Origin of the sequence: Niabella hirudinis (assembly GCF_051201075.1) — a bacterium.
Lineage (GTDB): Bacteria > Bacteroidota > Bacteroidia > Chitinophagales > Chitinophagaceae > Niabella > Niabella hirudinis.
Genome location: NZ_JBPEHJ010000010.1, coordinates 10,413 through 125,755, shown reverse-complemented (window position 1 = coordinate 125,755; position 115,343 = coordinate 10,413). Strand labels below are relative to the sequence as shown.

Here is a 115,343-nt window from a genome sequence, read left to right as displayed (position 1 = left end):
ATATCCGCCAGTTGGAGATTGAGCGCGAGGCCATCAAGCGGGAAAATGATGAAGATAAATTAAAGCAGCTGAATACCGATATCGCCAACTTATCGGTAGAGCGTGATACCCTCAAAGCCAAATGGCAGGAGGAAAAAGAACTGGTAGAGAAGATCCAGGCAGGCAAGGCAAAAATCGAAGATTATAAAGTAGAAGCCGAAAAGGCAGAGCGGAACGGCGACTATGGAAAAGTAGCAGAGATCCGGTATGGTAAGATCAAAGAAGAAGAGGAAAATATTGTCCGGCTCACCACCGAGCTCAATAGTACAGCCGAAAACCGCTTACTGAAAGAAGAGGTGGATGCAGAAGATATTGCGGAAAGCGTGGCAAAGGCCACCGGCATCCCCGTAACAAAGATGCTGCAAAGCGACAAGGAGCGCCTGCTTCAGCTGGAAGCTCATTTGCACCAGCGGGTAGTAGGCCAGGATGAAGCCATTACGGCAGTAGCAGATGCTGTGCGCAGGAGCCGGGCCGGATTGCAGGACCCGCGCAAACCGATCGGTTCCTTTATATTTCTGGGTACCACCGGTGTGGGTAAAACAGAATTGGCAAAAGCGCTGGCAGAATTTCTCTTTGATGATGAAGGAATGATGACCCGCATTGATATGAGCGAGTATCAGGAAAAACATACGGTCAGTCGTTTGGTAGGCGCCCCTCCGGGATATGTAGGGTATGAGGAAGGAGGACAGCTGACGGAAGCTGTACGCCGGAAACCTTACAGCGTGGTATTGCTGGATGAGATTGAGAAAGCGCATCCGGATGTATGGAACGTATTGCTGCAGGTGCTGGATGATGGCCGGTTGACGGATAACAAAGGCCGGGTGGTTAATTTTAAGAACACCATTATTATAATGACCAGCAATATCGGAAGCCATCTTATCCAAAATGCCTTTGAGGATGTGAACGAGAAAAATGTGGACGAGGCTTCGGATAAAGCAAGGGTTGAAGTGATGAGCTTATTGCGGGAGACCATCCGCCCCGAGTTTCTGAACCGGGTAGATGAAATTATCATGTTTCATCCGTTGCTCAAAAGAGATATCGTGGATATTGTGAAAATACAGCTGGAAGCGTTGAAGAAGCTGGTAGCCCAGAATGGTATCCAGCTCGAATTCAGCAACTATGCGCTTGAGTTTCTTGCCGAGCAGGGTTATGATCCTCAGTTTGGTGCGCGGCCGCTGAAAAGGCTGATCCAGAAGGAGATTGTGAACCAGTTAAGCAAGCGCATCCTGCAGGGGGATCTTGACCGCTCGGGGCCGGTACTGGTGGATGTTTTTGATAACACGGTCGTTTTCAGGAACGATAATAAAAACAGTTAAATACAAAGAAAATGATCCCCGCATTTAGCGGGGATTTTTTTGGGAAATGAGCGCCCCGGGAGATTTGTTTTTTGCTTGATATTCAATGATTTATGTATGTGCTTTTTTTGGCGAAAAGAAAAAATTTGTAAGATGAAAAAAAAAATTATCTTCAATCGCTTTTTTGAGATATTTGTTGTATTTATGTGTTGATTTTTAAAAGTTTAAAAATCAAACCACCTACCTAAACCAGATAAATTTTTTAATTGTATGAGTCTGAAGAAAGAAGCTGAGGAAATAATTGAGCCTAAGGACATCTTTGTAGGGAAAAAGGATGCCCCTGTAATTTTGATGGAATTTGGGGAGTATGAGAGCGAGGAATGTGCAAAGGCTAATGAAGTGGTAAAACAGATTCTTGAAAATTATGATGGTCAGGTAAAACTTAATTTTCGCCATTTTCCACAAACAAGAATTCATCAGCGGAGTTTGAAAGCTGCCGAATCTGCCATTGCGGCGGCACAGGAAGGTAGGTTTTGGGAGATGCATAATGTATTATTTCAAAACAGGAGAAACCTGGGTACTACCAGCTTAAAACTACATTCAAAAGAAGCAGGGGTTAATAATAAGAACTTCCTGGAAGAACTGGTAAATGGCACCTATGGATGGCAGGTACAGGATGACCTTAAATATGGGTTAGACCTGGGCGTAAGGGAGGTTCCTACTTTTTTTGTAAACGGCAATGTGATAAAAGGAAAAACGACCTATGCCCTATTAAGCCAGGCTATTGAGGAAGCCCTGAAAGGCGTGAAGAAAAAGCCGGTGGAAAAGGCAAAAGCCAAACCCCGGGAAGCCCCCAAAGCACCGGTAAAAACAAAAACAAAAACGAAATAGTTTTTATATATCCATCCGCTGTCCGGAAATCTTTTGTCCCGCTTTGCATTGCGGAGACTTATTCGGAAAGGAAACTGTAAAAAAGAACATCAAAAGGCCGAAATCCTTTACAGTAAAGGGTTTCGGCCTTTTTGCCGCGATTTTGTCCGCTTAACCGTTAAGCAACATACCTGAAATTGGTGAGGGTTGCATACATCTGTGCATTTATGAATTTCGTAGTTTGATTGAAAAAAATTCAAGAAACAATCATAAAAAATCAATTTTGTGTCATACATAAAAAAAAGAGAAGATTAAATTTTTTTTATGTTGAATAAATGTGGATATTCGCTGTCCCGCGAAACTTTTTTTATCGTTATGAGAAGATCGTTTCTTGCTGGACTTTTAGGAGAAACATTATCGTAAATGCATCAATAAACTTGGTAACTTCTGATGGAGAAAAATGTCGAAAAAATCTGGTCTAATTGTTTAAAGATTATAAAAGACATTGTGGAGTGGCAGCACTATAAAACCTGGTTTGAACCTATAAAGGCAATCTCATTAAAAAATAACGTGTTGGTGATCCAGGTCCCCAGCCAATTCTTTTTTGAGTATCTTGAGGAACATTACGTAAATTTATTGGCAAAGACATTGAAGCGTGAGTTGGGGAAGGAGGCCCGTCTTGAATATCGCATTATGGTAGACAGCGGCAACAGTAAGAACAAACCGCTTACTATGGATGTGACGGGGACGGGATATAAGACCTATTCTAATAACGAAATGGATTTTCCGCTTGTGATCAACAATCCTGTAAAGAATCCTTTTGTCATCCCGGGCATCAAAAAGATGCAGATCGATCCGCAATTAAACATCAATTATACATTTGATGCCTATATTGAGGGCGATTGTAACCGGGTGGCCCGGCGTGCCGGGAAAACGGTGGCGGAAAAGCCGGGCGCCAATTCATTTAACCCCCTGGTGGTTTATGGCGGTGTAGGCCTGGGAAAAACACACCTGGTGCAGGCCATTGGTAATGAAGTAAAAAAAACGCATCCTCACAAAATAGTCCTTTACGTGAGTTCCGAAAAGTTCATCAACCAGTTTATGGACCATAGCCGGAACAACGCCATCAACGATTTTATTCATTTTTACCAGTTGATTGATGTGCTCATCGTAGATGATGTACAGTTCTTTAACAAGGCCGAAAAATCGCAGGATGCCTTTTTTGCTATCTTCAACCATCTCCACCAATCAGGGAAACAGCTGATCCTTACCTCTGATAAGTCGCCCAAAGACCTGGAAGGGGTGCAGGAACGCCTGCTGAGCCGCTTTCGCTGGGGCCTGAGTGCTGATCTGCAGATTCCCGACTACGAAACCCGGATTGAGATCCTGGAACGGAAAATGAAAACGGATGGACTGGAAATGCCCAAGGAAGTGGTAAAATACATCGCCTACAATATTAACAGCAATGTACGCGAACTAGAGGGCGCATTGATCTCCTTATTGGCGCAATCATCGCTTAACAGGAGGGAAATTGACCTGGACCTGGCCAAAAAAGTGCTCCGCAACTTTATTAAATCTTCCAGTAAAGAAATTACCATCGACACTATTCAGAAGATGGTTTGCGATTATTTTAATGTGTCCTACGATAAACTGCTGCAAAAAACCCGGAAACGGGAAATCGTTCAGGCGCGGCAAATTACCATGTACCTGGCCAAGTCCTTTACCAAAAACAGTCTTAAAACGATCGGGGAGCATTTTGGAGGCAGGGATCATACTACGGTAATTCATTCCTGCCAGACGGTTAAGGACCTGATGGATACTGATGCTCTTTTTCGCGAAAACGTGCTGGAGCTGCATCAGAAGGTACAGCTGGCAGCCATGTAATATGCCGGATAATTTTTTACTGAAATTGCACACAATTTTTAGTTTATGTTGTTGGGTTTCTCTATTTTTGCAGCCCCTAAGTTCTTAAATAATAACGGTGAGGTGGATGAGTGGCTGAAATCAGTAGTTTGCTAAACTGCCGTACGGGTTAAACTGTACCAAGGGTTCGAATCCCTTCCTCACCGCATAATTAACTTACAAGTCTTCACAAAACGCCCGGGAATGCACTATTTTCGGGCGTTTTGCTTTTCCAGCCCTATCAAATTTGCATAAAAATTCTCCAATTTAATAAGCGTAAATCGTTGAGTATTTCAAAACTCAAAAATGTACTAAACGGTTTCAGCGCAAACCCGCTTCCAGTAAGGGGTTCAGCGGATGAACATTTTGTCTTGAAAGGAGCTTATTTGGAAATTTGTAACCCCAAAAATGAGCCATTATGCTGGAAAAAAGTATCGGGTTGCTTTTCTTCTTAAAAAGCCTGAAAGTTACAAAAAAGGAAATCCGAAGGACGGGTACCTAAAAGTTACAGCAGATGGCATTCCCCGGGAACTCAACTAATCCGGGCGGTTCTTACGGACTGCCCTCTTTTTAGCAATTTTTGTTATACTTTAGTTGGACAATAGTGACAATAAATATGGAATTGCTGCACAATAAAATCTTCTTTATGAAAAACTGGGCCTGTTCTCTCTTTTTGTATCTGTTGATACCATTTATTGCAAAAGCACAAAAAGACACCTTATATGTTTATGGGCCTGGCGGCCCGTTAAGCCCGTTTAAGGAATGTGCAGAAAAGTTTGGACGGCAAAAAAAAGTAGTTGTGAAAGTAACCGGAGGGCCGGAAAGTAACTGGATTGATGAAGCAAAGCGCAACGCAGATGTCGTGTTTGGCGGCGCAGAATATATGCTAACGTCCTTTATCAGTGCACACCCCGAAATGATAGCCGTATCAACACGCACTTCTCTTTACCAGAGAGGTGCCGCCATACTGGTGAGGCCCGGGAACCCCAAACATATTCAAAGTATGCGGGATCTCGGTAAAAAGGGAATCCGCATTTTGGATATAAATGGTGCCGGACAGTTGGGATACTGGGAAGACATAGTGAGCCGGCAAAATCTTATTGCCGCTGTTGGGAAGAATATCAGGAAATCTTTTGCCAACACAGCACTGGGCATAGCTGAGTGGAAGAAAGATCGGGATTATGATGCCTGGATAACCTATATATCCTGGCACAAAAACCTCAAAGACATCACTGAAATGATCGTCATACCAGACGAACTACAAGTGTATCGGGGTACGCCCATTGCCCTGACACAAAAAGGAAAGAATAATACCATTGCAACAGATTTTGTAAGCTATTTGAAAACCGGACAGGCACACAGGATATTTCAGAAATGGGGCTGGCGTTAAGGATTTACACAACAGTCCTAATAATTTTAGTAGGATAATATTATCTCCGTCTCTTCTCAAATCTACCATTTGTTTTCGTGTATGCCCATTGTTTGAAATGAACATACAAAAGACCTTTGAAAGAAGTATCAGGTGCATCTTTTAGTCATGAATTATTGCAGTTCATGCTGATATTGCTCTTTTTAAAGAAAGCGTAAATCGCAGCGGCGCATGGTGTTTTCAAAAAAGTACGCTATATTTTACCCATTATCATTTTGAAGTAATACCGGTATTTTTATACAGGGAAGGATTGTGATGTAATATCAGCGGGTTGCCGCAATGTTCAGCAAATTTTTTCGGTATTCCGAAGGCGCAATGTCATGGATTGTTTTAAATGTTTTATTGAAGTAGGAAAGATTATTGTACCCGCAGGCATAACAGACGTCCGTGATTGAATTGTTCTCGTTTTGTAATAGTTTAGCGGCATGTCCAACACGCAGTTCATTTAAAAAGCGTGTAAAAGATTTTCGGGTGCGGCTTTTGAAATAACGGCAGAATGCATTGGGGGTCATATTGCAGAGGGCAGAAACTTCGTTCAGCGAGACATCGCGGTGAAAATTTTGAATCAGGAACTGGTACACTTTATTGATACGCCCTGTGTCTTTTTCATCGTAGCGGCTTTTATAAGATACACTGGCGAGGTATTCGTATTCCTGCGAGGACGAAAGGATATGTATCAGCTCCAGGAAGAAGATGATCTTTTTAATGCTTTTTTCTTTTGAAATAAGGTGCAGCATTTCAACCACCTGCTGTTTTGTTTTTCCAACGAACAGGATACCACGCTGGGAGCGTTGTATGAGTTCTGTAATGGGCCGGATCATATTTTGTTCATCGGTCAGGTTCAACAGGAAATCAGGGGGAAAATAAATCACGGTAGATTTTACCCCGTTATCTTCCTCTTCTGCAAATGCCCGGTCGTTCTGCCAGATATGCGGAAGGTTGGGCCCCATCAGTACCAGGTCGCCTTCTTCAAAGTTGCCGACATTGTCACCGACAACACGTTTGCCATAACTTTTTTCAATCCATACCAGCTCGCACAACTGGTGGAAATGAAACGGAGCGTCAAGATAATATTGATCGATCTGTTTTATTTGTATGGTTTTAGTACCGGCAAGCGCTACCTCAATAAATTGCGGCTTCATATATGGTTGAAAATGTTTTGACCATAAATGTATGAAACTCCCGCAAAAAGGACAGAAAAGTTCAAACTTATAGTATACATGGAGTAAGGCAGCCCTGTTTGAAGTTTTATATTCGCCCTTGATTTTCTGCCTCTCAACGCTTATTTCGGGCGCTCCACCCCCAGGTCTCCCGATTCCGGCATGTTAAAATAATTCTAAAACCCGCATATACAGCAGTTGCCAACCCGCCCGGCCCGATGCTATTTTTACAGCAACAGAATATGATATGAGAAAATTTTTATTGCTTGCACTAATGGTGGCGAATACGATGCTGTTTGCCCAAAACAAGAAGATGATAACGGGTATTATTAAAGATACCAGCCAGTTACCATTATTGGGCGTAACGGTACAGCTAAAAAACAGCCCAATTGTTACGGTTTCGGATTCTTTCGGGCATTTTGCCATTGAAACCCTTCATCCGGAGAAGGATGTTTTGCAGTTCAGTTTCGTGGGTTACCAGCCGTTAGAGCAAAAAGTGATCATGGGAAAAATGATGGAGGTCTTTATGACGCGGGAGACCCGTACGGGGGATGAGGTTGTTGTTGTGGCTTTTGGTAAGCAAAAGAAAACCACCATGGTAGGGTCGGTTACCAGCATTAGCCCTAAGGAGCTCAAGGGACCTTCGAGTAATCTTACCACCATGCTTGCGGGCCGCCTCGCGGGAATCATTGCTTTTCAGCGCAGTGGGGAACCGGGCCAGGATAATGCAAACTTTTTTATTCGTGGCCTGGGGAATTTTGGTGCGGGCAAGCAGGATCCTTTAATTTATATCGATGGTATCGAAAGCTCAACTGAGGATATGGCCCGGCTGCAGTCGGACAATATCGATAATTTTTCGCTGCTTAAAGATGCCACTGCCACTGCTATGTATGGCGCCCGCGGGGCCAACGGTGTTGTATTGATTACCACAAAACAAGGCATTTCTGGTCAAACAAAATTTAACCTGCGCGTTGAAAGCAGGTTGTCGGGTAATACAAAATTGTATAAGCTGGCCGATAATATTACTTATATGCGGCTGGCCAATGAAGCGGCAACTACCCGCGATCCGCTGGGGGTAGCGCCTTATGACCCATCTAAAATCGATAACACCGCTGCGGGGAAAAATCCCATTTTATACCCCAGCAACGACTGGATGAAGTTGCTGATAAAAAACTATACCAATAATGTAGCCGCCAATTTTGATTTGAGTGGCGGCAGCGAAAAAGCCCGCTATTTTGTAAGCATGACCTATGATGAAAACAACGGACTGATGCGCGAGCAAACATTAAATAATTTTAAAAGTAATATTAAGCTCCGTTCTTATTCCGTATTATCGAACATTAACCTGAAACTTACGAACACAACGGATGCGCTTATCAGTATTAAGGCCCGGTTTGATGATTATAACGGTCCTATTGGCGGCGGCGGCGCCATATTTACTACGGCTTCTACCAGCAACCCGGTGGCGTACCCTGCAATCTATCCCCAAAGTTATCTGCCGTACGCAAAGCACCCGCTTTTTGGAAATGCTTTTGTACCGGGAACCAATAATATTGCGTTGTATATCAACCCTTATGCCCGGGCGGTTTCGGGCTACCAGGAAACCAATAAATCACAGCTTACGCCCCAAATTACGGTTAACCAAAATATGAAGGGTATAACGAAGGGGCTTACCGCCAGTTTAATGGCCTATACCACCCGCGAATCTTTTTTTGCAGTGAGCCGGCAATATAACCCCTTTTACTATAGTGCTTTTACCGTTAATGACAGCACCTATCTGAGTTTGCTAAACGGCGTGCGCAACAATGTTCAAATAGGCAGCGCCCCAACGGAGTATTTGAATTTTGCCCCTGGCGAAAAAACCGTCAGTACTGTTTTGTGGGGACAGCTTGCATTAAACTATGCACGGCTGTTTGCTGAAAAGCACAACGTGGGAGCCAGCCTCATCGGGTTTAGCCGTTCTGCCTTATCCGGCAATGCCTCATCACTTCAGCTTTCTTTGCCGGCGCGCAACCTGAGCTTTTCCGGGCGGGCCACTTATGGCTATGATGAGCGCTACCTCATGGAATTTGCGTTTGGGTACAATGCTTCCGAGCGTTTCGCAAAAAAGAACCGCTGGGGCTTTTTCCCTTCTATTGGGTTAGGTTGGGTGGTATCCAATGAAAAATTCTTCGAGCCTTTGCAAAATACCATTTCCAATTTTAAGCTCCGCGCTACTTATGGCACTTCGGGCAACGATGCCGTGGGTCAGTCCGGTGACCGGTTTTTCTACCTTTCGGAGGTTGATTTTAACGGGGGAGGGTATGCCTTTGGAGAACGGTTTAATTATTTTAGAAGCGGCGTAAATACCCTTCGTTACGCCAATGAAAACATTACATGGCAAACCTCCACGCAGGCTAACCTGGGTATGGACATTACCCTGTTTAAAGACCTGACTATTGTGGCGGATGTATACAAGCGCCGGGTAGAGGGGATTTTATTAAACCGCTCGGCAACGGTTCCTACTACATTGGGCCTGCAGGCTGGGGTAGTAGCCAGTACCGGGATAACGGATATTAAAGGACTTGAACTGGCTTTTACCTATAATAAAGAATTAAGCCCGAACCTGAGCCTTATCTCCAGAGCCAACTTTACCTACAGCACCAATAGAATCGTTTATACAGAAGAGCCCTCTTATCCCGATGGCCTGCAATACCTTAGCAAGGTGGGCCGGTCTGGTAACCAGATATACGGCCTCATAGCAGAGCGCTTGTTTACAGATGAACGGGAAGTGGCCAACTCTCCCCAGCAAAGTTTTGGCGGCCTCGTAATGGGCGGCGACATCAAGTACAGGGATATCAACGGCGATGGAAAGATAACCGGGCTGGACCTGGTTCCGATCGGATGGCCCACAACGCCTGAAATTACATACGGTTTTGGAGGCACGCTTGCTTATAAAAGCCTTGTGGATGTGAGTTTTTTCTTCCAGGGTTCTGCCCGTTCCTCTTTTCTCATCAATCCCGGATCAAGTCTTGCGTCAGACGGAACCGTGGAAGGGATTTCTCCATTTGTGGTAAATCCGCGTACGTTTAGTGGCAATAATATTGTTGTAGCGCAATCCGGTCTTTTGGATGTTATTGCAAAAGATCATTGGTCTGAGGATAACCGCAATCCCTATGCTTTTTGGCCCAGGCTGAGCGACAAAGTCGTTGCAAATAATGCGCAATCATCTACCTGGTGGCTGCAAAATGGAAATTTTTTAAGGCTGAAGCAGGTAGATATCGGCTACAACCCCGATAGTAAATTAATTAAGAAGTACGGCCTTACGCTTGCCCGTATTTATGCAAGCGCCCAGAATCTTTTCACCTGGAGCAACTTTAAACTTTGGGATGTGGAAATGGCTGGCAACGGCCTGGGCTATCCCCTGCAGCGTGTGTATAGCCTGGGTATACGACTTGGTTTTTAAAATCTTTCGACATTAAATTAAAAACAATGAATTTCTATATAAAATCAATGACAAGACTTTGTTTCGTTGTTATGGGGGTAACGGCGATTGCTTCCTGTAAAAAGTTTTTAGATATTGTGCCGGACAACCTGGCCAAGATCGATAATGCGTTTACGTTAAGGCAGGAGGCGGAAAAATATTTATTTACCTGTTATTCCTATTTGCCGAATGATGCTTCCACAGTCTCCAACCCCGGGTTTTTAGGTGGGGATGAAATGACGGCACCTTTAAGCAGCAGGTATAATGATTATGCTGTTAACCTGCCGCGCGGTAATCAAAACGTGGTAAATCCCTATTTTAATTACTGGGACGGAAGCGGAATGTCTTCGATGTTCCGGGGCATACGGGATTGCAATGTTTTTATCGAAAATATGCGGGACCTCAGCAAAGCGCCGGATATGGGATTGGATGAGCGCAGCCGCTGGATTGGGGAAGCGATGTTTTTGAAAGCGTATTATCATTTTTTATTGCTGCGGGCTTATGGCCCCATACCCATAACCGACATCAATATCCCGGTGGATGCGCCGGCTGAAGCGTTTAGAATTAAAAGGAATCCGGTAGATGAAGTGGTGAACTATATTGCAGATCAATATGATTCTGCCGCTGCCAGGTTGCCCAATGTGATTCAAAACAGGGTAGATGAGCTGGGGCGTGCTACCCGGTTAGCAGCCTTGAGTCTGAAGGCTAAATTGCTGGTATTAGCGGCCAGTCCGTTGTTTAACGGAAATAGTGATTATGTCAATTTTAAGAATAAAGACAATCAGCTGCTGGTAAGCACGGTGTATGATGCCGGAAAATGGAAACGCGCAGCCACAGCCTGTAAGGAAGCCATTGATGCCTGTGAGCAAAACGGTGTATCGCTTTATATTTTTCCGGGCGCCAGCTTTCCGTTATCGGATACAACAAAAACACAGCTTAGTATACGGATGGCCGTTACCGATGAGAACTGGAACAATGAACTGATCTGGGGCGCATCTGTTAATGGAACTGCCACATTGCAGCGCATCACCGCAGGTCATTTTAATCTGAACTATGGAGGTACCACCAGCGCTATCGCCGACCAGGGAGCTACTTACAAGATGACGCAGCTCTTTTATACAGCCAACGGCGTGCCCGTTAATGAAGATAAGACCCTGGATTTCAGTAATCCCACGATGTTGCGGGTAGGCACTGCCGCGGAAAAGTATAATGTTACGCAAAACTATACTACTGCCCGTATTAATTTCGACCGGGAAAACAGGTATTATGCTTCTTTGGGGTTTGATGGAGGTCTTTGGTATCAGCTGGATATGCTGGGCGATCAAACAACGCTGCGTCTTGAAACACGGGCGGGAGGGAGAAGCACCGGTACGCCCTTACCCGTTACCGGGCTGTTTGCCAAAAAACTAACCAACCTCAAGTTTGTGTGGTCGGCCGGCAATGGTACTACCGTACAACAGTATCCATGGCCGGTAATACGGCTTGCCGACTTGTATTTGCTATATGCCGAGGCGCTCAATGAAGCGGATGGACCGGTAGAAGACGTGCATACTTACCTCAACCGCATTCGTAGCAGAGCCGGGCTCAAAGCCGTTCGGGAAAGCTGGGATGCGTATTCGAATAATCCATCCAAGTACACCACAAAAGAAGGAATGCGCAATATCATCCGGCAGGAGCGCTCCATCGAACTCTGCTTTGAGGGGAGCCGTTTTTGGGATCTGCGGCGTTGGAAAACGGCAGCGGTAGAACTGAACGGCAATGTACAGGGGTGGGATGGGAACCAAAGCGATCCGGCGTTGTACTACAGGCTCAATACCTATTGGTCGCAACGCTTTGTTTCGCCAAGAGATTACCTGTGGCCTATAAGGGAGACGAATTTGCTGGTTAACGAAAACCTGGTACAAAACCCCGGTTGGTAATGTTGTGTATATCAGCAACGTCTTTTATTTTAAATAATCTTATATAATATATCGCGATATGCAGTTGAAATATAAAATAATAATAATAGCCCTGTTGGTTTTTACCGGAGGCCTGTCCTGTAAAAAGCAAACAATAAATACGCCTGTTGAAAAGAGTAATGCGAAGCCCGGTGAGGTGTCCAACGTTGCTGTAAAAAATGCCAATGGTGAATCCACGCTTACCTACACCTTGCCACCAGCGGAAGACCTGCTGTATGTAAAAGCCGTTTATGAAATAAGACCGGGAGTAAAGCGGGAAGTAGTATCTTCCTACTACAATAACTCGATGGTGGTAGATGGTTTTGGAAAGGCCGGGAATTATGAGGTAAAACTATTTGCAGTAACAAAAAGCCAGGTGGAGTCTGACCCCATAAGCGTTAGCGTAGCGCCCCTGGAATCACCGGTAAACCTGGCATTTCAGAGCCTGGTGGTGGTGGCAGGTTTTGGCGGTCCAAATATTAAAGCTGAAAATACAGCGCGCCAGCCAATTGTGATTGTGCCCATGATCGACACGCTGGGGAATGGAAATTATAGCAGCCTGGACAAGATTTATACCGAAACCGACAAGGTCAATCAAACGATACGGGGGTTGCAGGATAAGCCCACAAAATTTGCTTTTTGTGTTACCGATCGCTTTGGTAACAAAAGCGACACACTGTTTAAAGAGCTGACGCCAATGAGTGAGATAAGAATCGATAAATCTAAATTTTCGGAGTTTCCCTTGCCCGGAGATGCCGCCATGGCTTATCCTGCCGAAGGCGTGCGGGTAAGACTTATGTGGGATAATAACTACAATTTAAATGCGGTGTGGCCACGGTTATATACCAACCCCAGTGATATAACCCCGCAAACGATTACCTGGAATATGGGACAGCAAAAAGTGCTGAGCCGTGTAGTGTTTTTTCCCAGATCCGAGAATAACAACCGGTATTATGAACAGGGGAACCTGCGTGATTTTGAAATATGGGGATCCGCCAGCCCTAACTTAGATGGCAGCTATGACGCTTCATGGGTTAAGCTCGCCGCCAAATCCATTATTCGCCCATCTGGACTTGCTTATGGTCAGCCATCCTCGCCGGAGGATCTTGCTTATGCCCTTGGGGGGTGGGAGGTAGAGTTTGAACCCGGTATGCAGCCCATCCAATACCTTCGCATCCGCAGTGTCCGAAACTGGCAGGGTCTTACCAATATGTGGATTTCTCAGATAGATGTGTACGGGAGTAAATAATCATTGCAATAATCAGCATTTAAAAATTACACATGAAAAAAATGAAACTGATCATATACCTGACCGTTTTTCTTGCACTGGTGATCTCCTGTGAAAAAATGGATGCCTACAAAGATGTATTTCAAAAAGGAAAGGAGATATCGTACCCCGGCATCCTCGATTCAGCAAAAGTACTACCCGGTAATGGCAGGGTAATGATTACGGGGCTCTTTACGTCTGATCCTAAAATTGTTAAATATCGTATTTATTGGAACGGAGGGCTCGATTCCCTGGAAAAAGGGATCATACGTTCTGCCGGGGTAGATACGGTGCGCCAGATCATCGGCAATTTGCCTGAAGGGAATACCAGCTTTGGCATCAGGACTTTTGATGTAAAGGGAAATCCTTCCGTATTAGTCAGTGTCAGCGGTAATATTTATGGTAATAACTATCAAACAGGCATTATCAACCGGGGCATAAAATCAGCGGAATTTAACACCGCGGCAGGGCTGGTTATAGACTGGATAGAAGCGAACCCGACTTTGGTTGCAACATCGGTGGCGTACACAGCCATTAACGGATCGCAGAAGATATTTTGGACAGTGGACAATAAAGCCCACAAGGATACGATCCCGGATTTTAAACCGGGAGCCAGTATCGGTGTGCGTTCCAGGTATCTTCCTGAACCCGCTTCAATAGATACCTTTACCGTTTTAAAAGCAGATACCCTTAAAATTCTGGCTCCTTTTGACCGAACTAACTGGATTGTTACCGGGTTTTCCGATCAGGAAGCTACCGGGGAAGGTGTCAATAATGGCCGCGCTGTATTTGCATTTGATGGTGATCCGGCTACATTCTGGCATTCGCAATGGGATGCTGCACAACCGGTTTACCCGCATTGGGTGTCTGTTGATATGGGAACGTCAAACGTGATCAGCGGCCTGCTGATTTTTCCCAGGCAGGGAGGCGGAGGCGCCGGTACCCCCAAAGACGGAAAAATAGAAGTGAGCACAGATGGTACAACCTGGGCGGCTGCGGGAACCTTTGTTGTAGGTAATAGCAATACCGCTTATCAGAAAATAGTGTTGAAACAACCCACGGCTGCTGTTCGTTATGTTAAGGTTACATTTTTGACCAATTATAGCGGCCAGCCATGGCTGGGTATTGCAGAATTGAATATGTTTTAATGAGAATACACGAGAATACACACCCGGGCAGATCCAATGGACTGCACATCAGGCTGAAAAATTGGTTAGTTGTTTTAAACCTGCTCCTGGCGGCTGCCACGGCGGCCCAATCATACATGGCCGATGGGCGACTGCACTTGTTTCCCCGGCCCGCGGCTGTTGTGGGCGCGCCCGATCCGGTGCGCTCGTTAGACGGAAACTGGGAAATCAATCTCAATCCTTCTTCCCGTTTTTTTAACGACAGAGCTGCATCTGCAGACTGGAAAATTATAAAAGTGCCTGGTGAAGCGATGATGCAGGGGTTTAAAATAGTGCACGATACGGCTTTTGTATATCGTAAAAGGGTTGCCGTTCCAAAAGGTACAAAAGGCCGGCGTCATCTTATTCGTTTTAACGGTGTTTATAATCATGCCAACGTGTTTTTCAACGGACACTTTGTGCGCCGGCATTTTGGCGGCTTCACTGCCTGGGATGCCGATGTTACGGCGTTTGTTAAACCAGGACAGGACAACTGGCTGCATATTAGTATTACCGACAGGGCCGATGATATTTCCTACGCTTCGGGCTATGCGGGTCATCCTGTTGGCGGTATTACACGTAAGGTGCAATATTTGATCCTCCCGGATAACCCCGTACAATATTTATATGTAAATGCCGGGCTTGCCAATAATTATACAGCGGGTACGTTAAACATTGAGGCCCGGTTGCTTAAGCCGGGAAATGCAAAGCTGGAATATGAGCTGGCCGATGCTTCCGGTAAAACGATCCGGGGAACAATGCGGGTATTAACGCCATCGGGTAATTGCTGGACCGATAGTACCGGTTTCCCCGGAGTCAGAACATGGACGGCTGAAACGCCCTATAGGTATACACTGACATTGCGCGTTATCCAGGACGGTGTAGTGCAGCAAACCATCTTGCAGAAAATTGGTTTTCGTAACATCGAAATCAATACGGACCATGAGCTGCTGATCAACGGTAAAACGGTGAAACTCCGGGGCGCCTGCCGGCATGATATGCATCCGTTGCTGGGACGTAGCACCAACAGGGAGCAGGATAGCATTGATGTATTGCTCGCAAAAGAGGCCAATATGAATTTTATCCGCACATCGCATTATCCGCCTTCGGAGGATTTCCTGGAGTTTTGTGACCGGTATGGGCTCTATGTACAGGAGGAAACCGCCGTATGTTTTGCCCTGGGATGGAGAACGGAGCGGTATCTGAAATATCAGACCGAGAATAATCCGGAATATACCGGCCGCTACCTGGGTCAGCTAAGCGAGATGATCGACCGGGATCGGAATCATGCTGCGGTAATCATGTGGTCTATCGGGAATGAGAGCAACTACGGATCCAATTTTCAGAAAGAATATGAATTCGTAAAAATGGTGGATCCCGGCCGGCCGGTATCATGGTCGTTCCCCACAAATGCATTAAATCAAAATAAACGTTGTTTTGATATCCTGGTATCGCATTATCCCCGGTGGAACGGGGCGGGGAGTGATCTGGGCAAATATGAAAAAAATATGCAGGCTGAATACCCCATTATCGGCGATGAATGGGCACACGTGTCCTGCTACAATACCAGCCTTACAACCTATGATCCCAACGCGAAAGATGCCTGGGGAAAAAGCCTGGATTCTATGTGGATGTATCGTTTTGATGTAAAAGGCTACCTGGGCGGGGCGATATGGGGCATGATTGATGAAACATTTATGATGAAGGATACAATGGTAGGCTATGGTCCCTGGGGTATCGTAGATGTATGGCGCAGAAAAAAAGCGGAGTTCTGGAATGCCAAAAAAGCCTATTCACCCGTTCGGCTTGACGTGGGAAACTATACGATCAATGGCAATAAGCTTTCTATACCTGTGCACAACCGTTTCGATCATACTTCCTTAAAAGCGGTTGCGGCAACGGTTACCCGGGGAAGCAGGACAGTTCCTCTGATTTTACCCGATGTGCCGCCCCATCAGAAAGCCACGGTTACGGTACCTGTCAGCCCAGCTGATGCATTTGTTCTGATCCGGTTCAAAGGGAAAGATGGCGGGCTGATTGATGAAGAACGGATCGTTTTGAAAGTCCGCCCCGCGGAAGATTTTAAAAAGCATACGGCTGTATGGGAGGTAGAAAAAGGACCCGGCAGGATCCTTTTAAAGAGCGGCAATGCCCGGGTGATGATCAATAGTAAAACGGGAGAAATTGAAGAGGCCGGAACGGGCGCCGGTATGCTGATTACAGGGAACCCTGGTCCGGTGATCAACCGCCCCAAAGACGCCGGGGTTTTAAAAAATACAGAGGCTGTTTTCTCGGGGCAGTATAAGATCAGCACCTTCAGTTTTGACCAGAAAGCGCCGGATCAATTTGTTCTTCATAGCCAGGGGATGGTGGATAGTTTCCCGGCAGAGATGACCACTGTCCTGTACGCAGATGGACGGATGGAGCTGAGCTATATCATCGAAGGTGTTCCGCCTTATACCTGGGATGTGGGTATAGGACTTCCGGTGTCTTCATCGCTGGATAAGATCAGCTGGCGCCGTAAAGGGTACTGGACCACTTATCCGAAGGAACATCTGTCCGCCATTGAAGGCAGTGCTTCAAAAACAGGAGATGGCATCGAACAATATGGCGTTAAGCCGCAATTTGCCACCACCCGGGCTATGCAGGCTTTTGTACTGACGCGGGGAACGGATGCGTTACACCTGGTGCCCATGCCGGCCACGGAAATATACCGGGCAAAGAAAGAAAATTTTTACCATTATGCTGTATCCGGCAAAGCCGGTACGATCCAGGTACGGAGCGATGGCACCCAGGCCGCTAAAATGACTGTTCAAACAGATGGCAGCCAGCAATTGCTGATCAGCGATAAATGGGATTACTGGACCCTGAGTTGGGGCAACTACCAGGGGATCCGGAATAAGGGGGAAAAAATAGCAGGAAACACTTTTTTGCAATTAAAATAGCGTATAGTAAATAAAAGGCTGATAAAAACTTTAAATCTTGAGCATGCAAACAACAAATATTCTTTGGCAAACGGAAGAAGAACTTTTTCATATAGTTAAAAAGGAATTGTATACGGCTGTGGTGGGCGATATTATGGATAAGCTGGGATATCTTCACCAGTTCCTGCCGCCGCAGATAAAACCCCTCCGGCAGGATATGTTTGTGGTTGGCCGTGCAATGACGGTGTTGGAAGCGGATGTATTTGGCGAGGAAGGAAACCGTAACCCGGTACTAAAAAAACCATTCGGCCTGATGCTGGAAGCGCTGGATGATCTTAGGCCCAATGAGGTCTATGTTTGCTCAGGCTCATCGCCCTCCTATGCGTTATGGGGTGAGCTGATGAGTACCCGTGCGATGAAGCTCGGTGCAGTGGGGGCTGTGGTGGATGGCTATTCAAGAGATACCAATGGCATATTGGAGTTGGACTTTCCAACCTTCTCTTATGGCCGTTATGCACAGGATCAGGCACCCCGGGGTAAGGTGATTGATTTTCGCGTGCCGCTGGAGATAAAAGGAGTAAAGGTGAACCCGGGTGACATTATAATTGGCGACAGTGACGGAGTTTGTGTGGTGCCGGCAGAAATTGAAGAAGAGGTATTTACCGGGGCTATAGAGAAAGCTCGTGGTGAGAAAATAGTTCAAAAGAAAATACAGGATGGCATGAGCGCCAAAGAGGCCTTTGAAACGTATGGAATTATGTAGCAGGATCAATTGAAAAGCGAACAGGCGGTACTCCGGATTAACAAGGTTATAAAAGCATAGCTGCTGATTTAAATAATGAAAAAAAATATCTTTTTGTCTTTACAGCCACTTTCCCGGTGGATGTACATTCCGGTTTTTGGGGTTTTATTGTTGGCAACGGGTGTTGCCATGGCGCAGCGGGCGGTTACTGCCAAACCCTTCCTGGTGGAGGGTGTTGCACAACCGGTGATGCTTTTGAACGGTGCTTGGGATTTTAGTGTGGAGGGCCGGCCCGGGAAGGCCGCGATCAATGTGCCCGGTGAATGGGGAATGCAGGGATTTACTGTTAACGAAGGGGAAACAGCGTTGTATACCCGGCCCCTCAATATTCCGGAAGATTGGAGAGGAAAACGGATCATGCTGCGGTTTGAAGGAGTTAGTTCCCATGCCGCGGTGCTCGTGAACGGAAAAAAGCTGGCAGAGCACGAAGGCAGCTTTGTGCCCTTTGAGACAGATATTACAGAGGCGCTGCAGCAAACGGGCAATATATTACAGGTAGCTGTACAGGCGCTTACCATCAGCGACAGGCTGGCCTGTACCTCACAGTATGCAGTACATACGGTAGGCGGCATTCTTCGCAATGTAGTGCTTATGGCGGTGCCAGAAGTACATATCCGGGACCTGATTGTGACTACCAGCTTCGATAAAAAGTATAAAAATTGCGTGCTTTCGGTGAATGCGGGCTTGTCCGCTGCCGTTCCGGTATCGGTTCTTTATACACTTCGTAATAAGGAAGGGCAGTCTGTAGAAAAGAAATTATCAAATGCTGAATCTCAAATCTCAAAACAGGAACTCCGTATTCGTGGTCCGCATCAATGGAACCCCGAGTCGCCTTACCTGTACGAGCTTACGGCAGAATTGCAGCAAAACGGCAGAACCATTGAGGTTGTTAAACAAAAAGTCGGTTTCCGGCAGGTTGAAATAAAGGAAGCGCGTGTATATGTAAACGGGCAGCCCATCAAACTGCATGGTGTTAACCGGCATTCAGTGTACCCCCTCACGGGGCGGAGTATTGATGCGGAGCTGGATGTAAAGGATGCGGTATTGTTTCGCAATGCCAATTGCAATTTCATCCGCACTTCGCACTATCCGCCTACTGAGGCGTTTCTGAATGCCTGTGATTCACTTGGGCTTTTTGTGGAAGATGAGTCTTCGCTTTGCTGGATACAACACGGCGCTTCACCTATCTGGAAAAAATGGGATTACCAGGATGAACGGTTTCTGCCATATATGCTGCAGGCCAATGTCGAAAAAGTGGTGGCGCACCGCAATCATCCTTCCGTGATTTTATGGTCATTGGGTAATGAAAGTGCCTGGAGCCCGTTATGGGAAAAAGTAAATGCAGCTGTAAAGCAGCTGGATCCTACGCGTCCCACGTTGTTGCATGATCAATGCTGGGGAGGGTTCAATAATTATGGCAGTAAGGCGGATATTGCCAATTATCATTATCCAGGCCTCAATGGCGGAGCCGCTACAGATACCATGAGCCGTCCGGTGTTATTTGGAGAGTATGCGCACCTGGCTACCTACAACCGGCGGGAACTGCTGACTGATCCGGGGCAACGCGGTTTTTACGGGGCGCCGCTTGCCCGGATGTATGACTCCATGTATTATCATGATAAATGCCTGGGCGGCGCTATCTGGAGCGGAATCGATGATGTATTTCATTTGCCCGATGGCCGGATCGTGGGTTATGGCCCCTGGGGGCCGCTGGACGCATGGCGCCGGCAGAAACCGGAATATTTTGGAATGAAGAAGGCGTATACACCCGTAAAAGTAACCGGAATAGACATGGACAATAAAACCGGGAGATTCATAACGCTCCATATAGAAAACCGGTATGACTTTACTTCTTTAAAGGGTATAAAAATAACCGCTTTGTTTGATGATGATGCGGCGCAGCCATTGGCATCGATGATACCCGCAAGGGGAAACGGTACCCTGAAAATTCCGGTTAAAAAGGGAGCACAGCAACTACGGGTACAGTTTGCTGATCCACGGGGTTTCCTGGCAAATGAAGAGTTGTATGATTTACGGGAAGACAAACGGTCCACACACCCGCCATTGGCTGCGTATAAATTTGAGGTAGCTGAAAATGAATCGTCCATTGCCATCACGCGCGATAGCCTTCAATTTCTGATCAGTAAAAGCACGGGTATTATTACGAGCATAAGAAACGGCGGCCGCACGCTGGTATCCCGGGGGCCGGTATTTGCAGTGATTCCCCGCAACAGTGAGGATGGAGGTAAGCCAAATGTAGCAGGGGAAACTTATCAAAACGATATTTACCCGTTAAAAGGGTATTCGCTGTATACTACTTTTACAAATAATCTTGTTGTGCAAAAAATGGCAGACAGTGTACGGGTGAAGATGAACAGTAATTTTTCTGACGGCAGCCATGCTGGGATTACGTATACTTTTTTAGCGAACCGGCTGAAGGTGGAATACGAAATGGTGTACAAAGGCGGTGTGGAACAGCCTTACCAATATGGAATGTTGCTGCAATTGCCCAAAGATATGGACCAGTTAAGCTGGCAGCGCAAGGGCGAATTTACCGCGTATCCCGAAAATGATATTGCTCGTTTAAAGGGAACCGCCCGGCTCAACGCGAAATCTACGACAGGCGTGGAGGAGTGGGGCATAGTGCCGGCAAACGAATGGAAGGATGATGCCACTGAAATGGGCAGCAATGACTTTAGATCTTCCAAAAGGAATATCTACACGGTCGTGTTGAGAAACGAGGCGGGCCGCAGCATAAAAGCCTGGGGCAAGGGAAGACAAACCTCCCGCAGCTGGTTACAGGACGGTGCCATACAATGGCTGATAGCTGATTATTGTAACAACGGTTCTGAACCCTTTTATGGCAGTCCTTTTACGGAAGGCCGGATAAATATAAAAGGCCAAACGCTGAAAGGCGGGGTGGAACTGGAGTTTTAACAAAAAAGAGCAGCCACAATTTTACAGAATTTATAAGAGGCTGTATAAAAGAAAAGAAATGAAAAAGTCCTGGTGCATAATACTACTTTTTACCGCTGCAAAACTTTTTGCGGCCGACACCGCTTTTACCATAAATCGCTGGAGTATGATGCCGGTGCAGGTGAAAGGTCTGGAGCGTTTTGTGCTCAATCTTAATGGAACCTGGACGTTTAACCCTGCTCCGGCTGCAGGCTTTGAGAAAGAAGGCGATGCCGGTAAGGGATGGAAGTCTATTGAGGTGCCGGGTGAATGGGTAATGCAGGGATTTAAGGTTGATAAAAATAAACCTGCAGGATATATACGAAAATTTACCATACCTGAAGGCTGGAAAGGGAAGCGCTTTAAACTAAGGTGTGATGCGGTATACAGCGAATGCGAAATCTTTATCAATGGGCAAAAGGCCGGTTATCATTTGGGGGGCTTTACACCCTTTGAGCTGGATATAACAAACTATATACGCCCTGGCAAGCCCGCTGTTATCGCAATGAAAGTGAAAAACGAGAGCCCTGCAGATGCTGCAGCAAGCGCTACGGCCTACGCAGTACATCCTTTGGGGGGCATCACCAGGAAGATCCGTATAATAGCCATCCCGGAAATCAATGTTTCACTATTCCATGCCGCTACTATGTTTGATAAGGCATATGAAAATGCCACGCTGCACACAGAAATTGAGCTTACGAACGAAGCAGCTTTCATAGCAAAAGAAGCGGCACTTTATTTTGAACTGATAAATCCCGAAAGGAAGGTGGTACTTTCTAAAAAGATAATGATCCGGGAACACATTGCCCCGGGGGCATCCTTAAAAAAGCAATTTGATGTGGTCGTAGTAAAGCCCTTGAAATGGGATCCGGAACACCCGCATTTGTACACCTGGCGCATGAGGCTTGATGCCGGAAAACAAAGTGAAACGGTACAGCGCCGTATTGGGTTTCGACAGGTAGAAATAAGGGGCAACCAGGTATTTGTAAATAATGCCCCCATCAAGCTTAGGGGGGTATGCTGGCACCAGATCATGCCATTGCGCGGACGGTCGCTTTCGCCCGGGCAGGCGATGCAAGATGTAAAAATTTTCAGAGACGGGAACGTGAATTATATCCGTACCTCGCATTATCCACCTCCCGAGGAGTTTGTGGCAGCCTGCGATAGCCTGGGTATGTTTGTAGAAGCAGAGGCGCCGTTTTGCTGGGCGCACAGGGATTACAAACCAACGGAGGCTGATTCTGTGGCAGTGCTGCAATCGCAAACACTGGATATGATCAATCAGTTCCGCTCCCAGCCATCGGTTATCATCTGGTCAATTGGTAATGAAAGTCTGAAATATAAAGAATATTTCAGCCATACGGCGGCACTGGTAAAAAGGATGGATCCTACGCGGCCGCGCAATTTCAGTCAATGGAACCCCGATGCCGATGGCGGAGAACTGGAAATTGGCAATTATCACTATCCGGGTCCTGCGGGGCCGGATAAATATGCAAATGCCCCTCGCCCCATCGTGTTTGATGAATATGTGCATATTAATGCTTATAACCGTTTTGAGCTGGCGGCAGACCCGGGTGTGCGTGATGACTGGGGAATCGGCTTTGCCGCGATGTGGGAGCGGATGTACCAGGCAAAAGGTGTGCTGGGCGGGGCTATCTGGGGCGGGATCGATGATACCTTTGTACTGGGCGATACTACAGCCGTGGGCTATGGCACCTGGGGCGTCATTGATGGCTGGCGCAGGCAGAAACCGGAGTTCTGGCATATGAAAAAAGCGTATTCCCCGGTTCGGATCCTGCGGACAGCCAACTGGAAAGATGGGGTGATTCCATTGCAGATCGAAAACCGGCATTTCTTCACCAACCTCGACGAATGCAAAATACAATGGCAGGTAGGAAAGCAGTCGGGCCTTGTGCAGGCTCATATCAAACCCGGTCAGAGCGGAGCTGTGGCTATCCGCTGTCAGCAACCCGATGCGGGAGCCGTGCTCAGCATAAAGGTAACCGATGCCCGGGGCGTCCTGGCAGATGAATACCGGTTCGGCAATGTCGCTTCTGCAGCCGTATTGCCACCGGCACGCCGGGCCACGGATCAGCGTTGGCAATATGCAAAGAACAGCAATGGCATTACCGCACGCACGAAGGATTTTGAAGTGCGGTTAGACCGGGTGCATAACAGCCTGCAGGTATATCGCCAGGGACAAATGGTCCTCAATGGCCTGGCAGCCCTGATGCTGCTTCCCGTAAATGAGGACGGTGATGGAGTGCAAATGCTGGGCGGGCGCTATTATTTTCCCGCTTTTACGCCCGTGTGTACCAACAGGGTTATTCAGCAATATGATTTTAAAGAGAGTGAGGCGTCCTTTTCTATAACGGTTAAAGAAGGCTACCAGGAAGCGGGCGGCTATTGTATCTATACATTTAAAGCTGATGGTAACCTGCAAATACAGTATCAGTACGAGCTGAAAAGCCCCCTGAATCCGCGCCAGTGGGGAATAGTTTTTGATTTGTCTTCCGGGTTTACTACTTTGTCTTGGAAACGGAACGGGCTTTGGAATGCCTACCCGGAGAATCATATCGGCAGGTTGAGTGGAACTGCGGAAGCAACGAATGCCAACAAAATAAGCGGTGTCGCCGGTCCGCTGTCCCGGCCGGACAAGGATTGGATGTATGACCGTAATGCATGGGGGAGCAACGATTTTCGCTCCACCAAGATGAACATCCTGTACGCAGCACTTACCGATAAAAAAAATACCCTGGAGGTTATTGCCAATGGCCGGCAGCATGTCCGCAGCTGGATCGATGGCAACAGGGTTCGGTTGCTGGTGGCCGATTACTGTGGCCTGGGTTCCGAAGGCTTTTTTAAGGCGCACCGGGTTTTGTTTGAGAGGCCATTAAAAAAGGGGGATATTGTAAAAGGGCAGGTGGATCTGAAACTTAAATAGTAAACAAAGGCGCGGGGCGCCTGGTTGTTATTGATTTTAAAATTAGCGGGTATAATGAAAATAACAGATGTAAAAGTATGGCTGGTGGAAGGGGTGAAGTACAATTGGACTTTATTAAAAATCTACACGGATACCGGGCATACAGGCGTAGGTGAGGCCACCAACTGGCCGGGCAGCCCGATTGTTTATGAGGCAGCTAAACATGTTGGACGGCGGATTATTGGCCTGGACCCCATGAAAACGGATTTTATCTGGACCAAACTGTACCGGGATCTCAACTGGGTGGGTCCATACGGCGCCAGCATGTGCGCAATAAGCGGCATTGATATGGCATTGCTCGATCTGAAGGGCAAGGTATTCGGCGTTCCTTGTTATGAGCTGCTGGGTGGCGCTTTCAGAAAGGAGATATTGCTTTACGCAAACTATTGGTTTACGGGTGGTGGTCATAACGCTGCCGACTATGCTGCCCAGGCAAAAGCCGTAAAGGATGCCGGTTTTACCGGTTTAAAGTTTGATCCGTTTGCGCATACCAATTATTTGTATGGGGAAGACCTGGCGTCCAACCTCACACTTACTGCCGAGCAACAGGACCTTGCTTTTGAAGTCAGCAGGGCTGTACGGGACGCTGTGGGACCCGGGTTTGATATTATGATTGAGACCCATGCAATGCTGAACTACCGGGTTGCCGTAAAAATGGCGCAACGCCTTTCAACGCTGGATATTACATGGTATGAAGAGCCCGCCGGCCCGGAAAGCGCCGATACGCTGCGCGCCATGCGGGAGCGCATACCTTCCAATGTGTCAATCTGTGTTGGAGAACGGCACTACACAAGACATGGCATCCGGCCGGTACTGGAAAAAAATGTATGCGATATTATGATGCCGGACATCACCCGCTGCGGAGGACCAAGCGAAATGAAACGGATGGCAACGATGATGGAGGCCTACAACGTGTTGCTGGCCCCGCACAACCCGAACGGTCCGCTATCAACGCTGGCTTCGGCACATGTATGCGCATCTGTACCAAATTTTTTCAGGCAGGAATTTATGTTCAATGATGTGCCCTGGCGCGATACAGTGATCGATCATCCCATAAAGGATATGGTAAGCAATGGCATGCTGCAGCTAAGCGAACGCCCCGGGCTGGGGGCAGACCTGATGGAGGAAGAAATGGAAAAATACCCCGGCATTACCGAGCCGCGCGAAGGGTTTTATATATAACATTAAGGAAAGAAACCGAATAGTATGTTTCAGATCGATTTAAGCGGGAAAACCGTTCTTGTTAGTGGAGCCACAAGCGGGATCGGGCGTGGTATTGCCTGCCAGATGGCGCACGCGGGCGCACGTGTAAGCTGCTGTGCAACTACAGCGGAGGATCTTGGGCTGGTTGCAGAATTAGAATCGCTGGGCGCTGAAGCCATCTATATACCTTGTGATGTAACAAAGGAAGAAGACCTGGAGCAGCTTGTGAAAAAGACGGTAGGCGCTTTTGGGGGTATCGACATCCTGGTGTCTAACGCCGGCCAAAATGTATTTACCGGTGCGGAAAAAACAACATCAGAAGATTGGCAGTTTAACCTGGATCTGAACCTGACCGCACATTGGCGCCTTGCAAAACTATGCAAACCATACCTGGAGCAAAAAAGCGGTGTTATCATTATTATGTCTTCCAATCATGCGTTCGGCTCTATATCCGGATGTTTTCCATACAACCTTGCAAAAACGGCCCTCACCGGCCTGGTGCGCAGCCTGGCAACAGAATGGGCGCCGGCGATACGTACCGTGGGTATTGCACCGGGGTTTATTGATACGCCTGGCAACCAGGAGTGGTTTAACGCTTTTGCGGATGCTGCGGCTGAACGGGAACGTACGGTTGCCCTGCACCCGGTGAAAAGACTGGGTGCTACTGATGAGATCGGTGGCTGGTGCGTATTCCTTGCCAGTGATTACGCCGCTTTTGCCTCGGGCACTACCTACCTGGTTGATGGGGGCAGAAGCGCGTTGCTACAGGACGATTGAAACAACCCCGTGCCCCGAAGAACGGAGCATTTGGCGGGCGGGGCATGCAACAGCTTTTTATTACCACCGCACAAAGCGGTCTTGACGCTGCGGACCTGTGCCGGTACCGGTAAAGCGGAAGTTTGTTTATTACAGATACGGGGATACAGGGGCTGCCGGCGCATACTTTTAAATGCGATACAGAAAGGGGCTGGCGTATGCTGTAAGAAGCCGTACAACAAGCAATCCAAAACCAGATTTATTGGCTAAAATAAAGACACATGAAGCTTGAACTCATAGATTACCTGATCATTGCGATCTATTTTTTATTGGTCATCGGGATTGGGTTCCTGTTAAAAAGAAAAATAAAAACGGGTAACGATTTTCTGATGAGCAATCGCAGTATACCACTTTGGATTACCAGCCTGGCGTTCATTTCTGCTAATCTGAGCAAGAATTGAAAGGGTTGGTATACAGCTTAACGCCGCGGGAGCGTGATAGCGCCAAAGTCTGATATAAGAATCCGCCTTGGCTTGGTTTGGCGGTATTGATTGCCACGCTGTTTTTGAATATTGTTTTTTTCTAAAGAAAATAACTATGAACCGGATTTTTGATTTGCAATTTGCGATCGGATTATTTTTTCTCATTGTCGGTCTGTTATTGTTACTCTATTATATTCTTGGCGAGGCGGCTTCCGGAGCGAAGGTGAATCTTTACTGTGGTGTGCTGTTTGTGGTTTTTGGGGGATGTTTTTTGTTTTCGGTGATCGTGAAAAGAATAATAAGGTGTAAAATGGAGTTCTTTTTCCGGAAGTAAATGGTGGTTGCCGGTTGCCTGGTACTGTCGCTGCAAATTTTAAATTACAGATCTCATGAAACTTTTAAGAGCAACGATCATTACAACGATGAATCAACCATTATAACCAACCTGATAAAGATGCGGGCCAGGGGAGGTAACTACCTGGCCAACATGGCCCCTGGTGGAGAAGGCGCTGTTCCGGTTGTACACGGTTGCCGGATGCTGTTAAAATAATCTTCTAAATCAACATTGGTTGATCTCCAGGTGAGTAGCGTTTTTATAAAGGATGAGCCTTGGGATCTATCGGTAGATCCGCAAAAAACAGGAAAAAAAGAATTTGAGCTAAATAACCCTCCATGGCCTCTACAGAAAAGAGCTGGGTACGAATTGCTATTAATTGTAAAAAAAGCGGTACGGTTCAATGGCGTATAAAATTCAGGAAAAAATACTTCATAATGAAACGCTATTTACACCATTTGGTGGGGTAGAAATTTTTTATAACAGGCTTTCCAGCTGTAAAAAAACAGGAACCAGGGATCTTCCTTTTTCGGTCAAATGGTATTCGATGTGTAATGGTTTTTGCTTTATGATTATTTTGTTCAACAAGCCTGTTTCTTCCAGCTCTCTTAATGCAAGCGATAATGTTTGCCTGTTGGAACCCTGTATTTGACGCAATAAACCGCTAAATCGCAAAGGCGCTTTTGCGGCCAGGCGAAAAATCTCGGGCTTCCATTTGCCCGACAGCAGCTTTAGAAGCCCTTGTACAGGGCAGGTTTCCGCTTCCTGTGTCAAATTCCTGTTAGTCATAAATTTCTGACCTATTGCAAAACAGCGCAATAGGATACACCTTTGCACAAAGATAAAAAGAAACTCAATGATGCAACAGCAAAATAACCCGCTCTTATGTAATCCCGTTACCGGCGTTTGTGAAATGCCCGCCGGGGTGGCAGCAAAGGATGTACCTGTTATGATATCAGAAAAACCGGTTAAGGTGATTTATTTCACTGATCCCATCTGCTCTTCCTGCTGGGGTATTGAACCACAGCTCCGAAAACTGAAACTGGAATATGGCAGCAATCTGGAATTTGAATACCGCATGGGGGGGCTGTTGCCCGATTGGAGCTACAACAGCGGAGGCATTAGCAAACCATCGGATGTTGCCCACCATTGGGATGAGGTAAGTGTTTATTATGATATGCCCATTGACGGGGATATTTGGCTGGAAGATCCGCTGCACTCATCTTATCCGCCGTCTATCGCGTTTAAAGCGGCACAAATGCAAAACACTGAAAAAGCGGTGTTGTTTTTGAGAATCATCCGGGAAATGGTTTTTTTACAAAAAAAGAACATTATCCGGTGGGAGCATCTGGCAGAGGCTGCAACACAGGCCGGGCTGGATGCCGGGTTGCTGAAGGTTGATTTTGACGGCAACGCAAAATCGCTTTTTGAAGAAGACCTGAACCTGGCGCGCGCATGGGGGGTAAGAGGATTTCCTACCATGTTCTTTACAGACCCGGCAGGCAACAAAGAAATGGTTTATGGTACAAAACCGTATGCGGCCTATGAAGCAGCATTGCTGAAGCTGTATCCTGCTGCCATCAAAAGTAACTACAGCAGGGATGAGGGATCACTCTTTTCAAAATACCGGTCGCTGACGGCAAAAGAGTTTGCCGAACTTTCGGGTACGCCGCGGGCGGAGAGTGAGGCCTTGTTAAATGAACTGGTTACCAAAGGATCTGTAGAAAAACAAACAACCAAAAACGGCGCTATCTGGATGAATATACTTTAACTGCAAGGCCGCAAAGGTTCGCTAAGGTTTTGAGCTCCCTGCAGCTTCCTGCAACCTTTGCGGTTGATCTTTAAACACATTTTGTGGTTAAGCCTTCCTGGCCCTTCCCCCAAATTGCTTCGGAAAATAAGATAAGCTCAGCTGAAAATACCGCTGCAATCCCTGTGATACCATTGTGGTGGTGGTATTTCCGTTGGAATAGTTATTCACCGTTTGATTTTGACCCAGGATGTTGAATACGGATACCCGGGTCTCGAACATTTTTTTCTTTTTTGGGAAGATATACCCGGCAAAAGCATCCCAATTGATATTTTGAATGGGTTGACGGCTTACAGAAATGTTTTTATTATACCGGAAGTTGTTGCCCAACGTGAAATTTTTTGGCACTTTAAGGGTGACGCCTGCTGTGGTGGTATAAGACTGCGTTTTTGTGGGTGTATACGACTTGCGGTCACCCGATTGCTCTCCATTGATTCCCGAAATGGATTGCTGTACCGAAGCCTCTACAATACCGGGTGCGTTAAAAGACAGGCTGATGGACTGATTCTGATTTTTGTTTTTGTAACTAAGCAGGTCTCCGTCAATATATTGAGGTCCGCGGGCCGTTCCCCGGCTTCCACTATAGCTAAACTGGTAAGTATTCTTCCCGATGGGCATGGATACGTTTAAACGCAGGTTGCTATTAATAGTATTGTTGATGCCATAACCTGCGGCAAAATAGATGTTGCCCCGGCTGTAGTTGCTGTTCAGGTTAAATTCGATGGTTGTTTTTTTCAGCAGCGCCGATAAGCCGGCATTGAATCCCGTATTGAATATTTTGGATCCGGGTGTATTAATGTAATAGGAAGTGCTTCCGCCATTGCCATCATAAATAGTACTGTCTGATATGCCGTTGCGCTCATTATTATACCCGAAGTTGAGGTTGGTATGGTAGAAGTATTTTCTCTGAAAGCCACTGTTTCTGCTATAGGAAAGGCTGAGATTATAGTTGTTGGTGAACCGCGATTTCAGGTTGGGGTTGCCCACGGTCATATGATACCGGTTGACCGCGCTGTCCTGTATGGGGTATAACTGGTCGATGGTGGGTGCCGTAGCAGCACTGCGATGCGATAAATTCATGCCCATATTGGGCCCCTCGGTTTTGGAATAATTATACGAAATGGTGGAAGCCGGCGTAAAAAAATTATACATAAATGTACGGTTGCGATAGCTGAGGGTGGAAATGTTTTTTTGATAAAGCAGCTGGTTTTGCAGGTTCGTGCTGATTTGCAGGCTGCGCCGGAAACGATCGGTAACGTATTTTAAAAATGTTTTTTGCAGCTGCAAACCGGTGCTGTTGCTGATATTGGTGCTGCTGCTGAGGTTGGTGAGATTATTGTTTGGGTTGTATATATTGGTACTGGTATCGCGGTCGCTTACCTGGGCATTAATTTCGGAACGGGCGTAATGGGTGTTATTGATGAGTCCCATATTGATATTCCAGAAATTATGATCGTTGAACAGCAGCTGCCGCAGGCCTCCGTAATTTAATCCCAGGCTGCCGTTCAGGTTGGCGTTTTTGTTTACGTATTTCCGGTCGTACAAGTTGGTGTAAATACTATCTGTAAGTGCGTCAAAACGGCTATAGGTATTGTTGTTGCGGGTAGTATTGCCATAGCTGAGGGTATAGTTGGCCGAAAAATTGTTGGGGCCGGGGTCTTCATTTACGGAGTTGTTGCTGTAGTTGCCCCTGAGATTAAAATCATAGGCCCTGCTTTCTGAACGCGATTTGTTGGCCGACCGGCTGGCCTGGATGGAGTCATTCCGGTAGGACAGCATATTTCCTTCCGATGCTCCATCGGAGTTGGTATGGCGGTAAGACAGGCTGTTTGAAAAGGAGCGTTCCTTATTGCGGGAGGTATATTCGCCGCTGACTAACTGTGATAAAGAACGCGAGAGATTATAGCCACTGCTCACATCGGTAAATCTGGTGTCGCCCAGGGTTCGTACCGTAGTGCGGTTGTTGACGGCACTGTTCCTGTCGCCATTGATATTGTACCGTCCGGTTAAGGATTTTTCGTTAAAAAAATTGGCCACTTCGCTAAAGTTTTTCCGGTATGAGATGCCCGAGGCCCAATTATTCTGAAGGTTGAGGTCCTTGTTTTGCAATACGGGTTCAATATTTCCCAGGGCGTTTTTTGTGGTGCTGACCGCTGCGGTTAGCCCAAGATTTGTTTTTTTGTTATATACCTGCATCGATGTGTTGCCGCCGTAACTTTTATTGGTTCCGGCATTGGCGGTAAGGTTTCCAAAATGGCCTTTGCGTTTGTTAGCCTTTAGCTTGATGTTCATTACAACAGTGGTGTCTTTCTGGATATCTTCGATCTTTTGTTTATAAGGATCCACTTCCTGGTATACCTGTATTTTATCGATGGCGTGTTTGGGCAGGTTTTTGAGGGCCGTATTGGAACTGCCGTCAAAAAAAGGCCGGCCATCTACGTATACTTTTTTTACTTTTTTCCCATTTACGGTAATGCTGCTGTCCTGCCACTGCACCACCCCGGGCGTTCGCAGGAGGATTTCTTCGGCCACTTCTGTGGAGTCCAGCCGGATGCCCGCGGGGTTAATTTCGAGCGTATCGCCGTTCATGGTTACCGGAGCTACCGTTTTTACGATCACCTCCTGCAGTAGCTGTCCGGTATCTTTTACCAATAGTACATTGTTGAAATCCATAAGGCGGGTAGCAGTGTCCAGGTAAATATTTTTTACATGGGATACAAAGCCGGTATGACTGATGGATATATACAAGGGCGTTTTTAACGGGAGTTCTTTTATTTCAAAACTGCCTTGCTCCCCGGTTATCTCGTAATGAATGGCCGAAGAATCGGATTGTTTAAAAACGGTAACGGTGGCGGAGGGGAGGGCGCTGCTGTCGATGGAGCTGTGCACCCGGCCTTTAACAATACCTTTATTTTGTGCAGAGGACGCCATCCCAAAAAAGAGCAACAGGATAACCAGCAGCTGTTTCATGAATCTGTTTTTGGTTTTAAACGAAGGATAACGGGGTTATTGCCGGGTTTGCCCGTGGTATAAAACCGGTTGAGACTTTGATGGTACCTCAGATTTAATTTTTCGGCGCCTTTTTTCAGGCCGAAAAGTCTTCTTGCAGAAAGGCTTTGATAAATGTTTTTTTCATCAAAAGCGAGTACGGGCCCTTGCAGGGCAAACTGGTAGCTGCTGCTGTCGGCCTTTAGCTTACTACGGTCATAAAGCTGTTTTTCTTTTTTATCAAAAATATAATAGTTGTAGTTGAATCCCCGCTGTATGTTTAAAAAAAGAAAACGCTGCCCGTCAACGAAGTTGGTCACCATATTGCTGTTGCCCGAAAAAGGCTGGCTGCCCCGGGCGCCTGCTCTTGCCGTGGTAACAGTGATGCCCTCTATAGACATCTGGCCAAAGGAAACCGTGGAAAAACCGCCGCCCGGTAATGGAGCGCGGGTCGTTTTAGGAACGGCTATCTCATAGGCTTCGGTAAGTGTATCCGGCGTAAGCCTGTAAATAAAAGGCTGGAAGGGGCGCGATAAAAAAAGTACGGAACCGGTTGCCGCGGGAAAAAAACTGCATTGAAAGGCCGTGCGGCCGGAAAATACCGTGTCGCTGCGGGTATTGTACGGGAAATATTTTTGAATAAGCCGATCTTCCTGCATAATCTTTAATGCATAATCCTCTGTGCCGGAGTTATCGGCATCGGACCAGGCAAAGCTAAGGGCCAGTTTGTCATGATCGAATGCCACAGGATTGGTCAGCAGGAATGCGGGCGCCGGCAGGTTTTCCGCACGCAAGTTGGCCGGGTTCTCAAAATAAAGCCGGGTGGCCGTTACAAGGGGTATTGTTTTTACGGGCTTCTTTGTTAAGAAGGCATATAATGTTGCTGCTTTAATATTGTAGTTCCTGTTTTGGCTGAAAATGAGCAATGTATTGGCGCATGTATCCGGCTGAATAAATTGAATGCGGTAGCGCTTGTGTTTGTTTTTATATTTTGCGATGAATTTTCCCGTTTTGGTAAAGAACAGTACGGCATCGGTATCCGTATCCAGGATGATGAAGTATTGGTTCGTAACCACCAGCTGCTGCACCACTCCAAAAACCGATTGACGGCTTGTTTCCAGGGGAATAAATTCAGTTTCATCAAAAATGCTGTTGTAAGTGGTGTCTTTTGCTTTGGCCGGATCTAATAATACTGGCCGGGGCTGGGCACAAACAAAGTACCCTATTCCGATAAGCAAACTCAACAGCAATTGTTTTTTCATAACAGTAGAAGTGTTAATCAGTTGCTCAAATGTACGTGTGCCAATGCAGATGCAGCTTTTTTTTTGTATAGCGATTTGTTAATTCTGCCGGCAGAGGGGTGCAGGTAGCAAACGGAATGGCCGGCCAGCCCTACCTTTGGCGGCAAAAACGCGCTTTTTTGAAAGAGTGGGAGCCTGTCTTCATAAGATCATCCTTTTTTTTCATAAGGATATCCATTCTATTTACCTTTTTATGTACGCATCTTTGTGATTCTAAAATCGCTTCGGTATGAAAAGTCAGTATTCATTCAATACGTCCTATATCATCGGCATTTCCTTTATTTCTGCACTGGGTGGTTACCTGTTCGGGTTCGACTTTGCGGTGATCGCCGGGGCGCTTCCGTTTCTGAAAGAGCAATTTGGTTTTAATGAAGTACAGGAAGGGTTTGCCACAGCCTCGCTGGCGCTGGGGTGTATTGTCGGATGCCTGCTGGCCGGCCGGATATCTGATCGCTGGGGGCGTCGCAGGGGGCTGATGCTGGCCGCAGCGGTATTTTTTGTTTCATCTCTGGCAATGGCTTTTTCGCATAGCAGTGCCGTTTTCATTGCTGCCCGTTTTGCAGCGGGCATTGGTGTGGGAATGGCCTCGGTTTTGTCGCCCATGTATATTGCCGAAGTTGCACCCACCAATATGCGCGGCCGCATGGTGGCCATCAACCAGCTAACGATTGTGATTGGCATTTTTGTTACCAACCTTGTCAACTATAGTTTACGGAATGAAGGGGCAGATGCCTGGCGCTGGATGGTGGGACTGGGCGCCATACCCTCCGCGCTTTTTTTATTAGGTGTTTGCTGGCTGCCGGAGAGCCCGCGCTGGCTGGCCAAGGCTGGTCATCTTTTTGCTGCGGAAAAAATACTAAAAAAGATTGGAGGTGGAGATTATGCAGCACACACACTGGAGGCGATCCGGAAATCGGTTGCCGGCGATACCGTGGTCCGTTATAAGGATGTATTCCAGCGCTCCGTTTTCCCGGTGGTATTGATCGGTATCGGCCTGGCGGTATTTCAGCAGCTCTGCGGCATCAATGTTGTGTTTAATTATACCGCAAATATTTTTGAAAGCGTGGGCTTTAGCCAGGACGATCAGTTAAAACAAACCGTGTTCATCGGACTGGTAAATATGGTCTGTACCCTGGTAGCCATGTGGCAGGTAGATAAGCTGGGGCGCAAGCCATTGATGCTGCTGGGTGCTGTAGGACTCACCCTTTTATATATTGTAAGCGCCACCCTGCTGAAGCAGCAATCGGCAGCCGCCTCCTGGTCGCTGCTGGCTGCCATTGGCCTGTATGCCATGACACTGGCGCCGGTTACCTGGGTGCTTATCTCGGAGATCTTTCCCAATAAGGTAAGGGGGGCCGCTACGTCGGTTGCAGTACTGGCCCTATGGGCTTCCTATGCGGTGCTGACCTTTACCTTTCCGATACTGGCGAAAAATTTGGGTACCTATACACCGTTCTATATTTATGCGGGTGTCTGCGTGCTCGGCTTTTTGTTTGTAAAGTTCCGGGTAAAGGAAACCAAAGGAAAGTCGCTGGAAGAAATGGATGCCGTTTTTTCCGGCCATTGATCACGATAACTAAAATTAAATTATAAAACGAAGATGATGGAAGTGCATGCCTGGCAGGAAGTGGTGAGGATCCCAACCTATAAAACCGGTAAACCCGATAAGAATCCGATGTTTCTGGAAAAGCGGGTGTACCAGGGGAGCAGCGGGGTCGTATATCCTTACCAGGTGATCGATAAAGTATATGATGAAAAAGAAGAGAAGGAATGGACGGCTCTATACCTGGAGAACGACTACCTGAAAGTAATGATCCTTCCGGAGCTGGGCGGGCGCATACAGATGGCGTATGATAAAACCAACGACTACCATTTTGTATATCACAACCGGGTAATAAAGCCGGCGCTGGTAGGCCTGCTGGGGCCCTGGATCAGTGGCGGCATCGAATTTAACTGGCCGCAGCACCATCGCCCCACCACTTTTGATGCGACCGATTTTCAGATCGTTGAAAATAAGGATGGCAGCAAAACCGTATGGGTAAATGAGTACGAGCAAATGTTTGGTACCAAGTGTGCCCTGGGCTTTACCCTGTATGCGGATAGGGCTTATATAGAGCTGGAAGCAAAACTGTATAACCGCACACCCTTCCCGCAAACCTTTTTGTGGTGGGCCAACCCGGCGGTGGCCGTGGATGAACACTATCAAAGTGTATTTCCCCCGGATGTAAATGCTGTTTTTGATCATGGGAAACGCGATGTAAGTTCCTTTCCCATTGCAACGGGCACCTATTATAAGGTAGATTATGCGCCGGGTACGGATATATCCATCTATACCAATATTCCCGTACCTACTTCCTATATGGCCGTTAACAGCGCCTTCAATTTTGTGGGGGGGTATCATCATCAGAAAAAGGCCGGGATCATGCACGTGGCCGATCATCACGTAAGCCCGGGTAAAAAGCAGTGGACCTGGGGCTGCGGTGAATTTGGCAAGGCCTGGGACCGGCAGCTTACCGATGAGGATGGTCCCTATTTTGAACTGATGTGCGGCGTGTATACCGATAACCAGCCGGATTTTAGCTGGATCATGCCCAATGAAGTACGAGCCTTCAAACAATACTTCATGCCCTATAAGAACATCGGGTATGTAAAGAATGCTTCCATAGATGCGATGGTGAACCTGGAGACTGAAGAGCATACCGCCACGGTTCTGGTATACGTAACAAAAGAGCGGCCGGTGACGATCCGGCTGGTGCAGGCTGAACAGGAGCTCTTTTCAGAAACTGCGTTGTTGTCGCCCCTGAAAAGTTTTGAAAAACAGATTGCCCTCAGTGAGGTATGGGATACCCGCCAATTAAAAGTGGAAGTGCTGGATGAAGGCGGAAAATTGTTGATCGCTTATACCCCGGTAGAACGCAATACAGAAGCCATACCGGATCCGGCAAAACCCATACTGCGGCCCGGAGCACTTGCCACCAACGAAGAACTGTACCTTGCGGGCCTGCACCTGGAGCAATACCGGCATGCAACCTATTCGCCGTTGGATTATTACCGCGAAGCATTAAAACGGGATGCAACAGATCTGCGGTGCAACAATGCGATGGGGCTTTGGTACCTGCGTCGTGGCCAGTTTGAAACCGCAGAGCCTTATCTCCGCAAAGCGGTAGAAAAGCTGACGGCGAAGAACCCCAATCCTTATGATGGTGAGCCCTTGTATAACCTGGGCCTCTGCCTGTGCTACCAGCACCGGTTACATGAAGCGAAAGACTGGTTGTATAAAAGTACCTGGAATGCGGCCCTGCAGGACAATGCTTACCTGCAACTGGCATACATCAGTGCGTTGCAGAACGACTGGGAAGCCTGCGCCGGGTTTGCTGAAAAATCTGTTTTAAGGAACTGTCATAGTCTGAAAGCGCGTCATATAAAAGCAGTGGCATTGCGGAAATTGCTGCGCGGGGAAGAAGCTGCCGCTTTGCTAAAAGAAACATTGGCTATTGATGTGTTTGATTTTGCCGCGTGGTTTGAGTGGTGCAGACACCTGCAGCAGCACCAAAGCGCAGCGGCTGCAGAGGAGGCATTGCAGCAGCTGCAAGGGCTGATGCGTAACCGTTCTTATTCCTTTATAGAGATGGCCCTGCAATATGCCGCTGCCGGCCTCTATGAAGAGGCAATAGCGTTCTTGTCAATGACGGCAGCGCAGACAACCGACCCGATGGTTGATTATTACCTGGGTTATTTTAATCATTTGTCCGGCAACACTGAGCGCGCGGCGGAATGGCTGCAGCGGGCGTTTGGCAGGAAGCCGGATGGCGTGTTCCCCAACCGGATCGAAGACATTGCAGTGCTGAAGACCGCAGTGGAACTGAATCCAGGCGATTACAAGGCCCTCTATTACCTCGGTAATTTTTTCTATGGAAAACGGCTCTATGAACAGGCGCGTACCTGCTGGGAACAGTCATTAGCCATTAACCCGGATTTTGCCACCACGAACAGGAATCTCGGGATCGCTTATTATAATAAATTCAGTAAAAAAGAAGAAGCACTTCGTTTGTTCGAGAGGGCATTTGATGCGGACCCATCCGATTCGAGGGTGTTATTTGAACTGGATCAGTTAAAGAAGCGTTTTAACATTCATCCGGAAACACGCTTGTCGTACCTGAACCAATACCCGGAGCTGGTAAGGGACCGTGATGATCTTTATATTGAATACATTGGGTTGTATTCCCTGCTGGGCCGGTTTGAAGAGGCCGGCCGGCTGCTGAGTGCCCGTAACTTTCACCCCTGGGAGGGAGGGGAGGGCAAAACCTCCGGGCAGCATATACTGATCCATGTGGAGCTTGCCAGGCAGTTGCTGGCAAAAAATGACCTGGATAATGCAGGTAGTTTGTTGCATAAGGCACAGGAATACCCTGTGAACCTTGGAGAAGGAAAACTGTATGGCGCACAGGAGAATGATATCGACTACTGGCTGGGATGTGTAGCGGAAGCCGGTGACAACCGGGCTACAGCAACGGTTTACTGGGAGAAAGCAGCAGTAGGTCTTTCTGAACCAGCCCCTGCCATTTATTATAATGATCAGCAGCCCGATAAGATCTTTTACCAGGGAATGGCGTTGCTGAAATTGGGAAGGCATGCGGAAGCGGAACAGCGGTTCCGCAACCTGATCCGCTATGGTGAAGCACACTTGAATGATACGGTTACGATCGATTTTTTTGCCGTATCCCTTCCGGATCTGATGATCTTTGATGATGATCTGAACCTGCGTAACAGGATCCATTGTTTTTATCTGAAGGGGCTGGGGCACCTGGGCCTGGGTAACAGGGCTGAAGCCGATCAGTACCTGGGCCAGGTATTGGAGCTGGACCCCGCACATACAGGGGCAACCCTGCACCGGAGCCTGGTACCTGTTTCGTAGCAGTTTGCAACCTGATTATTTTGCAGGGGTGTTAATGGAAAAGCGTGCTTGCTGCTGCATCCGGTGCGGGAATGTTGCCGGCTGGGATTTGAGTAAATTCGATAAAAAATAACAATGAAAAAAGGTTGCTTCTGCCTGTTATGCCTGCTGTTCTTTTGCCTGTCCCCGGCAGCGCAGAAGAACGCAGTGATCCGGGAGTTGAAAAAGAGTTATATAACGTATCCTTTTTCGGATCCGAACCCGATCCCTTCCTTTGGTAAAATATATCCTTATTTCCGGTTTGACGGTTTTACAGCAACCCCGGTTCATAAGGAATGGAAAGTGGTGGAACTGGAGAACGATTTTATCCGGGTGGCAATATTCCCTGAGATCGGGGGAAAGGTATGGTCGGCTTATGATAAAGTACATAAGCGCTATTTCCTGTATAATAACAGCGTGGTAAAGTTCAGGGATATTGCCATGCGCGGCCCCTGGACAAGCGGCGGAGTTGAGTTTAACTATGGGGTCATTGGCCATACTCCCAATACCGCAACGCCCGTTGATTATCAGTTGCGCACCGGTGCAGATGGCAGTGTGAGTTGTGTCATCGGCTGTCTGGAGATGCTCACCCGCACCCGGTGGAATGTGGAGATAAAGCTGGAAAAGGATAAAGCCTTCTTTACAACCCATTCCTCATGGTTTAATGCAACGGCTACGGAGCAGCCCTATTACCAGTGGTCCAACGCAGCGGTTTATGCCAAAAATGATCTGCAGCTGATCTACCCGGGCACCGCGGCTATCGGGCATTCCGGGGAAGTGATCCGGTGGCCCTATGATTCTGTTACCGGAAAAGATGTTTCACAGTGGAAGGAAAATAATTACGGCGGCGCCAGGTCTTTACATATAATCAATAGTGGCAAACCCTATTTCGGAGCGCACTGGAAGGATGAGGATTTTGGAATGCTGCACTATATTGCCGGTGATGAAAAGCTGGGACGGAAAATGTTTTCCTGGGCCCTGAGTGATCAGGGGGATATCTGGAAGGAACTGCTGACCGATAATGACGGGCAGTATGTGGAAATGCAGAACGGCCGGTTGTTTAATCAGAACTCGATCCCCAGCAGCCTTACACCATTTAAGCAAACACAGTTCGTTCCCTATGGTACCGATCAATGGACGGAGTACTGGTACCCCTTTGGGGGAACCGGCGGTGTTACGGATGCCAATGAAGCCGGTGTAGCGGCAATCAGCGGCGCACAGCTCCGGATTTCACCTCTGAGTTTTATAAAAGATACCCTGTATGTACGCGATCAGAAGGGGAATATATTGTATGCCCAATGGGCAGTATTGCAACCCCTGGCCACAAAGAGTTTTCAAACCGGATTGTCGGCCGCACAGTGGAAACAGGCCACCATCCACCTGGGACCATATACCTGGACGGTGGATGATAAACCATTGCAGCGACCGCTTACAGCACCCGCCGGGTTTGACTGGAATACCGCGTATGGATTGTATGTGTATGCAAGAGATCTGACCGGGCTGAAGAACTATCCGGAGGCGGAATTAAAAGTACGGCAGGCTCTTGATAAAAATAAAAATTACGTGCCGGCCCTTGCATTACTGTCTCAGCTGCTTTATAACCGCATGCAGTACGATTCGGCTTTTGGTGTGGCCAAGCAGGCATTGAGCGTAGATACCTATGATGCTGCCTCCAATTATTATTATGCCCTGGCGGCGCTGAAAACGGGCCGGATCAATGATGCCATAGACGGGTTCAATGTAGCGGCCCTCACTTCCGGATTCAGGAGCGCTGCCTATACGGAACTGGGCAGGCTCTTTTTTGTACAGAAAGATTATGCCCGTTCATTGCAGTATGCAGAAAAATCGGTACTCAATAACCGGCAGAATGTGGAGGGGCTGCAGCTGCAGTACCTGGTTAATCGGATAACAGGAAAGGAGAACGCAGTAGTAAAAAAAATGATCACAGAGGTCGAGCCACTCAACCTGTTTCTGCTATTTGAAAAGTACCGCAGGGATCCATCGCCTGCTGCGGCAAAGATGCTGGCAGCACCTGTTCAAAATGAATTTCCTTACCAAACCTACCTGGAGCTGGCCATTTGGTACAATCAGCTGGGTTGTGTGGGAGAGGCAAAGCAGGTTTTAACAATAGCGCCGGACCATAATGAATTGCAGTATTGGCGGGCCTATCTGAACCGCGACCAGGCCGCGGGCACCACCTTGCTGAAACAGGCTTTGGCTGCGGATCCGGATTTTGTATTCCCATTCAGAGAGGAGACAAAACCGGTGTTTGATTGGGTGCTTACGCAAACAAAAAGCTGGAAGCCGGTTTACCTGCTTTCCTTATTGCAACTGGCGAAGAACAACCGGAATGAAGCCCGGTTGTTACTGAATGGTGTTGATGAGCCCATCGGTTTTGCACCGTTTTATATGGTGCGCGCATCACTGAATGAAGATACGGCCTTGCAGCGCCGCAACCTGGAGCAGGCCGACAAAGCCGGTAAAGGATGGCGGTACAAAAACTATCTCACACGCTATTACCTTGCTGCTGGTACATATAAGCGGGCGTTGCAGGTGATTGAACCGTATTGCCGGAAACATCAGGAAGATTATATCAACGGGATGCTGTATGTACGTACCCTTATGCGGAACGACCGTTATGCGGAGGCCAATAAAGTGCTGCAGGGCCTGAATATCCTGCCCTTTGAAGGTGCCGGGGAAGGGCGGAGACTTTATGAGGAAATAAAACTGGTGCTGGCGTTGGATGCCTTGCAGCAGAAAAAATATGCTGTATCGTTGGGGTATATCAAGGAAGCCGCATTATGGCCCCGGAATATAGGAGTGGGAAAACCTTATGAAAATCTCATTGATAGCCGGCTGGAACTGTTTTTTGAAGGATTGGTAAACATAGCTGGAAAACGGGGTAAGGAGGGCCAACGGTTGTTGCAGCAGGTGGCCGTATCGGACAAGCCCGCCGCATCTGTTAACGCCCTGGTGCAGGTGGCCGCACTTGTGGAGGTAAACAGGAAAACGGCCGCCGGTACCCTGTTTGAAAAATGGGCTGCTGCTCAAAAAGATGCTGACAGGGTACAATGGGGAAAGCGCTTTTTGAACGAGCCGTTGAACATTGCCCGGTTGGATATCGCGTTATATAAACAGCTGCTAAGGCAGATCACCGAAACAGAAGATAAACGGTTGTTTTAAATAGAACTACAATAACAGCATTTTTTATGATGCCTGATGAACCTCTTAAGATACGAAGACATCATTAACAAACGTAAACCCCATTTCCAGATTTTCAAATTAATGTGAAGGTTGCATTAATGGTCAAACCTTATACATCCTGTTTGCAGAATTAATATACTCCAGCGGGTCAAATGTTTTATCAAAGGACTCCTGCAAATCTTTCATTTTAATTTCCAGGTCTTTGATACGGCTTCCAAGCTGCGGATCTGCGCGGTACTTATCAAACAGCTCTTTATACTTTAACAGGTTTTGGCTAATGCGGAACGTAACCTGGCCAAACCGTTGTTTCAGCGATTGTACATCATTCATCTGCACATAAGCTGCCTGGCGCCATTCTTTTGGGTTACTCTTTTTTTCATTTGAAACAAACCGGGCTGCCTCATCCCTTACGCGCGTCAGGTATTGGTAACGCTGTTCGGCATCGTTTTGCCGGGAAAAATTATTATTAAAATCGGCCTGTGACACTTTAATGATACCCAGGTTTTCCTTTAGTGATTTGTCGTATTTTTTTTGAAGATCCTGAAGCTCGGTGGTGATGGCTTCCCATTCATTTTCGATCTGGCTATTGTCAAAATTAAACTGGCTGATCTTCATGGTGAGCGTCAGCATTTCCTCGCTTTTCGTTTTTAGCGCCTTTTCCTTTTTACCGATATTATCAATATAAGTGGTCATGCTTGAAAACAGCGCCGATGTGATAGGGCCTGTAACCGGCACCCCCTTGCTAAAGCCGCTGGCAAAACTTAAGAGGTTGCTGGTAACATTCAATACAGGGCTTTCCGTTTTCTTTTCTTTTACAAATGCGGCGTAGGAATTATACCATTTGGTATAACCATCGTAGTTCATAGGGTTGCCGGTTTCGCTCAAAGAGTTAAAGAATGCTTTTGTAGAATTAAAGAGCACCAGGGGTTTGATTTCCCGCTCCATGGAAATAAGATTGACCATCGCCGACTGGTAATTGGCTTGGAAGATGTTCAGCTCATTCTGTTCAATGGCTTTCTGCTTTTCTTCAACCGCCTGTACTCTTAATACCAGTTTATCCGCCTTTTCCCGCACATCCTTTGATTCATTGATCGACTTATCGAGTGCCGACATCCGCTGATCCAGCTGGGTTACGGTAGAATCAAAGGAGCGGGTTTTTGTAGTAAAATTTTTTTGAATATCATCCAGCACCTTGTCTCTCAGCGACTGGGCACCTGCTACTGATGGGTCCTGTGCCCGAACGGGAGCAAGGGTATAGAGGAAACCCACAAGGAGTACAATTTTTTTCATCACGTTCATTTATTGTTTTATAATAGCATCCTGCCGCTAAAAAACACAAATAACCAGCCAAAATGGCCATTGTGGAAGAAGCAGGCAGGCGAGCTTAAAATGGTGGATTTGAAAATCAGCGATTTAGAGGCGAAAGTACAAAAAAAAGAGGGAATCGGGAAACTTATGACAGGAGCGACTGGCGCAAAAGAAACTCCATTTGCCGGTTGTTTTCCTCCAGCTTTTCGGCCATTTGTTTTTTAGAGCGGTTGGCGGCATACAATGTCAATCCTTCCAATATGGTTTGTCTGAGGTGGGCTTCCTCCCAGGGCTTTTGTATATATTTAAAAACCCTGCCTTTATTGATGGCATCAACAATTGCGGTAATATCCGCGTAACCCGTAAGTAACATCCGGATGGTGTCCGGATGATCTTCTATAATTGATTCAAGAAATTCAATACCTGTGGTTTCCGGCATCCGCTGATCCGTGATGATCAGGTGGATTTCCTGTGTTTTTAATAATTGAAGAGCCTCGGCCACCCCCGTTGCTGTAAAAACAGTAAAATCTCTTCTGAAACAGGCTTTAAAAGAATTGAGGTTATGAATTTCGTCATCAACATACAAGACGTTTGAATACTGAAGACTTTGCTCCATAATTTATTTGGAATTAATATTTGTGTAAGTTTGTGTTTAGATGTTTAGATGCTTTTTATTTAACTTCAAAATTACTTAATATTTATGGAAAAAAATGCAACTGCTAATGATTCAGCATTGTTGCAGGCCTCTGATGGGGTTTATAAGCCCTTATTTTTTAGAATCTACAAGGAAGAGGATAGACAATTGTTCCTGAAATTGCAGGAAACTGTGAAGGATCTGGTTATTTATGATCAAATTTTAAGCCAGCTTCATGAATACGTAAAGATTTGTTATCTTACAAAGCTAAAGCCCGGTGACGATCTGCAGCCATTTGTAAACGGTTTGCTGGGCAACCGCACACAGGAAGAATATGGGGTTTGGGTATACTATCCCTGGTCAAAAAGACTGGTGCACCTGCTCGATGAGGAGGAGTTTGTGGCACTGCGGACAAGTCGCAATACCTATAAGATCACACCGGAGGAGCGCGAGCTTCTGCGGTCAAAGAAGATCGGGGTTATCGGGTTGTCGGTAGGGCAGTCCATTGCCATCACCCTGGCAATGGAACGGGTATGTGGTGCATTGCACCTGGCTGATTTTGATAAGATAGAACTCAGCAATATGAACCGGCTGAACGTTGGGGTGCAGGATATCGGGCTTAATAAGGCTGTTTTGGCGGCGCGGAAAATAGCAGAACTGGATCCCTTCCTGGATGTATTATGTTTTGAGGAAGGGATCACAGCACAAAATTTAGATGCTTTTTTTCTGGAGAACGGGAAAATTGATATTCTTGTGGAAGAATGTGATGGAATTGACGTGAAAATATCCAGCCGGCTGAAAGCCCGCGAGCTGGGTGTGCCGGTGGTAATGGATACCAACGACCGGGGCATGCTGGATATAGAACGGTTTGACCTGGAGCCGGGAAGAGCCATATTTCACGGCAGCATTGATGAAGGAATGAACACGGAAAAACTAAAAGGATTAACGAATGAGGAAAAAATTGTTATTCTGGGCAAGATATTTGATCTTTCAAAAATCTCTGGCAGGATGAAACATTCTCTTGGCGAAATGAACAAAACAATAAACGCGTGGCCGCAACTTGCATCCTCGGTTGTTTTGGGCGGGGCAATGGTTACAGATACCTGCAGGAGGATCCTGTTATCAGAAATACACCGTTCGGGCCGGTATTACATCGATTTTAATGATTTAATCAATTAAGAAACCAACCATTGGAAATTGTAATAAGAGCATTCAGAGCTACAACTGACCCTGTTACCTGTTTAAATTTTGTTGAGGGTCATCGTCGGCTGCTTGAATTACATTTTGGCATTGTTGCCATTACATCCAGTAACCAGGACTGGATGTATCATGACAATACATTCGTGATTGTGGCAGAAGATAAGGAACGGACCAAAGTGTATGGTGGCGCAAGAGTACAAATAGCAGATGGGAAGTTACTGCTGCCCATCGAAACAGCTATCAGCAAATATGATCCCTCTGTGCATGAAATGGCCAGCCAGCCCGGTGTTTCGGAAATTTGCGGATTATGGAACTCAACGGAGGTGGTGGGCTGGGGCATCGGCAGCTTTTTTATGAGCCGGGCCGGCGTGGCGGTAGCCTGTATGCTGAAGTCTGCAAAAGTTCTTTTTCTGGCGGCTCCCATTACCGTAAGAATGGGTAAAAGAATGGGCGCAGAAATTGAAACCTCGCTGGGCAACAATGGTAATTTCTTTTATCCAAAGGATGATTTTATCGCTACTGCTATGGCCATTAATGATTGCCCGGTTCTTTCAAAGGCTGATGAAAAAGAGCGGAACCGGATCCTTAGCATCGTTGAGCGCCCTGTACAGCGGGCACCGGAAGATGGTCCCAAAGGACAACTGATGATCGACTATCAACTGGATATAACGGGCTAATGTAATGTATAAGCTGATCACTATATTTCTTTTCTCGCTTTTCTTGATCCGTGCCCAGGGGCAACAGGTTACCAGTGTTGATGATAGTAAGAAAACATACCTGGTTACCCATACACAGATCGAATATCTGGAGGATCAAAGAGGCGAGTATAGCTTTCCGGCGGTGACCCGCCTGCCTTTCCAGTCCTACCGGGGCCAGGTTCCCAATTTCTTTATAAGCCACTCGGTATTCTGGTTAAGGGTCAGGATACGGAATAATACAGATTATCCCCGTTTATTGGTCGCACTCAGCCACCCTACTCTGGACGAAGTGGTGTTTTATGCTGTGAAAGGAGATGGAACCCTGATTGACTCGGCCGTGATTTCCGAAAAGGAACCGTTCGGCAGCCGGGCCAACAAGAACCAGAACTATCTGTTTAATCTTAACATGGCGAAGGGTAGCGAAGAGACTGTCTATGTTAAACTGTACGCGTCTGAACAGATACTGGTGCCTATAGAAGTGGGTATTATTAAATCGGTTCAGGAAAGGCTTGCGTTGAAAGACCTTGTTTTTGGCTTGTACACGGGGTTGATCCTGTCTATGTTTCTCTATAACTTTTTCCTGCTCTTTTCCACAAGAGATAAAAGTTATTTCTACTACGTGCTTTATGTGCTTTTTGTTGGGTTAAGCCAGGCTATGCTGCAGGGCTATTCCTTCCGGTTTTTGTGGCCCAATCATCCCGGTATCAACGGATATGCCAATGTACTGATCCCTTTCCTCAATGGCATTGCCGCCGCTGAGTTTATCCGGCATTTTCTGAATCTTAAACAGTTGTCGGCAAAACTCAACCGGCGCATGCTGATCATTGAACTGGCCTATTGCGTAGCTTTTGTGCTTTGTATTTTACAATTCCGGCAGGAAGCCCAGGTGGTGGTGCAATTTGTGGCTGCAGCGGGATCTGCCTATGTATTAGTTATGCTGAGCAACCTGAGCTACCGGAAAATAAGGGTTGCAAAATTTCTGTTGTTGGCTTGGACGGTTTTTTTGTGCAGCGTCATTATTTTCGTATTGAGGAATGCCGGTTTACTTCCTTATAATGATTTTACCTATTACGCCCTGCAGGTAGGGTCGGCGGCTGAGGCCATGTTGTTGTCCCTCGCCCTGGCAGATAAGATCAATACCTATCGCCGCGAAGAGGAGCTGGCCCGCAGGGAGGCATTGAGGATTTCCCTCGAAAACGAGCAGCTCATAAAAGAACAAAATATTGTCCTGGAAAAAGAAGTAAGTAACCGTACGGAACAGCTGCAGCATACCAACGAAGAGCTAAAGGAAGCAATGAGCCAGATCCAGCATACGCAGGCTAAACTGGTGGAAAATGAAAAAATGGCCTCATTAGGTCAGCTTACTGCCGGCATCGCCCATGAGATCAACAACCCCATTAATTTTGTGACTTCCAATATTCGCCCGTTGGAAGCAGATGTAACGGATCTGCAGCAGGTGATCCGGAAGTACGAGGCGCTGGACCTGGCGAAAGACCTGCCGCCACAGTTGGCCGATATTGAAAAGTATAAGACAGAAATCGACCTGGAATATGTGTACGAGGAAATAGGCATCCTGCTTTCGGGAATAAAAGAAGGAGCCAACCGCACCTCAGAAATTGTAAAAGGATTAAAGAGCTTTGCAAGAGTTGACGAAGCCAACTGGAAGCGGGTTGATATCAATGAAGGCATCGACTCCACCCTGCTATTGGTAAAAAATACATTTCCTCAGAATTTTCAGCTGGTCAAAGAACTCGGAAACCTGCCCCTGGCTGAATGTGAGCCGGGAAAGATTAACCAGGTAATCATGAACATCATTACCAATGCAGTTCAGGCCATAGAGGAGCGCATGAGGGAGGATGGAAACACCGGCCGGTTAACGATAAAAACCTGGGAGCAGGGAGGTACAATAAAAATAAGCATTGGCGATAACGGAAAGGGGATGACGGAAGAAGTGCGCAGCAAGATCTTTGATCCCTTCTTTACCACAAAGGATGTAGGAGCGGGTACCGGGCTGGGATTGTCCATTGTGCAGGGCATCATTGAAAAGCACAATGGCTCAATTCAGGTACTTACAGAACCGGGGAGCGGCACTACCTTTGTAATCAGTTTACCCGTTGGCTAAAATACAGAAGTGTATGTCCGAAATTAACGTTCTTTATGTAGATGATGAGCAACAGAACCTCAACTCTTTTAAAGCCGGCTTCCGGAGCAGGTACCGGATATTTACTGCCATTTCTGTAGCAGCTGCATTGGAGATACTGAGCCGTGAGGAAATTCATGTGATCATTTCCGATCAGCGGATGCCGGAGATAACCGGTGTTGAATTTTTTAAAATAACAAAGGTACAGTACCCCCATATCCCGCGGGTGCTGCTTACGGGGTATACTGATGTGGGAGTTTTGGCCGAAGCCGTAAACCAGGGCGATATTTACAGATATATTACCAAGCCCTGGAATGAACTGGAACTGCATAACAGCATACTCAATGCTTATGATCATTACAAAATAAATAGAGATCTTCGCGAAAAAATTGCCGAACTTCAAAAGGCCAATGATGGGTTGAACCGGTTTGTGTACAGTCTTTCGCATGAGCTGCGGGCGCCTATCGCCTCGGCCATCGGTATTCTTGACCTGGTAAAACTGGAGGGCAAAACCGGAGATTCCGGCGAATACTGGAAACTAATGGATGCCTGCGTGCAGAAACTGGATTACTATATTTCCCAAACCGTTCAGTTTTATAAAACGGCCCGCTTTAAGGTGGAGCATGAGCAAATCGGGTTTGAAGCCCTGGTGCATTCTCTCATCAGCCTGTACAGCACTTCCAATGGCAGTAAAGAGATCAGCTTTAAAGTGGAAGTAGATGAAGCCGAGGTGTTTTACGGCGATAAATTCCGTATCGAAATTGTTATTGCCAACCTGCTGTCCAATGCCATCAAGTGCCAGCGCCCGGAGGAGCCGGACAAAAAAATTGACATCCGGATCCACACGGATGCCAACGAGGCCTCAATTATTGTAGCAGACAACGGTGTGGGCATGGAGGAAGCGGAGCAGGCACGGATCTTTGATCCCTTTTTTAAAGGGACACAGCCCGGCGGTTTGGGACTGGGCCTGTATATTCTGCAGGAGGCCCTGGAAAAATTGAATGGGTCCGTAGCAGTGCATTCCAAAAAGGGTGAGGGCGCCCGTTTTGAGGTAAACATTCCCAACAGCCCGCAGCATAAGGAATAGGCGCAGGCGTATACATAACACGCTTATTACAAACTTCTTTTGCTGGCAGGTTTCAATCTCTATTGCGATTGTTGGGGATCCATAGCGCACTTCGCGTTAAAAAAAGAAATACAAAAAATGTTATGCACCCGCAGACGATGCCCCCTTGGAAAAGTTTAAATTTGAAGTCGCTTGGAAGGATGAACTCATTTAAAATAAATTTTATGAAGCAGCACTTTACCACATTGTGTATCTTTTTAACCCTGATTTCCTGTAATATGCCCGGCAAAGCACCCGACAAAACAAATACAACAGACGGAAGCAACCCTTTGTTTGAAGAGAGCACGCTTCCGTACCAGACCATTCCGTTTGATAAAATAAAGGAAAGTGATTTTGAACCCGCTTTTGAAAAGGGCATGGCGGCGGAGATGGAGGAAGTAGACAGCATCGTTAACAATCCTGCAGCTCCTGATTTCGAAAATACTCTGGTGGCTCTCGAAAAATCCGGACGGCTGCTTCACCGCACCAACGCCGCATTTAACGCGCTTACCAGCGCCAATACCAACGATAATCTACAGCAGATCCAGGAGGCAATGGCTCCGCGGCTTTCTGCGCACAGGGATTCCATTTACATGAATGCCCGGCTATACCAAAAGATTGACACCATTTATAAGCAATTGAAGAACCTGCGGCTCGACCCGGAATCGAGGCGGTTGGTGGAGTATTATCACCAAAAGTTTGTAATGAACGGCGCCGCACTTCCGGAGGCCGCAAAAACGCAATTGAAAAAGCTGAATGAAGAAGAAGCCACTTTAAGCACAAAGTTTGGCAACCAGTTGCTGGCCGCGGCTAAGGCCGGCGCCCTGGTGGTAAATAGCCGTGAAGAGCTGGCGGGGCTGCCCGATGCAGAAATTCAGGCAGCCGGAGAAGCCGCAAAACATAGCAATCATGAGGGCAAATACCAGCTTGCGCTCAGCAATACCACCCAGCAGCCCGCACTGCAGTCGCTTAGCAACCGCGTAACCCGGCACCAGTTGTTTGAGGCTTCCTGGACGAGGGCCGAGAAGGGAGATTCCAATGACACCCGTAATAATATCCTGCGGATTGCCGCCATCCGCAAAGAGAAAGCCCGGCTGCTGGGTTTTCCGGATTATGCAGCCTGGAAACTTCAGGACCAGATGGCCAAAACACCGGAAGCGGTGAATGCATTTTTGGGCCGGCTGATTCCTGCTGCGCTCGCAAAGGCCGCTGCGGAGGCAGAAGATATAAAAGCGGTAAAGATGCAGGAAAAAGATACAACTGCTCTGGAGCCTTATGACTGGGACTTTTATTCAGAAAAAGTACGAAAGGCAAAATATGACCTGGATGAGTCTGCAGTAAAACCCTATTTTGTGCTGGATAGTGTTTTAAAAAATGGCGTATTTTATGCCGCTACACAGCTATACGGTATTACTTTTAAGGAACGAACCGACCTGCCGGTGTACCAGGAGGATGTAAAGGTTTATGAAGTATTTGACAAGGATGGTACGGCTATGGCCCTTTTTTATTGTGATTATTTTAAACGCGACAATAAGAATGGCGGAGCCTGGATGGACAATTTTGTAACCCAATCCAAACTCCTGCACACAAAGCCAGTGATTGTGAACGTATGCAACTTTGCCAAACCGGTGCAGGGGCAGCCGGCTTTACTGAGCTTTGATGATGTAACCACCATGTTTCATGAATTTGGGCATGCCCTGCACGGCCTGTTTGCCAGTCAAACCTACCCCTCTCTTTCCGGCACAAGCGTGTCCAGGGATTTTGTAGAAATGCCGTCCCAGTTTAATGAGCACTGGGCGCTGGACTCAACCGTATTGAAGAACTATGCCCGCAATTATAAGACCGGTGAAACCATTCCCCAGGCATTGGTCAACAAGATCCGGAATGCAGCAACCTTTAACCAGGGGTATGCTATGACGGAGCTGCTGGCGGCCGCCAAGCTGGATATGCAATGGCACTTGCTTTCCTCCGGGGACAGCGCTGTAACTGATGTGGACCGGTTTGAACAGGAAGCTCTCCGGAAAAATGGGGTTTATGTTTCCTACGTTCCCCCTCGTTACCGCTCCTCTTACTTTTTGCATATCTGGGCCAACGGTTATTCTGCGGGTTACTATGCCTATAGCTGGGCAGAGATGCTGGATCATGATGCCTATGCCTGGTTTAAAGAAAACGGAGGCCTGAAAAGAGAGAACGGGCAACGTTTCCGGGATATGATCCTTTCCAAAGGTAATTCGGAAGACCTGGCAGCAATGTATAAAGCATTCCGCGGAAAGGAACCCAGCATTACCCCCTTGCTGGAGAACCGGGGACTGATCCCTTCGGGAAATTTAAAATAATGAATGGGAAATATAGAAGGTAGAAGTGAAGACGCCGTTGCTGCTTGGTAATTATTCTCCGAACGAGATCCATATTGGCGGCAGGTTTTGGGGCAGGTATTGAACTTTTACACCTGCCCGAATGACTGGTCAGGCGGGTTTTAAATGGGATATTTCATATTTAACATTTTTAGGGTATGTCTGTAAAAACTGATATGTTTCAAAGTCCGGATTATTTCGAGGTGGATGCGCTTTTTACTGAAGAGCAGCGGATTATCCGGGATGCGGTGCGCGCCTATGTAAAAAAAGAGATTTCGCCTGTTATAGAAAAGTATGCCCAGCAGGCTGCCTTCCCGGAGCATATTGTAGCGCAGCTGGGGGCGTTAGGCTGTTTTGGTCCTACAATTCCTGTACAATACGGCGGCGGCGGGCTCGACTATATCAGCTACGGCCTCATGATGCAGGAGCTGGAAAGAGGCGACAGCGGTGTGCGCTCCACGGCATCGGTACAGGGATCGCTCGTGATGTTCCCGATTTTTGCGTATGGCGATGAGGCACAAAAACAACGATTGCTGCCCCGGCTGGCCAGTGGCGAGTGGCTGGGTTGTTTTGGGTTAACGGAACCGGATCATGGCAGCGATCCCTCCAGCATGGCCACCCATTTTGACGATGCAGGCGATCATATTATTTTGAATGGAGCTAAGATGTGGATCAGCAACGCGCCATTTGCACAGGTGGCGGTGGTTTGGGCAAAGGATCCTGGGGGTAGGGTGCATGGGATTATTGTAGAAAGAGGCATGGAAGGGTTTACCACCCCGGTAACACATAATAAATGGAGCCTGAGGGCATCTGCTACGGGCGAATTGGTTTTTGATAACGTAAGAGTGCCCAAAGCCAATATACTTCCGGGTGTTAGTGGAATGAAGGGGCCGCTTAGCTGTTTAAACAAGGCCCGGTATGGAATTGCATGGGGTGTTGTGGGAGCGGCTATGGACTGTTATGATACCGCATTGCGTTATGCAAAAGAGCGTACGCAGTTTGGAAAACCAATTGCCGCCTTTCAGCTGCAGCAGAAAAAACTGGCAGAAATGATCACGGAAATCACAAAGGCGCAGTTGCTTAACTGGCGGCTGGGGGTATTAATGAATGAAGGAAAAGCAACGCCGCAGCAGGTAAGCATGGCCAAACGGAATTCCTGTAATATTGCCACTCAGATCTGCAGGGATGCCCGGCAAATACTGGGTGGGATGGGTATTACAGGCGAATACCCGGTAATGCGGCACATGATGAACCTGGAAAGTGTAATTACATACGAGGGCACCCACGATATTCATTTGCTCATTACAGGCATGGATATCACAGGGATGAATGCGTTTAAATAAAGAGGCTCCAGGTTTGATGTTTGAAGTTACTGGTTGGATTAGGTTTGATATTCGGAGAATGATCTTGAAATCTGGATCTGGGAATTTGGTATTTAGCGCGGCCCATTTAGAATCTTCAACATCTCACTCCCTACATCTCACCACCAACATCTTACCACCAACATTTCACTATCTCACTCCCAACATCTCACCATCAACATTTCACTCTCAAAAGCATCTCACCACCACAAACATTTCACAATCCTCCCCGAATACCGGATATTTGCTGTTTATTAGATTTTGTAGCTTAGAATTTTTGTTATGCGTGTATACCTGATTGGATTTATGGGTGCCGGGAAAACGCACTGGGGAAAGATCCTTAGTAAAAAACTGGAGCTGCCGTTTTATGATCTGGACGACCTGATTGTAGCCTCGGAGGGAAGACCCATTACCCAAATTTTTGAAGAGGATGGGGAGGAATATTTCCGGATGAAGGAAAAGGAAATATTGTACATGATTACCGACAGTCATCCTGGTCTGCTGCTTTCCTGTGGCGGCGGCGCACCCTGCTATTTTAATAATATTGATTATATGAACCAGCACGGGACCACTGTTTGGCTCAATACGCCTTTTGATATCCTGCTGGGAAGATTGCGGCAGCAGAAAGCACATCGCCCGCTGTTAAAAGACCTGGACGATGAACAATTGCGGGCCTATATTGTTAAAAAAAATAATGACCGGCGCATCTATTATGACCAGGCGAAGCTGAAAGTGGACGATTGTCATATCGGGCCGGAGGAATTTGTAAAAAAGATTATTAATGCATAGACTTTTTCTTTTATCAGGCACTGTTTTATCGGGGCTGGGCGTTATATTGGGTGCGTTCGGCGCACATAAGTTAAAGGAAATGGCACCCGATTCTGTGCCCACTTTTCAAACCGGGGTGCAGTACCAGATGTACCACGCCATTGCATTGATTTTTGTGGCTATTCTTTTTGAAAAATATCCCGTAAAGCTTATGTCCTGGGCAGGTGCGGCTTTTCTTATCGGTATCCTTCTTTTCTCCGGTTCCCTTTATGTGCTTGCGGCCCTGAAAGCCACCGGAAAAGTAGGCCTTGGCGGGTTGGGTATCCTTACTCCCATAGGCGGGTTGTTCTTTATTGCCGGCTGGGTGTTTTTTGCGCTTAGCATACTTAATAATAAATAGTTAGGCAGTTTTTTTTCAGGTTTGACGTTAGGCCCGTTGTTATGCTTCATTTAGCCTTCACATTCCCACATTTCCACATTATTGCCGTTTTGTTCCGCTTTTATACTTCCTGTTCCCGGACCTGCTAAAGGCTGATAGCTAACAGCTAAAAGCTGTTTAAGGCCAGGAGCAGCCTTCATGCCTGACAGTCCGACCTATTTCCACATTTTCATATTCTCAAATTTCCACATTTTCAAATTCTCTTTAGCCAGTAATAGTATCTTTGCGCCTATGGCGACTAAGAGTAAACCGAAGAATAAAAAACCAATAACGCGGAATAATAAAAACACGACAGGTACCTGGAAAGTTGAAAAAGAGGAAAAGGTTCAGCTGAAGGAGTTGGCCAAAGACGAACGCACCTGGAAAATTGCCGGAACTACCTTCCTGCTGATCTCCTTCTTTTTAATCATTTCCTTTATTTCTTATTTCTTTACATGGCGGCAGGACTATACGCAGATCTCCCGCGGCAATGAAATCCTCTGGGATCCGGATGTGAAGATATTGAACCTCCTGGGGAAGCTGGGGGCTCTGACGGCGCATTTTTTTATTTCCCGGCTTTTTGGCGTGGCCGCTATCCTCATTTGCACGTTCTTTTTCGTGGTAGGGGTAAATCTTTTGTGGCGGCGCCGGGTGTTTTCTGTATGGCGCAACATGAAGTATGTGACCCTTGGAATGCTGGTGGTTTCGGCCATACTGGCCTACTTGCTGCCCAACGAAGAATTTAGATGGGGTGGGGGTGTAGGCAACATGATTGCCGGGTGGCTTACGGGTTCTTTGGGAACAATTGGCGCAGGTGCGGTGCTGGCATTGATCGTGATTGCATATTTCATCTGGCAGTTTAACCCCGTCTTTAATTTCCCTAAAAAGCTGATGCGCCCGCTGGCAGCAGATGAAGCGGCTCCCGCAATGGCGGAAGAGACATCGCAAAAAAAGGCTGTCGTTACCGAAACCGGCGGCGCCAAACTGGTAATTGATACCGGGCTTGAAACCCCCAAATATGATATTAAACTGATCAATAAGGAGCCGTTGGTTCAGGCTAAAGAGGAGGAAGAGGGATATGAGCGGATCACCGTTCTGAAACCCGAAACCCGGAAACCGCCGGCGGTTGAAGAAGCCCCTGCGGAGCCGCCAACGCAGGAACTGGAATTGCCCGTTATTAACAAACCGGTAAAGCCGGTGAAACCGGGAGAAGAGGATCTGAAGCTGGAAATTAACTCAGCCCCTATTACACCGGCTGCCGCCACAGCGCCGGCAGAAAAAAACAAGGCCTATGAGCCAACCCTGGATCTTAAAGGTTATAAAAAGCCATCGCCGGACCTGTTAGAGTCGCATGGCAGCGAGCGTGTGGTGCAGGATCCGGCAGAGCTGGAAAATAATAAGAACCAGATCATCAAGACCCTGGGAAACTATGATATCGAAATACAAAAAATAAGCGCTACCGTAGGCCCTACGGTTACGCTTTATGAAATTGTTCCTGCTGCCGGGGTGCGCATCTCAAAGATCAAAAACCTGGAGGATGATATTGCGCTGAGCTTGTCGGCCCTCGGTATCCGGATCATTGCTCCCATTCCCGGCCGGGGCACCATCGGTATTGAAGTACCCAATGCGCGTAAGACCATCGTAAGTATGAAAACATTGCTGGCTTCTGATAAATTCAGGAACAGCAGTTTTTCATTGCCGATTGCGCTGGGAAAGAGGATCGATAATGAGAACTTTATTGTAGATCTGGCTACTATGCCGCACCTGCTGATGGCGGGGGCTACGGGTCAGGGAAAATCCGTTGGCATCAACGCCATCCTGGTATCCCTGTTATACAGCAAACATCCATCGCAGTTAAAGTTTGTACTGGTGGATCCCAAAAAGGTGGAACTGAGTGTTTACAGCCAGATTGTGAACCACTTCCTGGCGCGCCTGCCCAATGAGGAGGATGCGATCATCACCGATACCAAAAAAGTGATCAATACGCTTAATGCCTTGTGTATTGAGATGGATAACCGCTACGACCTGCTGAAAGACGCCGGTTGCCGGAATATTAAAGAGTACAACGCCAAATTTACGGCGCGTAAGCTCAACCCGGAAAAAGGACACCAGTTCCTTCCATTTATTGTGCTGGTAGTGGATGAGTTTGCAGATCTTATTATGACGGCCGGCAAGGAAGTGGAAATGCCCATTGCCCGCCTGGCGCAGCTGGCCCGGGCTATTGGCATCCACCTCATTATTGCTACGCAACGCCCGTCTGTAAATATTATTACCGGTATCATCAAAGCCAATTTCCCGGCCCGTATTGCTTTTAAAGTGAGCAGCAAGATCGATAGCCGCACAATCCTTGATGCGGGAGGCGCCGATCAGCTGATCGGGAAGGGGGATATGCTGATTAGCCTGAACGGTGAAATCTCAAGGCTGCAATGCGCGTTTGTGGACACGCCGGAGGTAGATAAAGTGGTCGACTTTATTGCCTACCAGGAAGGATACCCGCAGCCCTTTCTGCTGCCGGAGTATATTGACGAAAAAGACCTGGAAAGCGGCGATTTTGACCTGGACGACCGGGACTCACTATTCGAGGATGCGGCCCGGCTCATTGTAGCCAACCAAATCGGATCAACCTCCTTATTACAGCGACGGATGAAGCTGGGCTATAACCGGGCGGGCCGCCTGATGGATCAGCTGGAGCAGGCAGGTATCGTAGGGCCCAACCAGGGAAGCAAGGCCCGGGAGGTGCTGATTAAAACAGAGGCCGAACTGCAGCAACACCTGGAAATGTTGGGTTAAAATCTGTTAAAAACTGTTAAACAGCGCAACCCGGAAACAATTCGGACGTCTCAAAAAGGAGAAATAAAAATTTGTAAACAAATTCTAAGAAAATATCGTATGAAGAAATTATGTGTAGGTGCCGCTTTGCTGTTCATGGGGCTTTTTTCATTTGCACAACAAAGAGATCCTAAAGCAAAAGCCATCCTTGATGCGGCAAGTGAAAAATTTAAATCTTATCAAACCGTAAGCGCAACCTTTGCTTATGCCAGCCAGAATGCACAGGGAAAGGTGATGGCAAAGAAAAACGGCACTATCAATATGAAGGGCGATAAATTCAATATCAGTTTTGGAAACAATAAGATCTTCAGTGATGGAAAAACGGTATGGAACTATGATCCCTCCAGTAAGGAAGTAACCGTGAACAATGCCAACAAATCGGAGAGCACAATCACTCCGCAGAAACTGTTTACTGACTTTTACAGCAAGGATTTTATGTATGTGATGGGCAACGATGCTAAGGTAGCGGGCAAGCCGGTACATATTATTATCATGCAGCCGATTGATAAAAACAAGGCCTTTAGCCGCCTGTACCTTGCGGTGGACAAGGCTTCCAAAACCATTGCCAGCGCCACCATTGTAGAAAAAAGCGGCAACCGTACCGTTTACAGCGTAGGCAACCTGAAGGCAAACACACCACTGGCAGATGCACAATTTTCTTTCGACCAGGCAAAGTATCCCGGTGTAGAAGTAGTGGACCTTCGGTAATTGGGTATACGTCCAGGTTGGATCTCTGCGCGGCCTGCCCTGTTGGCAGATGAGTTTGCTGAGGCATTCAGAAGCTTAACCCAATACATTTCAAGATGAGGCCGCTGGTATTTATAACGCTATTTGTATTACATCATTTGATTGCCGGTTCCCAGACCAGCAATGGGATTGTGCGTGCATATAAAATAGCTTTAAGCTACGGGCAACAGAGTATCTGTTTAACAGAACGTGGCGGCTCCCAATATGCCGGTACATATACTGCAGTATTCTATAAAGGAAATGCACCCTCCGGCCGCGGGCTAAAGCGGCTTTGGAATCGTGCTGCGCCTTGGAGTAGCCGGAAAGTAATAAAAACAAAAAATATTCCACCGGATACGGTCAGGCAGGTAATGAGCCAGCTTGCAGCGGCAGGTATTGCAACCATTAAAAACTGTCAAAGCGATAGTGCCTGCCGCAGTATCGCTTTCTTGGATGGTGATGGTGTAACGTTTTATATAAAAACGGGTATACTGGAGCGAACGTATTTCTTCGATGAAATAGCCCCCCTTGGCGGTGGTAACAGGGAAGAGAATCCGATCCGGCTACAGGCTCAGCAACTACTAACTACCGCGAATAGATATATAAATCTGAAGCAGCATCACAGGTCGTCGGTAAACCAATTGTCAGGTCGCCGTTTTTATTATCTTGCAGGGAATGGGTATGTTTATTTTAAACGTAAAAAAAGAAAGTATGCTTACTGACGAACCCGGATTTATACAGCGTCCAAATATCAATATGAAAAAAATAAACCTGTTCTGGCTTGTTATGCTTTTTGTTTGCCATTGTGCTAATGCACAAACCCCCGCTAATATGCAGTGGTGGCAGAACGGAAAGTTTGGATTATTCCTGCATTGGGGATTGTATTCCATCGGCCACTCCAACGGTAAGCCTCAAAAAAGCAACGAACATTTTATGCTGGGCGAACGAATTCCCCTGGCCACCTATGCCCGTCTTTCGGACAGCCTTACACTTAATAATTACGATCCGGATGCATGGGTAAAAATGGCGCGGGATGCCGGCATGACCTATATTGTAATAACCGCAAAGCATCATGAGGGTTTTGCAATGTTTGATTCCCCCTCCAGCGATTATAATATTGTAAAAATGAGTCCGGCACATATAGACCCCATGAAGGGGTTGGCGGCCGCCTGTAAAAAATACGGACTAAAACTTTGTTTTTATTATTCGCTGGGCAGGGATTGGGCCGATCCTGATGTGCCCACCGACTGGCCGGTAAAAGCCGGGCGCAGCAATACATGGGATTATCCGGATGAGGATAAAAAAGATTTATCGAAATACTTTGAACGCAAGGTGAAACCACAGGTACGGGAGTTGCTAACCCAGTATGGTCCTGTTGGAATTATCTGGTTTGATACACCCGAAAAAATAAGCAGGGCCCAAAGTCAGGAGCTGTATACGATGATTAAGAAGCTGCAGCCGGGTTGTATTGTTAATAGCCGCATTGGGAACGGACTGGGCGACTATTCGGTTTCGGAACAAAAAATTGAAAATAAAACGGTTCATAAACCCTGGGAATCCTGTATTACGATGAGTGGTAAATGGGGTTACAGTAAGTTTGATACGGCGTGGAAATCGCCGGAACTGCTCGTTCGTCAGCTGGTAGAAATTGTATGTAAGGGCGGCAACCTGCTCTTAAATGTAGGCCCTACCGCATCGGGCAGTTTTCCCGCTCCTGCAAAAGAGCGCCTGCAAGCGATTGGCCGGTGGATGCACATAAACAACGAAGCGATCTATGGTGTGAAGCCCTGGATGATATTAAATGAAAATGCCATTGAGTTAAAAGATACGCACGGAGATGTAATGGGTAAATCTGATAATGATTTTACCTCAAAACAGGTAGCGCCGGATATTTATTTTTCGCAAAAGGGAATGTATGTGTACATATATGCACGCAGCTGGAAACAGTCCAGACTGCTTATAAAATCAATGCCTGAAGAAAAAATACAAATAAAGAGTATTACGCTGCTTGGCAGTAAAAAAGCGGTAAAATGGCAGCAGCAAAAAGAGGGGCTTGCCATTACCATGCCTGCACAGTTGCCGGCAATAGCTCCCGTATACGTATTTAAAGTGCAGCGGCAATAAGACTGTCTTGCTGTTGTTACTGATGCACAATAAGCCTGCAGGGAATACGTATTTGGGAAACAGGTAGGGGGGCATCCTCCTGGTTGTCGATATGCTTTAACAGCAACTCGGCGGCTGTAGTTCCCATATCGAACGAATTTTCATCAATGGATGCGCAGGGTTTATGATCCAGGTATTGGATCAGCGGCAGGTTGCCAAAGCCAATAATATCGGTCTGCTGCAATTTTTGAGGATATTGTTCCTTGATGAGACGTAGGGCATCAAGGCTTACATAGCTTTTGAACGTAAAAAATGCGGTGGGCGGATCAGGGAGTTCAAACAACACCCGCATCATTTTGCTGGTTTTGCCAACAGAAAAATCAATTTCCTTTACCAATGCAGGATCATAGGGGATCCCCCTTTTTTCAAGAGCGTTACGATAGCCTTCAAGCCGGAGATGACTGGTCCCCAGTGCCTTTGGCCCCATAAGATGGGCAATGCGGCGATGTCCTTTTTTAACAAGGTAGTCAATGGCAAGGGCCGCTCCGTTTTCATTATCTGTGGCAACGGCGTCAAATGCGGAGTCGTTCAGAGAACGCGATAGAAAAACTACGGGAATGCCGGTTTGCTCCAGCCGCTGAAACAGCTCTGTTTTCTTTGTAGTCTTCGAGATGGCAATGATGACTCCATCCACCCGGTTGCTGATGAGGTTCTGGATGATCTGTTCTTCCTTACCGGTGTCTTCATGCGACTGGGCTACAATAACCTGGTATTTATTGCTACCGGCTACGGCTTCCACACCGTTAATAGCCTGTACGTAAAACTGGTCCATCAGATCAGGAATCACCAGGCCCAGTGTAAATGATTTGCTCTGCTTAAAATGCCGTGCTGCTTCGTTGGGGATATAGTTCCATTCCTTTGCCAGTTTTGCCACCCGTTCTTTTGTAAAAGTACTGATGCTGGTGTTGTTGCTCAATGCTTTTGAAACGGTCGAAATAGACATGTTGAGTTTTATGGCAATGTCTTTTATGGTAACTCCTTTTTTCAAAATAGATGCCCGGCTGTTTTGTCAAATGTTCTGAAAAAATCCTGATTTTCAAAAAAAACTTTTTTTTATTCAAACGTTGTAATACTGAATTAATGGACTATTGCAGAATCTGCTGTTGAAACCAGGGGCTATAAATAATATATTCGTGCAGATTTAAGATGGACAACCGCTTGAATTCATTTTTAATGCCAGATGAAATGCAGACTAACTTTTGCCTGGTTTTGACTTTTACGCATAAATAAAAAAATATGACAACGTTTAACCTTAAGGGGAAAGTGATTGTAGTTACAGGAGCCACCGGTATTCTTGGAAAGGCTTTTGTAGAGGGGATTGCGGCCGCAGGCGGAGCTGTTGTAATTATGGGCAGAAATGAAAAAGTAGCAAAAGAACGGGAAGCACAGGTAATCGAAAACGGAGGCCGCGCGCTTTCCGTTATTGCCGATGTAACCAGCGAAGAAAACCTCGTTGCCGGCAGGGATAAGATCCTGGCCGCATTTGGTCGCATTGATGGCCTTGTAAATGCGGCGGGCGGCAATATGAAGAACGCTATTATACAAAAAGACATGGGCCTTTTTGACCTTGACATAACTGCTTTGCGCCAGGTGATGGATCTGAACTTAATGGGAACCGTGCTGCCCACACAGGTCTTTGGAAAAGTGATTGCTGAAAATGGGGGCGGCAGCATCGTAAATATATCTTCTATGGCCTCCCAGCGGGCCATTACCCGGGTGCTGGGATACAGTCTTGCCAAAAGCGCTATCGATGCATATACAAAATGGTTTTCCATGGAACTGGGAAACCGCTATGGAGATGCGGTGCGGATGAATGCCATTGCACCGGGCTTTTTTTTAACAGAACAAAACAGGGAATTGCTTACTACACCCGAAGGGGGCTTTACCGAACGCGGAGCGGCAGTAGTAGCGCACACACCTTTTAAACGATTGGGTGAGCCGGAAGAACTGAATGGCGTGCTGGTGTGGTTGCTGAGCGATGCCTCCCGTTTTGTAACCGGAACGGTGATTAATGTAGATGGAGGGTTCTCCGTTTTTAGCGGTGTATGACAGGCGTTCGATGGGCGTTAACCGGCTGTAACTCGTGCAGCTCCAAATTCGCCACTGGTAATGATGGCCGCTCTATGGGAAAATAGTCAGGAACAAATATGCCGCAAAAATTACCAGCAACACTACTCCATACAGGATATTGGTTTTGCCGGTTACCAGGGAAAGCATTACGGTAAAGATGGAAAGAATCAGCAATACCACCGATGTTGTATCGATCCCCAGCAACACGGGAGTATGGCTAAACAGGGTATAGACGGCTACTGCCGGGATGGTAAGTCCGATGCTCGCCAGTGCCGAACCCAGGGCCAGGTTCATACTGGTTTGTAGCCGGTTCCTGCGGGCTGCCTGTATGGCCGCAATGCATTCCGGCAACAAAACCACCATGGCAATAATGATGCCCACCAGCGAATGAGGCGCGCCAATAGAAGCCACCCCTGCTTCGATGGAAGGCGATAGCATTTTTGCCAGCAGTACCACGGCGCCCAGGCAGGCGATCAGCAATGCCAGGCTGGTAAATGTGGTTTTATTGGAAGGCGGCGCTGCATGCCTGTCTTCGTTTTCCCTTGCGTCTGCATCGGCGGGTAAAAAATAGTCGCGGTGACGGATGGACTGGATCATCACAAAACTGGCATAGATGATGAGGCTTACCACCGCCGCAAAAATTAGCTGTGGCTGCGTATACTGCGGTCCCGGCTGGCTTACCGTGTAGTTGGGCAACACCAGGGTTAATACCAGGATGGCCGTAAGCGCTACCAGGGCCGATGTCGCAGCGTGCTTGGTCACAAATTGCTCCCGGTATTTGGCGCTGCCAATCAGGATACAGATGCCGATAATAAAAGTAAGGATGATCATGATGGCTGCAAATACGGTGTCCCGTGCCAGCGCTGCGGTATTCGTCCCGCCGGACGACATCAATGAAACGAGAAGCGAAACCTCGATGACGGTTACGGCCAGTGCAAGAATAATGGTTCCGAAGGGCTCTCCCACGCGATGGGCCACCACCTCGGCATGGTGTACGGCAGCCAGAACCCCGGCGATGAGTATAATGCAGAGAATGATCAGGGGCAGCGTTCCTGTCAGGGAACCCATAGTGAAATAGGCCACCCATGCGATAGCGGGCGTAATAGATGTCCAGGAGGGCAATGACAGGTTTAATTTCATAAAGGATGATTCAGCTGGTGGTAAGGGCTTTCCGGATTCGGACCAGCTGCTCCAGTAAGGGTTCCAGGTGGTCCAGGTGCAGCATATTGGCCCCGTCGCTTTTGGCAATCGCCGGGTTGGGATGCGTTTCAATAAAAAGTCCGTCTGCACCGGTTGCAATGGCCGCTTTTGCGATAGTTCCGATCAGCTCCGGGTTGCCGCCTGTTACGCCGCTGGTTTGGTTGGGCTGCTGCAGGCTATGTGTACAATCCATTACCACGGGTACGCCGTGCTCCTTCATCCAGGGAATATTCCTGAAGTCAACCACCAGGTCCTGGTAGCCAAAACTGTTGCCCCGCTCCGTCAGGATCACTTTTGGGTTCCCTGCCTGTTTTACTTTATCGGCGGCAAACTTCATCGAAGGCCCGCTGAGGAACTGTCCTTTTTTAATGTTTACTACTTTTCCGGTTTGGGCGGCAGCCTCCAGCAGATCGGTCTGCCGGCTTAAGAAAGCGGGTATCTGCAGCATGTCCACATATTCAGCAGCAATGGCGGCTTCCTCATGTGCGTGGATATCACTGACCGTAGGAATATGGAAACGGTCTTTCACTGCTTTTAAGAGTTGCAGCGCCGCTTCGTCCCCAATGCCCGTAAAGGAGCTGGCGCTGGTGCGGTTGGCCTTCCGGTAGGATGATTTAAACACATAGGGTATTCCAAGGTTTTTACAGATAGTGGATACCCTTTCGGCCACTTCCATCACCAAAGGCTCGCTTTCCACCACGCAGGGCCCCGCCAGCAGGAAAAAGTTGTCAGGTTCGTATTGTTGTCCGGCAAAAAGATCGGTTAAGAACTGCTCCATAAGTGCAAATATAACCGGTAGCGGGCAGTTGGCCCAAAACGGGTTTGTGGCCTTAAAAAGAAGCTGTTACCGTTGCGCAATTCTTTTTGCACAAAAAAAAGCTCATTTCAAACGATTGCACAGTCTTTCAAACCTGATAATTCTGCCTTTATATTTGCATTTCAAAATATTGCAGCATGACAAAAGAAAAGATCCTGGTAATCGGCGCTTCCGGTCAGATCGGTGTGGAACTAACCCTGGCTTTAAGGGAGATCTACGGAAATAATAACGTGGTGGCTTCTGACCTGCGGGAAGAAAATCCCCTTTTAAAAGGCTCTGGCCCCTATGTAAGCATGGATGTAATGAATAAGGAAATGCTGCATGTACAGGTCATCCGTCAAAACATCACCCAGATCTACCTGCTGGCGGCCATCCTTTCCGCCACCGGCGAAAAGAATCCCGGCCTGGCCTGGCACCTGAATATGCAGGGGCTGCTCAATGTGTTGGATGTTGCCCGTGAAGAACATATTCAAAAAGTGTATTGGCCGTCATCTATTGCCGTTTTTGGTCCTACATCGCCCAAGCAAAATTGTCCGCAGCAAACCATTATTGAGCCCACCACGGTGTATGGAATCAGTAAATACGCCGGTGAGTTCTGGTGTAATTACTATAATATGAAATATGGGGTAGATGTAAGAAGTATCCGCTACCCGGGTTTGATCTCTTATAAGTCGGCCCCGGGGGGAGGTACCACTGATTATGCGGTTGAAATTTTTCATGATGCGCTGGAAGAAAAAAAGTATACCTGCTTCTTACAGGAAGATACTTACCTGCCTATGATGTATATGCCGGATGCGATCCGGGCTACCATAGAGCTTATGGAGGCGCCGGCAGAGAAAATCTCCATAAGGACTTCTTATAATGTGACCGGTATCAGTTTTTCGCCAAAAGAGATTGCTGCAGAAATAAAAAAACATATACCGGAATTTGAGATTGTCTATTCCCCTGACTATCGCCAGGAGATCGCCAATAGCTGGCCGCAGAGCATCGATGATACCGTTGCCCGTAACGATTGGGGATGGAAACACGAGTACAGTTTGGCTACCATGACGGAGGATATGCTGAAGCATTTGCCGGAGACGGAAGCCTCCCAGGGGTGAGGTTTCAAGTTTAAAGTTCCACAGGTTTCAGGTTAGGTTCCAACCTTAAAGTTTAAACCTGAAACGGCGTTTCGTCACTATCACCAAAGCATTGTGCCTTTGCTGCCGCTCCTTTCAGAACCGATATCTGGTCAATGTCGTCCGGGTTTATATCCTGAACCGGATTTCTGTAATCAAAACCGCCACCCCTTTCAGTCGGTGTCGTAAGGCCCTGAAGTTTTATTCTGAGTTTTGTTGCTTTAGCCTCTCACTATCAACATCTCACTATCAGCTAAAAGAATAGACACCCCACAAAAAAAGCAGCCACTTTAAAAGTGACTGCCCATCATTAAAAGTAAATAAAATAAAACTATGCTACGGCTTTCTTCACCAGGTCGGCGGCTTCGCTTAACAAGATAGCGGATTCTACTTTCAGTCCGCTCTCGTCAATGAGTTTTTTTGCTTCCTCCGCATTGGTACCCTGCAGGCGCACAATGATCGGAATGGTAATATTGCCCAGGTTTTTGTAGGCTTCAATAACGCCGGCGGCTACACGGTCGCAGCGCACTATACCTCCAAAAATATTGATCAGGATCGCTTTTACGGCCGGGTCTTTCATTATGATTTTAAAACCGGCTTCAACCGTTTGGGCATTAGCAGTGCCGCCCACGTCCAGGAAGTTGGCCGGCTCTCCGCCGCTTAATTTGATCATATCCATGGTGGCCATCGCCAGGCCTGCACCATTTACCATGCAACCTACATTGCCATCTAATTTTACAAAGTTCAGGTTGTATTTACCCGCCTCCACTTCTGTAGGATCTTCTTCGGTAACATCGCGCAGCGAAGCCAGGTCCGGATGCCGCATCATCGCGTTGTCATCCAGGTTCATCTTGCAATCCACTGCAATGATCTTATCATCGGCTGCTTTAAACAGGGGGTTAATTTCCAGCATGCTGCAATCCAGTCCAACATAGGCATCATACAGGTTGGTTACAAATTTTACGCAATTTTTAAAAGCGGCGCCGCTGAGGCCCAGGTTAAACGCAATCTTGCGTGCCTGGAATCCCAGTAAACGGCCCGAAGGGTGTACCCACTCCTTAAAGATCTTCTCAGGGGTTTCATGCGCTACGTCCTCAATGCTCATACCACCTTCAGTGCTATACATAATCACGTTCTGCCCCTTGCTGCGGTCCAGCAGTATAGAAAGATAAAACTCCTGTCTTTCAGACGAGCCATCATAATACATGTCCTGGGCTACAAAAATCTTGTTGACAACTTTTCCCGCAGGTCCCGTCTGTACGGTTACCAGTGTTCCGCCGAGGATGCCCTTGGCAAACTCCTCCACTTCTTCCAGGGACTTGGCTACTTTAACCCCGTTGATACCAGTTTCTTTGATGGCGCCCTTTCCGCGTCCACCGGCATGAATCTGTGCTTTAATAACGGCAAACTTGCTGCCGCTGTCGGTTTTGATCTTCCGGTAAGCTTCTTCAGCTTCCTGCACGGAGCTGCAGGCATAACCTTCCTGTACGGGAACGTTGTATTTTTTTAATAACTCTTTGGCCTGATATTCATGAAGATTCATCTGTATTGATTTTAGTAAAAAACTTTGGCACGAAGATAAGGATTCAGAGGAAACTTTCAGGTGCAGCGCAACCTTTAAAACTCCGGGACGGTCATTTATAAAATCGTATCTTTAAAAAAATAATATAAAGAGTATGAAAAAGAATACACCCGGCCGGCTGCTGATGCTGCTGCTGTTGCTGCTTTCAACTGCTGCCTTTACACAGGCGCAATCTATTTCAGCCGATTCTATTAAAAGCCTGAAGCTGCATAAAGAAATTCTGAAACAAACTACGGAGCTGAATAAGCAAAAGCTGAACCTGGCCGAGTACCAGAACAAACTGGTGAAGCTGCAGGGGGATCTCGAAAAGGCCAACAAGGATGCCGCAAAGGCTGCTGCCGAGAGCAAGGACTATGCGCAGAAGATGGCAAGGAACCCCGGCGATGAAAAACTGGCGCGAAAGGCGAAAAAGGCGGCCAAAAGCGCATCCTCCAGCAGCAATAAGGCAGAAAAACTGACTTCCAGTGTTGGAACTATGCAGCGTACTGTCTCAAAAACGAATGATAAGGTGGCCAGCCTGGAAAAGAAGATTGCCACCCTGCGCAGCAAGGGTTAAACCCTCCGCGGCGGGGATTTGCACCGGCCGCGGTCAGTCATAGATTTTGAATGTTAAGAGTTTTAGAAGAAACACCCGATTCTTTTATGGGAAGCGGCTGTAGCTGTTAGTTTCATTATATTTGCCCACACTTAATTCAAAGATCTATGTCAGAATCCATAGTGGAGCAGGTTCGGGAAACCGTGGCTTTTCTGCAGGCGCAATACCCGGCAACCCCGGAATTGGGCATTGTACTGGGCAGCGGGCTGGGCAATTTTGCCGCAGCCATCGCCGTAGAAAAAGAAGTGCCTTATACGGCCATTCCCAACTTTCCGGTTTCAACGGTGGAAGGGCATTCCGGCAAATTGATTTTTGGGGAGCTTGCCGGTAAAAAAGTGGTGGCAATGGCTGGCCGGTTCCATTTTTATGAAGGATATACACCACAGGAAGTGGTTTTCCCCATCCGTGTATTAAAATTATTAGGCATCCGGCAACTATTGCTGAGTAATGCCGCGGGCGGGGTAAACCCCGGCTTTTCCGTTGGCGATATTATGATCATCAATGACCATATCAGTTTTGGTACGCCCAACCCGCTTGTGGGAAGGAATATTGATGCATGGGGAACCCGGTTCCCGGACATGAGCGAACCCTATAAGAAAAGCCTTATAGCAAGGGCAAAAGACATTTGCAGCGGGGCCGGCATTCCCATTCGCGAAGGGGTTTATTATGCCGTAACCGGCCCTACTTTTGAAACGCGCGCCGAATATAAAATGATTCATATACTGGGTGCTGATGCCGTGGGTATGAGCACGGTGCAGGAAACTATTGTGGCCAATCATATGGGACTGGAGGTTTTTGCAGTGAGCATCATCACCGACCTGGGTATCCGGGAGGAGGAAAACGTGATCACGCACGAAGAAGTGCTGGAAGCAGCCAGGGCGGCGGAACCCAAGCTGGCATATTTGTTTACAGAAATGGTGGCCCGCGCATAAATTCGATTCATGAGGTTTTATTTTGTTTTATTCTTTCTAATAACGGCTGTTTACGCACAGGCGCAGGACCCCATGGGTGGGGTGGGCAACCGGTTCCGGGGTATAAAAAACGTTGGCTCGGGTAACGACAGCCTTGCCCGGCGCGATAAATTTGAAGATTCCATCACCATTAGCTACCGTTACCTGGATACGGCGCGAAATTATAAGCTGGATTCATCCATCAACGATCTGACGCAGTATTACCCCATACCGGCCGAGTATAATTACACGGGAAACTTTGGCAATGCTGCCCAGTCTTACCTGTTTGCACCCAGGATGAAATCGGGTTGGGATCCGGGGTTTCACGCGTTTGATAGTTATAAATACACTATTGAAAATGCACGGTTCTTTACCGCCACCCGCCCTTACTCCGAACTGAATTACCTGTTGGGCACACGGTCAGAGCAGTTTATTGAACTGATGCACACACAAAACAGGGGCCCTAACTGGAATATCCATTTCTCTTATCGCCTGTTAAACTCCCCGGGTATTTTTCTGAACCAGAAATCATCGCATAACAGCTACCTGATCACCAACTGGGTGCAGTCTGTTAACCGCAGATACCGCAACTATTTTATACTTGTTGCCAATAAATTGCAAAATACCGAAAACGGAGGTATCACCAATAGCGCCTTTATAGACAGTGCAGACTACGACCGGAGGGATTACATCCCGGTACGCCTGGGTGGCGACTCGCGTTATTCCGCCGATTTTTTCAATACCAATGTTACTACGGGGAATAAGTATGCCGATTTTAACGCGCTGATGCGCCAGCAGTATGATTTTGGACGTAAAGATTCCCTGGTAACGGATAGCACGGTAGTGCCGCTGTTTTTTCCGAGGGTTCGTTTAGAACATACCATCAGGTATAGTAAATATACCTTCCTGTTTACAGATGCAGCCCCCGCTGCTGATTATTACAGGGAGTTTTATGATTTGACGCTCGCCGGGGGCAGCAGTGTATTTTCAAAGCGGGATGATTGGAAGGAGATGGTCAATGATTTTTCGATCTATACCTTCCCCGATGAAAAGAATACCCAGCAGTTTATTAAGCTGGGGGCCGGTGTACAAAACCTGGCAGGGACTTTTGATACCCTGCAGCGCGAAAATGTGCTGGAGCTGATCGGGGCGCGCCAAAAAAAGAATTACTACAATATATACGGACATGGCGAATATCGCAACCGTACCAAAAACCAGAAATGGGATATGATGGCCGATGGAAAGATCTATTTCGCAGGGATGAACGCCGGCGATTACGAGGCGGGGGCCAGCATCCGGAGTTTGCTTGGAAAGAAGATCGGGAGCCTGCTGCTGGGTGCGCAAAACGTGAACCGGACACCCTCATTTATCATGCAGAACCCCATCAGCAGCTTTTATTTTAGAGGGAATGAAGATCCTGGTCTGAAAAAAGAGAATATAACCCATCTGTATGCGGTCGTTTATCAGCCCCTGCTCAAGCTGGGACTTACAGGGCATTACTACCTGATGACCAACTATTCCTATTACACCGATTTTTATAAGATCAACCAATACAACGCCATATTCAACGTGTTGCAGATTGGTGCCAACAAGGTGTTTGAGGCCGGAAAGACCAAACAGTGGAAATGGCGTACCGAAGTATATTTTCAGCAGGTGGTTGGCGGTGCACCCCTGCATATACCCGCCATCTATACCCGAAACCGTTTTGGCTATGAGGGAAAGCTGGGCTATCCCAAGCTCAATATTGCCATGGGTTTTGAAGCAAAATACCGCACCAATTACAAAGGCGATGGATATTCCCCGGTATTAGGTCAGTTTTTTTACCAGGACGATCAGACGGTGCAGTACAAATTGCCCAATATTGCCGCCTACCTCAATTTTCGTATCAACTCCTTTAAAGCTTTTGTGCGGGCGGAAAACCTGAATACCTTCCGGAAGCTGGGTACTAACTGGGGATTCAGCAATAATAATTTTGCCGCTACCGACTACCCGTACCCGGGCTTGCTGATTCGCCTGGGCGTATTCTGGGGATTTGTTAATTAGCGCGGTGAACCATTTCTCATACAACCTGTTTGAAAGAAAGGTTGTCTCCATAAGAGATAGTTATTTTAAATAAATAAAATATGAAACAATTGGGAAGTATTCTCCTGGGATTAATGCTGCTGATTGCTCCCGGGGTATATGCACAGGCGAAGACCGAAAAAATACCAGTTTCAGGAAATTGCGGCATGTGTAAAAAAACGATCGAGAAAGCCGCCAAAACAGCCGGAGCCAAAGAAGCCGTTTGGGACATTCCCACAAAACTGCTTTCGGTAAAATACAATGCTAAAAAAACAAACAGCAGCAAAATTCAAAACGCCGTGGCAGATGCAGGGTATGATACCCGGGACATCAGGGGCAAGGATGCCGCCTACGAAAAGTTGCATGCCTGCTGCCGGTATGAGCGAACAAAGACCTATGCTGAAGTTCGGCAATAATCTGCAAAACGGCTCCCGGTGATCATGCGGGCCTTCATCGTTCTGGTATTTATTATTTCAGCAGCGTCTACGGTGGCTCAAACCATCGTAAAGCCGGTTGCGGCTCCTGTATTTACCTTGCCGGATCAAAATGGAGCCCCGGTTTCGCTAAACAGTTATAAAGGTCGTATGGTGCTGGTTCAGTTTTGGGCATCCTGGTGTATGCCCTGCAGGATTGAAAACCGGAAGCTGGCCCGGCAATACCGGCGCTTCCGTGATCTGCCTTTTGAGATCCTGGGCATCTCCGTGGATACTGAAAAGGAAAAATGGAAGAACGCCATTATGGCCGATAAGATGACCTGGCCCCAGTTGCTCGATGACACAGGAAAGGAGGGCTGTGCTGCCTGCAGATGGGGCGCCGGTGCGCTGCCCGCTTCATTTCTTGTGGATCCGGAAGGGAAGATCATTGCCACAGATGCCGCAGCATTGCTTACCGGTGATCCTCGTGGATTCAGGAAGCTGCTGCTAAAACGTTTTGCTTCAGACTCGGCAGCGTTTGTGCAGGAACGGCAATGACATTCCGCCATGCGCTGATTTGTGTTCCTGCGAATCAAAAACTAATCGCAGTGGTTTGGGGGTACAAACTATATGAATATTTTTTTCCCGATTTCGTAACTGCAACACCCTCATCGGCCGATAATTTTGCGGCCTATGCATCGCGGCAGATTCAGAAAATTTTTTAATGACATCCATCTCTGGCTGGGGCTGGCTAGTGGAATCGTACTCTTTTTAGTGTGTCTTTCAGGAACAATTTATACGTTCCGGACCGAAATAGAAGAGCGGCTGAATAAGAAAGTCTACTTTGTTGACTATAACGAGGGGCTGCATGCGTTGCCCCTGCAAACGCTGGTGGCAGCGGTAGAAAAGGAACAGGGAAGCCCGGTTGCGGGCATTACCATTCCCGCTGTGCCGCAAAAGGCCTGGTCGTTTTCCTTAAAACCAAAGGGAAAGGAAAAGGGCCGCGGGAAAACGGTATTGGTAAACCCGTATACCGGAACCATTGCCGGTAATACAGAAACGGGGAGCAGTAAGTTTTTTATGACGATGATGAAGCTGCACCGCTGGCTGCTGATGGAGCAGTCTGTGGGGCGCATTATTGTGGGCATTGCCACCCTCATTTTTGTACTGCTGTTACTTTCCGGCATTATTTTATGGCTGCCGCGGCGATTGCGCTACTGGAAACAGGGGCTGGCCATCCTCTTTTCCGGAAAATGGAAACGCATCAATCATGACCTGCATAATGTGCTGGGGTTTTATTCCTTTATCTTCTTGCTGATAATGTCGCTTACCGGCCTGTGCTGGTCCTTTGAATGGTACAAAACGGGAGCATCAAAAGTATTGGGAGCCGAAGTGTTTGGCGGCAAAAAAGAAAAACCGCTAAAGTCGGCAGCCGGCCAAACGGCAATGCTTTCCGCAGATAAGGCACTGGCTATAGGAAATAACCAACTGAATTATACCGGCATTACCCGCCTGAGTTTTCCTGCCGACAGTTTCGGAACATTCAGTATTTCCAAAACCAATGAAGCATCCTGGAACAGTGCCGCTGCCGACCGTTTGATTATTGATGCCTATAGCGGCGCCCTGCTAAAAAAAGAGCTTTTTGCGTCAAAAACTGCAGGGCAAAAGATAGCCGCCAGTATCCGCCCCATTCACACGGGGGAAATTTATGGTCTTTTTTCAAAAATCATTTATTTTATCTGTTGCCTCATTGCTACCAGCTTACCGGTTACCGGCACTATTATTTGGCTGAATAAGCTGAAAAAGAAAAAGCCCCGGAATAAAAATGTAAAACTGCCTGCAAAAGCACAGCCCGTGGCGGCGGCGATTTGAGAATGTGGATCCCGATGACTATCGGGAGTGGGAATGTGAAACATTAAATGCCTCCTTAGCGCTCAGCTGTTCGCTTTGAGCCCCGGAGTTTCGGGGGAGGATTGAGAATTGTGACCAGTATCCCGTATCAAAAAACGCCCCTGTTTCCCTATTGATCATTGATTATTCCCTATTCAGCCTTAAACCTTTCTCCCGGCAACGTTTACGTAACTATTGGATGAGCGGAAATCCGGATGGTTGTTTGCCATCATTAATTGCTTATCTTCATTCCTGAAAAGAAGTAAAAAAAATGGGGTAGGGATGAACATGGAACCGATCAATTTAAAAAAGCTGGCGTCTCTTTTACATCTTTCTATAAGCACTGTTTCAAAGGCGCTGCGGGATAGCCATGAGATCAGTGCCGATACAAAGAAGCGGGTAATGGACCTTGCGCAGGAACTGAATTATGAGCCCAACCCCTATGCCGGCAGTTTACGCAAATTTAAGAGCAAAACCATTGCAGTAGTAGTTCCCGATATTATCAACAATTTTTTCATTTTCGCCATCAAAGCTATACAGGAAACGGCGCATGACCGGGGCTACCATGTGCTGATTTATATTACCAATGAGAACCCGGAATATGAAAAGGAGGTGGTACGGCACATGACCAACGGCCGTGTAGACGGGGTGGTGATCTCCCTAACAAGCCCTATTGATGACACGGATCACCTCAAACACCTGCAGGAAAAAGGCGTACCGGTTGTTTTTTTCGACAGGGTTGCCAAGGGGTTCGATACCAGTATTATTACCACCAATAATTATGCAAGCGCTTATAACGGCACCCGGTACCTGATTGAGCAGGGTTGCAGGCGGATTGCACATTGCCAGGTGTCCGACAAAATATCTATCGGCATTGACCGGCTTGCGGGATACAGGAAAGCATTGGAAGATGCCGGTATTGCCGTGCGCCCCGAATGGATCCTGACCAGTAATAAAGATTATGAGCATGATGCTACGCTGATCGAAAATGCGTTACTGCAAAAGAACGCGCCAGATGGTTTATTTACTTCGGTAGAAACACATGCGCTGATTGCCTATGATATTTGTCGCAAACATGGTATTGATATGCCCGGCAAACTAAAGCTGTTGAGCTTTAGTAATATGCCCACGGCTCATTTGCTCCAGCCTTCGCTGTCTACCATTACCCAGCCTGCTTTTGAAATTGGTCAGGCAGCGGTGCAGCAATTGATCCAGGCCCTTGAAAAACCATCGCGCTATATGCCGGAAATCATTAATATGGACTCCGTGTTGATCAAACGGGAATCTACCGGAAAATAGCCGATCGGTAAAAAGTACCATAAATACCTGATTATAGTCCATACTGCAGAAAGAAGGTTCTGTACCTTTGCCGGATCAATAACATTGGTGATACAAAAGAAAAAGATACCTGTTTATTCTATCCACAACCTGGTTCAGGAGTCCCAGCGGCAGACTGGTTTGCAGGCTGAATATTTTTCTTCTTATCTTGAAAAGCACTATGAGCATCTGCACCAGCCGCACCGGCATTCGTTTTATCACATGGTACTTTTTATCTCGGGAAAAGGCCGGCATACCATCGACTTCGACCGGTTTGAGGTACAGCCCTTCCAGGTGTATGGTATGATACCGGGCCAGGTGCATAGCTGGCATTTTACATCCGCCATAAAAGGGTATGTGGTTAATTTTCCGGATCATTTTTTCCGGGATTTTCTGTTTAATCCGTATTACCTGGAGCGGTTTTCTCTTTTTAGCGGTGTAAGCACCGAAGGGGTGTTTCGGCTGCCCGCGCGGCTTCGCAAAAAAGTACCGGAGCTGTTTGAAGCGCTTATTGAGACGGCTTCAGATCCCGATGCTCCGCCAGATATAAGCCGGGTCTTGTTGCTACAGATCCTGTTACTGATCAATAGCGGAGTGGCAGAATATGCATCTGAAAGCATTCCCGAACAAAAGAAGCTTATTTTATATAACTTGCGCCGGTTAATTGATACCCACTATAAATCCATACGGCTTCCCCGCGATTATGCAGACCTGCTGTATATTACGCCCAATCACCTGAATGCGCTTTGCCAGGATCTTGTGGGGCAAACCGCCGGGGAGCTGATCCGGAGCCGGGTGCTGCTGGAGGCCAAGCGGTTATTAATTAATGTAAATAAGACGGTGACCGAAATTGCTTACGAACTCAACTTTGAAGATAACGCGTATTTTAGCCGGTTCTTTAAAAAATATGAAGGAGTAAGCCCTGATGAATTCCGAAAACAATTTATAAAGTAATACCAGATATGGAACCTGTAAATACTGATCAAACTGCAATTGATACCGACCGGGATAAAGTACCCGGCTTCCTGAATGTGTTTGCGTCCAAATGCCCGAGATGCCGCCGGAGCAGCATGTTTGAAGTAGAGAATCCTTATAAACTAAAGACCACAATGCGGATGTATAAAGAATGCCCGGTTTGCAAGCAGCCCTTTGAGCTGGAGACCGGCTTTTATTTTGGGTCCGGTTACGTTAGCTACGGCCTTGCGGTGGCACTCAGTGTGGCTACCCTGGTGCTCTGGTGGGTATTTATCGGGCTCAGTATCTATGACGACCGCTGGATCTACTGGCTGATCTTTAATGCCATTTTCCTGGTGGCGATACAGCCGGTGCTGATGCGCATGTCCCGTGCCATCTGGCTTTCCTTTTTTGTACGATACGATCGTAAGTGGTACGCCAACGCACCATCGAGGGTAAAAAAACAGGGAACCTGACTTCAGGGATCTTCAATGACATCTTTATTTTTTCCGGAGCCTGGGTATGGTCTATGTTTATCCCGGAAATATTTTTTGTCAGTAAATGTCTTTGGTTAGTTGGATTTTGAGTCTGTTCTATACCGGGTTCCCGAAGGCGGTGAAGCGGCTTTCGGGGAGCTGTTCGCGGAGTTTTTTCCGGGAACGCTTTCTTATGCCACCTCCTTTCTGAAAGATCGGCATCGCGGACCTATGAAGGCCTTACAGACAGCCGCTTTCCCGTGTATAAGCCACGGTTCATTCCTCCCTTTTCTTTGTTCCGGATCAATATGATCCGCGACCACTGGATGCACCGGGGCAACGATTATTTAAAAAATGCTGCAACCCTGGAAAGATATGTTAGCTTTGAGGCTGACCACTTTTGCAGAAAAGCCGGAACTGGCGCCATCCGATTGCCGCGCCCGGAGCGCCAGTCCGAACTACGATCTGCTGGAGTTGGTATGCGGAATTGAGCCGGCTGAACGGGGCTTAGCTCATTTCTCATTGCCCTGGTTCGTGCCCGCACGAACCAGGTTGAAAACATACAAATGAAATTAAGCTTCCATATTTGCCGCAGCGGTTCGTGTCCTCACGAACCGGCTCCTGTCCGGAAAGTGGATCATTAAATAAGATACGAATGAAATGGACGCGCTATATATGTTTTTTATTTCTTGCGGTTGCCGGTGCCACCGGACTGCAGGCACAGGATACACAGGTGCAATATTTGTCGGGTACCGGTGCCGGTCAAACGGTTAACTGGGATTTCTTTTGTTCGGCAGGCATGAGAAGCGGCAAATGGACAACCATTGCTGTTCCCTCCTGCTGGGAACAGCAGGGGTTTGGCGCTTATAACTATGGCCACGATCCATTAAAAGAACGGCTGAATGAAACCGGCACCTACCGCTACGCATTTACCGTTCCGGAAAATTGGAAGCATAAGGAAGTGCGTATTGTTTTTGAAGGCGTAATGACCGATGCCGAAGTCCGCATTAATGGAAAGCCTGCCGGTCCGGTGCACCAGGGAGCGTTTTATGAATTCCGCTATGACATTGGAGCCCTGTTAAAATTTGGCGGTAAAAATGAGCTGGAAGTACTGGTGAAAAAGCATTCCGGCAATGCCTCTGTTAATGAAGCGGAACGTACGGCCGACTTCTGGATGTTTGGCGGTATTTTCAGACCGGTATATTTAGAGACGAAACCTATGGTAAATATTGAACGGGTGGCCGTGGATGCCAGGGGCGATGGAACGTTTGCCGCCGATGTATACCTGTCGGATTTGAACGAAGCAGCTAAGGTGCAGGTGCGATTAACCCCATTGCCGGCAACGCCGTCCAAAACGGTAAGAACGGTTGTTTTATCGGCCGCTGTGGGCAGTGCAAAGGTAACCGTCAAAGGAAAGATCGGTAATGTGCTCGCCTGGACGCCTGAGGCGCCCAACCGCTACCGCGCTGCATTTGAGCTGTTGGACAGTGAGGGTAAACTGCTGCATCGCCATTATGAAACCATTGGTTTCAGAACGGTGGAAGTACGTGCGGAGGATGGTATTTATGTAAACGGGAAACGGGTGAGGTTGAAAGGCGTAAACAGGCATACGTTCCACCCGGAGTACGGACGTACTTCTTCCAAAACCTTAAGCATCCGGGATGTGAATATGATGAAGGATATGAACATGAACGCCGTCCGGATGTCGCATTATCCGCCGGAAAAACATTTTCTGGATGCCTGTGATTCTTTAGGGCTTTTTGTGCTGGATGAGCTCACCGGCTGGCAAAAACCACCTTATGATGATACGGTTGGGCTGAAATTATTAACAGAAATGGTTATCAGGGATGTCAATCATCCTTCCATTATATTATGGGATAATGGGAATGAGGGCGGCAATAATTATAACCTGGATGCAGCATTTGGCAGGCTGGATATTCAGCAGCGGGAAGTACTGCATCCCTGGCAGCAGTTCGGAAAATTTAATACGGCGCATTATATCGGCTACAATTACCTGGCGCATGATGACCATAGCCGGCGCAGTATATTTATGCCTACCGAGTTTTTACACGGCCTGTACGATGGCGGGGCAGGGGCCGGACTGGAAGATTACTGGCAAAAGATGTGGGAGGACCCGCTTTGTGCCGGCGGCTTTATCTGGGACTATGCCGATGAGGCTGTTCAAAGAAAGGATCGTAAGGATAGCCTGGATACCGATGGGAACCATGCTCCGGATGGGATCCTGGGTCCTTATCTTGAGAAGGAAGGCAGCTATTACACCATAAAGGAAATATGGGCGCCCCTGTTTTTTGAGAAGCGTTATATTACTCCTGATTTTGACGGGCGGTTTCACATTGAGAACCGCTATGATTTTACCAACCTCAGACAATGCCGGGTTGAGGCCGTGTGGGTAAACTATACGCATCCCGGCCAAAAAACGGATATCACAGAACACGATAAAGAACTGCTCCGTCTCACTGCCGGACCAGGGGAAAAAGCGGTTTTACAGGTGAAGCTTCCAAAGGGCTGGCATCAATATGATGCGCTGTCGATAAGAGCAACGGACGCTTACGGCCGGCTGATCAATAACTGGACCTGGCCGGTAAAAAAAGCGCAGCAAAGTATGGCGGAAACACTCCCCAAAAAGCAATACAGTGTTCCGCTGCTATCCGAAGCCGGGGATAGCTGGCAGGTAGCTGTTGGCCCGCTTCAGTTCGGGTTTGATAAAAAGACAGCTTTACTGAAGCGCGTGAGCCGGAATGGTACGGTTATTCCCCTGTCAAACGGACCGGTGTTGATCGGTCGCGACCAGGTTTTGAAAACCGTTGCAGCGTATAAGCGGCGGGATACGGTATACCTCTCGGTCTTATATGAAAGCGGCAATCATTTCCGATGGATCATTGCAGCCGATGGCCTGCTTCGGTTAGAGGTAAATTATGAGCCGAAAAATAATAATCTTTTTGCGGGCATCTCTTTTGACTTTCCGGAGAATGAAGTAACGGGCATGCGCTGGCTGGGCAATGGTCCCTACCGGGTGTATAAAAACAGGATCAAGGGCGCTGCCTTCGGGCTTTGGGAAAAAGCGTATAATAATACGGTAACCGGTGAATCGGGTTATGTTTACCCGGAATTTAAAGGCTATCATGCCGGCACTTATTGGGCGGAGATCGGCGGCAGGGATCAAAAAGGGTTTACGGTATATGTGGAGTCCGACGATATTTTCCTGCGGATGTTTACGCCGCCAGCGCCCCGGCTCCCGGCCAAAACAGCCATCGAATATCCACCCGGCGACATCTCATTTTTACATAGCATTAATGCCATTGGAACCAAGTTTGACAGTCTCCAGGGACCGCAGGCAGCATTGAACCCTTTCAATTCAAATAAACTCTACGCGGGCGTGCTGCAGTTGAAACTCGTTTTTGATTTTAACCAGCCCCGATCCGCAAAATAGTAGTGGCGCTTTTGGGGGGGATCAGTAGCCAGATCGTGGCTGCGGGAGGGTCTGCAGGCTCCGGCTCAAAAGTACCCTATGCATTTAATGGCTATAACAAATTCCTGGATGAAAATGGATTGCCCGCAATTACACCTCCCTGGGGTACGCTTACGGCCATCGACCTCAATACCGGCCGGCATTTATGGCAATTGCTTTTGCCCTGCCATGAGTGGCATGAAAAACCGGGAATATTTACTTATGTCAACTGATTAATTAATGATTGCCCCATTGCCCTGTGCTAATTTCTCACGAAATTTCTGAAGCTCTTCGGGCGCGGACCTTACCCAATCGGTCAGTTTGCCAACGATCTTCAGTGGGGCCAGGGAACGATAGGAGCGCGTTGGATTACCGGGAAATTTTTTGTCGGTCAGGTTGGGGTCATTTTCATAGCTACCGGTAGGTTCAATGATATATACCTGCTCGGGGCCGGATCCGTTTGCCAATGCCGCCGCAAGTCCTGCTCCGTTCACCAGCGCAGTGAAGTAAATATGATTCATTTTGAACCCTGATTTATAATTGGAATCCCCGCCTGCTGTAAGCAGATCCCCAACCTGCAGATTTGCTTTTGTGCCATGATAAAAGGGCCCTTTGTCGGAGGGAGCGCTCTTAAACAAAAGGGCTGATTCGGCGTGCTCTTTCGACTTTTTTGTATCGCCCAGCGTTTCATAGCACTGGGCAATGGCTGCATAAAGGGCCGGAAACGCACTCGTAACAGCGGTATCATTTATTTTTAAAGCATGTTCCAATGCCGTTTCAAGCCATTGCAGTTTACCGGAAACCGTTTTTTGATGCCGGGCTACATAATACGCCGCAAGAAATTTTTCAAAATCGGTTGTTGCTTCGTTCCAGCCTTGCATAAATAATCTGGCGGCCTCCCCTGGCTGGCCTTTTTCCTCCAGGCTCATGCCCTGGATGCAGCATTTGACAACAGGGTTAAAGGGTGAAAATTCCATATTCTGATTATTATTGTTTTTGTTTAAAGTCGCCGGACACTGTATGGTAATGGCTCCCGCGGCCAGGATGTGCCGTTTTGCTGAATCGCATGTTACCCGCCCGGCCGGCGGCCAGCGCCGGGAAAAATTACCAGCGTCCAAGATAAGGATAAAAGTTGAGGGTGGGTCTCCCCGCGCTGTTATCTGAAAACTACCAGCTGAATGAACGCTGGGATGCCGGGCCTGGCTTCGATGGATACTGTTGATAATCAAATAGTTGTAGATCTTGAGCTAATTAGGCGATTCCCTGGGAAATGCTTACCTTTGCAGTCCGAATTAAAAAACCTTCGGATTTTATTATGTTTCAATTATTTTTTAAACAATTAAACGCTGATGCACAGGAGAATGCGGGTGCCGCCGGAGAGCCGGTGGAGGAAGCTTCTACAGCGACAACCACTGCACCTGTAGCTGAAGCGGTGAGCGAAGCTGCCGCTGTAAACAAACCCGCTGAAGCACCCGTTGCCGTTGAAACCGCCCATGATGATTTTGACTGGAGCGTAGACAAACGCAATGTTTCTTCTTATTCCAAAGAAGAAAAAGAAAAGTACGACAAAGTGTATGAAAACACTTTTGTACAATTGAACGATGGAGAGCTGATCAACGGTATCGTTGTGGGCATTACAAACACCGATGTGGTGTTGAACATCGGCTTCAAAAGCGATGGCCTGATTTCCCTGAACGAATTCCGCGATCTGCAGGGGCTGAAAGTAGGTGATGAAGTAGAAGTGATGATCGTTGAGAAGGAAGACCGGGATGGTCACCTGAACCTGAGCCGCAAACAAGCCCGCACAACCCGTGCATGGGAGCGCATTGTGGAGGTAAACAAAACAGGCGAAGTGGTTACCGGACAGGTTACCTCAAAAACCAAAGGTGGTTTGATCGTAGACGTATTTGGTATGGAAACCTTCCTGCCAGGTTCTCAGATCGATGTAAAACCCGTTACCGACTACGATCAGTTTGTGGGTAAAACTATGGAGTTTAAAGTGGTTAAGATCAACGAAACCATTAAGAACGCCGTGGTATCGCACAAAGCGCTTATCGAAAGCGATATTGAAGCACAGCGTGCTGAAATCATTGGTAAACTTGAAAAAGGCCAGGTACTGGAAGGTACGGTTAAAAACATCACCGACTTTGGTGCGTTTATGGACCTTGGCGGACTGGATGGCCTGCTGTATATTACTGATATTTCATGGGGACGTATCTCTCATCCGAACGAAGTACTGAAGATCGATCAGAAAGTGAACGTGGTGGTACTTGACTTTGATGATGAGAAAAAACGTATCAGCCTGGGTCTGAAACAACTGACGCCGCACCCATGGGATGTATTACCCGAAGGTATTGTTGAGGGCAACACCGTGAAAGGAAGAGTGGTGAATATTGAAGACTACGGTGCATTCCTGGAAATCACTCCGGGCGTTGAAGGTCTGGTTCACGTAAGTGAAATTACATGGGCTAACACGCCTGTAAATGCCAAAGACTTCTTCAAACTGGGTGATGAGCACGAAGCAAAAATTGTAACGCTGGATAAAGATACCCGCAAAATGAGCCTGTCTATCAAACAACTGACAGAAGATCCATGGAGCGATATCGAAACCCGCTTTGCAGAGGGCACCAAGCATACCGGCGAGGTGAAAAACATCACCAACTATGGTGTGTTCGTAGAACTGGCACAGGGCATTGGTGGTATGATCCATATCAGCGACCTAAGCTGGCTGAAACGCTTCAACCATCCGGGCGAGTACACGAAAGTGGGCGAAAATATCGATGTAGTGATCCTGGGTATCGATAAAGACAACCGTAAACTGCAGCTGGGACACAAACAGCTGGAAGAAGATCCCTGGAACACCCTTCAGGACACTTTTGCCATTGGCAGTGTGCATGAAGGAACCATTGTACGCAGAGATGATAAAGGTGCTACCGTTCAGCTGCCTTACGGCCTGGAAGGGTTTGCTCCCAATCGTCACCTGAATACACAGGATGGTAAATCGGTAAACCTGGATGAAACCGCTCCGTTCATGGTGATCGAGTTCGATCGCAATGAAAAGCGCATTGTACTGTCCCACACCCGCGTTTGGGAACAGTCGGCATACGAAGAAAGAGAAACTGTGAAGAAAGATGCACGCGCTGAAGCAGACAAAACCAAAAAAGCAGTGAAGAACATCCAGAACAAGGTTGAAAAAGCAACACTGGGCGACCTGAGCGCTTTGGCGGATATCCGGAAAAAACTGGATCAGGAAAATTCTGGTAAAGCAGAATAATCTTATCCTCTAATATTGAAAGCTGCATCGCTAAAGACGGTGCAGCTTTTTTCGTTTGAAGGTGGTTGCCACAGATGCCACAGATGATTTGGGGCTATTCATTTTTTCAGAGCCAGCGGCCCCCTCAGGAATCATTAAAAACGGCCAGAACGGTTCATTCATCTTCGTGACGCTTTGTGTCTCTGAGCCTTCGTGGCTACAGGGCTTGAGCAACGATGCTGGTCCGGACAGAAAAAAGAGTAATTTTGAAGACTATGAACTGGATTATTTTAATTATTGCCGGATTGTGTGAAGTAGCTTTTACCTCCTGCCTGGGTAAGGCAAAAGAAACAACGGGTGCTGCAATGTACTGGTGGTACGCCGGTTTTTTGGTATCGCTTACGGCGAGTATGCTGCTGCTGATGAAAGCCATCCAGGGGTTGCCCATTGGAACGGCTTATGCTGTGTGGACGGGAATTGGGGCCGTGGGTGCAGTGCTAATGGGTATCCTGGTGTTTAAGGAACCGGCTACTTTCTGGCGGTTGTTTTTTATTACTACGCTCATTGCATCTATTGTGGGATTGAAGGTGGTATCGGCACATTGATATAAAAAAGGGCCGCCTCCGGTAGGTGAAGACGACCTCTTGTTGATATTGTGTTGGTGAAAAGTTTTTGGTGAGATGTGGCTGGTGAGAGGTTTTAGTGAGATGTGGTTGGGAGTGAGGGATTGGTGGATAAATGCGGTCAGACTTCATGCTATCTGTTTTGCCCGGCTTCGATGCTCACCAAAAACATCTCACTCAAAACATCTCACTCAAAACATTTCACTTTTATTATTTCTTCGCAGCCTCCAGGTTAAAGCCGATTTCCACATCCTTGCTGATCATCCAGTCCTCGGGACTGCCCTCTGTTTTATAGCTGATTCCCCAGGCACTGCGGTCGATTGTGAATTTGGCACGCGCTGTTACCCCGCTTTCGGTAATGGTAACCTGGGCCGGAAAGGTAATGTTTAATGTACTGTCCTTTAAAGTAAGGTTGCCGCTGATCAGGTTCGTAGCCCCGGGCAATAAGCTTTTTTGCTGTGTGCTGTCGTAAGGAGCCACTTTGGTAATCACGAATGCGGCGGCGGGGTGTTTGGCTACATCAAAAAAGTCGGGGCTTTTCAGATGCGCCTCCAGGTCAGCCGCCTTTTTACCAGGCTCTGTAACGGATGTCGTATCTACCACTAAACCGGCCAGGTTAATGGTAAAGTGGCCTGCTGTAACAGCACCGTTCTCAACAGAAAGATTACCATCATTTACGCTGATAACACCAAAGCGGGGAGCAAAGCCGCCTTTGTGCGTAGCGCGCCAGTCAACGGTGGTAGCAACGGTATCAATGGCATAAGTATTGCCGGTTACTGCTGCTGCCTCTTGTTTTTCACCGGTTTTTGCCTGGTCGCTGGATGCGCCTCCGCAAGCGGCTAACAATAATGCGAGGGTAAAGATTGAAATGGATTGTTTCATATTTGTTTTTTTTAGAATTGCGCGCAAAAGTAAAAAGATAACTGTAAAAACAATGTTTAAACATTAAATATGGCAATTTTATAACAATTCACGTCTGATAAATCAATGATTGATGCCCGTTTATTGATCCTGCGCAAGTTTTTTGTAACTGTCGGCGCTCTCAAAATAGGAAACCTCGCCATTATCACCAGTGATCACAATATAGGCGGAGGCTTTGTCTACCGGCTTTCCCGTAACCGGATCTGTCGCTTTACGGACGGCCGCATCCTGAGGGATCCGGTTCTTGCACATTTCACAGCAGCCATAATAGGTTTTGCCGTTAAAGGGAACGGCTATCTGTTGTTTACCCATATAGGCATTATTGACCATGCATACCAGATTGGAGGGCACGGCATCGCCTTTTTTATAGTTCCCGGTACCGGCTTGTGGGGAAGACTGTATGGCTTCCGGTGCAGCTGGTACTTTAGTCGCTTTCTGTTTTTCAGATCCCGAGCCGCAGGCGGTCGTAAAAATTGCCATAGATATGATGAGCCCGGTTTTTATAAGATGAATCATTTTTTTGTTGTTTTTGTTTTTAAAAAGTTTCATGAGTGCTGTTTCAGAATGAGGGGGCCTGGTTATTGTATAGTTTCCTTAGTAGATCCGCAGGTGAGCATCTTTGAACCATAATAGGGGTTTTTGATCCCTTGCTCTTTGCTCAGCCAGTTGGCTCCGCCGTTGTACATCGGGCAATGGTTATAATAAACCTTATAAGCGGATTTGGAGGCCTTTATTAAGGGATACAGCGTTTCCGTAAGCGATGCGAAGGCGGCCCGCTGTTTTTCAATACCGGAAGCCATTTTTAACGCCATGGCCTGTTGGTTTAGTTTTTTCATTACCTCCATCCAAACATCATGCTCCTTTGAGGAAAGTGCTCCCATTTTTACAGCTTTGACCAGCCCCGAAAGCTCGTTGGCTTTTTGGGCCACGGCTTTTGCATCGGATTGAACCAATGCCTGCTGAATAGCAAAGTAAGACTGGTATAAAGGCTCCAGCTTTGATGTGGCGGTATCCGCAGTCACGTGGTCTTTATGCTGCTCCGCCCCGGCCGCATCCATGTTCTTTTGGGCTCCTGCTTTTTCAATAAGGGTTTTGCTGACAACAGAACTCCCCTGGATGGATACGGTGATCGTTTTTGCATTTTTGATGCCGGTGCCGGCATAGATAGATGTGGTCATCAGGGCCATCACAAAAGCCAATGATGCATTTTTTATGAATTGCATATAGATATTGTTAATCAGTTAAAAAATGGGGTATGCCAAATAGCGCATACCGTCCGGATAACAGCTCGCGTTACACGGGGACATAAAAAGCCTTGAAAATACTGATTAACTTAACCGGGGAGGCTGCCAGATGGTATAGGCATAGGATGCAAGCTGCATGCTGTTAACCCCGTTGCTATAATTGATTGCTGCTACAGGGGGTATCGTAATCTCCAGTTGATGCGCGGCGTGCAGGCTATATATAGAAACGGGATGACAACTGTTGTTGGTACAATTGTCGTGTGTACAATGACCTTTTTGCTGATGTGCTTCCGATGATTGACTACAACAATCTGTGGGGTGTGCCATCAGGTTGGTTGTATGTAAAGCCGGAGGAACCGCCCTCGTGCTTTTTTCAGTTCTATGCTGCATTTCACAGGCACTGGGTTTCAGTACAGGCGCCGCAAAAAAAACGGCCAGGAGTAATATCATTTGTATGAAACGCATCTGAAATACCCTGCAAAATTAAACTTTATTGTTTTCTATACAAAAAAAAACGGATCAAAAGTAGATTCTAACAGTTTGATAACAGTTGATACTCATTTACTTATCATTTCAGTAAATGATATAAGGAATGCCGGGAATTCTGTAAGAGCCGGCTGCGGCATTTCCCTTATTATCAGAGCGTTTATGGAATTGTTTTTGTTTTTACGACCCCTTCACGGTATAGCCGGAGCATGTCCCGGAGTATCCGGGTTATGATTTTTACGGGCAGATCTTTATGCGGATCAAGCAGGAGGGTTTTCATCCGGGCGCGTTGTTCCTGTTGGAGCAGGGGGTGATGAACGTGCTTGCCTTCCACAATGCCCAGGTAGGGATACCCCCGCTTTTTATCGATCCAAAGGTAACAGCACATTTTACCTTTGTAGCAAAAAAAAGGCATCCCGTACTTCCAGGTGGCCGTAAGATGGGTGTCCTGTTGCAGGATCATTGTCTTTAAGGCTAACAGGCAGCTTTTTACCGGCTCTTCCTGCTTCGCGTAAAAATCATCTGATGCGTTCATTCATTTTTCAATGCTATAAAGATAGGCACTTCTGCGTGTTCCGGATCCTGCGCCTTTGCCCCATATACTTCAAAGTCGGTAGCGTATTTCCGGGGTAACGGGGTGTTCCAGATCTTTAGCCACTCATTAAACACAGCCCCTTCACTGATGTTGCCGGTTGCGGTAAAGCGGGCATAATTTCCCGCTGCAATCTCCACAGTTTCCATACCCGCCGGAACCTCGTCGAAAGAAGTGACCGGGCATCCGAGCACAGTAGTATAGGGCCGCGTATGATCTTTTTCGTACGCCGTGTAAATGGCGTAGATTTCTTCTCCGGCTTTGTTGGGTATTTGCTGTGCGATGCCTGTTGTCATGAACCGCTCCCAGAGTGCGGGGATATCAATGGCCGCCTGGTTGTTTTCATTGGTGGTTCTTACACTGATCCCGATCACTTTAAAGGATGCCATGTGTTCCTGTATCATAAATATTGTATTAACAGGCGAAATTAAAAAGCAGTAGTGACAACCTTATGTCAGCAGCTATTCTTTTTTCAGGATTTTACAGCATTCCGGAAAGTGATCGGGTAATTTGAAACAGGGTTTTGTTGGTTTTGAGTGCAGGTAATCGCAAACAATTTCGGGGAATGATGTATTTTAGACGGGCAGATGGAAGCCTGTTTTTATAAAGAAATATCCTCCCCGACCGGCCTGTTGCGCCTTATAGCCACAGCTACCCACCTGGTTGGGGTGCAATGGCGGCTCGATGAAAAGTACATTGACGAACATTTTCTTAAAGATGTCAATCACCCGCTGTTGCTGGAAGCAGAACGTCAGCTGAATGAGTATTTTGAGGAGAAGCGAAAAGTGTTTGCACTGCCGGTAATGCTGATGGGCAGCGGTTTTCAGAAGAAAGTCTGGGAGCTGCTGGCGGATATTCCTTTTGGAAAAACGATCAGTTATGGCGAAATGGCCCGCAGAGTGGGCGACATTAAAACCGTGCGGGCTGTGGGCGGCGCGTTGAATAAAAATCCGGTACCAATCATTGTTCCCTGTCACCGGGTAATTGGTGCCGATGGAAAGATGATCGGTTTTGGCGGTGGGCTGCAACGCAAAATTTATTTGTTGAATCTTGAAAATCCAAAGCCACAGATGAATCTGTGGTAAGTGTTCCGCTCTATGATCCATTCTTTTTCTGAGAAGACCTTTAAACGGATTTGTAATCAGCTGGCCAAAAAAGACAGTCATCTTGCCGGGGTTTTGAAAGCATACGGGCATCCGCCGATGTGGACCCGTGTCAATAGTTTTGAGTCGCTGGTGCACATCATCCTGGAGCAACAGGTGTCGCTGGCGTCAGCTTTGGCAGCTTTAAAAAAATTACAGGAGTATACCGGGCATATCAGTCCCGAAGTCCTTTTAAAGCTGAGCGACACGGAAATGCGTGCCTGTTATGTCAGCAGGCAGAAAATGATCTATATCAGGGGGCTTGCAGAAGCCATCATCAGCGGATCGATTGATCTTGCGGAAATACATCAATTGCCGGATGCAGTGATCCGGGAAAAGCTGACCGTCTTAAAAGGCATCGGTAACTGGACGGTGGATGTATACCTGATGTTTGTATTACAACGTGCGGATATTTTTCCGGTGGGTGATCTTGCAGCCGTTAATGCATTGAAGCGATTAAAGGCCCTGGACAAGGATACGCCTAAAGAAGCGTTGATTGCGGTTGCGGCAACCTGGGCGCCGCACCGTACCGTTGCAACCATGATCCTCTGGCATTATTATTTGTCGGAGAGGGCGGTTTAAGGTTTAAGGTTTAAAGTTTGAGGTTGGATCCGTTTTTATGCTTGATGTGTCTATTTGTTTAAGGTTTGAGTTGGATCTTCGTTTCTACCTGGTGGGATTCGCTTCTTCCTGTTCACTACTCGCTATTCCCTATTATCCTCAAATATCGATCGGAGGGGAGTTTACAAAGCAGAATCGTTATCTTCATTTTACTCCCGATAGATCGCATGCGCGTCAGGTCAATTTTTGCCCTGGGAGCTGCAGCGCAGCGCTGATCCTGTTAGTAAACGACCATACGGGTAATAAAGGTGCGGCGCACCGGTAATCATTGCGGTTTGTACAAGCCGTGCACAGGAAATTACCGCCGCGCTGCGGCTACGGGATGTTTTGGGTGCTCATCGTTATAAGGGTCAACGGCGCGCTGCGCCTGTTTGCCATTAAAAGATGCGATCTTTTTGGCGTGAAAGGCTTACCCGTACTACATTTCATGGCAACCTGATCTGTTCTTAACCTGACGCGCATGCGAACCATCGGGGCGTTTTTACGCTTGATGTGCCTATTTGTTTGACGTTTGAAGTTTATGGTTTGATTCCGTTGTTATGCTTCATGTCGCTTTCCCATCTTCAAATTTTCAAATTCCCACATTATACCCGTTTGGTCCCGTGTTCATACTTGATGACCCCTGGTCGTCAGGCCTGAAAGCTCCGGCATTAAATGGCAACTACCCGTTTGGAAGTAATGATGCTGGTGAGCAGGTTGATCTTGTTTTTATATTCCTGGGTAAGCTCCGTATAATCCGGTGCGGCAAATAAAGCATTGCGCACAATGGGAACACTAAAAGGCACCGGCCATGCCCGCAACGATTTGGCAACGGCATCCATGGCGTTGATCCCCTGCATGGCCTGCCCTCCATCTGCCCAGCAGATCATCCCAATGAGTTTGTCAATGAGGTAGGGACGCTCTTCTTTAGAGCTCAGCTCCAACCAATCGAGACAGTTTTTCATAACCCCGGTCATGCTGCCATGATACAAGGGCGTTAACCATATATGGGCATCCGCGTTCCTGAAAAGATTGAGCATTACCTGAACGCCATTGGGTGTTTTTTGCAAGGTATAGTCAAATAAGGGAATGCCGGATTCTACGAGGTTAAAAACGGTAGTTTGAGCGCCCTGGTCTTCCAGATGTTGTTTCAGGTATGCAGAGAGCTTTGCGGGAGTAGAAGCCTCCCGCTGGTCCAGTGATCCGTTTAAAATTAATATATTCATGGTCTTGTAACTGATATGAGTTTGCGTAACGTATAAATAACGATGGACGTCCGTTTGCCAAATATAATGCTTTTTGCTAATGGCTTGCCGGCGCATTCAGGCAAATGTATTAAATTTGTTAAATAAAATAAATAAATACTTGGTTTATTATGCATAATAATTTTCCGGATAACGAAAGGGCGCTGGGAATCATCAAGACCCGTGGGCCGCAAACGCTGCTGGAACTGGCAACGGAATTAGGGATTACCGTGGAGGGCGCCCGGTTTCATTTGCTGAAGCTGGCAAAGGAGGGATTGGTAGATGCAACAACGGAATCGAAAGGCAGGGGCCGCCCGCAGCAGCTATGGGCGCTTACCGACCTGGGGAACGCACGTTTTCCTGATATGCATGCAGCATTAACCGTAAAACTGATTGATGCCGTGCGTACCCTGTTGGGGCAGCCGGCGCTGGACAAGATTGTTGCGGCCCAGGGCAAGGCGGCGCTGGACCGGTATTTAAGAGCGCTGGAAGGGAAAAAGGGTTTGAAAGACCGGTTAAAAGGGCTGGCAGCGTTGAGAACCGCAGAAGGGTATATGGCGGCGCTTCAGAAAGAAGGCGATGGGTACCTGCTGATAGAAAATCATTGCCCCATTTGCACTGCTGCTGCCAGCTGCCAGGGTTTTTGCGCGGCTGAGTTAAAAACATTTAAAGCAGTACTGGGTAAAACCGTGACCGTGGAGCGGGTAGATCATATTTTAATAGGCGCCCGGCGGTGTGCCTATAAGGTAATGCCGGTGGCGGGATGATGCGTTTCTGGTTTAAAGTTCAGGGTTTAACGTTTGGCCCTTTTTATGCCTGATGTTTTTCACGTCTGATGGCCGACAGCCAACAACTTATAGCTTGCGATAATAACGACGGGCCATAAAAGAGAGCGGAAGGCCAATAACAAGGATCAGTATTGCAGCATTAATAAGAACCCCGGAAACAGAGCCGGGAAATTTCCCGATCCGGGATAGAGGTACCACAACAAGGTTCATGATCGCCCAGATAAAAAGGCCGTAGAAAATACCGGTAGCTACCCGGTTCTTCCCTAATATTTTTAGCCGCGGATACAACCAGAAGAAGAATGTCGTAAAGCTGAATGCCACCAGGTAATGGAGCAGGAGCCCGGCTGCATACATTTCCGCTCCGCCCGAAAAAGCTACCGGCCCCAGCAGGGCGCTGGTAATGTATTTCAATATAAACAACGGATCTTTCCCCGTTACGATATAGTAGTGGAGGAACGCAGAAAGAATGTCCAGTGTTCCCACAAGGAACCCGGCTTTTGCGATAACAGCGCTGTTCTTTTTCATGTAGGTAAATTGCAGGTGATGCGGTAATGAGGGTTTTGAATAGAGGTCCTGCTAAAAGGGATAGCCGATACCGATATTAAAGATAAGATTTTTTTTACGCCATTCGGGGTCGCTGAAACGGATCTGGTCAATAACCCACCGTTCTCCCGGCGGTAGCCAGGGCTTTCGGAAGGGCATGGCCAGATCGAACCGTACTACGAAGATGGATGCATCTACCCTTAATCCAACGCCCCCCCCAACGGCGGTCTGGTTCAGTACATTTCCCAAACGGAATTGGCCGCCGGGGCGACTGGTATCGTTTTTTGCCAGCCAGATGTTGCCGGCATCGATAAACGCGGCGCCCTGGATGATACTGAAGAGCCGGGCCCTTATTTCGGTATTCAGCATGAGCTTTACATCACCGCCCTGGTCGGCAAAAAGGTCCAGGCTGTCGGTATTGATATAAAAGGAGCCCGGCCCCAGGGAGCGGGAACGGAAGGCGCGGATATCGTTGCTTCCCCCGGCAAAGAACTGGCGCACATAGGGCAATACCGAGCTGTTTCCATAAGGAATGCCATAGCCCATGTTGAGCCTGTTGGCCCAGATGAGCCCCGGGTTTATTTTGTAATAATCCCTGAAATCGGCTTCGAAGCGTACAAATTGATTGGTAACGGTTTGAAATAACCGCTTTTTGCCGTCTTCGTCCTTGTGAAGAAAGGCGTTGACGAGGTTGCCGGCCGATTCAACGGAACCCATAAACAGGAAATTGTTGTGCAGTTCGGGTTTAACCTGGTTGGTGTACGTAAAGGTATAGTTGGTGCCGATGATAAACTGGTTTTCGAAATTATTTTTAAGCGTGGGCACTTTTGCCAGCATCCGGTTAAAACTGTCCGTGGTATTGGCCGTACGGATATAGCTTACAGAAAGCGGGTTGAACTGGTGCTCGTTAAACTCATTACCCTTCCACAAGTATCCAAATTCTCCTCTGCCCGAAAGCAGGGTATAGTAGTTGGCGCGGTTGAGCAGCTGCGATCCAATGGTGATATGGGTTTTGGGCACGTAGGCGTTGTGAGTGGTGAACCCTACAACGGGTACCAGGAAACGCGGGAATAATAAACGGGCTTCGGCCCCCAGCGAGTAGGAGCTGAGGTTTTTCTGCTGCCCGCTAAACTGTTTTTCAAAGCCGCCCGCAAGGCTGAGGTTGAGTTGTTCCGCTCCGCGAAAGGTATTCTTATTCGTGTGGGTTAATTTTACTTCGGACCCGATGAAATTGTTGGATTTGCTGGTGCCGGTAACCGAAAGTGAAAGCGCGTTCTTTTTTGAGGAGGTAAGCAGGAAGTCCACATCCATATTATTGCTGGAGGCGGTATCAATGGGGTTGAACTCTGCCTTTACAAACCGGAAGGTTCCGATGTTCACCAAACGGTTCAGGCTTAGTGCATGGTCGGTGCGGTTATACGGCTCTCCCTTTTGAAAGAAGATCAGATGCTCAAATAACCGGGGTTTGTACTTGTGATTGGGGTCGTAAATAGTAAAGCCTTTAAATGATACCGGGTCGGAGGCACGGGTAACAGAGTCCCGTCTTAAGCTGTAATCGGGGTAGATATTGATATTGCGGATAAAATAGGGCTGTAAAGCCGCTTGCGGCGCATCCTTTTTTATTTTGAGGTCAATATCTACCTGGTGCGCACCAATGGTACTATCGGCCTGCACCAGCAGGTAGTTGGGACTAAAATAATAGTAGCCCTTTTCCTTTAATGCTACGTCAATCCGTTCGCGCTCGGCCTTAAAAACGTCAAGATCGTAAAAGTTGCCCGGTTTTAACAGGGTGTTGTTTCTGGAACTATGGATGAGGCCGGAGATCGCACTGCTGCTGTCGCCGGGAAAACTGATCGCATTCATCGTGTAACGCGGGCCGGAGTAAAGCCGGTAGACCGCCTTGCCCGTTTTTTCTTTGAGCGTAGTATCACCGGACCCGGAAGCCTGTAAAAAACCTTTACTGGCCAGGTAGCTGCGGAGCACATTGGCATTGTTCTGCAGCCGTACCTGGTTCATCAAAACGGGTGGCTCACCCAGTTTATATTTGATCCAGTATTTGATACCCTTTTGTTTTTTGGGCTCCTTAACAAGATTGTAAAAAAATAATTTATAGCGCCAGCCGAGCAGTTTTTTATTGGGCTCGGGGCGTACTTTCTCTTCCAGCTCTTTTTGAAAACGTTTTTGATCCTTAACGGCGGGTGAATCGGGGTTTAGCTGTATGGTGGCGCCGGTATAAAGTACCTCGCCCGGTTTTAATTTTTTAGTAGTGGAGCAGGAACATATCAGCAAGGATAATAACAGGCCTAAATAATAAATGGATTTGGGAATTGAGAGGTTTGATGTTTGAGGTTTGAGGTTTGATAGCCCAATTCTGATATTTGATGTCTGATGTCTGATGTCTGATGTTGGAAAGCCGACCTCTGAAAGCTGAAAGCTCAGGTCTGACATCTCATATCTCAAATCTGATATCTGATAGCTGCGTTTACTCATCTTCCTTGTTTTTGCGGTTACTGCTGCCAAAATTCCCCGCTCCGCGCCGCTGATCGCGTTTTCTGAAACTGCGAAACACTTCCCCGAATTTATTGTAATCTACCACGATGATAAAGCCTACCCCGGTTTCGATGATCTGCCCTTCAATGATTCCTTCCGTCTGGTTGCGGCGATAGGCCCGCAGGCGGTAACGCCCATCGCGCGAAAGCATGTATTCGATATTTACATTGCTGGCGAGCTGTGCTGCATTCTGGTTGGTATTGGCACCTTCCAATGCAAAATTGTTGCCTACGGTAACGCTGAGGCGGTCATTCAACAGCCGCTTGGTAAAAGCTACATTTAAATCGGTCTTGCTCTTTTCCTGGCCCGTGGAGTAGTCTTCCTGCGATGTAAGATCAAAATTAATGTCAACACCTTTTATCAGATCGGAGGCAAGGTTGTTCAGCTGTTCTGTAAGGAGCTTGCTTACACTCTGCCTTGCCAATGCGCCCGCGGAAGTGCCGCCCGCAAGACTTTCAAAAGGGTTGTCGGAGATAAACCGGTTGAGGGCCAGCAGGGCAAATACCTGTTTGTTTAATTCACTTTCATTGGCATTGACCTGCTGCAGCCGGGTATAAACAATGCCGTTAAAGGCGTTACGTTCGCTTTCGCGCATATCGATCTGGAAACCGATCTTCGGCTTTAGCAGCTCACCACTCATTTTAAGGTAGACATAAAAAGGAAGCTTTTGCCGGTACATGGTGCGGTTGGTGCTGCTCTCTGATTCGAGCTGCGCGGCCACAAGATCGATGGGCGATGTATTGACTTCGTAAATAGCGGTGATATCTGCATTGGCTTCCGTTGGGGCGCCTGTCCATTGTATAGAGCTGCCCTGCTGGATCTTAAATTCCCGTTTGGCCAGTCCGCCAATGGTAAGATTATAGCCTCCTTCGGTAATCTCGTACCGGCCGGTTAAGGTAGTACGGCCGCTGGGATCCATCTGGAGGCTGAGGTCGGCTTCTCCCTTTACACGCAGGGCATCGCCGCTCTGTGGGTCTACTACGATGGTGATCTCAGCGTCCTTGTTGATCGTGATATCCCCCGAAATATCCAGGCCCCTGATGGGCGACCGGGTCAGGCTATCCACATTGATGGGCTGCCGCCCGTTGAGCGGGGGCGCATCCTTATCTATAAATTCGACAACCCCCTCCTGGCTGGATACCAGCGGATCATCATCGGGGATCACGAAATTGAATTTTGTTCCCTTATTGATGCGGGTTTGCATGGTTACCTTGGGTTTGTTGAGGTCGCCGGTGATCCGCGCATTTAAGGTTACCAGCACTGTACCAAAGAAGAGCTCGTTGTCTTTAGCGGTGGAGTTCATAACCCTGAAGTTATTGGCACGGAGGGTAAGGTTGAAGCGGGGATTGGAAAAATCGCGCAGGCCAATGGTTCCGTCCAGTGTCAGCGGCTGGTTGGATGAGTCCCTCACGGTAAATTTATTAAAGGAAATACCGGACCCTGTGAAACGTACGGTTTCATCTTTGAGCTGGTAGTACCCGTTGAGCTGGGTAATGTTCAGCCCCGCGTCTTTAAAGGTGAGCGCACCCTGGATCGCCGGTTTGCTTACCGGGCCTTTCAGGGTCAGGTTCCCCGTAAGGGTTCCTTTGCCGTTTCTTATCTGGCCACCGGTCACGCTTTCGATATATTTGAGATCGATTTTATTAACGGCAACGTCCAGGTCCAGCGAGCTGGCAGGCTGGGTATAATAGAACCCGGTAATGGCCAGGTTGTGCAAACCGGATAAGCGAATGTCCGCCTGGTAGGCATTGGCCGTGTTGTTGTTTATTTTTATGGATGCATCGCCCAGGGCATCTCTCTGATACCGGAGCTGGTTGATGGTGAGGTTGGCTTCAAATTTTGGTCCCGACGGTTCGGGAGTGGCAATATCTGTTATATCTACGGTGCCATTAAGCTTTCCGCCAACCATGGCCGTGTCCTGGTCTGCATAACGGGTTAAGGTTTCCAGCATAAAGTTGGTGAATTGCACATTCACCGGGGCATTGGGCTGGGCAGACCTGCTGTTGACCGCCAGCGATTGGCCGCTGTTGCTGATTTCAAAGTTGCGCACATAAACGCCCGCTTTTCCATATTGGATCAGGTTGTCTGCCGCTACCTTCCAGGGGTCGTAGTTGAGCAGGAGCTTTTGGGGGTCCAGGGTAAACTGGTAGGTTTGATTGAGTGATTTAAACTGCCCGCCAATACGGTATTTGTCTTTATTGGCGTGATCCCTCAGGAAGACGTTTACATTCAGCAGGTTGTTGAGCGCAGCCCCGCTTACTTCGGCATTGTATAAATGAATGGAAGGACTTTGGATCTCTTTAATGTTGAGCGCGTAATCCAGTGTTGCAGAGTCGATGTTGCCCGCCTTCAATACAATGTTTTTGACATCGAAACTATCATAGACCAGATGTGGAAAGGAAGCGTTAAGGAGGAGGCTGTCGCCCTGCGTATTAATGACCCCGCTGATGGCGGAGGGGGCCAGTGTGGTAAGCTGCGGTACAAAATTTTGAATCAATTTTGGATCCGTAATGGCCACCTGGAACTGCATTTGCTGCGGGGCGATTTTTTTTGTGGGAGCAAATGCATAATATTTATTGATCTGGTTGATGAAGGCCTGGCCGATCTGCGTTAGCTGGTATTTGCCATTGAACTGTGCCGACATGAAATCTGATTGCAGCGATAATGCATTGTGTTCTTTGGTAGCTACGGCGCTAAGCGTTAGCGTGTCTATATTATAAATGGATTCATTAAATCCGATCTGAACGCTTTTGAGCGTTGCCGATCCGTTCAGGTAATCCGGATCTAAAGAGCTGAAGTCCATATCAACCAGCCCCGCCAATTTCAGCGGATCTGCATAGAAATTCAGTTTTTGAAGATCGATGTTTTTCAGATCGGCAGTTCCTTTTATGGCCGGTGCGCTCTTATTAAGGTCCACTCTTGTATCCAGCACAAAATGTGCGTTGCTATCGGTGCTGGCGGCATTAATGGTTGCAATATTGCCGGCATAGGAGCCCTCCAGTTTGATGTCTTTGTAGTCGTATTTGTTGTATTTGGCATGGTAGATGGTGCCGTTTAGTTTGGCGCGCATCTTTTTGGGATCGAGGCTTTGGCCGCTTATATTAGCCAGCAGGGAAACTGTCCCTATCTGGTCCTGTTGTTTTAATAAACGCCCCAGGTTAAAGGTGTTCAGCTGTATTTTGGCACGGTAGGTCTCGCGGTTTTTGGGACCGCCCATGGCTGCCTGCAGCTGCGCGCCGCCCATATCTGTTTTTAATTGCAATGCCGTGGTGAAATTGGTAATACTTCCGTTGAACGTTCCGTTTGCAGAAAGATAGGCGGGCAACTCAATACTTTGTGGCATAGATGTGGCGGGCATCAATGCAAACAGGTCGTTTTTGGATGTTTGCAGTTTGCGGATGTTGAGGTTGAAGACGGTTTTGTCCATATCCGGCAGTCCCCGGATGCCGCCTGCAATATCGATGCGGGTACTGTTTAAGCCCTGCACCTGTAACTTTTCAATATCAAGATCATTCAGGTATCCGGTGAAGGCGGCTGCAACATGAATTTGCCGGCTCCGGTAACTCGCAGACACGGAGGGCATCAGGTAATAAAGATCCTGCATGCCAATAATGGTATTGTGGAACTGCACGTCCATCTTTACTTTTTCGGGGTGCCTGCTCAGGTCGTCCTGAGATGTATAGCTCAGCAAACTGTTGTTGTCGATTTGGGTATAAGGTGTTTTTAAGATAAATCCATCCACCTTTAATTGCCGGTCATCGTATACGATGTTTCCTTTTAGATCATTGAGCACAAAGCCGCTGGTGTCTTTGAGCTTTCCTCCCAGCAGGGCGGCTTTAATACCGCTGCTGTCTATGGAGATGTTATTGCCCGTAAGGCCCAGGTCTTTTATATTGAGGTGGTTGAAATCCAGGTGACCCGGAGTGGACTTTTCGGACAGGTTATCGAACCGTACCTGGTTATTGGCGAGGATCACTTTGCCCAGCGTTAAACCAAAGGGTGATGCAGCGGCGCTGTCGGCTGCGGTTTTGATGGCTTTTTCATTGGATGGGGTGGGGCGATAGGCAAAATTGATCCGGGAATTTTGCAGCAGCAAACCGGAGGACCGGTAGATGCCGTTGGTGAGGTCAAGGGCCAGGTTTGCCAGTTGAAAGCCGCCCAGGTCTGTTACCGCCCGGGTATCCGACAGCCGGTCATCGTAATGGAGCGATACCTTATCCAGCGTCAGTTTTCCAAATTCGATGAGGGGCAGCCGCCCGCTTTGTTCGTCGGCCGTTTTATCGATCTCCGCATCCACTTTTTGCTGTAATACGGTAAGTGGCTTGTTTTGGAAATAGTGCAGCTGCGTATTTTTAAGAGTAAGCGCATTTAAGGCATAATGCATCTGCTCCAGGTCGAAGGTTTTTACACGGGCATCCAGCTGCCCCAGGTAAACCCCTGCATCATTGCCCGCCACATCGTCTTTAAACCGGATACGGATATCATTAAATGTGATCTTATCCAGCCGGAATCTGAGGGTGGACGTTGTGTCTTTTTTTTCATCTTCGGGTGTTTTTTCTTCATTGGATACCAGCGAATCTACAAGAAACTGGTAGTTGAATACCGTGTCCGGATGAAGGCGGTAAATATTCGCACGCACCGTACTAAGATCAATATTACTGACTTCTACCCGGTTCGATAAGAGGGCCAGCATATCCAGGTCTACCCCCAGTTTTTCTGCATAAAGCAGGGTGTCCTGTTTTTTATCGGCCACATAAAGCTTGTTCAGTTCCAGATCGCTGGGGAATCCGATGCGGATGCGCTCGAGACGGATCTCTGTATCGGTCTTTTTTTTCAGGTAGGCTACAACTTTGTCCTTAATAAAATTTTGCACAAATGGCAGGTTCAGCGACAGGATGAGCAGGATGAGGAGCACAAGAATGCCCGCGAGTATTTTTGCGATGATCTTTATGCTTTTTTTTACTGCTTTGCTCAAGTGGTACAATGGGTTAATAGGATAATGAACACAATGCTGTGCTGTTTCTGCAAACCTAACAGATTTCTCAGTTTCTGCCTGATTTTTAGATGGAATTCTCCAAATATTAAACCAAAATCTCCCGTTGTTAAATTTCGGCCGCCAGCGAAAAAATCAGGAGGTATGGGATGGTTTGGCCTGGAATTGGCGGTGTTTAAACGAGGCAGCGCAACCTGACTTCCGCTTTCTAAAATAACAGGTATGAAAAGTTTTCTGTTTTGCGCCTTCCTGGCGGGCATGGTATTGCTTCAAAGCTGCAACGCCGTAGAAGCTATTTTTAAAGCAGGGATGTGGTGGGCCTTTTTCCTGGTAGGGATCGTGTTCCTGGGAATATTCCTGCTGCTGCGGCGGAAGTAAGCGATTGCACTCTAAAAGTTACGTATCTTAGTCGCAATCAGTTTACACATGAAATTAAAGATCCTGTTTCTTTTAGGGATGGTAATGGCTATAGTTACCCTCCATGCCCAGACAACCCCTGCTGAAAAGACAAAATGGTTTACGGATGCCCGTTTCGGAATGTTCATTCACTGGGGGCTCTACAGCGCCGCGGAAGGTATGTGGAAGGGGGAGCGCCTGAGATATGCTAATAATTATGCGGAATGGATCCGTTATCGTAACCGTATTTCAAAAGAAGAATATGGAACCCTTGCCAAACGCTTTGATTGGAACCGCATCAACCCCGAAGAATGGGTGTTGCTGGCAAAAAAAGCGGGTATGAAGTATATCACCATTACATCCAAACACCACGATGGTGTGGCGCTCTGGAACAGCAAGGTGAGCGACTATAACCTTACCAAACTAAGCGGCACCAACAGGGATGTGATCAAAGAGTTGGCAGCTGCCTGCAGGAAGCATGGCATCAAACTCGGCTTTTATTATTCGCATTGGGTAGATTGGGACCATCCTTATGGGTGGGATCATAATAAGGAGCTGACGGGGATCAAAGATGAAGATTACAATAAGTACTGGCAGGAGAAAGTAATTCCACAATTGAGGGAATTGCTGACCAACTATGGGGATATTGCGATGTTCTGGTTTGATATGTGGCTGGGTTATAAACAAACGGTGGTGAAAAAGGAGCAGCTGGACCAGGTAGTGCACCTGATACGGGAGCTGCAGCCCAACTGCCTGATTAACTCCCGTATCGGCTTGCCTTCCTCAGATCCGGGTGTTGACTTTGAGTCAAAGGGCGATAATGAATTTGGTTCGGCCTATACGGCGCACCCCTGGGAAACTTCTGGCACTATTGCACATTCCTGGGGATATTATGGCCAGGAAAATGAATGGAAATCGACCAGCCAGTTGCTGCAGTCGCTAATCGGTAATGTGAGTCTTAACGGCGATTTTACCCTGAACATTGGTCCGCGTGCAGACGGATCCATCCCTTATGAAGGCACACGCCGCCTGGAAGATATGGGCAAGTGGCTTTCAAAGAACGGCGAAGCTATTTATGGCTGCACCGGCCTTGATCTGCGTGCCGGCCAGCACGACTGGGGAAGGATCACCACCAAAACAATAAAGAATAAACAATTGGTGTACCTGCATGTATATAACTGGCCACTGGATAAAATATTGCGCCTGTCGGGTATTTTATCCAGACCCGAAAAAGCGACACTGATCACCACCGGGGGGAGAATGCCGCTGCGATTTACACAGAGCGGCCCGTTAACGCATATTCAACTGCCGCAACAGGCGGCTGATCCTTTTGTTTCGGTGGTGGTTTTGCAATACCCTGACCCGGTAAAACTCGATGGCGAAATGGTACCCGAGTCTACCTTTGGTGGTTTTGCACTTACAGCTTCCAATTTGTGGGAGCATACATCGGGTTTTAAACGGGTGCGGTATGACGGACTACGCCCCACACACCTGGTGATGGATAAAGAAGGTACATTAAGCTGGGAGGTATATATACCTCAGGCGGGCAACTACCGGGTAGATCTGTCGTATCATAATCATTCAAAAAATACCATACCGGTATCGGTGCAGGCTACAGATCAGCACCTGGAGCAACAACTAAAACCATCGGGTACCATTGTGGCAGAACCGCATTCCAGTTATACGGATGAGTTTGGAGACACTTCACTGGGGCAATTGCATTTTTCGAAGGCCGGATTTTACCAGGTGTCTTTTAAGGCGACCCCGGGGGCGGAAGGGCCTTTGTATTTTAACCGGATCTGGATCAGCAGCGTTGCAAAATAAGCGAAGTGACATTTTTGTATTATTGCGTTTTCCGGTAATTCCAGATGGCGAGGGTATTGAGGCCAATCGCAAACAGTAGCTCATAAATAAGGATCGGCAATATATCGCTGAAGGCACTTCCTTTCAGGATGATCATACGGACCGCTTTCATAAAATGGGTGATGGGCAAAAAGGCGGCTATTGACCTTGCCCAGGCCGGCATACTGTCTACAGAAGTAAACAGGCCGCTCATCAGAATAAAGATCATAATAAAAAAGAAAGCAATAAACATCGATTGTAATTGATTGTTGCTGATGGTGGACACCAGCAGGCCAAACCCCAGCAGGGCCGCCAGGTAAACGGCGGCAAGCAGGTATAACAGGATAAGGCTCCCTACGGGAACAATCCCATAAAAAAGCCGCGCAACCAGCAGTCCAATGGTCAGTACGATCATGCCAACGACCCAGAAAGGGATCAGTTTTCCCAAAATGAACTGCCATTTCTTTATCGGGGTTACATTGATTTGTTCGATGGTACCGATCTCTTTTTCCCGCACGATGTTCAGTGAAGAAAGAAATCCGCCTACCAGTGTAAGCAATAATACCAGCACGCCCGGAACGATGTACCAGGTAAATCGCTCATAGGGATTAAACCAGGCGGTGGAGGAAATATCGATCCCTGCGGGGCCGGCCATGGGTTGGCCATTGCTCATCAGCCGGATGTCCTGGTTAAAATCTCTGATAACCGTAAGCAGGTAAGCAGAGCCGATCCCCGATTTGGTACCGTTAATGGCATCTGCAGTAATATTGAGCGGCTGACGGCCTTCTCTTAAGAGGTTGCGCTCAAATGATGCCGGTATTTCCAGGATGATATCGGCAGTGCCGTTTTCCAGGGTAAACATGGCCTGCTTATAAGCGGGTGCAACGGTTACGATCCTGAAATATCCGGACGCGCCTATTTTGGAGATCAGTCTTTGCGCGTAGCTGCTGTGGTCCTGATCAACGATTGTAAGGTTGATGTTTTTTACATCAAGATCCATGGCAAGCGGTAATACGCCTAATTGGATCACCGGTAGCATAAACATCATCACCAGGATGGTTTTGTTCCGGAACATCTGGCGGAATTCTTTCTGTAATATGAAGCGGAGCGTTCTCATGTTAACCTGGTTTTGAATCGTTTTACAGTGATGGTTAAAAGCAGGATGGTCATGATGCAAAGAACCCCCATTTCTTTCCATACATAGGCCAGCCCAAGACCTTTGAGCATTACTGATTTTACGGCGGCATAATACCACCTGGCGGGTACAAGGTTAGAGATCCATTGAAATGGTAAGGGCATGTTCTCCAGGGGGAAAATGAACCCGGTAAAAATGATGGTTGGCAGCATTAACCCCATCATGGAAATAAGGAGCGCTGTTTGCTGGGAGCTGGTGGCATTGGAGATCAGCAGCCCGAAGGAAAGACTGGTGGCAATAAAGAGGAGGGTGATCACAAACAGGAGCAAAAGACTTCCGGCTAAAGGAACGTTTAATACATAAACAGCCAGCAGAAGAATGACGGAGAAGTTGACCAGCGACAGCAACAGGAAGGGGACCGCTTTGGCCACCAATACCATCGCCGGTTTGAACGGGGATACCAGCAGTACTTCCATAGTGCCGGTTTCCTTTTCCCGGACCACCGCTACCGAGGTTAGTGCTGTGCAAACGATCATCAGGATAAGCGCCAATACGCCCGGTACAAAATTGATGGAGCCATTGCCTTCTTCATTGTACATCATGCGCAGTTCCGGTATAATGGCAAGCGGTGAAGATACTGCGGTTAAATGTTCCTGCTGAAAATCCTGTACAATGGCGCTGATATACCGGGTAACCGTTTTTGAAATATTCGGTTCTGAACCGTCTGTGAGTACCTGAAACCCTGCCCGCTGTGTGTTGATGAGGTCGCTGCTGAACCCGGAGGGGAAGATCAGGGCAGCTTTGATATGCCCTTTTTTGAATTCGTTTTCTATTTCGGTGGGCGACAGTTGCTTTTCCTGCACATTGAAAAGCGCGGATGATTTTAGCCGGGTAACCAACTGTTGGGCCAGGACGTCGCCGGAAGTATTGATAACAACAAGGTCCGTATTTTTTACTTCACTGGTAAGCGCATAGCCAAAGAGCAGGATCTGCACCAGGGGCAATCCAAACAGGATAAGGAGGGTGCGCCTGTCGCGGAATACATGGTAAAATTCTTTGCGGATAAAAACGAGTAGCTGTTGCATCTTCTTTCGGATTGTTAAACAATTGTACCGGGCACTGCGGAACCTGCTGCTTTTAAAGATCCTTGCGCCGGGCCGTTCGGGCCAGCCGGTAAAATACTTCGTCCATATTATCACAGCCAAACCGTTGCATCAGGTTGGCCGGTGTATCCAGCGCTTCTATTTTTCCGTCTACCATTATGGTTACCCGGTCACAATAGGCGGCTTCATCCATGTAATGTGTGGTTACAAAAATGGTTACCTCTTTTTCGGCGGCTTCATAAATCATATCCCAGAACTGGCGGCGGGTTACAGGATCTACGCCCCCGGTGGGCTCGTCCAGAAAAACGATCCGGGGCTGATGGAACAGCGCGATGGCAAATGCCAGCTTCTGCTTCCATCCCAGCGGCAGGCCGCTTACCAGTTTGGTAGCTTCTTTTTCCAGGCCCAGCGATTGCACCAGCTCGCGGCTCCGTTCCTTTATAACCTTAAGCGGAACACCGTAGATACCGCCAAAGAATTTTATGTTTTCCAGCGGGGTAAGATCGTCATACAGGGAAAACTTCTGGCTCATATAACCGATATGCTGCTTGATCTTTTCCTGCTGCCGGTATACATCAAAGCCGGCTACGGTGGCATGGCCGGAGCTTGGGTAGGAAAGCCCGCATAACATGCGCATCGCCGTGGTTTTTCCGGCGCCGTTGGCGCCCAGGAAGCCAAAGATTTCGCCCGGTTTCACGCTGAAGCTGATCCGGTCCACCGCCAGGAAATCGCCAAATTTCTTGGTGAGCTCGTGGCATTCAATGGCGGCGCTGCTTAAAGCAGGGGATGCCGGTTTATGGTTGATTGCGGGATTCATACGGTAATGAATTTGTTGTGGCCAGTCTTATGAAACAATCTTCGATAGTAGGCGCAATGGGTTGAACGGTTACTTGCCGGTGCGCCTTTGATTCCGCATATTCCCTGATAAGCGCCTGATCGTCTCCTGCATGCGGCCGGAGCGTTACATGCAGCCATTCTCCAAAAGCGTAGCAGCTTTCTGTCTGGCTCCAGGACCGGAGGTCTTTTAACAGCGTGTAGATGGAAGCTGCTTTAACGGCGTATAATGTTTCCGGAAAGGCGCCGGTGATCTGCGCGGGGGTGTCTATGTTAAGGATCTGCCCGGCTTGAATAAGTGCTATACGATCGCATAATACGGCTTCTTCCATATAGGGTGTGGATACGAGTATGGTGATGCCCTGTTGCTTCAGTTTTTGCAGCATTTCCCAAAACTCTCTTCGCGATACCACGTCCACACCGGTTGTCGGCTCATCCAGGAACAATACCGCCGGCTTGTGGATCAGCGCGCAGCACAGCGCCAGCTTTTGTTTCATTCCCCCCGAAAGTTTGCCGGCCCTGCGGTTTTTAAAGGGTTCGATCTGGTCGTAAATATCCTTTATCAGTTCGTATTGTGTTGCCACATTGGTGCCAAAAAGCGCGGCAAAAAAAGTGAGATTTTCCTGAACGGTCAGGTCCTGGTACAGTGAAAATTTGCCGGGCATATACCCAACCGTGCGGCGGATCTGTTTGAAGTCTTTTACAACATCGTACCCGGATATCCTGGCCTGTCCCCGGTCGGCCGGCAGCAGGGTTGTAAGAATGCGGAACAGCGTTGTCTTTCCTGCACCATCGGGCCCGATCAGACCAAACAGCTCTCCCTTTTTTACTGCCAGGGATACATCAGCCAGCGCGGGTACCGCTCCCTTATTATAGCTTTTACTTATGTGGTCGGCTATAATGGGCGTATCTCCGGGATCTGCTGACAGGGTGGTATATAAATTATCCTTTTTCATGAAACAGCACTTCACCGTACATTCCGATCTTTAGATAGCCGTCATTTTTGACCGTCACTTTTATCGCGTACACCAGGTTGGCACGTTCATTTTTGGTTTGGATCGTTTTGGGTGTAAACTCTGCCTTGTCGCTGATCCAGCTTATAATGCCCCGGTAGTTTTTGTAGGACTTATTGCCATTGTCTATACGAACGGTAACCGGTTGTTGCAGTTTAAGAGCCGGCAGCTGATCGCCGGTTATATAGGCCCTCAGTGTCAGCGTATCAAGGTTTGCGATCTTGTACAGGGGTTTCCCGATGGTGACCATCTCTCCCTGCAGCGCATATCTGGTTAACACAATACCTGCAATGGGGTTAATGATCTGTCCCCGTTCAACCTGTAATTGTGTTTGGGCTTTTGCTTTTTCGAGCGGCGCTCTTCCACTGAGGATGGTCCTGTTGCGGGTAGCGGCATTGGAGCTGTACAGGCTGATCTGCTGCCGGGTAACGGCCATTTGCTTCTGTGTTTCTATGATCCGGGCCTCCATGTCGTCCAGCTGTTTTTGAGGTGCGGCGGCGGCGGCAACAAGATTTTGCAGCCGGTGACGCTCTTTGTTCAGATTCTGCAAAATGGCCTCCTGAACGGCTAGCTGGCGTTGTGCTACACCTATCTCCTGGGCGGGAGATACTACCTGTTGCTGAAGAGCACTGATGCTTGCCTGGGTCTGTTCGCGCTGGAGCTGCTGTAAAGCAACATCGATCTGGCCAACCACCTGCCGATATTGCAGCGGGTCGCCCTCCCGGATCCCGAATTGCAGCACTGTGCCTGCCTGCTCTGCCGATACAATGACCTCATCCGCTTCAAAATTACCCGCAGCGTCAAAGTCCTTTTTATTGCCGTTGCAGGCAAGAAGGATCAAAAGAAGCCCACTGAGAAAATATGATTTCATATGCGTATTGTTTAGTATCCGGAAATTGTTTGATAAGTGATGCGGGCATTCAGCAATTGTACCTGGTGCAGGTTTTTTAACTGCCTTGCCGCGTGCTCGGCGTTAAGCTGCGTGATGTATTCATGTGTGGTGATGACGCCGTTTTCCAGCTGGGCCACGGCGGACCGCGTGACCTGTGTTCTTAAGGCAATGACCTCGTCATCCTGCAGCAGCAGCTTTGTATATTTGTTGATGGCATTGGTTTCTTTTGTTAAAGCGGCCTTTGTGTTTAGCAGGAATGTTTCCCTGTCTGCTTCCAGCTCCCTGCGGTTGAGCTCCATTATTTTTTTATTGTTCTGGTAGGTGTATAAACTACCCAGCGGAAAACTGAACCGGATGCCGCCAACAGCAAAAGCATCGAACGAATTTTTCAATACATTGAGCGCTGGACGGCCATAGCCGGCCTGCATGAAGGCCGCAACCCTGGGTGCCCAGCCGGTTGTCAGCGCTTTTTCCCGGAGCGTAACATTTTTTTTCTGCAGATCAAAGAGCCGGAGCTCAGGGCGGCGAATGGCCGTGTCGGGACCTGGAGGATCGGGCGGTACCAGGCGGGCCGGAACAGGGGCTCCGATAAACAGTGCAAGCGTTTCCCTGATGGTATTTTGATCGGAAATCATCTCGGCTGTACCCATATCCGCTTTGATCAGCTCTGCCTTTAATTCGGTTACGCTGACGGGAGCGGCGACTCCGTTTTGCGCAGCTGCCTTTGTTTTTTCCAGGGAAGAAGCAATGTTGTTTTTATAAATTTCCTGCTGCTGCAATTGGGCATCCAGCAACAGAATGGAAAAGAATAGTTGGGTAACCCGTTCCTTTACCGATTGAAAACTGATCTCGATTTGTTGTAACTGCATGGCCCCGCCGGTTTTTAAAAGTTCCTTTTGGCTTTTGGCAACACCTCCGTCGTATAGGGCCTGCGTTACCTCGCCCTGTATACGGTACTGATCCTTACTTAGCTCGGATACACCGGGCATTGCAACCGGGATCTTTGTAACGTCCGTTTGATAGGTAGCCTGTCCGTTGACGGACAGTTGCGGCAGCCAGGAACGGGTCGTGTTTTCAATAGCGTAACGGGAGCTTTGCCGGAGCAGGTCTTGTTTTTTTATCGCAGGGAAATTTTTTCTTGCCAGCTGATAACAGTCATCCAGACTGAGCGGCTGCCCCAAACTCCACAAGGGAAGCAGCAGTATAAAGCAGGATGTCCACCGTTTCATGTTTTTATATTTACTGTTTGATTGAATCATTTTACCTTTAACATGGCACGCATCCACTTTGGTACCAGCTTTTTCCGCTCTTCCATAAGCACAGGGAACTGTGTTCCGATCTTGGGGGAAATCACTTCCAGGCCCGGACGCATGGCAAAGGGAAAAATGCAGAGCGACATAATGTTAATAAAGAGTTGCTCCGGCGCTACATTGGGGTTTTGTTCTTTCAGCTGTTTGGCAAATGCGGAGTCCAGCACATGGTCCACCCCTTTTAAGAGTGCTGCAAATTTTTTTGGGGCATTGCGCATGGCATTCAGCACAAAGAGCGGCAGGTCCGGGTTGGCTGCCAGCATACTGATGTAGCGGTCTGAAATGATATGGATCTTGTCATCGAGTGAGGATTGCGGATCCTGGAGTACGGGGAGTATCAATCCAAAAAAGCTGCTTAGTTTTTCCTGCATCACTAATTCGAACAGTTTCTCTTTGCTGCGGAAATAGTAGTTCAGCAGGGCGAGGTTGATACCTGCAGCTTCTGCAATATCCCTTGTACGGGTTGCTGCATAGCCTTTTTCCATAAATACTTTCCGGGCGGCTTCCTTTATTTTCTCCTCGGAAGACAGCGCTTCCTGTTGTTTCTTTTTTGCCATTTCAGGGCAAAGTTGGGAAGAAAAAATAATTTAAACAAATTTTTTAATCAAATGATTAATTCTGATTAAAACCGGGAACTTCTTTGCTCTGTGATTTTTGTTTTAACTATGGGTTACTCCGGCTAAGGATCCTGCTAAAGCGGGCAATATCTGCCTCTGGAAGTAAAGGTTGCTGATGCAGCAGGTGCTCCACCAGCTGGTGGGCGAAATAAGGTGCCAGCGAGCAGCCCTTGGTGCCCATGCCGTTGAGAATGCCGATATTGGTATACAGGGGGTGAAAGCCGGCAAAGGGCCGGCGCTCTACGGTAGCCGGGCGCACCGAAGCTTTGTGGTCATGGATCTTAAAGGGAACTTTCAGCCATTGGTTTAATGTTTGTTCTGTCGAATACCGGAAATCTGTTGTAGGGTTGTCATTTTCAAAATCCCATATATTGTTGGTGCCTGCCCAAAATATCCCCGGTTCTGCCATAGGCGCCAGCAACATGGATTTTTTATACAGGTGACCATGCGGGAGTTCGGGAGCTTCGATGATCAGTGCTTCGCCCTTGTTCAGTGCAAAGGGCAATAGTGAAAAATAAGGATTGGCCGCCCCGGCTGCACCATCGCAAAACAGCAGTTTGTCTGCGGTATGATCCTTATAATGAACGGAGCCGCCTTCCACCCGGAGCTGCCCAAAATCGAGCGGCTCTTCCAGGAGCCGGTGCTGTTGTTTTAAAAAGGCACGCCAGGCCGGAAGCAATTGCTGCAGGTGCACGATATAAGCGGGCTCAATAAGGCCAATACCAAATTCGTAATTGAAATAATTAGTGTAAGGCGCCTCGTTTTCCAAAAGGGAAATATAGTCCTCTTTTTGAGCAAGCCTCCTAAGGAAACTTTCTTTCATAAAGGGGTTGGGAAAGAAATCGATGATAGCGGTTCGGGTGATGGCAGGCAGGTTAAGGAAGGCGCCCATTGCATTGTAAGCATTTTCAGCAAAAGGAATAATGACATCATCCAGCCATACTTTAACCACACGCCGCCCGGTTACAGGATTAATGATACCGGCCGCCACTTTTGAAGGCGTATTGGGCACGGCTTCGTCAATAAGAATAAAGTCAACGCCTGCCTGGTGACAAAACCAGGAGAGAAAAGTGCCACTGATGCCCTGGCCGATGATAATAACTTTTTGTATACTGTGATCCATTAATCTATGGGTTTATAACAAACAGCCTTAAACGCAAATGTAATTGATAATTACTGTTTGAGTGGCCATGGCTTGTCTTTACCGGATATTCTTCATCTTTGCGTATGCCAAATCCGTATTTCCGTTTTAAGCAGTTTGTTATTCATCAGGATCGCTGTGCGATGAAGGTAACCACGGATGCCTGTTTGTTTGGGGCCTGGGTGGCGCACCAATTAACGGATGAAACTAAAACGGTTCTGGATGTGGGTGCGGGAACGGGGCTGCTGTCATTGATGATTGCACAAGCCGGAAGCCGACTGGTCGACGCCATTGAAATACAGGAGCCCGACTATAAACAAGCCGGGGAAAATATTGCCCAAAGCGGCTTCCATACCGGCGTCCGGCTGATGCCGGGTAATGTGCTGGAGTATGTCTTTGATCGTACCTATGATGCTATTGTTAGTAATCCGCCGTTTTATGAAGGTGATCTGAAGGGCGGAAAACTGAATAAGAATATCGCGCACCACAGCGAAGCATTGTCCCTGCCGGATCTTCTTTCTTTTATCCGGAAACAACTGGCCGCGGATGGCCTTTTTTTTCTGCTGCTGCCGGCTAAAAGGGAGCAGGAGCTGGCGGCGCAGCTAAAGGCGTTTGATTTATATAAGAACCGCTGCTGTTATGTGCGGCAAACCGAAACACACGCGCCGTTCCGGATAATGATAAGTGGGTCCCTTAGAAAAGGAGATTATCAGGAAGAGGAAATCGTGATCCGTAAAGAAAACGAATATACCCCGGAGTTTAAAGCACTCCTGCAACCCTACTATCTGCACCTGTGATCAGGGAAGCAGTTCCGCCAGGGTTGTCAGGCCGGGCAACTGCAGGTCAATATCGAAATCGGGGAGCGGCATCGGTTCGTTGGTAGTGGTCAGGAACACGGTATGCATGCCGGCACTGCGGCCAAACTTCATATCCGAGCTATTATTGCCCACCATAATGGATCTGGAGAGGTCGATATCGGGAAAATCCTTAACGGCCTCCAATGCCATACCGGGGTTGGGCTTCCGGAAAAAATCGGTGGAGTTTACGGCTGTGGCATAATAGATGGCAGGTATATGCCCGTTGTTTTTCTTTACTTCATCGCTGAGCAATTGATGAATGGCGTGTAGTGCTTTTTCATCCATCAGTCCCTTGCCGATGCCGCGCTGGTTGGTGACAATGACTACGTGTTTAAAGTACCGCGTAAATTTTCCGATAGCCTCCGGTACGCCGGGATAAAATACGAATTCGCCTGTATGAAAAATATAACTACCGTCTTTTTCCTCGTTGATCACGCCGTCCCGGTCCAGGAATAGTGTCCAGCTCTTATCAATTTTGGTTAATGTAAAAGGTTTTTGTGCAAAATCGGACTGCGCCCGGAGGTAGTCCTGCGGAATGCCGATATCTATAAAATATCCATCGCCGGTAGTGCCTGAAAGCCCGCCTTCGGCAACCGCTTTTTCCAGGAAGTCGTTTTCAAAGGAAAACTTTTTTGGGAAGGGTTTTTGAAGAAATGCGGCTTTGTTAATCAGGTAAGTGCCGGCGTTGATCAGCCCGGTTTCATAAAACTGTTTTTCTTTGAAGCTGGTAATGGTGCCGGCTTCATTTAAGGTAACCACGCCGTAGCGGTCGAAGTGCTGCATCTGCTTCAATGCCAGTGTGCATACGGCTTTTGAAGCTATATGGGTTTGCTGAACTGCGTTCAGATCAAAAGCAAAAAAACTATCGCCGTTTACCGCCAATACGTTTTCTCCTTCGGCCTCCTGCAATGCCAGCCGGATGGCGCCGCCCGTACCCAGCGGCGTTGCTTCCACGCAAACCTTGTATGTTAACAGGGGAAACGCTTGCTGAAGCCAGGCTTCGATGGCTTCATGTTTATAGCCGAGACTGAAAATAAATTTCTGAACGCCCTGTTGCCGTAACCGGGTAATAACATAGTAAAGAAACGGTTTTTCCGCAACCGGGGCCATGCATTTAGGCAGGTCCGGTACGGCCTCTCGAAGCCGGGTGCCCAATCCGCCCGCCAGCACAATGGCCTCCTGTGCATTGTTCCAGTTTCCTTCCAAACGTTTTTGAAGCATTATTGTAGTGAATAGGGAATGGTGAATAGGGAATAGTAAACAGGGATAACCGTTTTACTCAATAAAATATTGTGCTTCTACCAGCTGGCAAATACTATGGCCCAGCAGCATGTGGCATTCCTGTATACGGGGGGTATCGGAGGATGGGATGTTGACCAGGAAATCGGAGGTCGTTTTCAGGATGCCGCCGCTGGCCCCGGTAAACCCGATGGTGGTCATACCCTTTGCCTTTGCCTGTTCAAAAGCCCGGACGATATTTTGTGAGTTTCCCGAAGTGCTGAGTCCAACGAGCACATCTCCCTTTTTGCCAATACCATCAATGATGCGGGAGTAGATTACATCAAAACTGTAGTCATTGGCAACCGCTGTAAGGTAAGAAGTATTGCAGTGTAGTGCTTCCGCCGGCAGGGCTTTGCGGTCCTTATAAAAGCGGCCGCTGAATTCGGCTGCAAGATGCTGGGCATCTGCGGCGCTTCCGCCGTTACCGCAGAAGTATACGCTGTTGCCATTCCGGAAGGCGGTTACAATGGCATTGACCGCCTGTGCTACTGTTTGCAGCAATGGCTCGTTTTCCAGCACCTGTTTTTTAACATCGATGGAAGCCTGCACCAGGGATTTGAGTTGATTATTCATAGCTAAACTGTCCAGGTTTTTAATCCGTGTTTTACAAACTGGTAGTTGCGGTACTGGCCGCCAAACTGGTCCAGGCTGGTTCGCACCCCGTATTTGGTATTGCCGGGGCAATAAAAAATCATAAAACCGCCTCCGCCTGCGCCACTGATTTTTCCACCGGAGGCCCCGTTTTTTTTGGCGGTATCATAAATGGTATCAATCAGCTCGTTATTGATACCTGCTGCCATACGACGTTTTTGTTCAAAACCAATATCGAGGATCCGGCCAATTTCATCCAGTTGGCCCTTCAGCAATGCTTCCTTCATCATCTGGGCCTGTTGTTTGAGCTGATGCATGGCTTCTATGGAATGACTTTTCTTTTCTGTTACGTTCTTGCTTTGTTCAATGATGATCTTTGCAGATTCCCTGCTGGTGGAAGTATAGTAAAGCAGCAGGTTGTTTTCCAGCTCATCCAGGTAGCGCTGCCGGATGCGCAGTGGGTTTACGATCACTTTATCGCTGCTGTAAAATTCCATATAGTTTACGCCTCCAAAAGTGGCCGCATACTGATCCTGACGCCCGCCGGCGAGCTGGAGGTCGCTGCGCTCGATTTCGTAGGCATAGTGGGCAATATCGTATTCGCCCAGGGGCAGCTGCAGCATTTCTACAAATGCGCCTACGATAGCTACCACCAAGGTAGATGATGTGCCCAGCCCGGATCCTGCGGGTGCATCTACATACGTGCTCAGGCGGAAGCCGTCCGTTGCAAAGGGGTAATCTTTCTGTATGCGGTTGTATACACCCTTCAGCAGGTCAAGCTTTCCATTTAATGGCAGCACAGAAGCCCGGTCAAAACATTCGGTTTCGTTCCGGTCCAGCGCTTCCAGCGTGATTTTGCCATCGGTGGTCCGCTCAATGGTGGCATTCGCATTCAGCGAGATGGTGGCATTCAGAATGGCGCCGCCAAATTCATCGCAATAGGGGCTAACATCGGTACCCCCGCCTGCCAGCCCAATCCTTAAAGGCGCTTTACTTCTGTGAATCATTTTTTGTTGATTTACCAGCCAGGTCAATAATGGCGTTGACCAGATGATCCCAGCTGTACTTTTCTTTTTCGGTGCGAAGATGTGGAATAAAGTGGGTTTCTCCTAATCGGAAATATTCAACAATAGCGTTTGCGATGGAACCGGCCTCCGGCTCCGCTACCAGCCCGCTTTTCAGATGCGGCACCAGCGCCGGTAACCCGCCTACATTGGTAACCACCATTGGCTTTTCGAAGTAATAGGCCAGGGGCGTTACCCCGCTTTGCGTGGCATTGCGGTAGGGCTGTACCAGCAGGTCGGCCGCGCATAGGTAATACCGTACTTCGCCATCCGGGATAAAGTCGGTCCGCAAAATAAGCTGGTCGCGGATGCCGAGGGTGTCGATCAGGGTCTGATAGCCGGCTTCATCTTCGTAAAACTCACCGGCGATCAACAATTTAATTTCTGATTTCTGATTTCTGATTTCTGGTTTCTGATCGCTACCGGGACTGATCTCTGATGTTTGATGTTTGATGTTTGAAACCGCTTCCAGCAACAGGTCCAGCCCTTTGTATTTCCGGATGAATCCGAAGAATAAAATGATCTTTTCATCTGCCGGCAGCTTTAAATGATTGCGGGCCTCTGTTTTGGAAACAGGCGTTCCAAAATTGTCGTACAGGGGATGTAATACCTGTAATGCCGGCTTTTGGGTAAAACTGCGCAGGTCTGCCATTACTTTATCGCTCATCGTAATAAAACCATCGCAGGCTTTTATAAAATAACGGGTGAAGGGGGCGTCCCCCGGGCGTTTTTCGTGGGGGATGATATTGTCGGCGATGCAGATGATTTTTGTTCTTTTGTTTTTCCGTACCCTTCTCAGAATGGTTCCCAATGCAGGCCCCATAAAGGGCAACCAGTAACGTACCACTATAATATCCGGCTGTTCTTTTGCTATATCGTTGCCCACCCTGATCCAGTTAATGGGATTGACGGCATTGATGCGGGTATGAATGGTAATGGTTTCGGGAGCCGGTTCATCGGTATACTGCGTTTTCCCGGGAAAAAGAAAGGAGGGGTATTGCAGCGAATAGGACCAGATCGAGCAATCGTGTCCCATATCGGCAAATGCCTTTGCAAGCCGGTGATTGAAGGTGGCCAGCCCGCCGCGCAGGGGATGCGCTGGTCCTATGATGATTACTTTTGGCATCAGTTCCTGTTCAAAATTTAAACCCGCCTATGAATCCAATCCCGTAGTTGCTTCAATTAAATAGCTATTGCGCCCCGGCGCGTTTCGTGAAATCAGTTCCCCGATAAACCCGGCCAGGAAGAGTTGTACGCCGATAACGACAGCCGTAAGGGAAATATAAAAACCCGGGCGGTTGGTGATCGAAAAATCGGCGCTAACGATCTTTGCAATAACCAGGTACAACGCGGAAAAAAAGCCGATCATGAAAAACAGCATTCCCCATACGCCAAAGAAATGCATGGGGCGTTTGGAAAATTTTCCTACGAAAGTGATGGACAGCAGATCGAGGAACCCGTTGATGAACCGGTCCCAGCCAAACTTGCTTACGCCGTATTTACGCTTGCGGTGTTCCACCACTTTTTCGCCAATCTTTCTAAAGCCGGCCCATTTGGCCAGTACGGGTATGTAGCGGTGCATTTCTCCATAAACCTCGATGCTCTTTATCACTTTTTTATTGTAGGACTTGAGACCGCAATTCATATCGTGCAGCTGAATACCGCTCATGCGGCGGTTGGCGGCGTTATAGATCTTTGAGGGAATGTTTTTTGTGAGGGTATTATCGTACCGTACCTTTTTCCATCCGCTCACCAGGTCGTACCGGTCATCCTTAATCATCCGGTATAATTCCGGAATTTCATCGGGGCTGTCCTGCAGGTCGGCATCCATCGTAATGACTACATCGCCCTGCGCCGCGCGAAAGGCCTCATTCAGCGCTGCCGATTTACCGTAGTTGCGCTGGAATTTGATGCCCCTGATCTGCGGGTTTTGTTCACGGAGCCGGCCAATCACCTGCCAGGAGTCATCCGTACTGCCGTCATCTACAAAAATGATTTCGTAACTGAAATGGTTTTCCTGCATTACCCTGTTGATCCACGTGGCCAATTCCGGCAATGATTCTTCCTCATTTAATAAAGGTATAACTACAGAAATATCCATTTTTAATTTTTCTTTGACAAAGATAAGGTGCCTGCTATAGCTGTTGTAACAACTACGCCAATAAGTAAGAAGTCAAAAACTGTTCCTGCAATAACCATCGGTATAAAATATTTGCGGGTATCCTTTGCCTGTTGGTCAATTTCCAGGGGGGTCCGGTCTCCCGGGGTTTTCAGCTGGACCTCTTTCTGCATGGCTACCGCTTCATCCATTTTCTTTGGGTTTGCCACCCAGAATATCCAGGTGTATACTACCATTAGCAGGGTGGCCACTATAAAGCACCGGAATCCTTCATTAAATAAGGCGCCAAATGTTTTGTTGCCTTTAGTGCGGTACATTGCCCATACAATTCCTGCTCCATAAAGAAGGTATCCAATAAAATGCAGGGGCGAATTATCCGGCGTTCCTGACAGCTGCAGGATGAATCCTGCCAGGATCATTAGAATACCTGTTACGAGCCCCTTCCTGGTTGCGTTTGAAATCATGTGTTCTGAACTAAATTGAAAGATTCGTCTGGTTATTATGTACAATGCCCCATGGTTTGCCGGTAAGCGGCCTGCCCGTAAATGCGGAATTGCTGCTCTGTGAGCGAATTGCATCGGTCGTCAGTTCCCATTTTTGGGAAGGATTGAAAACCGTCAGCGAAGCTGTGGCTCCCTCCTCAATGGAGGGTACCGGCAGGCCGAGGATCTTGCGGGGATTGATAGAGAGGAGCTCTACCCAACGTTCCTGTGGCACTTCTGGCAACACCGTGTTGCCCACCGCATAAACCGTTTGCAGACCGATCATGCCGTTTTTTGCATATTCAAACTCCACCATTTTGTGATCCTTATTGTAGGGGATATGATGGCTGGCAATACAGTCGATGGTGCCGTCCACAATCCCTTTTTGCAGGGCTTTGCGATCATCGGCCGTGCGCAGGGGTGGGTTCAGCTTGAGGTTGGTATCGTAGGTTTGAAGATCTTCTTCTGTAAAAAACAGGTGTGCGGGCGTTATGGAAACGGTCACATTTGTTTTTTTCTGCCGGGCCTCCTTTATCAGTTTTAAGGAAGCTGCGGTGGTAACGCCCGTAAGGTGCAGGCGGGATCCGGCGTATGCGGCCAGTTTCAGGTCCCGGGTAATCAGCAGTTCTTCTGCTATGGCCGGTTTGGCCTGCAGGCCCAGCCTTGTGGAGGTAATGCCTTCGTTCATCAGTCCGTGAGGCTGAATATCTTTATTGTCCGGCAACTGGATCAGCACCCCGTTAAAGGGTTTTATGTATTGCAGGGCTTTTACCATGATATCTGAAGACTGGATGGCGTTTTTGCCATCTGTAAAAGCGATGGCGCCGGACTGCCGCATGTCATAAATTTCGGCCAGCTCCTTACCCTCGGTATTTTTGGTAACGGCGCCCAGCGGATGAATGCTTACCGGCAGCGGTGCGGCTTTTGCCCGGATGTATTCTACGATCGATTTTTGGTCGATGGCCGGTTTGGTATTGGGCACAATACAAATGTCGGTAAAGCCACCGGCGGCGGCGGCGGCGCTTCCGCTGGCCAGTGTTTCGCGGTACTCGTACCCCGGATCGGCAAAATCAGCAAAGAGGTCCACCCATCCCGGGCTTACATGCAGACCTTTGCCATCAATTGTTTTAACGCCTTTGGGGCTCAGATTTTTACCAATGGATTGAATGATTCCGTTTACAATAAGGATATCAGCTGTGCGACCATTAAAAGAAGATGTGGGGTCGATGATCTTGGATTGCTTAATGAGCATTTTCATTAAGGTGCGAAGATAAGGTCAATTTCTGATTTTTAATGGAATATGCAGGATCTATTAGCATGTTTGGGTATAAATCAGGGCCATTTCTTCTGTCATTAACTTAAAAACCGGTGAAAACGGAAAATGTAAAAATGTTCCGCCCTTCTTTTGACTTGGAATGGGAAAATATATTATATTTGCAGCCCTTCCGATAACCCCGGTATGACGGAGGTAAAACAGTTCGGGACGTAGCGCAGCCCGGTAGCGCACTTGCATGGGGTGCAAGGGGTCGCTAGTTCGAATCTAGTCGTCCCGACACTTAAAGAAGCTCAGCAGCAATGCTGGGCTTTTTGATTTTATGCCGGTAGCGCATCCCGCTTTGGCGGGAGGGTCGCTAGTTCGAATCTAGTCGTCCCGACACTTAAAGAAGCTCAGCAGCAATGCTGGGCTTTTTGATTTTATGCCGGTAGCGCATCCCGCTTTGGCGGGAGGGTCGCTAGTTCGAATCTAGTCGTCCCGACACTTAAAGAAGCTCAGCAGCAATGCTGGGCTTTTTGATTTTATGCCGGTAGCGCATCCCGCTTTGGCGGGAGGGTCGCTAGTTCGAATCTAGTCGTCCCGACACTTAAAC

Annotated in this window: 89 protein-coding genes and 2 tRNA genes (1 of these 91 only partly in view); 55 read left to right on the top strand and 36 right to left on the bottom strand. The window is 47.7% G+C overall.

Features of this window, described 5'->3' with window-relative positions; all coding sequences use genetic code 11:
* The 5 genes from clpB to GGU45_RS17490 form a co-directional block, all read left to right on the top strand.
* On the top strand, nt 1-1,355 hold the 3' portion of the coding sequence (gene clpB, locus GGU45_RS17510) for an ATP-dependent chaperone ClpB (protein ID WP_435226919.1). The gene continues 1,249 nt to the left of window position 1, outside the view; only the last 1,355 of its 2,604 coding nucleotides appear in the window; its start codon lies off the left edge, out of view; the stop codon is at nt 1,353-1,355.
* A 249-nt stretch (nt 1,356-1,604) separates the two neighbouring features.
* Nucleotides 1,605-2,225 (top strand): DsbA family protein, encoded by a 621-nt coding sequence (locus GGU45_RS17505; RefSeq protein WP_435226917.1) that lies wholly within the window; start codon nt 1,605-1,607, stop codon nt 2,223-2,225.
* Nucleotides 2,226-2,654: 429 nt separating this feature from the next.
* Nucleotides 2,655-4,088, top strand: coding sequence for a chromosomal replication initiator protein DnaA (gene dnaA / locus GGU45_RS17500; RefSeq protein ID WP_435226914.1), 1,434 nt, complete (start codon nt 2,655-2,657; stop codon nt 4,086-4,088).
* Between the two features lie 96 nt (nt 4,089-4,184).
* Nucleotides 4,185-4,273, top strand: a tRNA-Ser gene (locus tag GGU45_RS17495).
* Nucleotides 4,274-4,752: 479 nt separating this feature from the next.
* Complete coding sequence (locus GGU45_RS17490; protein WP_435226912.1) at nt 4,753-5,496, top strand: substrate-binding domain-containing protein; 744 nt, start codon at nt 4,753-4,755, stop codon at nt 5,494-5,496.
* A gap of 302 nt (nt 5,497-5,798) precedes the next feature.
* Here GGU45_RS17490 and GGU45_RS17485 read toward each other — a convergent pair whose 3' ends face one another.
* On the bottom strand, nt 5,799-6,677 hold the full coding sequence (locus tag GGU45_RS17485) for an AraC family transcriptional regulator (protein WP_435226910.1): 879 nt from the start codon (nt 6,675-6,677) through the stop codon (nt 5,799-5,801).
* A 265-nt stretch (nt 6,678-6,942) separates the two neighbouring features.
* Between GGU45_RS17485 and GGU45_RS17480 the strand changes: the two genes are divergently transcribed.
* From GGU45_RS17480 to GGU45_RS17425, 12 genes are all read left to right on the top strand, one after another.
* A complete protein-coding gene (locus tag GGU45_RS17480) occupies nt 6,943-10,140 on the top strand; it encodes a SusC/RagA family TonB-linked outer membrane protein (protein WP_435226908.1) in 3,198 nt (1,065 codons plus the stop codon).
* Nucleotides 10,141-10,166: 26 nt separating this feature from the next.
* A complete protein-coding gene (locus tag GGU45_RS17475; RefSeq protein WP_435226906.1) occupies nt 10,167-12,077 on the top strand; it encodes a RagB/SusD family nutrient uptake outer membrane protein in 1,911 nt (636 codons plus the stop codon).
* A gap of 58 nt (nt 12,078-12,135) precedes the next feature.
* The gene (locus tag GGU45_RS17470) at nt 12,136-13,344 is read left to right on the top strand and encodes a DUF5000 domain-containing lipoprotein (protein ID WP_435226904.1); all 1,209 of its coding nucleotides are present in this window, start codon (nt 12,136-12,138) and stop codon (nt 13,342-13,344) included.
* Nucleotides 13,345-13,376: 32 nt separating this feature from the next.
* Complete coding sequence (locus tag GGU45_RS17465; protein WP_435226902.1) at nt 13,377-14,510, top strand: DUF4998 domain-containing protein; 1,134 nt, start codon at nt 13,377-13,379, stop codon at nt 14,508-14,510.
* Entirely contained in the window at nt 14,510-17,473 is a 2,964-nt protein-coding gene (locus tag GGU45_RS17460) for a glycoside hydrolase family 2 protein (protein ID WP_435226900.1), read from the top strand. The genes GGU45_RS17465 and GGU45_RS17460 overlap by 1 nt, the downstream gene beginning before the upstream one ends.
* Nucleotides 17,474-17,516: 43 nt before the next feature.
* Nucleotides 17,517-18,215 (top strand): RraA family protein, encoded by a 699-nt coding sequence (locus GGU45_RS17455; protein ID WP_435226898.1) that lies wholly within the window; start codon nt 17,517-17,519, stop codon nt 18,213-18,215.
* A gap of 75 nt (nt 18,216-18,290) precedes the next feature.
* Nucleotides 18,291-21,191 carry a glycoside hydrolase family 2 TIM barrel-domain containing protein gene (locus GGU45_RS17450; RefSeq protein WP_435226896.1) on the top strand — a complete coding sequence of 967 codons (2,901 nt, stop codon included), beginning with the start codon at nt 18,291-18,293 and terminating at the stop codon, nt 21,189-21,191.
* Nucleotides 21,192-21,249: 58 nt separating this feature from the next.
* Nucleotides 21,250-24,153 carry a glycoside hydrolase family 2 protein gene (locus GGU45_RS17445; protein ID WP_435226894.1) on the top strand — a complete coding sequence of 968 codons (2,904 nt, stop codon included), beginning with the start codon at nt 21,250-21,252 and terminating at the stop codon, nt 24,151-24,153.
* Nucleotides 24,154-24,207: 54 nt separating this feature from the next.
* On the top strand, nt 24,208-25,374 hold the full coding sequence (locus GGU45_RS17440) for a mandelate racemase/muconate lactonizing enzyme family protein (protein ID WP_435226893.1): 1,167 nt from the start codon (nt 24,208-24,210) through the stop codon (nt 25,372-25,374).
* 24 nt (nt 25,375-25,398) lie between these two features.
* The gene (locus GGU45_RS17435; protein WP_435226891.1) at nt 25,399-26,172 is read left to right on the top strand and encodes an SDR family NAD(P)-dependent oxidoreductase; all 774 of its coding nucleotides are present in this window, start codon (nt 25,399-25,401) and stop codon (nt 26,170-26,172) included.
* A gap of 260 nt (nt 26,173-26,432) precedes the next feature.
* Complete coding sequence (locus GGU45_RS17430; protein ID WP_435226890.1) at nt 26,433-26,612, top strand: hypothetical protein; 180 nt, start codon at nt 26,433-26,435, stop codon at nt 26,610-26,612.
* 355 nt (nt 26,613-26,967) lie between these two features.
* Nucleotides 26,968-27,183, top strand: a complete 216-nt coding sequence (locus tag GGU45_RS17425) for a hypothetical protein (RefSeq protein ID WP_435226888.1) — start codon at nt 26,968-26,970, stop codon at nt 27,181-27,183.
* A gap of 261 nt (nt 27,184-27,444) precedes the next feature.
* Here the strand turns inward: GGU45_RS17425 and GGU45_RS17420 are convergent, their stop codons facing one another.
* A complete protein-coding gene (locus GGU45_RS17420) occupies nt 27,445-27,756 on the bottom strand; it encodes a winged helix-turn-helix transcriptional regulator (protein WP_435226886.1) in 312 nt (103 codons plus the stop codon).
* Between the two features lie 67 nt (nt 27,757-27,823).
* Between GGU45_RS17420 and GGU45_RS17415 the strand changes: the two genes are divergently transcribed.
* On the top strand, nt 27,824-28,738 hold the full coding sequence (locus GGU45_RS17415; protein WP_435226885.1) for a ClpXP adapter SpxH family protein: 915 nt from the start codon (nt 27,824-27,826) through the stop codon (nt 28,736-28,738).
* Nucleotides 28,739-28,825: 87 nt separating this feature from the next.
* Here the strand turns inward: GGU45_RS17415 and GGU45_RS17410 are convergent, their stop codons facing one another.
* Both GGU45_RS17410 and GGU45_RS17405 read right to left on the bottom strand, forming a co-directional pair.
* Entirely contained in the window at nt 28,826-31,747 is a 2,922-nt protein-coding gene (locus GGU45_RS17410; RefSeq protein WP_435226883.1) for an outer membrane beta-barrel protein, read from the bottom strand.
* Entirely contained in the window at nt 31,744-33,027 is a 1,284-nt protein-coding gene (locus tag GGU45_RS17405; RefSeq protein ID WP_435226882.1) for a 6-bladed beta-propeller, read from the bottom strand. The genes GGU45_RS17410 and GGU45_RS17405 overlap by 4 nt, the downstream gene beginning before the upstream one ends.
* 268 nt (nt 33,028-33,295) lie before the next feature.
* Here GGU45_RS17405 and GGU45_RS17400 point away from each other — a divergent pair, with 268 nt between their 5' ends.
* The 3 genes from GGU45_RS17400 to GGU45_RS17390 all read left to right on the top strand — a co-directional run bounded on the left by GGU45_RS17400 (nt 33,296) and on the right by GGU45_RS17390 (nt 41,182).
* A complete protein-coding gene (locus GGU45_RS17400) occupies nt 33,296-34,633 on the top strand; it encodes a sugar porter family MFS transporter (RefSeq protein WP_435226881.1) in 1,338 nt (445 codons plus the stop codon).
* A gap of 33 nt (nt 34,634-34,666) precedes the next feature.
* Complete coding sequence (locus GGU45_RS17395; RefSeq protein ID WP_435226879.1) at nt 34,667-37,981, top strand: DUF5107 domain-containing protein; 3,315 nt, start codon at nt 34,667-34,669, stop codon at nt 37,979-37,981.
* Nucleotides 37,982-38,095: 114 nt separating this feature from the next.
* Nucleotides 38,096-41,182: a DUF5107 domain-containing protein gene (locus tag GGU45_RS17390; RefSeq protein WP_435226878.1), complete on the top strand. Its 3,087-nt coding sequence runs from the start codon at nt 38,096-38,098 to the stop codon at nt 41,180-41,182.
* A gap of 123 nt (nt 41,183-41,305) precedes the next feature.
* On the opposite strand, the gene GGU45_RS17385 is transcribed toward GGU45_RS17390, so the two are convergent.
* Together GGU45_RS17385 and GGU45_RS17380 are read right to left on the bottom strand one after the other, a co-directional pair.
* Nucleotides 41,306-42,493, bottom strand: a complete 1,188-nt coding sequence (locus GGU45_RS17385; RefSeq protein WP_435226876.1) for a hypothetical protein — start codon at nt 42,491-42,493, stop codon at nt 41,306-41,308.
* 163 nt (nt 42,494-42,656) lie between these two features.
* A complete protein-coding gene (locus tag GGU45_RS17380; RefSeq protein WP_435226875.1) occupies nt 42,657-43,127 on the bottom strand; it encodes a response regulator in 471 nt (156 codons plus the stop codon).
* A gap of 84 nt (nt 43,128-43,211) precedes the next feature.
* On the opposite strand from GGU45_RS17380, the gene GGU45_RS17375 reads away from it, so the two are divergent.
* From GGU45_RS17375 to GGU45_RS17320, 12 genes are all read left to right on the top strand, one after another.
* Nucleotides 43,212-44,324 carry a ThiF family adenylyltransferase gene (locus GGU45_RS17375; RefSeq protein ID WP_435226873.1) on the top strand — a complete coding sequence of 371 codons (1,113 nt, stop codon included), beginning with the start codon at nt 43,212-43,214 and terminating at the stop codon, nt 44,322-44,324.
* An 11-nt stretch (nt 44,325-44,335) separates the two neighbouring features.
* Nucleotides 44,336-45,022 carry a hypothetical protein gene (locus GGU45_RS17370; protein ID WP_435226872.1) on the top strand — a complete coding sequence of 229 codons (687 nt, stop codon included), beginning with the start codon at nt 44,336-44,338 and terminating at the stop codon, nt 45,020-45,022.
* A 4-nt stretch (nt 45,023-45,026) separates the two neighbouring features.
* The gene (locus tag GGU45_RS17365; protein WP_435226871.1) at nt 45,027-47,165 is read left to right on the top strand and encodes a sensor histidine kinase; all 2,139 of its coding nucleotides are present in this window, start codon (nt 45,027-45,029) and stop codon (nt 47,163-47,165) included.
* Nucleotides 47,166-47,178: 13 nt separating this feature from the next.
* Nucleotides 47,179-48,270 carry a hybrid sensor histidine kinase/response regulator gene (locus GGU45_RS17360; protein WP_435226870.1) on the top strand — a complete coding sequence of 364 codons (1,092 nt, stop codon included), beginning with the start codon at nt 47,179-47,181 and terminating at the stop codon, nt 48,268-48,270.
* Between the two features lie 203 nt (nt 48,271-48,473).
* Nucleotides 48,474-50,624: a peptidyl-dipeptidase Dcp gene (dcp, locus tag GGU45_RS17355; protein WP_435226869.1), complete on the top strand. Its 2,151-nt coding sequence runs from the start codon at nt 48,474-48,476 to the stop codon at nt 50,622-50,624.
* A 176-nt stretch (nt 50,625-50,800) separates the two neighbouring features.
* Nucleotides 50,801-51,985 carry an acyl-CoA dehydrogenase family protein gene (locus tag GGU45_RS17350; RefSeq protein ID WP_435226867.1) on the top strand — a complete coding sequence of 395 codons (1,185 nt, stop codon included), beginning with the start codon at nt 50,801-50,803 and terminating at the stop codon, nt 51,983-51,985.
* Between the two features lie 300 nt (nt 51,986-52,285).
* The gene (locus GGU45_RS17345; RefSeq protein ID WP_435226866.1) at nt 52,286-52,792 is read left to right on the top strand and encodes a shikimate kinase; all 507 of its coding nucleotides are present in this window, start codon (nt 52,286-52,288) and stop codon (nt 52,790-52,792) included.
* Nucleotides 52,785-53,171: a DUF423 domain-containing protein gene (locus GGU45_RS17340; RefSeq protein ID WP_435226864.1), complete on the top strand. Its 387-nt coding sequence runs from the start codon at nt 52,785-52,787 to the stop codon at nt 53,169-53,171. Before GGU45_RS17345 ends, GGU45_RS17340 begins: the two co-directional genes overlap by 8 nt.
* A gap of 270 nt (nt 53,172-53,441) precedes the next feature.
* On the top strand, nt 53,442-55,979 hold the full coding sequence (locus GGU45_RS17335; protein WP_435226862.1) for an FtsK/SpoIIIE family DNA translocase: 2,538 nt from the start codon (nt 53,442-53,444) through the stop codon (nt 55,977-55,979).
* Between the two features lie 99 nt (nt 55,980-56,078).
* Nucleotides 56,079-56,726 (top strand): outer membrane lipoprotein periplasmic chaperone LolA1, encoded by a 648-nt coding sequence (lolA1, locus tag GGU45_RS17330; RefSeq protein WP_435226860.1) that lies wholly within the window; start codon nt 56,079-56,081, stop codon nt 56,724-56,726.
* Between the two features lie 95 nt (nt 56,727-56,821).
* Nucleotides 56,822-57,466, top strand: a complete 645-nt coding sequence (locus GGU45_RS17325; protein WP_435226859.1) for a hypothetical protein — start codon at nt 56,822-56,824, stop codon at nt 57,464-57,466.
* A complete protein-coding gene (locus GGU45_RS17320) occupies nt 57,456-58,868 on the top strand; it encodes an alpha-L-fucosidase (RefSeq protein WP_435226857.1) in 1,413 nt (470 codons plus the stop codon). Before GGU45_RS17325 ends, GGU45_RS17320 begins: the two co-directional genes overlap by 11 nt.
* A gap of 16 nt (nt 58,869-58,884) precedes the next feature.
* On the opposite strand, the gene GGU45_RS17315 is transcribed toward GGU45_RS17320, so the two are convergent.
* Nucleotides 58,885-59,895: a LacI family DNA-binding transcriptional regulator gene (locus GGU45_RS17315; RefSeq protein WP_435226855.1), complete on the bottom strand. Its 1,011-nt coding sequence runs from the start codon at nt 59,893-59,895 to the stop codon at nt 58,885-58,887.
* A gap of 248 nt (nt 59,896-60,143) precedes the next feature.
* Here GGU45_RS17315 and GGU45_RS17310 point away from each other — a divergent pair, with 248 nt between their 5' ends.
* Complete coding sequence (locus tag GGU45_RS17310) at nt 60,144-60,956, top strand: SDR family oxidoreductase (RefSeq protein ID WP_435226853.1); 813 nt, start codon at nt 60,144-60,146, stop codon at nt 60,954-60,956.
* A gap of 72 nt (nt 60,957-61,028) precedes the next feature.
* Here the strand turns inward: GGU45_RS17310 and GGU45_RS17305 are convergent, their stop codons facing one another.
* Entirely contained in the window at nt 61,029-62,117 is a 1,089-nt protein-coding gene (locus GGU45_RS17305; RefSeq protein ID WP_435226852.1) for a calcium:cation antiporter, read from the bottom strand.
* Nucleotides 62,118-62,127: 10 nt separating this feature from the next.
* Complete coding sequence (gene kdsA / locus GGU45_RS17300; protein WP_435226851.1) at nt 62,128-62,955, bottom strand: 3-deoxy-8-phosphooctulonate synthase; 828 nt, start codon at nt 62,953-62,955, stop codon at nt 62,128-62,130.
* 176 nt (nt 62,956-63,131) lie between these two features.
* On the opposite strand from kdsA, the gene GGU45_RS17295 reads away from it, so the two are divergent.
* On the top strand, nt 63,132-64,094 hold the full coding sequence (locus GGU45_RS17295) for an NAD-dependent epimerase/dehydratase family protein (RefSeq protein WP_435226850.1): 963 nt from the start codon (nt 63,132-63,134) through the stop codon (nt 64,092-64,094).
* Between the two features lie 349 nt (nt 64,095-64,443).
* On the opposite strand, the gene sucC is transcribed toward GGU45_RS17295, so the two are convergent.
* Complete coding sequence (sucC, locus tag GGU45_RS17290; protein WP_435226849.1) at nt 64,444-65,655, bottom strand: ADP-forming succinate--CoA ligase subunit beta; 1,212 nt, start codon at nt 65,653-65,655, stop codon at nt 64,444-64,446.
* 133 nt (nt 65,656-65,788) lie between these two features.
* Between sucC and GGU45_RS17285 the strand changes: the two genes are divergently transcribed.
* The 11 genes from GGU45_RS17285 to GGU45_RS17235 all read left to right on the top strand — a co-directional run bounded on the left by GGU45_RS17285 (nt 65,789) and on the right by GGU45_RS17235 (nt 78,052).
* Nucleotides 65,789-66,250, top strand: a complete 462-nt coding sequence (locus tag GGU45_RS17285) for a hypothetical protein (protein ID WP_435226847.1) — start codon at nt 65,789-65,791, stop codon at nt 66,248-66,250.
* Nucleotides 66,251-66,396: 146 nt separating this feature from the next.
* Nucleotides 66,397-67,221 carry a purine-nucleoside phosphorylase gene (locus GGU45_RS17280; RefSeq protein ID WP_435226845.1) on the top strand — a complete coding sequence of 275 codons (825 nt, stop codon included), beginning with the start codon at nt 66,397-66,399 and terminating at the stop codon, nt 67,219-67,221.
* Nucleotides 67,222-67,230: 9 nt separating this feature from the next.
* On the top strand, nt 67,231-69,282 hold the full coding sequence (locus tag GGU45_RS17275; protein WP_435226843.1) for a putative porin: 2,052 nt from the start codon (nt 67,231-67,233) through the stop codon (nt 69,280-69,282).
* Nucleotides 69,283-69,362: 80 nt separating this feature from the next.
* Nucleotides 69,363-69,716 carry a heavy-metal-associated domain-containing protein gene (locus tag GGU45_RS17270; RefSeq protein ID WP_435226841.1) on the top strand — a complete coding sequence of 118 codons (354 nt, stop codon included), beginning with the start codon at nt 69,363-69,365 and terminating at the stop codon, nt 69,714-69,716.
* Nucleotides 69,717-69,740: 24 nt separating this feature from the next.
* On the top strand, nt 69,741-70,271 hold the full coding sequence (locus GGU45_RS17265) for a peroxiredoxin family protein (protein WP_435226840.1): 531 nt from the start codon (nt 69,741-69,743) through the stop codon (nt 70,269-70,271).
* 135 nt (nt 70,272-70,406) lie between these two features.
* The gene (locus tag GGU45_RS17260) at nt 70,407-71,585 is read left to right on the top strand and encodes a PepSY-associated TM helix domain-containing protein (protein WP_435226838.1); all 1,179 of its coding nucleotides are present in this window, start codon (nt 70,407-70,409) and stop codon (nt 71,583-71,585) included.
* 300 nt (nt 71,586-71,885) lie between these two features.
* Complete coding sequence (locus GGU45_RS17255) at nt 71,886-72,902, top strand: LacI family DNA-binding transcriptional regulator (protein ID WP_435226836.1); 1,017 nt, start codon at nt 71,886-71,888, stop codon at nt 72,900-72,902.
* Between the two features lie 87 nt (nt 72,903-72,989).
* Entirely contained in the window at nt 72,990-73,874 is an 885-nt protein-coding gene (locus GGU45_RS17250; protein WP_435226835.1) for a helix-turn-helix domain-containing protein, read from the top strand.
* A gap of 8 nt (nt 73,875-73,882) precedes the next feature.
* Nucleotides 73,883-74,350 (top strand): DUF983 domain-containing protein, encoded by a 468-nt coding sequence (locus GGU45_RS17245; protein WP_435226833.1) that lies wholly within the window; start codon nt 73,883-73,885, stop codon nt 74,348-74,350.
* A gap of 655 nt (nt 74,351-75,005) precedes the next feature.
* Complete coding sequence (locus GGU45_RS17240) at nt 75,006-77,801, top strand: glycoside hydrolase family 2 TIM barrel-domain containing protein (RefSeq protein WP_435226831.1); 2,796 nt, start codon at nt 75,006-75,008, stop codon at nt 77,799-77,801.
* A gap of 11 nt (nt 77,802-77,812) precedes the next feature.
* Nucleotides 77,813-78,052 carry a hypothetical protein gene (locus GGU45_RS17235; protein WP_435226830.1) on the top strand — a complete coding sequence of 80 codons (240 nt, stop codon included), beginning with the start codon at nt 77,813-77,815 and terminating at the stop codon, nt 78,050-78,052.
* On the opposite strand, the gene arr is transcribed toward GGU45_RS17235, so the two are convergent.
* Entirely contained in the window at nt 78,053-78,457 is a 405-nt protein-coding gene (arr, locus tag GGU45_RS17230) for an NAD(+)--rifampin ADP-ribosyltransferase (protein ID WP_435226965.1), read from the bottom strand.
* Between the two features lie 677 nt (nt 78,458-79,134).
* Between arr and rpsA the strand changes: the two genes are divergently transcribed.
* Nucleotides 79,135-81,093, top strand: coding sequence for a 30S ribosomal protein S1 (rpsA, locus tag GGU45_RS17225; protein ID WP_435226828.1), 1,959 nt, complete (start codon nt 79,135-79,137; stop codon nt 81,091-81,093).
* Between the two features lie 254 nt (nt 81,094-81,347).
* Complete coding sequence (locus tag GGU45_RS17220; RefSeq protein ID WP_435226827.1) at nt 81,348-81,677, top strand: DMT family transporter; 330 nt, start codon at nt 81,348-81,350, stop codon at nt 81,675-81,677.
* A gap of 228 nt (nt 81,678-81,905) precedes the next feature.
* On the opposite strand, the gene GGU45_RS17215 is transcribed toward GGU45_RS17220, so the two are convergent.
* The 6 genes from GGU45_RS17215 to GGU45_RS17190 form a co-directional block, all read right to left on the bottom strand.
* Nucleotides 81,906-82,577, bottom strand: coding sequence for a YceI family protein (locus tag GGU45_RS17215; RefSeq protein WP_435226825.1), 672 nt, complete (start codon nt 82,575-82,577; stop codon nt 81,906-81,908).
* A 120-nt stretch (nt 82,578-82,697) separates the two neighbouring features.
* Nucleotides 82,698-83,132: a hypothetical protein gene (locus GGU45_RS17210; protein ID WP_435226823.1), complete on the bottom strand. Its 435-nt coding sequence runs from the start codon at nt 83,130-83,132 to the stop codon at nt 82,698-82,700.
* Between the two features lie 62 nt (nt 83,133-83,194).
* Nucleotides 83,195-83,839 carry a DUF3347 domain-containing protein gene (locus GGU45_RS17205; protein ID WP_435226822.1) on the bottom strand — a complete coding sequence of 215 codons (645 nt, stop codon included), beginning with the start codon at nt 83,837-83,839 and terminating at the stop codon, nt 83,195-83,197.
* A gap of 105 nt (nt 83,840-83,944) precedes the next feature.
* Entirely contained in the window at nt 83,945-84,250 is a 306-nt protein-coding gene (locus GGU45_RS17200) for a hypothetical protein (RefSeq protein ID WP_435226820.1), read from the bottom strand.
* 256 nt (nt 84,251-84,506) lie between these two features.
* Complete coding sequence (locus tag GGU45_RS17195; RefSeq protein ID WP_435226818.1) at nt 84,507-84,881, bottom strand: DUF1801 domain-containing protein; 375 nt, start codon at nt 84,879-84,881, stop codon at nt 84,507-84,509.
* Entirely contained in the window at nt 84,878-85,342 is a 465-nt protein-coding gene (locus tag GGU45_RS17190; protein ID WP_435226816.1) for a GyrI-like domain-containing protein, read from the bottom strand. Before GGU45_RS17190 ends, GGU45_RS17195 begins: the two co-directional genes overlap by 4 nt.
* A gap of 183 nt (nt 85,343-85,525) precedes the next feature.
* Between GGU45_RS17190 and GGU45_RS17185 the strand changes: the two genes are divergently transcribed.
* Nucleotides 85,526-86,023, top strand: a complete 498-nt coding sequence (locus GGU45_RS17185) for a methylated-DNA--[protein]-cysteine S-methyltransferase (RefSeq protein WP_435226814.1) — start codon at nt 85,526-85,528, stop codon at nt 86,021-86,023.
* Between the two features lie 12 nt (nt 86,024-86,035).
* A complete protein-coding gene (locus tag GGU45_RS17180) occupies nt 86,036-86,662 on the top strand; it encodes a DNA-3-methyladenine glycosylase family protein (RefSeq protein WP_435226812.1) in 627 nt (208 codons plus the stop codon).
* Between the two features lie 689 nt (nt 86,663-87,351).
* Here the strand turns inward: GGU45_RS17180 and GGU45_RS17175 are convergent.
* Complete coding sequence (locus GGU45_RS17175) at nt 87,352-87,906, bottom strand: NADPH-dependent FMN reductase (RefSeq protein WP_435226810.1); 555 nt, start codon at nt 87,904-87,906, stop codon at nt 87,352-87,354.
* Nucleotides 87,907-88,055: 149 nt separating this feature from the next.
* Here GGU45_RS17175 and GGU45_RS17170 point away from each other — a divergent pair, with 149 nt between their 5' ends.
* On the top strand, nt 88,056-88,691 hold the full coding sequence (locus tag GGU45_RS17170; protein ID WP_435226808.1) for a helix-turn-helix transcriptional regulator: 636 nt from the start codon (nt 88,056-88,058) through the stop codon (nt 88,689-88,691).
* 87 nt (nt 88,692-88,778) lie between these two features.
* On the opposite strand, the gene GGU45_RS17165 is transcribed toward GGU45_RS17170, so the two are convergent.
* The 3 genes from GGU45_RS17165 to GGU45_RS17155 form a co-directional block, all read right to left on the bottom strand.
* Entirely contained in the window at nt 88,779-89,237 is a 459-nt protein-coding gene (locus GGU45_RS17165) for a hypothetical protein (RefSeq protein WP_435226806.1), read from the bottom strand.
* A gap of 51 nt (nt 89,238-89,288) precedes the next feature.
* Nucleotides 89,289-91,544 (bottom strand): translocation and assembly module lipoprotein TamL, encoded by a 2,256-nt coding sequence (tamL, locus tag GGU45_RS17160; protein ID WP_435226804.1) that lies wholly within the window; start codon nt 91,542-91,544, stop codon nt 89,289-89,291.
* A 193-nt stretch (nt 91,545-91,737) separates the two neighbouring features.
* Nucleotides 91,738-96,780: a translocation/assembly module TamB domain-containing protein gene (locus GGU45_RS17155; protein ID WP_435226803.1), complete on the bottom strand. Its 5,043-nt coding sequence runs from the start codon at nt 96,778-96,780 to the stop codon at nt 91,738-91,740.
* Between the two features lie 240 nt (nt 96,781-97,020).
* Here GGU45_RS17155 and GGU45_RS17150 point away from each other — a divergent pair, with 240 nt between their 5' ends.
* Both GGU45_RS17150 and GGU45_RS17145 read left to right on the top strand, forming a co-directional pair.
* Nucleotides 97,021-97,176, top strand: a complete 156-nt coding sequence (locus GGU45_RS17150; RefSeq protein ID WP_435226801.1) for a hypothetical protein — start codon at nt 97,021-97,023, stop codon at nt 97,174-97,176.
* Between the two features lie 48 nt (nt 97,177-97,224).
* The gene (locus GGU45_RS17145; protein WP_435226799.1) at nt 97,225-99,018 is read left to right on the top strand and encodes an alpha-L-fucosidase; all 1,794 of its coding nucleotides are present in this window, start codon (nt 97,225-97,227) and stop codon (nt 99,016-99,018) included.
* 19 nt (nt 99,019-99,037) lie between these two features.
* On the opposite strand, the gene GGU45_RS17140 is transcribed toward GGU45_RS17145, so the two are convergent.
* The 8 genes from GGU45_RS17140 to GGU45_RS17105 form a co-directional block, all read right to left on the bottom strand.
* A complete protein-coding gene (locus GGU45_RS17140; protein ID WP_435226797.1) occupies nt 99,038-100,153 on the bottom strand; it encodes an ABC transporter permease in 1,116 nt (371 codons plus the stop codon).
* Nucleotides 100,150-101,256: an ABC transporter permease gene (locus GGU45_RS17135; RefSeq protein WP_435226795.1), complete on the bottom strand. Its 1,107-nt coding sequence runs from the start codon at nt 101,254-101,256 to the stop codon at nt 100,150-100,152. Before GGU45_RS17135 ends, GGU45_RS17140 begins: the two co-directional genes overlap by 4 nt.
* Nucleotides 101,257-101,308: 52 nt before the next feature.
* Nucleotides 101,309-102,091, bottom strand: coding sequence for an ABC transporter ATP-binding protein (locus GGU45_RS17130; RefSeq protein ID WP_435226793.1), 783 nt, complete (start codon nt 102,089-102,091; stop codon nt 101,309-101,311).
* On the bottom strand, nt 102,069-103,064 hold the full coding sequence (locus tag GGU45_RS17125) for an ABC transporter ATP-binding protein (protein ID WP_435226792.1): 996 nt from the start codon (nt 103,062-103,064) through the stop codon (nt 102,069-102,071). Before GGU45_RS17125 ends, GGU45_RS17130 begins: the two co-directional genes overlap by 23 nt.
* Nucleotides 103,051-103,992 (bottom strand): HlyD family secretion protein, encoded by a 942-nt coding sequence (locus GGU45_RS17120; protein ID WP_435226790.1) that lies wholly within the window; start codon nt 103,990-103,992, stop codon nt 103,051-103,053. Before GGU45_RS17120 ends, GGU45_RS17125 begins: the two co-directional genes overlap by 14 nt.
* A gap of 11 nt (nt 103,993-104,003) precedes the next feature.
* Nucleotides 104,004-105,242, bottom strand: a complete 1,239-nt coding sequence (locus GGU45_RS17115) for a TolC family protein (RefSeq protein ID WP_435226788.1) — start codon at nt 105,240-105,242, stop codon at nt 104,004-104,006.
* 26 nt (nt 105,243-105,268) lie between these two features.
* Nucleotides 105,269-105,880 carry a TetR/AcrR family transcriptional regulator gene (locus GGU45_RS17110; protein WP_435226787.1) on the bottom strand — a complete coding sequence of 204 codons (612 nt, stop codon included), beginning with the start codon at nt 105,878-105,880 and terminating at the stop codon, nt 105,269-105,271.
* A gap of 106 nt (nt 105,881-105,986) precedes the next feature.
* Complete coding sequence (locus tag GGU45_RS17105; RefSeq protein WP_435226785.1) at nt 105,987-107,063, bottom strand: NAD(P)/FAD-dependent oxidoreductase; 1,077 nt, start codon at nt 107,061-107,063, stop codon at nt 105,987-105,989.
* A gap of 104 nt (nt 107,064-107,167) precedes the next feature.
* On the opposite strand from GGU45_RS17105, the gene GGU45_RS17100 reads away from it, so the two are divergent.
* Nucleotides 107,168-107,878 carry a tRNA1(Val) (adenine(37)-N6)-methyltransferase gene (locus GGU45_RS17100; protein WP_435226783.1) on the top strand — a complete coding sequence of 237 codons (711 nt, stop codon included), beginning with the start codon at nt 107,168-107,170 and terminating at the stop codon, nt 107,876-107,878.
* Here GGU45_RS17100 and GGU45_RS17095 read toward each other — a convergent pair whose 3' ends face one another.
* From GGU45_RS17095 to GGU45_RS17065, 7 genes are read right to left on the bottom strand one after another with little or no spacing between them, the layout of a single operon-like run.
* A complete protein-coding gene (locus tag GGU45_RS17095) occupies nt 107,879-109,159 on the bottom strand; it encodes an HAD-IIIA family hydrolase (RefSeq protein WP_435226781.1) in 1,281 nt (426 codons plus the stop codon). It abuts the gene before it with no gap.
* Nucleotides 109,160-109,213: 54 nt separating this feature from the next.
* Nucleotides 109,214-109,792 (bottom strand): D-sedoheptulose-7-phosphate isomerase, encoded by a 579-nt coding sequence (locus GGU45_RS17090; protein ID WP_435226779.1) that lies wholly within the window; start codon nt 109,790-109,792, stop codon nt 109,214-109,216.
* Nucleotides 109,793-109,794: 2 nt separating this feature from the next.
* Nucleotides 109,795-110,817: a GHMP family kinase ATP-binding protein gene (locus tag GGU45_RS17085; RefSeq protein ID WP_435226777.1), complete on the bottom strand. Its 1,023-nt coding sequence runs from the start codon at nt 110,815-110,817 to the stop codon at nt 109,795-109,797.
* Nucleotides 110,801-112,000 carry a glycosyltransferase gene (locus GGU45_RS17080; RefSeq protein ID WP_435226775.1) on the bottom strand — a complete coding sequence of 400 codons (1,200 nt, stop codon included), beginning with the start codon at nt 111,998-112,000 and terminating at the stop codon, nt 110,801-110,803. The genes GGU45_RS17085 and GGU45_RS17080 overlap by 17 nt, the downstream gene beginning before the upstream one ends.
* A gap of 27 nt (nt 112,001-112,027) precedes the next feature.
* On the bottom strand, nt 112,028-112,975 hold the full coding sequence (locus tag GGU45_RS17075; protein ID WP_435226773.1) for a glycosyltransferase family 2 protein: 948 nt from the start codon (nt 112,973-112,975) through the stop codon (nt 112,028-112,030).
* Between the two features lie 2 nt (nt 112,976-112,977).
* A complete protein-coding gene (locus GGU45_RS17070; RefSeq protein ID WP_435226771.1) occupies nt 112,978-113,457 on the bottom strand; it encodes a DUF4199 domain-containing protein in 480 nt (159 codons plus the stop codon).
* Between the two features lie 10 nt (nt 113,458-113,467).
* Nucleotides 113,468-114,733 carry a dihydroorotase gene (locus GGU45_RS17065; RefSeq protein WP_435226770.1) on the bottom strand — a complete coding sequence of 422 codons (1,266 nt, stop codon included), beginning with the start codon at nt 114,731-114,733 and terminating at the stop codon, nt 113,468-113,470.
* Nucleotides 114,734-114,954: 221 nt separating this feature from the next.
* On the opposite strand from GGU45_RS17065, the gene GGU45_RS17060 reads away from it, so the two are divergent.
* A tRNA-Pro gene (locus tag GGU45_RS17060) sits at nt 114,955-115,028 on the top strand.
* Nucleotides 115,029-115,343 lie beyond the last annotated feature (315 nt).

Coding starts and splice junctions, on each gene's coding strand:
- GGU45_RS17505 (WP_435226917.1), top strand. CDS start 1,605: ATGAGTCTGAAGAAAGAAGCTGAGGAAATAATTGAGCCTAAGGACATC.
- dnaA (WP_435226914.1), top strand. CDS start 2,655: ATGGAGAAAAATGTCGAAAAAATCTGGTCTAATTGTTTAAAGATTATA.
- GGU45_RS17490 (WP_435226912.1), top strand. CDS start 4,753: ATGAAAAACTGGGCCTGTTCTCTCTTTTTGTATCTGTTGATACCATTT.
- GGU45_RS17485 (WP_435226910.1), bottom strand. CDS start 6,677: ATGAAGCCGCAATTTATTGAGGTAGCGCTTGCCGGTACTAAAACCATA.
- GGU45_RS17480 (WP_435226908.1), top strand. CDS start 6,943: ATGAGAAAATTTTTATTGCTTGCACTAATGGTGGCGAATACGATGCTG.
- GGU45_RS17475 (WP_435226906.1), top strand. CDS start 10,167: ATGAATTTCTATATAAAATCAATGACAAGACTTTGTTTCGTTGTTATG.
- GGU45_RS17470 (WP_435226904.1), top strand. CDS start 12,136: ATGCAGTTGAAATATAAAATAATAATAATAGCCCTGTTGGTTTTTACC.
- GGU45_RS17465 (WP_435226902.1), top strand. CDS start 13,377: ATGAAAAAAATGAAACTGATCATATACCTGACCGTTTTTCTTGCACTG.
- GGU45_RS17460 (WP_435226900.1), top strand. CDS start 14,510: ATGAGAATACACGAGAATACACACCCGGGCAGATCCAATGGACTGCAC.
- GGU45_RS17455 (WP_435226898.1), top strand. CDS start 17,517: ATGCAAACAACAAATATTCTTTGGCAAACGGAAGAAGAACTTTTTCAT.
- GGU45_RS17450 (WP_435226896.1), top strand. CDS start 18,291: ATGAAAAAAAATATCTTTTTGTCTTTACAGCCACTTTCCCGGTGGATG.
- GGU45_RS17445 (WP_435226894.1), top strand. CDS start 21,250: ATGAAAAAGTCCTGGTGCATAATACTACTTTTTACCGCTGCAAAACTT.
- GGU45_RS17440 (WP_435226893.1), top strand. CDS start 24,208: ATGAAAATAACAGATGTAAAAGTATGGCTGGTGGAAGGGGTGAAGTAC.
- GGU45_RS17435 (WP_435226891.1), top strand. CDS start 25,399: ATGTTTCAGATCGATTTAAGCGGGAAAACCGTTCTTGTTAGTGGAGCC.
- GGU45_RS17430 (WP_435226890.1), top strand. CDS start 26,433: ATGAAGCTTGAACTCATAGATTACCTGATCATTGCGATCTATTTTTTA.
- GGU45_RS17425 (WP_435226888.1), top strand. CDS start 26,968: ATGGTGGTTGCCGGTTGCCTGGTACTGTCGCTGCAAATTTTAAATTAC.
- GGU45_RS17420 (WP_435226886.1), bottom strand. CDS start 27,756: ATGACTAACAGGAATTTGACACAGGAAGCGGAAACCTGCCCTGTACAA.
- GGU45_RS17415 (WP_435226885.1), top strand. CDS start 27,824: ATGATGCAACAGCAAAATAACCCGCTCTTATGTAATCCCGTTACCGGC.
- GGU45_RS17410 (WP_435226883.1), bottom strand. CDS start 31,747: ATGAAACAGCTGCTGGTTATCCTGTTGCTCTTTTTTGGGATGGCGTCC.
- GGU45_RS17405 (WP_435226882.1), bottom strand. CDS start 33,027: ATGAAAAAACAATTGCTGTTGAGTTTGCTTATCGGAATAGGGTACTTT.
- GGU45_RS17400 (WP_435226881.1), top strand. CDS start 33,296: ATGAAAAGTCAGTATTCATTCAATACGTCCTATATCATCGGCATTTCC.
- GGU45_RS17395 (WP_435226879.1), top strand. CDS start 34,667: ATGATGGAAGTGCATGCCTGGCAGGAAGTGGTGAGGATCCCAACCTAT.
- GGU45_RS17390 (WP_435226878.1), top strand. CDS start 38,096: ATGAAAAAAGGTTGCTTCTGCCTGTTATGCCTGCTGTTCTTTTGCCTG.
- GGU45_RS17385 (WP_435226876.1), bottom strand. CDS start 42,493: ATGAAAAAAATTGTACTCCTTGTGGGTTTCCTCTATACCCTTGCTCCC.
- GGU45_RS17380 (WP_435226875.1), bottom strand. CDS start 43,127: ATGGAGCAAAGTCTTCAGTATTCAAACGTCTTGTATGTTGATGACGAA.
- GGU45_RS17375 (WP_435226873.1), top strand. CDS start 43,212: ATGGAAAAAAATGCAACTGCTAATGATTCAGCATTGTTGCAGGCCTCT.
- GGU45_RS17365 (WP_435226871.1), top strand. CDS start 45,027: ATGTATAAGCTGATCACTATATTTCTTTTCTCGCTTTTCTTGATCCGT.
- GGU45_RS17360 (WP_435226870.1), top strand. CDS start 47,179: ATGTCCGAAATTAACGTTCTTTATGTAGATGATGAGCAACAGAACCTC.
- dcp (WP_435226869.1), top strand. CDS start 48,474: ATGAAGCAGCACTTTACCACATTGTGTATCTTTTTAACCCTGATTTCC.
- GGU45_RS17350 (WP_435226867.1), top strand. CDS start 50,801: ATGTCTGTAAAAACTGATATGTTTCAAAGTCCGGATTATTTCGAGGTG.
- GGU45_RS17345 (WP_435226866.1), top strand. CDS start 52,286: ATGCGTGTATACCTGATTGGATTTATGGGTGCCGGGAAAACGCACTGG.
- GGU45_RS17340 (WP_435226864.1), top strand. CDS start 52,785: ATGCATAGACTTTTTCTTTTATCAGGCACTGTTTTATCGGGGCTGGGC.
- GGU45_RS17335 (WP_435226862.1), top strand. CDS start 53,442: ATGGCGACTAAGAGTAAACCGAAGAATAAAAAACCAATAACGCGGAAT.
- lolA1 (WP_435226860.1), top strand. CDS start 56,079: ATGAAGAAATTATGTGTAGGTGCCGCTTTGCTGTTCATGGGGCTTTTT.
- GGU45_RS17325 (WP_435226859.1), top strand. CDS start 56,822: ATGAGGCCGCTGGTATTTATAACGCTATTTGTATTACATCATTTGATT.
- GGU45_RS17320 (WP_435226857.1), top strand. CDS start 57,456: ATGCTTACTGACGAACCCGGATTTATACAGCGTCCAAATATCAATATG.
- GGU45_RS17310 (WP_435226853.1), top strand. CDS start 60,144: ATGACAACGTTTAACCTTAAGGGGAAAGTGATTGTAGTTACAGGAGCC.
- GGU45_RS17305 (WP_435226852.1), bottom strand. CDS start 62,117: ATGAAATTAAACCTGTCATTGCCCTCCTGGACATCTATTACGCCCGCT.
- kdsA (WP_435226851.1), bottom strand. CDS start 62,955: ATGGAGCAGTTCTTAACCGATCTTTTTGCCGGACAACAATACGAACCT.
- GGU45_RS17295 (WP_435226850.1), top strand. CDS start 63,132: ATGACAAAAGAAAAGATCCTGGTAATCGGCGCTTCCGGTCAGATCGGT.
- sucC (WP_435226849.1), bottom strand. CDS start 65,655: ATGAATCTTCATGAATATCAGGCCAAAGAGTTATTAAAAAAATACAAC.
- GGU45_RS17285 (WP_435226847.1), top strand. CDS start 65,789: ATGAAAAAGAATACACCCGGCCGGCTGCTGATGCTGCTGCTGTTGCTG.
- GGU45_RS17280 (WP_435226845.1), top strand. CDS start 66,397: ATGTCAGAATCCATAGTGGAGCAGGTTCGGGAAACCGTGGCTTTTCTG.
- GGU45_RS17275 (WP_435226843.1), top strand. CDS start 67,231: ATGAGGTTTTATTTTGTTTTATTCTTTCTAATAACGGCTGTTTACGCA.
- GGU45_RS17270 (WP_435226841.1), top strand. CDS start 69,363: ATGAAACAATTGGGAAGTATTCTCCTGGGATTAATGCTGCTGATTGCT.
- GGU45_RS17265 (WP_435226840.1), top strand. CDS start 69,741: ATGCGGGCCTTCATCGTTCTGGTATTTATTATTTCAGCAGCGTCTACG.
- GGU45_RS17260 (WP_435226838.1), top strand. CDS start 70,407: ATGCATCGCGGCAGATTCAGAAAATTTTTTAATGACATCCATCTCTGG.
- GGU45_RS17255 (WP_435226836.1), top strand. CDS start 71,886: ATGAACATGGAACCGATCAATTTAAAAAAGCTGGCGTCTCTTTTACAT.
- GGU45_RS17245 (WP_435226833.1), top strand. CDS start 73,883: ATGGAACCTGTAAATACTGATCAAACTGCAATTGATACCGACCGGGAT.
- GGU45_RS17240 (WP_435226831.1), top strand. CDS start 75,006: ATGAAATGGACGCGCTATATATGTTTTTTATTTCTTGCGGTTGCCGGT.
- rpsA (WP_435226828.1), top strand. CDS start 79,135: ATGTTTCAATTATTTTTTAAACAATTAAACGCTGATGCACAGGAGAAT.
- GGU45_RS17220 (WP_435226827.1), top strand. CDS start 81,348: ATGAACTGGATTATTTTAATTATTGCCGGATTGTGTGAAGTAGCTTTT.
- GGU45_RS17215 (WP_435226825.1), bottom strand. CDS start 82,577: ATGAAACAATCCATTTCAATCTTTACCCTCGCATTATTGTTAGCCGCT.
- GGU45_RS17210 (WP_435226823.1), bottom strand. CDS start 83,132: ATGATTCATCTTATAAAAACCGGGCTCATCATATCTATGGCAATTTTT.
- GGU45_RS17205 (WP_435226822.1), bottom strand. CDS start 83,839: ATGCAATTCATAAAAAATGCATCATTGGCTTTTGTGATGGCCCTGATG.
- GGU45_RS17200 (WP_435226820.1), bottom strand. CDS start 84,250: ATGCAGCATAGAACTGAAAAAAGCACGAGGGCGGTTCCTCCGGCTTTA.
- GGU45_RS17195 (WP_435226818.1), bottom strand. CDS start 84,881: ATGAACGCATCAGATGATTTTTACGCGAAGCAGGAAGAGCCGGTAAAA.
- GGU45_RS17190 (WP_435226816.1), bottom strand. CDS start 85,342: ATGATACAGGAACACATGGCATCCTTTAAAGTGATCGGGATCAGTGTA.
- GGU45_RS17185 (WP_435226814.1), top strand. CDS start 85,526: ATGGAAGCCTGTTTTTATAAAGAAATATCCTCCCCGACCGGCCTGTTG.
- GGU45_RS17180 (WP_435226812.1), top strand. CDS start 86,036: ATGATCCATTCTTTTTCTGAGAAGACCTTTAAACGGATTTGTAATCAG.
- GGU45_RS17175 (WP_435226810.1), bottom strand. CDS start 87,906: ATGAATATATTAATTTTAAACGGATCACTGGACCAGCGGGAGGCTTCT.
- GGU45_RS17170 (WP_435226808.1), top strand. CDS start 88,056: ATGCATAATAATTTTCCGGATAACGAAAGGGCGCTGGGAATCATCAAG.
- GGU45_RS17165 (WP_435226806.1), bottom strand. CDS start 89,237: ATGAAAAAGAACAGCGCTGTTATCGCAAAAGCCGGGTTCCTTGTGGGA.
- GGU45_RS17150 (WP_435226801.1), top strand. CDS start 97,021: ATGAAAAGTTTTCTGTTTTGCGCCTTCCTGGCGGGCATGGTATTGCTT.
- GGU45_RS17145 (WP_435226799.1), top strand. CDS start 97,225: ATGAAATTAAAGATCCTGTTTCTTTTAGGGATGGTAATGGCTATAGTT.
- GGU45_RS17140 (WP_435226797.1), bottom strand. CDS start 100,153: ATGAGAACGCTCCGCTTCATATTACAGAAAGAATTCCGCCAGATGTTC.
- GGU45_RS17135 (WP_435226795.1), bottom strand. CDS start 101,256: ATGCAACAGCTACTCGTTTTTATCCGCAAAGAATTTTACCATGTATTC.
- GGU45_RS17130 (WP_435226793.1), bottom strand. CDS start 102,091: ATGAATCCCGCAATCAACCATAAACCGGCATCCCCTGCTTTAAGCAGC.
- GGU45_RS17125 (WP_435226792.1), bottom strand. CDS start 103,064: ATGAAAAAGGATAATTTATATACCACCCTGTCAGCAGATCCCGGAGAT.
- GGU45_RS17120 (WP_435226790.1), bottom strand. CDS start 103,992: ATGAAATCATATTTTCTCAGTGGGCTTCTTTTGATCCTTCTTGCCTGC.
- GGU45_RS17115 (WP_435226788.1), bottom strand. CDS start 105,242: ATGAAACGGTGGACATCCTGCTTTATACTGCTGCTTCCCTTGTGGAGT.
- GGU45_RS17110 (WP_435226787.1), bottom strand. CDS start 105,880: ATGGCAAAAAAGAAACAACAGGAAGCGCTGTCTTCCGAGGAGAAAATA.
- GGU45_RS17105 (WP_435226785.1), bottom strand. CDS start 107,063: ATGGATCACAGTATACAAAAAGTTATTATCATCGGCCAGGGCATCAGT.
- GGU45_RS17100 (WP_435226783.1), top strand. CDS start 107,168: ATGCCAAATCCGTATTTCCGTTTTAAGCAGTTTGTTATTCATCAGGAT.
- GGU45_RS17095 (WP_435226781.1), bottom strand. CDS start 109,159: ATGCTTCAAAAACGTTTGGAAGGAAACTGGAACAATGCACAGGAGGCC.
- GGU45_RS17090 (WP_435226779.1), bottom strand. CDS start 109,792: ATGAATAATCAACTCAAATCCCTGGTGCAGGCTTCCATCGATGTTAAA.
- GGU45_RS17085 (WP_435226777.1), bottom strand. CDS start 110,817: ATGATTCACAGAAGTAAAGCGCCTTTAAGGATTGGGCTGGCAGGCGGG.
- GGU45_RS17080 (WP_435226775.1), bottom strand. CDS start 112,000: ATGCCAAAAGTAATCATCATAGGACCAGCGCATCCCCTGCGCGGCGGG.
- GGU45_RS17075 (WP_435226773.1), bottom strand. CDS start 112,975: ATGGATATTTCTGTAGTTATACCTTTATTAAATGAGGAAGAATCATTG.
- GGU45_RS17070 (WP_435226771.1), bottom strand. CDS start 113,457: ATGATTTCAAACGCAACCAGGAAGGGGCTCGTAACAGGTATTCTAATG.
- GGU45_RS17065 (WP_435226770.1), bottom strand. CDS start 114,733: ATGAAAATGCTCATTAAGCAATCCAAGATCATCGACCCCACATCTTCT.